The organism is Methylobacterium jeotgali (assembly GCF_022179345.1).
Classification (GTDB): domain Bacteria; phylum Pseudomonadota; class Alphaproteobacteria; order Rhizobiales; family Beijerinckiaceae; genus Methylobacterium; species Methylobacterium jeotgali.
The window spans coordinates 1-107,714 of the sequence record NZ_BPQR01000056.1; the positions used below are offsets into that span (position 1 = coordinate 1).

Genomic DNA, 107,714 nt, shown 5'->3' on the forward strand with positions numbered 1-107,714 from the left:
CGGCTTCATCAACCTGCGCTCGGCGTTGCCGATGAACCTGCGCGCCCGCCATCCGGGCTTCCGCGTCTTCAACGGCGCCCAGGGCGATATCGACCGCATCCTGACGATCGTCTCGGAGTGCCTGTCCCGCCATGGCGGGCCCTACCTGTTCGGCACGGAGCCCTGCCTTGCCGACGCGATGTATGCTCCGGTCTGCACCCGGTTCCGCACCTATCACGTCGCCCTGCCGCCGGAGTGCGCCGCCTACCGCGACATGATCCTCGCCTGGACGCTGATGCGCGAGTGGGAGGATGCCGCCGCCGCGGAGCCGGACGAGATCGAGGAGCTCGACATGGAGTTCTGAGGCCCGGAGCCGACGATCCGCGCCGCATCGGCCTCTCGCCGCCCGGCGGCGGCGGCATCGATGCGATCCGGGCGCCTCCCGATACGACTCAATCGCGGATGACGCCGGCCGAGGCCGTCATGACGGCACTCGGCGGTTGCCCCGGAATCTCCCGGACGACGGCCAGGAAGATCATGGCGCAGCCGGTGCCGGCCGCCACGATCAGGCTCCATCGGGGCGCGTTCCCCGCGATCAGAAGCCCGGCCACCGCTCCCGCAACGAGGATCGATCCGGCAACCAGATGCAGCATGAAACAACCCCCGCCTGTATCGCGGGGGCCGTGCGGGTTCGGTGCCAGTCGCCACCGTTCCATTGCGAAACAGGGCGACGGGATGACCTGCACAGCGCCCTGATGCCGCGGGCGGCCGGATCGAACTGCGCTGCACCGGATGCAGGCCCTCGCCGAGGGCGGATACGTCGACGCGGTGCCGGCGACCGCTCGCCGCGAGGACGCGGAGCGTCACAGCCCAGGCGGCGGAATCGAGGTTCACCTCCACGATGACGTGGGCGTCCGAAAGACCGAGAGGCGCTCCCGCAACGAGCGCGACCAGCCGCGCCTGGACATGCTCTTGGACATCGCGATGGCGGACGTGCTGTCTCGACCTGGGAGCCGCGTGGGCGCGGCACCCTCCTCCGGATGGGGGCTCAGTCGCAGCTTGGCACGGCGAGCATGACCGTTCGCCTGAAGGCCCCCTCATAGGGTCTTCAGAAACCCACCTGATCCGATCCTCTCAGGCCGGAAACGTGATGTCAGGCGAGGTTGCGTGCGCTGCCAACTGAACTTGCGCGCTACATCACCCGCGAGCCGAGGCGGCCCACCGACCGGGGAGGAACCGATGCGATCCTGTGCTCAGTCTCGGGAAAGATTGGTCGGAGTGGCAGGATTTGAACCTGCGACCCCCACGTCCCGAACGTGGTGCGCTACCAGACTGCGCTACACTCCGAAGGCCGCGCTCTCGCTTCGGCGAGCGGGCTTATAGCGGCGCACCCGTGAGCCCGCAAGCGCGTTCTCAGGCGCTTTCGAGGCGGCGCGGCCAGTCGCCCGGCAGGGCGCGCAGGGCCGGGCGCGCATCGGGTGCCGCGAAGGCCGCCGCGCCGACCGTGCCGGGGCCGGGCTCGAGATGCAGCAGCGTGAAGGCGAAGGGGTCGAGCCGCGGGTCCCCGCTCGCCAGGAGCCGGGCGGGAGCGGGCGGGAGCGAGACCTCGAAGCGCGACAGCGGCAAGGCGAGGCCGGTGCCGAGCGCCTTCACCACCGCCTCCTTGCGCGTCCACAGGCCCATGAAGACGGATGCGCGCCCGGCCTCCAGCACCTCGGCGAGGGCGCGGGCCTCCTCGGGCGCGAAATGGCCGCGGGCGACCCGCAGGGCGTCCGGCATCGGGCGCAGGGCCTCGACGTCGACGCCGCTCTCGACCCGCCGCGAGAGGCCGACGAGGGCGCGGGCGCCCGAATGCGAGAGGTTGAACCGGCAGGCCCCGCGCCGGGATCCGGCGAGACGCGGCTTGCCGCCCTCCTCCGCCTCGAAGGCGAGGTCGCGCGGCGGCAGGCCGAGACGCCGCCCGAGGATCAGGCGGAGGGCGGCGTGGCTCGCGACGTAGCGGTCCCGGTCCTCGGCGCGCAGGAAGCGGTCGGCGCGGGCCTGCTCCTCCTCCGAGAGAACCTCGAAAACGCCGGTCCCCGCCTGCGAAAGGTCGACGGTCCAGACCACGTCCTCCGTGTCGGCTCCCGGCTCCGCGATCCTCCAGGCGTCCACGCGTCGCTCCCCGCTGGGCGGATATCGCGCTCCATCGAGGCCGGAGCCCACGATACCGGCCGCCGATTGTGCCGTCCCCCGCCGCGATCTTCCAGAGCGGAGAGGCCATCCGGATCGCCCTCGCAGGGCATCGCCCACGGGCTCCGGCGCGGCGGCCACGCTTGTCGCTCGCGATTGTTGCGAAGGCTTCTTGACAGGCGGCCGCACCCGCCCCTAAACCCCGGCCGTCGCCGCAGCAGGCGCACACGCCGTGCGGGCGTAGCTCAGTTGGTTAGAGTGCCGGCCTGTCACGCCGGAGGTCGCGGGTTCGAGCCCCGTCGCCCGCGCCATATAAATCAGTTACTTACCCCTACATCGTCGAGCGGCCGTTATACTCCGTAGGCCGGCTCCGTTAGACTTTCCGACGCCCTTTGTTCGCGCGCGCCTGGCGCCGTGCTACGATGCGCGCCTGGTCGACCGCCTGGACCGCCGCGAGGTCGACCGGCTGGTAGGTCCGCTCCAGCTCGGCGTTCGTCGAGATGGTGTTTGCCAGCTTGGCGCCGAGGTGCTCGGTCGAGGCGCCGCCGGCGCGCGCCTCGAGGGCGACCGAACGACGGATGTCGAGCATCTGCCGCCGCTCGAGGGGGTCGACGAGCGCGCGCACGGTGCGGAAATCCTCGGCGAGGCTGTTCTTGCGGTAGGCCGCGCCCTCACGGGTCCGGAACAGTGGCATGTTCCGGATCTGCTGGACGTGCGGCCAGCCGAGATAGGCGCGCATCAGGGCGTTCGACCGGCGCGACAGCGTGCCCAGCGCGGCCATGCCCGTCTTGGCTCGAGCAACCTTGAAGGCGCCCCACCGGCCGGCGTCGATGAAGTCGCCGAGGGTGAGCTGGCGCGCGTCGACCGGCGCGAAGGCTGTGTCCCACATGATGGAGACGAGGCAGGCTAGGCCGCGGTATCCCTGGCGCCAGGCCTCTTGGATGATGGGCCGCAGCTCGTGCCCCTGCCAGGCCTGCTGGCGCCGCTGCGGAGACGTGCGGCGAATGCCGAGGGACGGGTCCGCATCCCGGCTACAGTAGAACGGCCGCCCGGTGCTCATAGCCGCGGCCACGACCCACAGGGCCCGCCAGATCTTCATCGCCCGGTGCGCCTCGCGGACGCCGGCGCTCTCGAGGAGGTCGGCGTACCACTCGTCGAGCACGTCGAAGGGGATGGTGCACGGGGCCACGTCGCCGAAGATGGGCTCGATGTACCGCCAGCCCCGGTTCCAATCCTCGCGGGTGCGGGGCTTCTTCCGGTCCCAGGTCTCCGTCCGCTTGTAGCGCTCGAAGGCCTCGCCGAGCGATCCGACCGGGTAGACGCGCTTGGCCGCCGGCGCTTGGCCCCGACGGTGCGCCTGCCAGCGGTCGTTCCAGACCTTCGCCAGCGCCCAGGCCGCAGGCCCATCTGCCCCGCAGGCGACAAGCTTGAACCCCTCGCCGCGCATCTTGGCCGTCGGCGCCCAATAGCCGAGCCGGTGCCCGTGCCGGTCACGGACGGTGTAGTACGGGATCTTCACGTTGCCCACCGCGCCGCCGCTCCGCGAGTCGCTGCCGCATCAGGCCAGCGTCGGAAACGGCCCCGCTTGCTGTCAATTCGGGGAACAGGTCGGGATGCCGCCGGCGCCGCCAGCTATCGACGGCCTCGATGCAGTAGTGCCCCGTGGTCGGATCGGGCATGGGAAACCCGCGGGCCACGAGTCCCGGAAGGGCGGCCGCGAAGTCCCGCGCGCTGGCGAAGCCCATGCGGGCGGCAACCTTAGACGCCGGCACGTCGCCCACGTCGGGGATGTAGGGCGGGCGGCTCACGGCCGGGCCCCGAAGTCGAAGGCCTCGATCCGGGCGACCTCGGCTCGGAGGGCTTCGAGATGCTGGTGCCGGATGGAGCGGGCATAGTTCACTGCGGCCCAGCGTGTCCGGTGCCAGATGGTGCCCTCGTACGGGAGGGCCGCCTTCGTGCCGTCGGGTTGCTCAAAGATGGCCCGTCCAAGAATGATCTCGGCCATAACAGCCGGGATCTCTCCGGTTCGCAGAAGGTACAGCGGGTCGGTCAGCCAGATGCGGATGCGCACGGGCTCGTCAGCCATGGGCGGCGGCCTCCGGGGTGAAGGTGCGCTCGGTGCCGTCGCCGGCGGCCGCGTTGAGCTGGCGCGCCAGCTCGCGCGCCTGGTCGCGGGTGATGCGCAGGCGGCCGGGCTCGAACTGGCCGTCCGGCCCGGTGGCGCCGAACTCGATCGCGACCTCGCCGCCGGCCTTCGCAACGCCGATCGACCAGGTCCAGCCGGGAGGAAGCGCGCGCAGCATCAGGACATGCCCAGGGCTTGCATGTAGAGTTCCAGGATGGCCTCGGCCTCCTGGCGCTCGGAGAAGTCCTGCTTGCGCAGCCGCAGGATTTCGCGGACCGCCTTCGTGTCGAAGCCGCGGCCCTTGGCCTCCGCGAAGACGTCCTTGATGTCGCCGGCGATGGCGGCCTTCTCCTCCTCAAGCCGCTCGAGGCGCTCGATGAACTGGCGCAGCTCCTCGGCCGCGACGCCGCCGGCGCCGGAGATGTCTGCGCCGCCGCTCATGCGCTCGTCCTTTCGGCAACCTCGGTGGCCGCGGGCACGTCGACGGCGCGCGGGCCGCCGAAATGGAGCGGCATAAGCTTCACGTCCTCGCCCAGTCGCAGGATTTGCCGCCTGGCGCGCAGCGCCCGGTCCGTCGCGATGTCGAGCGCCTGGAACTGGATGACCTCCATCCGCTCGGGGTGCTTGCTGGGCTCTACGCTCTTCGCGCCCGCATCGTACTCGACGGCCCAAGCCTCCGAGAAGAACACCCAACGGCGATAGCGCTCGAGCTTGAACCGCAGAGCGATATCGGCGCGCATCCGATCGAGATCGCGCCCGCTCGCCAGCACGGCGACGAGCGTTATCTGTCCCTTGCCGTTCTCCGCGTAGTAATGCGGGGCGAGGATGTCGTCCGGATCGAACATCGCCTCCGCCATTCCGGAGACGTGCTCGATCATTGCTCGCAGACTACTCACCGAACCTCCTCGCAGAACAGGTCGAGCGTGCCGACGCCGCGCTTGCGGGCGCGGGTGCGGATCGCGTTGCGGGTGCGGGGGACCTGGTCCCAATGGTTGTGGCAGCGCTGGCAGAGGGCGCGCAGGTTCTTGTCGCTGTGGTCAACGACGTCCTGATCCATGTGCGCGACGGTCAGGACGACGATCGATCCCGTGTCCGGATGGGGCTTGCCGTTCTCCGCCCGGCAGCTCGGGTGCTGCGGCGTGCCCTCGCAGCGGTTGCCGGCGCGCGCGAGGACGGGGGCGCGGACCTCGCGGCGCCACTCGACGGACCGGATCGATCCGCCCGGGTAGAACACCAGCTTCTCGGCGGCGATCGGCATCAGCCCCGCGCCTCCCGCAGGCGCCGGCGCCAGGCGCGGTAGATCCGCGTGATGGCGCGATCGTAGGCCTCGGCGTAGGCGGCCGCCGGGTCCGCTACCTTGCAGCCGCCGTCGCGCGTCGGGCAGAGCGGGTGCCCGATGGAGGCGACCAGGCAGAACTCGCCTTCGCCGCGGGGACAGGACTTCGCCATCAGCCGGCGGCCTCGAGGCGCTCCTGGTGGCGTGCGAGCGTGGCGAGCCGGGCCGTGACGGTGTTGTGCCGGCGGCCGAGCGCGCGCGCGATCTCGGTCGGCGTCAGACCCTCGGCCTCGAGGGCGAGCAGCCGGGTGTCCTCCTCCGGCGTGAAGCGCCGGACGACATGGCCGCTGCGCTGGACAAGCATCGGTCCGATCACGTGCGTGGTGCACTTCGCGGTCTTCGGTGCGTCGATGCCCAGGCGCAGGCAGTGGTAGTTCACGCTCGAGGCCGAGCAATCGAGCGCGAGGCCGATCACGGCCATGGGGACGTTGCGCCCGCGCATCTCGGCGATGCGCTCGATGTCGGCGTCGGTGAGCCTGCGCCGGGCCATCACCGCGCTCCCTTCGTGTAGTCGAGCAGAAGGGGCGGCTGCTCGCCGGCCTTGTACGTGAGGGCGAGCTGCTCACGGGCGATCTCGCCGACGGTGCGCCCGTCGGGCATGACGACGTGGGCGAGGAACTCCTCGTCGAAGGTGACGATGCCGCCCTCGATCGCCGTGAACTTGGCCTTGATGCAGAGCAGGAGCGCCCGCCAGGCCTCCCGCGTCGCCTGCATCCAGGCATTGCGGGCCGCCGTCGGCGTGCGCGCGTGCGAGTGCAAGCCGCGCTGCACCCGCTGGAAGCGCTCTTCCTCCAGGGTCGGCAGCGGCAGGTTGAACCGGAGGGCGCGTCCCTGGAGCCGGAACGCGATCTTGGCCCGGTCGCCTTCGAGCGCGAAGGCGAAGGCCTCCGCGCCGCGATCGCCGACGAGCTTCTCGATCTCGAGCCGCGTGCTCTCGGCCGGCACCTTCGTGCCCTTGGCGAAGGTCGCGCTCATTCCGAGGCCACCGGCACATCCGGCTTGTGGGAGAAGTCGAGCGAGATCTCCGCGCCGGCGTCCTGGGTCGCGCGGACGAAGTAGGCCATGGCCGCGCCGGCGGCCGCGTAGAGGTCGCTCTCCGCGACCGTCAGGCCTCGGCGCCCGAGGCCGTCCAGGAAGCGCCGCAGCGCCTCAGCGGCCGGGACGCCGGCCGGACGTTCCATGCCGAGGCAGGCTTCCGCGATCCGGACCGCCAGCTCGGCGGCGTCCAGCGTGACGGTGAAGGTCTCGAGGTCCTCGGCCTCGCCGGTGATCGGGGACGCGCTCACGCTACGCCTCCAGCTCGGCGAGCTGCCGCAGGCCGGCTTCGCTGAGGCACACCTTGGCCTTCTTGCCGTTGCCCCGAACGTCGACCAGGCCGGACCGCCTGTAGGCGCAGAACCGGGCGGGTGCGACGGGCTTGCCGTCCCGGATCCGCTGGAGCGCGGTCCGCTTCGCATCGGTCCTTCCCTGCATCGGTCACCTCCTGTGCTGACGGGGCGTGCCAGGTCTGTGAGTCGTCCGGCCCGAACAGGCCGTCCCGGCCGGGCGCGACCAGGCCGCCGGCGATCGCGCGCAGGGCGACGCTGGCGCGGACGGCGCGGCCGGACGGGAGAAGGCGGAAGGTGCGGGCGCCGCCGGCGATCTCGGCGGTGAGGGTCTGGCCCTCGCCCATGCGTGCGAGGAGGCGGGCGAGCGCGCCGTTCGGGTCGCTCCGGAGGGCGGTGGCGACGGCGATCGCCAGGGCCTCGCCGTCATAGGCGGGTGCTGTGCTCGCCGTCGGCGCCGGCGGCCGCGCCGCGCCGTCCCACTCGGCGTCGGAGGCCGACCAGGCGCGCCGGCGGCGCTCCGCCTCGAGCTGCTGCTCCACGGCCGCGATCCAGCGCTCGAGGCGCGCGCCGGCGCCGGCATCGGGGATGAGGTAGGTCCAGGCCGCGGGCGCGGCCTCGAGCCGTCGGAACTGGCCGCGCAGGGAGACCAGCAGCCACAGCCGCGGCGGCAAGGTCACCAGGATTCCGCGCGCGACGGCGGCGACGCCGATCGGGGGCGCCAGGTGCCTCACGACAGGGTCTCGCGCGGCTCGACGGCGCCGTACAGCTCGGCGAGGTCGCCGACGCGCTCCACGAGGGCCTGCGTCTGACCGACGAGCCCTTCGATCGCCGCCTGCTCGAGCAAGGTGAGCGCCGCGTTCACGGCCTCCGCGATCATGCGCTCGTCGCCGACGAACTCGCCCGGCAGGATCACGATGCCGGGGCCCCGGCGGCGGCCGTCAGGACCCGGCGGATGCCCGATCACCTTCTGGACGCCGTCGAGGTGATGCAGCGGCATCCGAAGGCGCACCTCGATCTCGCGGCGGTGCCAGTCGATGCCGAGATCGAGCAGATGGCCGACGAAGGCGGGCGGCGGGGGCACCGGCGCGCTCACGCGACCCAGGCCCACAGGTAGGAGCCGGCGACCAGGATGGTGGCGATCGCGGCGGCATCGCGAGCCCGGCCGAGGCGGAGAGCCCAGTTCGCCTCCGAAGCGGCCGCGGCGGCGACCGTGTCGGCCTTGGCCATGGCGGCCTCGATGCCGGCGGCGATGTCATCGGGCCGGTAGTGCGCGGCAAGCAGGATGAGCGCTGCAGCCTGCGGCGTAGCCCGCAGCGCTGGAAGGTGCTGGCCCAGCTCGAAAGCCATGTTGTCGAGCGGGACGAGGCGATGTCGTACCGGCTGTGCCGATGAAGATGCGGGCATGGTCGTGCGTCCGTCTGAACGGAGCACGACAATAAGGAGATTTATCGCTCAGTCAATAAGCTTGCTTATCGTCACTTATAGACGGTCGGCGCTCCGCTTATTGTGATCGCGCGGCTACGGCCCTACGCGCCTCCCCAGGGCAGTCGAGCCTTCACTGCGGTCCATGCCCCGTCGACCGCGTCGACCGTGGCGCTATAGGCATCCGCAGCTGCGGTGCCCGCCGCCCCAGCCGTCGCGACCAACGCTTCCGTCGTAGCCGTGAAGACGCCCTGCTCGTCCGGCTGCATGTCGACAGCTGCGACGACCGGCGGAGCCGGCAGCGCGATCGCCGCCGCAGCCGGGAGAGCGACAGCGGCCGACGCGGCGGCCGCCTTTGCGGGCCGATTCCAAAGCGAGGACGGTTGCCACCGGCGGGACGCCTCAGCCGCCGATGCCACGGCTTCCTGCTGGCGCATCCGGACGGCGTGAGCGGCGCTGACGGCCTTGCGGATCTCGCCGGGGACGTCGCGCTCGCATATGGCCACGAACCCGCGCCCGTCGGCCGCGATCACCTGCATCAGAAGCTTGCGCTCGATGCTGCCGCCGAAGGCGCCCAGGCCGCCGCCGATCGCAGCGGCCGTCAAACCGATGGCGCCGACAGCCGCGATCGGCGCCGCGAAAAGCCCGACGACGGCGGCCGTGGCGCCGATCCCCACGGCGCCCTTGGCCCCGCCGGACAGGAAGCCCAGAAACGAGCGCTCGAGATACTCGCCGTTCTCCTCGACGGATGCGATAGCCTCGATCGGCAGGCGTTGCTTCCGCGGAAGGTGAAACTCAAAATTGATCCAGTCCGCGCGGCCGGTCCCGAAACTTCCCGCGATCAGCTCCATCCGTGCCACAGGTCACCCCCTCGACGTCTTGCCAACGATACGGTGAGCCATAGGCCAGCCCGTGCGCTTAATCCGAGCATCCTTCTCGCCGTCGACCATCTTGCGCCAGGCCCGAACCACCCAATTACTATCATCCATCGATACGAGCCGACGGACCATCGCGCCAAGACTGTCTTCCGCCTCGCGGAAGAGGTAGCTGTATCCGGGCAATGTCGGCAGATGCGGGTTGACGTGAAGGGTGTCCCCCGGCTCAAATTCGGGGCTCATCGTCTCGTCCCCAAGCATGACCGCGTAGGCGCCCCACACCTGGTGAAGAGCGGTCGGCCGAGCGATGTGGCTGAAGGGCATCGCGGACAGCTCCGCCTGCCCCTCTCGGATCAGTAGGTTGAAGAGCGGAACCTCGGTTGGCGAGTCGACGGTAATCGGTAGCCCAGGCGCGGAACGCCCAAACTTCGGGTCGATCTCGTAAGGCTGAAGATCGAGGGCGCGCGCGATCTCGTTGACGTAACGCGTCGACTGCACGCGGCCCTTCTCGATCTCGACGATGGCTGGCTGAGAAATGCCGACGCGGCGCGCCAGCTCGGCTTGGGAAATCCCCAGCTCGACGCGACGGGCAACAATGCGCGCGTGCTCGACCATGCCCCGGCCTATCAACATTCTTATCGCCGGACGCCTTAAGAGTGATTATTGACGTTATCGATAAGCGCGCTTATCGCTCGGTTATGGCCGATTCCAGCCCGATTCCGATCGACACCAGCCCGCTCATCCGGGAAGCGGTGAAGCTGGTCGGTAGCCAAGCCAGATTGGCTCGCGCGCTCGGCATCAGTCAGCCGAGAGTAAATCAACTTGCGCGTCGAACATCGTGCTGTAGCGCCGAGGTGGCCATAGCCGTGGAACGCGCGACACAAGGGGCAATCCCACGTTGGAAGCTCCGACCTGATCTGTGGAAGTCTGCCACACAAGCAAAGCGTGAGTTGTCATGATCGCAGGCGCGTACCTGTCTGCACTTGGGATTGCCGTTGGACTAGGCTTCACGGCGCTGGCGATCCCGGCGCTTTGGAGGGCAGATACCGCCCGTGTGGCGCGGAATCGCCCCCGCGCCCTCATCGAGGGGATGCGCGCGCTGCTGGCCATCGCCGCCGCCGCGGTCCTCTTCACGCTCGCGCTCCGGGGGAGCTGGTGATGGGTCTGGCTGAGCGTGTTACCGCCGGTGAAGAGGCGGTGCTGAAGTACCGCCGAGAGCCGATTGCCTGCCTTGCGCTGGCGGTGGCCGGCGCGGCGGCATGGGCCGCATGGCGCGCGCATCGACGGATCAGCCTCGAGCCGATCTGCTCGACAATCGTCGCGAAGCGCGAATCGTCCCGACACCCATCGGGGTCGGGCGGGTTTCGGCGGGGCTAGCCCATGTCCCCGCCGAAGTATCTCATCAGCGAGCCGGAAGACTCGACTGGCCGTTATGGGTCTACCTTGACCATATCCCGCGCCGTTTTTTCGATGAATGCGCGAGCCCCTTCCTTGCCAGGCTTCGGGGTGTTCAAGGCTTTCAAGGTCTGCTCCAGCTTCTCGCTCAAATTCGCAGCTAAGCTCGGGTCCTTCTTTCCTAGTACCTGCACTAAAGATGTGAATGCTATGTCGAGCGCCTGCATTTGCAGCGCAGCGAGATCGGTTCCAGTAAATTCTTCGGGCATTCTCAGCTCCATCGTTGTGGGCAAGCACGATGGTAGCGGGCCGGGCGGGGCTGTCGATGTCGGTCGACGCCTCGCCCGTGCTTGCGCAATGGACACGCGGCCATGAGCAGGTCATGGCTCGAAACCCTCACCGGCTACGCCACGGCGGCCGCCGAGGCCGGCGAGGAAGCCGGCTCCGCCCTCTCTGACGCGCTCGGCGCCGCGCTCGCGCGGGTCCAGGCGCTGCCAGCCGAGGCGAGCGCTGCCGTCACCGACCTGTCCGCCGCCCTGGCGGCGCTGCTGCCCGAGCTGCAAGACGAGCCCTCCGGCGCGCCGGCGGCGCCGGCGATCGGCGCAGTCTCCACCATCGCTCCGGGAAACGTGGCCCCCTTGTCGGGGACGGCTCGGCTGGGCCCCGCCTCGCTGCGGATCGAGATCGACCAGGCCGCCTTCGCCGCGTTCCTGCGCGAGCGGCACCCGTCGAAGCCGGCCGAGAACGCGGCCGCGCTGACCGGCGTGCCCTTCGAGACGTGCAAGAAGCTCCTCTTGCGAAAGACCCTGCCGAGCGGCCGGGTGCTGCTGCTGTTCGTGGTCGCCTACGGGCCCGAGCTGCTGCGCGTCACCCTGCCTGGCGCGCCGCTCGTCTGGCTCGAGGGCGCCCGGATCCTCGCCGACCAGGCGCGCCTTGAGGCCGAGCGCACGCGGATCGCCGCCGAGGCGAAAGCCAACGGCGGCCGCTGGTCCATCCTCGGCATCGGATTCGGGGGCGCCGCATGAGCCGCCCGCGCTGGCGCACGCCGCCGCCCCCTCCCCCGGTCCACCGCTGCATCGTCTGCAAGGCCGAGAACGCCGGCATCGGCCATTACGGCCGCTGGTACTGCGAGGCGCACCGCCCGGCGGCGGAGCCCGCGCCCGCTGCGGAGCCCATGCGGGCGCAGCCCTCGACCCTGTTCGAGGCGGCCGACGTGCCCGCTCCAACGCGATTCCGTGCGCCGCATCGGCGGCTCACGACGTGACGGCGGGGCGCGGGATAGCCCCCCAGCGCCCGTTCCACTCGGAATCTGATTCCAGCGTCGGCCGATCTTCCAGGCGTATCATGCGTGCACGCGTTGTCCGGTTCAGCCCCGCCGAGATCGAGAAGATTCGGCGCGCCATGGAACCGGAGGAGCGGGCCGCGGCCGAGGCTCGGATGCGAGCCGGAGGGGTGCGAAACTTTCGCGGGGGCTCAAGGGCCGAGAAGGGCCGTGTCCTCGACCGGATCGGCGAGCTTTGCGGCGTCTCCGGGCGCCACGTCGAGAAGATCGCCGAGGTCTATGCCGCCTTCGAATCCGACCCGGAGCGGTTCGGCGCGATCGTCGCGGACATGAATCGGACCGGGAAGGTCGATGGCGCGCACCGCAAGGTGAAGCGGGCGCAGGATGAAGACCGCGTGCGCGGACTCGCGCCGATCGAGGGCCGATTCCGTACCCTGATCCTCGACCCGCCCTGGGAGGACGAGTCCGTCTCCGAGGCGCAGCGGCCGCCTTACGCCACCATGCCGCTCGAGGAGATCCGTGCGTTGCCGGTGCCGGCCTGGGCGGATGACCCATGCCACCTCTACCTATGGATCCCGAACAACTTCCTCGGCGTCGGCTTCGATCTAATCCGAGGATGGGACTTCGAGTACAAGACGGCTCTCACCTGGGAGAAGCCCGAGTTTACAGGCGGTCGTTACTTCCGCACCAACACGGAACACATCCTGTTTGCGGTGCGCGGCGGTCTGATGACGCGAAGCCTGTCCATCGGCACGCGCTTCCCCGGCCCGATGGGTGAGCTGCACAGCGAGAAGCCGGACTCGTTCTATCGGATCGTCGAGGCCGCGAGCTACCCGCCCTTCGGCGAGGCCTTCCAGCGCCGGGCTCGGCCGGGCTTCACCAACCTCTACGCGCCGATCGGCGCCCTCGAGGCCGCGGAATGACGATTCCGGCCACCGCCATCATGGCCGTCGCGGCCGCCCACGCGCAGCTCGCCTATCGCGCGCTGCTGGCCGGGCACGAGCCCGCGCGGTGCCGGCACGCCGGCGCCAGCTTCTTCACGGCGCTCGCCGCCTTCTACGTCCTCGTCGTGGGCTGGCTCCTGCCATGACCCGCGCCTGCCGCCTGCGCCCGCCCGTCCGCGGGCCCCCCGTCCGGACCGGAACCAGGCTCGCGCCTTCGCGCTGATCCCCGGAGCGTTCACCTCCCTCGGTTCGCCCGCTCCGGGGCGAAGTGCGCCCGCTTGGCCCGCGTCGCTGCCCCTCGCGACGCGGCCGGAGCGGAGCTTTGCCCGCAGGGCAGCGCCCGGCCGAGCCTCGAGCCCCCATCGTCCGTCCCGACCGCCGCGCGCGACCCGCGATTCCGGCGTCGGGATTTCGCGTGCCCGGAGCCTGACTGGCTTCGAGGCCGAACGCTCCCGCTTTGCCCGGAACCTGGCCATGAGCATCCAAGCTCTCAACCTCATCATGCGGACGCATATCGGCGACGGCGTCGCCAAGCTGGTGGCGATCGTGCTCGCCGACTACGCCGATCCGACGACGGGCGAGGCCTGGCCGAAGGTGGAGAGCTTGGCCGAGCGGTGCTCGCAAGCCCCGCGGACCGTGCAGCGCAAGCTCAAGGAGCTGGCGGGGCTCGGCATCATCGCGATCGAGCCGCAGTACCGCGGCAGGAAGCAGGTCGCGAACAAGTACCGTATCCTCGGGGTGGGCGACGATCCCCGGCGCACCGGGAGGGGTGACAGGATCGACGCCGGCGAGCCCGCTCCCGCGACGGGTGACACACAGTCACCCCTCCCCGAAAACGAGGCCGCAGGGGTGACGGACGGACACCCGAGGGGTGACGGCCCCGACACCCCAGGGGTGACACTGCTGTCACCCCTAGAGAATCCACCATTTGAATCCACCAGGGGAATCTCTTCCCCCCAACCCCCCGAGGGGGGGAGGCGGGCTCCGAAGGTCTTTCGGGGGAATGGGATCGAGCGGCCGGTGGCGCCGTGCCGCCTTCGGGACGTGCAGCCGCCGCTCGAGGGCGACGTGGCCGGGCGCTTCGAGGCGCTGTGGGCAGGCGCTCCGGAGGGAAGCCGCATCGCCGCCGACCGGATCAGGGCCCAGCGCGAGTTCGCCCAGCTCTCGGCCGAGGACCAGCAGCTCGCCGTCGGCGTGATGCGGTCCTACCGAGCCCATGTCGAGCGGGACCAGGCCCGAGCGATGGCGCTCCACACCTGGCTCCGCAAGCGGCGGTTCATGAACCTCAAGCCGTCGGCGCCGAAGGCGGCGTCGCCGGCGGCCGGCGCGGTGTCGCGGGTCTTCGTGCGCGTCGACACCCCGGCCTGGGAGGCCTGGGCCGATCATGACCGGGCCGCCGGCCGGGTGCCGAAGCCGGCGACCTGGAGCAATCAGCAAAGGGCCGAGGGTTGGTGGTTTCCGAGCGAGTTCCCGGGCCAGGCGGCGCGGGCGGCGTGAGGGCTTCGACGTGACGGGAGGGGGCGCATCGCCATCACATGCCGAACTGGACGGTGCCGGACGTGGAGCGGTGGATGGTCCAGGCCGAGCGCGCCGATCCGCGCCGGCGCAACCCCGGCGAGGCGCGGCCCCTCACTTGGCCGGATCGATTCCTCACCGATCCGGACCAGAAGCGGAGCCTCAAGCTCTACGTCTGGTGCGCCGCGCGGGGCTACGCCTTCAGCGGCCTCTGCAAGCGTCGCGGTATCCCCTACACCTCGGCCCGCCGGGAGCGGGACGCCGCGCTCGAGCGCATCACCCGGCTGCTGAACCTGCAGGACTCGCTCGTCGCCGAGGGGCATCTGGTCGCGCACGCCGACGTGAACGACCCTGTTGACTTTGGTTAATCTGCCCTTGACGCCTCACGCTGTCGTGACCTGAACTTCAAAGGTGCAGTCGTGGGGCGCCGTCGCAAGCAACAGCATGTCTCCGTGGCCGTGACCTCCGCGTTGCGGCAGGTTCCCACGGCAACGCTCGATCCCGAGAACGGCCCGACGCCGGAACGGCTGATGCAAGCGGGGCTCGCCGTCGCGCTCCAGCTCGGCACCGGGCGGGTGCAGATCATCGGCGCCGCTGGCGGCCGGACTGTCGGCGCCGACCTGGTCGTGCGGATCTCGCAAGCCACACTCGACCGGCTCCACGCGCGCGATCGCCTCGACGAGGGCGATCCGGAGCACAACCGCCAGCTCTATGAAGCCGGCAACAAGCTTCGCGACCACCATTACCTCGCCGGCCTGTCGGGCTTCGCGGCGAACGACCTCAACGGCTCCGGCGGCGGCGCGCCCTCGTCACGAACGCCGATCACCGAGACCATGGAGCGCAACCGCCGCGCCCTTCGCATCGCGGAAAAGGCGATGGATCGGGGCGATTGGGCCGTGGTGCGCGACGTGGTCTGCCTCGAGCAGACCCTCGTCGAGGCCGGCCGTTCCATCGGCTACGGGAAGGAGGAGGTCGCATCGGCCGTCGCGCTTGATCGTCTTCGACGCGGCCTCGCGGCGCTGGCGGAGCTGTGGGGGTTCTCGCCGCCGCCCAGGCCGTTCACGTCCGCCCCGTCGGTCGACGCCGTGGAAACGGCGCGGGCGGCTTGAGCCCATCTGGTCGAGTTCCACGTTTGTTCTATCTCGCCTCGTCGGTGAGGGAGGACGGCGATGGTTCGTAGGATGAAGCGGCACATGCCGCCCGGTGCGGTGGAGGACTTTCTCGACGAGGCCGGAAAGCTGCGGCATGCCGCCACCGAGCTGCTGGCACGGGCGCCAGTCCGCGGGCCCTTGTACCTTTCCCTGGAGGGCATCCTTGGCGCGATCGACTCCGTGGCGGAGATCGTGAAGGGAGACCGGCGACACTTCCACGAGAAGGGCATCGCCTCCGCATGGAACCGACCGCCGGATTGACAGCCCGCGGGCTGAACCTGTAACTTTAGGCGGAATGCAGACATGCGCCCCGGACCGGAGACGGTCGCGGGGCGCTGTCGTTTCCGGCCTCTGCGCCTCTCCCCCGAGACCTCCATGCCACTGCTCAGCGCCCACGCTGCCGCGCTCGACGCGGTGGCGCGCAATCTCGCGCGCGTTCCCTCCCTGGCGGGCCAACCCGAAGCCCACTGCATCGCCGTCGACGAGGCGCGGCGCGAGCTGACCCGTCTCGCCGGCCGGATGCGCCACGGGCTGATGCCCGAGAGCGCGAACGACGAGGAGCCGAAGTGCCTGCCGGCCGTCGTCGTGCATGGTCACAGCCAGGTCATCGTGTCCGTCGCCCGCGGTCCCCGCGGGGACGTCGTCACCGCATCCGCTCGACGCCGATGATCCTGCCCCGAGCGCAGGCAGAGGCTATGAAGGCCGAAGCCCAAAAGCGCTTCCATGAGGGGCGTGCTGCCGCACTTCGTGCCGATGCTCTGACGCTCCGCGTCATGGTCGAGGCGCTCGAGCTACGCGCCGGCGATGAAGAGGCGCTGGCCAGGCAGGCGGCGATCGAACTTGAGCTGGCAGCGGCTGTCAGGTCCGCTCCACTATCCTGCCTCCGCAGCGCAGGGCGCCGACGTCCCCATGAGGATGACGGGCACGACTTCGCCGGCGTGTGCTTCCGCGGCACGGCCGAAGAGCCCGTGATGGAGTTCAACTAGGGCGATTTCCTAGTTCCCAAGAGAATTAGTAATCGGGCCCAAGGCGCCCGAAATAGCATAGCAAAAGCAGAGGGTTACGGGTGGCTGCGAGTAGCAATCGCGCCCGTCGCGCTCTGCGTAGGAATGCTGTCCAGGCGGCACAGCGGAACGAGGTCCGCACGCTCGCCGTCGGCTACCTGCGGGTGTCGACGGAGGAGCAGGCGCAGAGCGGCTTCGGCCTCGAGGCGCAGGACGAGGCGGTCCGCGCCTTCGCTCGAGCCGTCGGGCTCGAGCTGGTCGACGTCATCTCCGACCCCGGCGTCTCCGGCACGGTCCGGCCCGCCGACCGGCCGGGCTTCGCCCGCATCCTCCAGCTCGCCGCCGAGCGCCGTTTCAGCGTGCTCCTGGTGAAGCGGTTCGACCGCGTCGCCCGCTCGATCGCGCTGGCGGTCTCGACCTCGACCGAGCTGGACACCGAGCACGGCGTCACGATCCGCAGCGTCACGGAGTCGATCGACACCGGGTCGCCGGCGGGCAAGATGATCTTCGGGGTGCTCTCGGCCATGGCCGAGGCCGAGCGCGACGCCATCGTCGACCGCACCAAGGGCGGACGCCAGACCAAGGCGAGCCAGGGCGGCTTCGCCGGCGGCCGCATCCCCTACGGCTACCTGTCCGACGGCAAGGGCGGCCTCGTCATCGATGAGAGCCGCCGGGCCGTCGTCGAGCGGATCTTCGCCGAGAACGGCCGGGGCGCCACGCTGCAGGCGATCGCCGACGGCTTGAACCGCGACGGCATCCCGTCGCCGCGAGGCGGCCGCTGGTGGCCGTCCAACGTGAGCTACCTGCTCAACAACCAGGTCTACGCGGGCCGCGTCGAGTACGTCTTCGTCTCGGCCGGCGTCGCGACCCACGTCAACCGGCCCGGCGACCATGCGCGCCTGATCCGGTGATCCCCTGAACCTCTGATCACCGGAGCTGCCATGCGATCGGCTGCCGACGTTGTCGCGACCTTCGTCCAGGAGGTCCGCGGGCCTGGGCTGTTCGTGCCGGAGTGTGAAGCCCGGCTCGCCGAGTTTCAGACCCTGGCGAAGGCCATGCCGAAATACTCGCTCGAGCGAGCCGTAGCCATGGCCTGCGCAGGCTGGCTGCTCCTCCACCGGACCTACGCGAAGACGCTCCGCTCCACCACGTCCGGCAACGCACCGGCTGCAGTACAGGCCTTTCGCCTGTGAACGCCGATGTTCCCGCCTTCATCGAGCGGCCCGAGATCGCCGACGTTTACGAGGATCCGGGCGAGGCGATCCTCAAGGCCCGCAGCCTGCCCTGCGTGTGCCCCCAGCAGGAATGCGGGGCCAGGGCGGTGACCACCGACTACAGCGTCGCCCGCCGCCTCGTCATCGAGCGCGTCACCTGCGATCGCTGCCCCAGGACCTGGACGCGGGTGAACTGCCGGTGAGCACGGCGGCCCCGTCGATCGAGAACTATCTCGACCGGGTGCGCGCCCACCTGGCGACGCTCGGCGCTCCGGAAGCGCGCGCCGCCTTCCTCGAGCGCTGCCGCGATACCGTCGACGAGCGCTTCGCCCGAGGCGATGTCGGCCGCGGCGTCGCCGGCGCGTTCCTGATGGGCGAGATCGTCCAGACGCTCGAGGAGCTGCTCGCCGTTGCGCGGAACGAGCTGTTCGTTGCGCGCCGGGCGCCGGATGTTGCGTGCTGATGTTCCGCGGCTGGTACCGCAGGTTCGTCCGGCAGCTCTGCCGGGCGCTCGCAAACGGAGGCCGATCGGCCTAGAGTGATCTCGCTCTGAAAAGAGGCGGGAGCCGGGGTGGTCGTAACACCCCGAACCGCGAGGTGGTGCCCTCGCATGACCGTTGCCGGCCGGACTTTCGGCCACCCCGCCACCCCTCGAGGGGCGGGACAGCTTTAGCAGCAGGTTATGCCCGAACACCATTCCGCGGCGGCCATGGTGCCGCCGATCGGCGTCGTCGCTCCCGGCGCGCCGTTGAGCCCCGTGTCGAGCGATCGGCACGGGGCTTTGCTTTCCGGCTTCCGCGAGGTGGTCCGGATCGGCTCCGCTACCCTTGTGCGGGCCGACAGCATGGAGGTCCTGGAGGCGCTCGAGCCCGGCTCGATCGGCGCCGTGCTCTGCGACCCGCCCTACTCGAGCGGCGGCCTTCACGCCGGCGAGCGCGCCAGAGCGCCGAGCCAGAAGTACCAGGGCAGCGAGCACCGGCACCTCTACGCCGAGTTCGCCGGCGATTGTCGGGACCAGCGCTCGTTCCTGGCCTGGTCGGCCATGTGGATGGCGAGGGCCCGCCACGCGGTCGTGCCGGGCGGCATCTGCGCCGCCTTCACGGACTGGCGCCAGCTCCCCATCAGCACCGACGCCATCCAGGTCGCGGGCTGGACCTGGCGGGGCATCGTCCCCTGGGACAAGACGGAGTGCGTGAGGCCGATCGTCGGGCGCTACCGCAACCAGGCCGAGTTCCTGGTGTGGGGCACGAACGGGCATCGCCCGCTGGCGGGCAAGGTCGCGCCCGGCGCGTATCGCCAGGCCGTGCCGAAGACCAAGCTCCACATGACGGCTAAGCCGGTGGAGCTGATGGAGCGGCTCCTCTCGATCGTCGACGGTCCGGTCCTCGACCCGTTCATGGGCTCGGCGCCGATCGGCGTGGCCTGCGCGAACCTGGGCCTGCCGTACATCGGGGTGGAGTTCTCGGCCCACTACTTCGACGTGGCCTGCCGCCGGCTCGAGGCGCACCACGCGCAGCGCGCAGCATGAGGGAACGGCGGCCGTGCTCTACGCCTCGGCCGCCAGCCGCCCGTGGAAGGGCTGGTACAGCCTCGCGGCCTGGCGCCGGCGCCGGGCTGCGCAGCTCGAGGCGCACCCGCTGTGCCAGCGGTGCGAGCGCATCGGGCAGGTAGTGCCTGCCACGGTGGCCGACCACGTCGAGCCGCACCGTGGCGACCATGACAAGTTCTGGCACGGGCTGTTGCAGTCGCTCTGCAAGCCCTGCCACGACCGCGACAAGCAACGCGAAGAGAACGGCGGCAGAGCCATCGCAGCCGTTGGCGCGGATGGCTGGCCCATCTGAGCGTCATCTCAGCGGCAGGGGGTAGGGGGGTCTAAAAGCCTGGAGGGCAGGCCCCCGCTGACCGGTTGTTGCCCTTTCCGTGCAACGACCCGAAATTGGATGGGGGGGGGTTCGCGGGCCCTCCGCGCTCGTTCCAGGACATCGGTGTGGCGCCTTCCGCGCTCCGCTCGCCGCGTTCGGCCCGTGCGATGGACCGCCGGCACTCCGAGGCGGTCCTGGCGCTCCACACGGCCCGGGAGGCGCTAGAGCCCTGGGGTCGGGGCGCGCACGTCTTCGGCACCAACAAGGGCCAGTTCTCGTCCATCGACCTTGCCACGGCCGTGCTCGAGCGGACCGGCCCGGCCGAGGTCTCGGTATGGACCTGGTGCATCGCCGAATACGAGGTCCAGGCCGTCACCGCGTTCCTAGTCGACGAGCGCATCACGGGCTTCCGCCTGGTGATGGATTGGGCGGGCGCGCAGCGCGACATGCCCTTGGTCGCTGAGATGCAGGAGCGCTTCGGCGTCGATTGCATCCGGGTCACGAAGACCCACGCCAAGATCGTGACGATGTCCACGCCCTGTGGCTGGCGGGTGGTGGTGCGCGGGTCGATGAACCTGAACGCCAACCGCCGCTTCGAGCAGTTCGACGTGTCGGACGATCCGGCCGTCTACGGCGTGGTTCGCGCGCTCGAGGACGAGTTGTGGCAGCGGGGCAAGCCGCTGCCGATCGCCGCCATGAAGCACGGCGAAGCGACGGCCCTGCTTGGCATCGGCGAGGAACAGGCTGCGGCCCCGAGCTGGGCGCCGGCGGCGAAACGCTGGTGGTGAGATGCGCGGACGCAAGCCCATCCCGCTCGAGATGAGGCTGGCGAGCCAGGGCATCGGCGAAGCGGCCGCGGAGGCCCTGGATCTCGCGAAGGTCCTGGGCGAACCGGAGATGCCGCCAGGGTTCGACGCCGAGCACGCCTCGGAGTGGGACGCCGTCATCACCGATCTGCGGGAGTGCAACACGCTCTCCCGCGAGATCGGCGCCACCGTCGAAGTCTACGTCCGGAACCTGGTGCGTATGCGCAAGGCAGAGGCGCACATCGCCGAGCACGGCGAGGTGGTGCCGGCGCCCCGCACGGGCGTGCCGATGTACAACCCCTACCTCGCCGTCGCGAACCGGGCGGCGAAGGAAGTCCGGAGCGCGGCCGCCGAGCTGGGGCTCACCCCATCGTCCCGCGGGCGGGTGACGAAGATCAAGCCGCCCGAGAAGGAAGACGATGGCTTCGGTCTATAGCGTCGCGGAGCTGATCCGGGAGCGCGTGGACCCCGAGCACGATCCGGTCACCGGCTGGGCCCAGGCGGTGCTCACCGGCGAGGTGATCCAGGGCCCGCACGTCCGCAACGCCTGCCGTCGCCACCTCCAGGATCTCCGCGACGGTCCAGGCCGTGGTCTCACCTGGGATCTGGCGGCCGCAAAGCGCGGGATCGGCTTCGGCCCCGGCGTCTGCCGCCTCAACGGCGGCCAATTCGAGGGCCGTCCCTTCGTCCTCCAGCCGAGCCAGGCGTTCAAGTCGGGCTCGATTATCGGATGGAAGCGGGCCGACGGCACCCGCCGGTTCCGGCGCGCCTACATCGAGGAGGGCAAGGGCAACGGGAAGTCGCCCTGGGCGGCCAAGATGGGGATGTACGGCCTCGCCGCAGACGGCGAGAAGCGGGCGGAGATCTACGCCGCCGCGTCGAAGAAGGATCAGGCCTTCGTCCTGTTCCGCGACGCGGTCGCCATGGTCGACCTGTCGCCGAAGCTCTCCGCGGCGATCACCAAGAGCGGCCTCAACCCGGTCTGGAACCTGGCGCACGGGAAGTCGGCGAGCTTCATGCGGCCGATCTCCTCGGAGGACGGGCAGTCCGGCCCGCGCCCGCACTTCGCCCTCTGTGACGAGGTCCACGAGCACCGCGACGGCCGCGTCCTGGAGATGCTCGAGCGCGGCTTCAAGTTCCGCCGCCAGCCCCTGCTGGTGATGATCACCAACAGCGGCACCGACCGCAACTCGGTCTGTTGGGAGGAGCATCAGCACGCCGTGCGGGTCGCCGCCGGCACCCGCGAGCCCGACGCGGCCTTCACCTATGTCGGCGAGGTCATCGACGACACCACGTTTTCCTTCGTCTGCGCCCTCGATCCAGGCGACGATCCGCTCACGGACCCGAGCTGCTGGCCCAAGGCGAACCCGCTCCTCGGCGTCACCATCAGCGAGGAGTATCTCGCCGGCGTCGTCGACCAGGCGCGGCAGATGCCGGGCAAGCTCAACGGCATCCTGCGCCTCCATTTCTGCGTCTGGACGGACGCCGAGAAGGCCTGGATGGGCCGCGAGGCGCTCGAGGCGGTCCTCGCGGACTTCGACCCGGCCGAGGAGCATGCCGGGCACGAGGTGTTCGGCGGCCTCGACCTCTCCGCCTCGAAGGACATGACGGCGAAGGCCTATTGCGCCCGGTCCGGCACCACGGCGGACGGTCGGCCGACCTACGATGCCTGGGTCGAGGCCTGGACGCCCGGCGATACCCTGGCGGCTCGCGCCCTGGCCGACAAGGCCCCCTACGAGGTCTGGGAGCGAGACGGCTGGCTCCAGGCGGTGCCGGGCAAGCTGATCCGGCTCGACTTCGTGGCGGCCAGCCTCGCGCAGGACGCCGCGACCTACCTGATCGAGGCGTTCGCCTACGATCGGCACACCTTCAAGCGGTTCGAGGAGGAGTGCGACGCGCTCAACCTCGAGGTCAATTTCGTCGAGCACCCGCAGGGCGGCAAGCGCCGGGCCCGGCCGACGGAGGCACAGCTCGAGGCGGCCGAACAGGACGGCCGCGACCCGCCCCAGGGGCTTTGGATGCCCGGCTCGATCCGCGAGCTGGAGTCGCTCATCCTGGAGGGCCGCATCCGCCTGCGCCGCTCGCCGGTGCTGATCTCGGCCATGATGTCGGCCGTCATCACCACCGACGCCTTCGACAACGGCTGGTTCGAGAAGCGCAAGGCGACGAACCGCATCGACGCGCTGGTCGCCCTCGCCATGGCGGTGGGCGCCGCGACGCAGAACGCGCCGGTGGACGACACCCCAGGCGGCATCCTGATCCTCTGAGGCCCCGCCCATGCAGGTAGTCCCGCGCATCCCGCTCGGCGGCGCTTCGGCGTCGCCGGCGGCCGCGCCGCCCCGCGCCATGGTCCAGGAGACCAACCTCGGCGATCTCACGTCGGAGGCGCTGGCCGAGTTCATGCGCGCCGGCGCGACGAGCGCCAGCGGAGAGACCGTCACCCCGCAGACGGCACTCAAGACCGCGACGGTGTTCCGGTGCGTCAGCCTGATCTCTGGCGCCGTCGCGACCCTGCCGCTGGACCTCAAGCGCCGGGTGGACGCGCGCACTCGTCAGGACGCCGACGATCACCCCCTGTGGGAGGTGCTGCGCCGGCGGCCGAACGCTTGGCAGACGCCGAGCCAGTTCCGCCGGTACATGCAGGCCTGCGTGCTCCTGCGGGGCAAGGCCTTCGCGCAGATCGTGCGCCTGGGCCGCCGCATAATCGCCCTGCACCCCCTGGACCCCGACCGGGTCCAGGTGATCCAGGACCGAAGCACCCTCAAGCTCTCCTTCCGCTACACGCGGGCGAACGGCTCGACGGTCGATTTCCCGCAGTCGGACGTGTTCTACCTCTGCGGGCTGACCCTCGACGGGGTGAACGGCGTCTCGGTGCTCACCTACGCCCGCGAGACCATCGGCGAGGCGCTGGCCACCGCGAAGCACGCCTCGACCATGTTCCGCAACGGCACCTCGATCGGCGGGGTGCTTCAGGCGAAGGGCAAGCTCGGCCCCGAAGGCGTCCAGGCGCTTCGGGACTCCCTGGAGGCCTATCGCGGGGCCGAGAACGCCCACAAGAACCTCATCCTGCAAGACGGGATGACCTATGACCGGCTCGGCCTGAACAACGTCGACGCTCAGTTCATCCAGAGCCGCGAGTTTTCGCAGTACGAGGTCGCCCAATTCTTCGGCGTGCCCCCACACATGCTCGGGCTCACCTCGAAGGCGACCAGCTTCGGCAACGGCCTGGAGAACATGGGCCGGGGCTTCGTGGCCTACACCCTCCAAGACTCGCTCACGATGTGGACCGAGGCCATCGAGCGGGACCTGACGCCAGGCGAGCCGGACCTCTACGCCCGGTTCAACATCAACGCGCTGGTGCGGGGCGACATCAAGACCCGCTACGCGGCCTACGCCGTCGGCCGCCAATGGGGCTGGCTTTCCGCGAACGATGTCCGCGCCCTCGAGGACGAGGACGCGATCGAGGGCGGCGACATCTACCAGGTCGCGCTGAACATGGCGCCCGCTACCGCCGACGAGCCCGACGAGCACGATCCTCCGGAGGATAACCATGACCGCGAGCGGTAGGCGCGTGGTGCTGATCGACGGCGCCGCGGCGGCAGCAGCGCGTGGCCTTCGCGTCCTGGCGCGGGAGCGCCCAGGCCGGATCAAGCTGCCGGGTAAGGTCGACGTGGCCGCCCTGTCGAAGCCGGAGGTCTACGACCGCTGGAACCCGGCGATCCGCGCGGCCGAGTCGGGCCCGAACGTGATCCGCATGTTCGACGTCATCGGCCGGGACTACTGGAGCGACCACGCGGTCACGCTCGAGAGCGTCGACCAGGCGCTCACCGGCTTCGGCTCGGCCGACGTGGAGATCCACATCAACAGCCCCGGCGGGGACATGTTCGAGGGGATCGCCATCTACAACCGCCTCCTCCAGCACCCCGGCAAGGTGACGGTGAAGGTGTTCGGGCTCGCAGCGTCGGCCGCCTCGATCATCGCCATGGCCGGCGAGGACATCCAGATCGGCGCGGCCGCCTTCATCATGATCCACAACTGCTGGGTCGTGGCCGTCGGCAACCGGCACGACTTCGCCGAGACGGCCGCCTTCCTCGAGCCCTTCGACGCCGCCATGGTCGGCGTCTACGCGGCCCGCACCGGCTCCGACGAGGCGGCGATCGCCGGGTGGATGGACGCCGAGACGTACATGGGCGCCGATCTGGCGGTAGAGCGCGGCTTCGCCGACGGCGTCATGGGCGCCGACGCCTCCGTCCTCGACGAGGAGGCCGGCGCCTCCGCCCGGGCGGGCAACGCCGTCCGCAAGATGGAGCTGGCCCTCTGCCGCTCCATGCCGCGGACGCAGGCCCGCGAGCTGATCTCGAAAGTGAAGGGCACGCACGACGCTGCCCGACCCTCCGCCACGCCTGGCGCTGGCGACCCGAACTGGCTCGGCGCCGCCGCCGAGCTGATCGCCTCACTCCGTTCCTGATCCCCAGGCCGGACCGCAGAAAGCCTCCATCACCATGAAGAACCTGTTCCTGGCCGCGGCGCTCGCGCTGGCGGCCCTCTTCGCCGTGTCCGACGCCTACGCCATGGGCGAGCTGCTCCAGGCCGCCGGCGCGCTCCCGGCCGCCGCGCCGTTCCTGGCGATCGCCGGCGTCGGCGCCGCGACCGCCATGCCGCGCGGCATCCTCGGCGCGACCTTCCGCGCCGACGCCAGCGATCCGATGGCGGTGCTGGCCCAGCTCCAGCAGGCCTTCAACGCCTTCAAGGCCGAGAACGAGACGAAGCTCGCCGCCAAGGCCGGCAAGGAAGACGTGGTGACCAACGAGAAGGTCGACCGCATCAACGCCGCCGTCGGCGAGCTGCAGGCCTCCCTGAGCGAGCTGGCCATCAAGATCGCCGCCGCGGCGATCACCGGCGGCGGTGCGCCGCGGCCGGGCGACGACGCGGCCTACAACACTGCCTTCACCGCCTACGCCCGCACGGGCGACGGCGAGAGCGCCATCAAGGCCCAGCAGTTCGCCGGCCCGCGCGCCACCCTGTCGGTCGGCTCGAACCCGGATGGCGGCCTCCTCGCCCCCGTCGAGTGGGACCGGACCATCACCGACAAGCTCAAGATCGTCTCGGCGATGCGCACCCTCGCCCGCGTGATCTCGATCTCGAGCACCGGCTTCACCAAGGTCTACAACGATCGCGCGACTGCCTCGGGCTGGGTCGGGGAGACCACGGCGCGCCCCGGCACCGGCAACGCCCAGTTCCAGCAGGCGACCTTCACCACCGGCGAGCTGTACGCGATGCCGATCGCCTCGCAGCAGCTCCTCGAGGATGCCCTCATCGACATCGGTGCCTGGCTCGGCGACGAGGTGATGACCGAGATGGCGTACCAGGAGGGCCTCGCCTTCGTGAACGGCGACGGCATTCAGAAGCCGAAAGGCCTCCTCCAGTACGCCAGCGGCACCCCGCACCCCTGGGGCGCGATCCCGACCGTGAACAGCGGCGCCGCGTCCGCCCTCGCTGCGGACGGCCTCATCGACCTGGTGCACGATCTGCCGAGCGAGCGGACCCCGAACGCGGCCTTCATCATGAACCGCAAAACCCAGGGGGCGATCCGCAAGCTGAAGGACGGTCAGGGCCGCTACCTGTGGGAGCCGTCGACGCAGGTCGGCGATCCGGCGACCATCCTCGGCTTCCCCGTCGCCGAGCTGGCGGCGATGCCGGACGTGGCGGCGAATGCCCTGCCGATCGCCTTCGGCGACTGGCAGCGCGGCTACCTCGTCGTCGATCGCATCGGCGTCCAGGTCCTGCGCGACCCCTACAGCCAGAAGCCCTTCGTGCAGTTCTACAGCCGCAAGCGCGTCGGCGGTGGCGTCACCGATCCGACCTGCCTGCGCCTGCACAAGGTGGCGGTGAACGCCTGACCCACGCCGGCCGGGCCCTCGGGCCCGGCCGCCCGCACTCCGCACAGCAGGACGGTCCGGATGACCCGCGGCATCACCGTGAAGACCTTCGACGGCGCCCCCGACGGCAACGCCTATCCGCAGCGCTTCGAGAAGGGCGACCCCGTCGAGGGCGATCTGGCGACGGTCGCCCTCGCCGAGAAGTGGGCCCGGGCCCCGAAGGACGACGCCGAGTTCGACGCGGCTGTCGCCGCCCGGGCCGAGCGCCTGGCGCCCGCCGACAGGGCGGAATGACTGTGCTCGTCGACCTTCATCGGCCCGCACGCTGCGAGGCGCCGCTCGTCTATCGGCGCCTCGAGGCGCCGACGGCGGCGGTGGTCGACGTGCCCCGCGCCCGCCGGCATCTGCGCCTCGACGAGGACGACGACGGCGAGGACCTCGACATCGAGGCGGCCATCGACGCGGCCACCGCGCATGTCGACGGCCGCACCGGGGTCCTCAACCGCGCCCTGGTGAGCCAGGTGTGGCTGGCGACGGCGCCGCGGCCGATGGCGGCCGCCGGCGGCCTGCCCGGCTTCGTGCTCGACCTGGTGCCCATCCAGGCCGTGACGACGGTCGAGGTGCTCCAGGGCGGCGTCTACGCCGTCCTGCCGACGAGCGCCTGGCGCACGGTGGCGATGACGGCCGACCGCGTCGCCGTCGTGCCCGCCCGCGGCGCGGCCTGGCCCGCCTACGACTTCGATCCGGAGGCCTGGCGCATCACCTTCCGCGCCGGGTACGGCGACGCCGGCGAGGCCGTGCCATCGCCGATCCGCTCCGCGATCCTGCTCCTGGTCGCCGACCTGTTCGACCAGCGCGACGGCAAGGTCCAGGCGAACCTCGTCGACAACCCGACGGTGGACCGCCTGCTGGCGCCGTTCCGCCGCGTGGCGGTGTAGCGCCATGCAGGCGGGACGGCTCGACAAGCGGGCGACCTTTCGGGGGCGCCCACAGCTCGACGACGACGGCTTCGAGAGCCGCGGCGGGTACCAGGACCTGTTCACGGTCCGCGCCGAGTTCCGGCCGCTGTCCGGCCGGGCTATGGCGGAGGCCGGCTCCCTCACCGACGCGATCCAGGGCACGCTCGTCGTGCGCGACACCCCGCGCACCCGGGCGCTGACGATCGCCGATCGCGTCACCGTCGACGGCCGGGACTACGCGATCGAGTCGGCGCCGCCCGGCGACCGCTCCGGGTGGCTCTACCTCAAGGTCTCCCTGAAGAAGGGCTCCGCATGATCGGCGGCCTGGTCACGACCGCCCGCTTCGGCTGGGCGGCCGTCCACGGCGTCGACGCCTTCGCGGATGCTCTCGCGCAGTACACCGTACGCATGGTGCTTCGCTCGCGGGCGGTCGACAGTAGTGCGGCCGACGAGATCGTCCGGCGCGCACAGGCCAACGTCCCGCAGGACACGGGTCGCCTCTACGGCGGCATCAAGGCCACCGGCGAGGATGGCCTCTTCACCGTCACCGCGAGCGCTACGCACGGCCGCGGCCGCTGGTACGACCTGGATTACGCCTTCCTGGTGGAGACGGGCACCCAGGGCGGCATCCGCGGCGGCCGCCGCGGCACCACGGTCAACGTCGAGACCGGCCGCAGCTCGCGCGCCGGCGCCTTCAACCCGGTCACCGGCCGCCGCTTCCGCGTCGCAGATGCGAGCCGGATGTCCGAGCGCACCCATCCCGGCACAGCAGCGCAGCCGTTCTTCTACCCCGCGGTCGACGGGGTGATGGAGGAACGCGAGCTGCACCAGGCCGAAACCCTCGAGGGGGACCTGTGACGCCCGAGCTCGCACTCCGGAACCAGATCGGCATGCTGCTGCGCGCCTCGCCGGCGGTGACGGCGCTCGTGGGCAAGAAGATCCGCGACGACGTGCCGAGCGACAAGGAGGCGGACAAGCTGCCGTGGCTCTGCATGGGCCCCATCAGCGTGCGGCGCATCGAGACCGGCGACGCGCCGGCCTGGTCCATCAGCCTGCGCGTGCTCGCCGAGTCCGCCGGCTTCAACCGGGACGAGGTCTGGCAGATCGCCCGGGCCGCCATGCGCGCCATCGACCGTGCCGAGCCTCCGGAGGAGCTGGGCTTCGTCGATCGCATCGCCGTCCAGAGCGCCAACGACGTGATCGACCCCGGCGCCATCAAGACCGTCGCGATCGACGTGTCCTGCACGCTCATCGACGTCGACTGACCCTCACCACCCCGGAGAACACAATGACCCAGGCCGTCCCCTTCGGCGGCAAGGACCTGCGTGTCATGCGCAAGACCTCGCCGAGCGACAACGCCCCGACCTTCCTCTGCACCATCACGACGAAGTCGCTCACCGAGACGGTGGAGTACGACGACGCCACGGTGCCGAACTGCGACAACCCCGACGCGATCGCCGCGCGCCGCTCGATCCCCAAGAGCACCGCCTGGTCGCTGAACGCCTCGGGCATCGCCGACGCCAAGAGCTACAAGGCGCTCCGCGCCGACGCGATCGCCGGCGTCCCGCTGAACCTGCAGATCCTGGTGGCCAAGGCGGCCGCCGGCGGCGGTGGCCACTGGGATGGCGCCGTCTACTTCGAGAACCTCCAGATCCAGAGCGACAGCATGGGCGTGGTGAAGTTCTCGGCGCAGATGCGCGGCGAGGGCGAACTCGCCTGGACGGATGCGGCGGCCTGATGAGCGGCTCCGACACCTCCGCCACCGCGGTCTACGAGGATCTCGGCGGCCAGCGCCGCAAGTTCCAGCTCTCGGTGGGCGCGATCGGCGAGCTGGAGCGCCGGTGCAACGCCGGCATCGGCCTGATCCTGGTGCGGCTCTCCGCCCACCACTTCTACGCCGTCGACGTGCTCGAGCCGATCCGCCTCGGGCTCGTCGGCGGCGGCCTGACGCCAGCCGAGGCGGAGGCGCTCATGCGCTTCAACGTCTTCGAGCGACCGCTCGCCGAGCACATCGGGCTCGCGGCGCGCATCGTCCAGGCGTCGGTCTCCGGAGTGCCGGAGCCGGGAAAATCGACGACGGAGGGGACCAGCGACCCCGCTGCCCCGGCGACCTCTCCGTCTTCTATTCCGCCGGCGGCATGATGGGGCTCTCGCCCCGTCAGGTCGATGCGCTGACGCTGCCGGAGCTGGCAGCGATGTTCGACGGCTTCCGCCGCTTCCACGGCGCGGCCGAGCAACCCGACGAGCCCGACGTGGACGCGTTCTACCAGGCCCTCGCCGAAGCCCAGGCCAACGGCCAAGCCTGACCGACCGGAGCCGCGATGTCCGCACCTATGGTGATCCGCTTCGCGACGGACCATTCCGCCGCGAAGTCGGGCATGCAGGACCTCGCGGCCTCGGTGGTCTCGAGCATGGTGAAGGTGAGCGGTGCCCTCGGCACCGGCATTGAAGCCAACGGCGGCCTGGCCGCGAGCTTCAAGACGCTCTCCGCCAATGTAGCGAACGACGTGTCGAAGGTCGCCTCCGCCGGCGTCGAGGCCGCCAAGGCGAGCAACTACTCCGCCGTCGCCACGGCGGCCGCCGTCACGCGGGCCGCCGGCGAGACGCAGACCGGCATGTTCGCGGCGCGGGCCAGCACGGCCATCGCGACCGAGGGCATCCGGACGAACCTCGGTATCCTCAAGAACGAAGCCGTCGGCACGCTCGGCGTGCTCACCAGCTCGCCCACCTTCACGGGCCTCGTCGGCGCCGCTGCGGTCGTGGGTACGCTCGCCGTCGCCTTTCAGGTCATGGCGGCCACCGCGAAGGCCGCCTCCGAGGCGCTCGAGGAGGTGGCTCGGGTCGGCGACCAGGCGGCGAAGCTGAACGTCTCGACCACGTTCTTTCAGACCTACACGGCGCAGGCTCGAGGGCTGCGGGTCGAAGTCGACGACCTCGTGAAGTCGCTCGACATGGCCAAGCAGGCCTTCACTGTGCGCCTCGGCGGGGGCGCCGACGGTGCGAACGACAGTGCCTTCGGGGCCCGCCTTCGCCAGCACGCCAAGGTCGGCAATGTCTCCGACGACCAGGTCGCGCGCTTCGCCGGCGCACAGGGCACGGAGGCGCAGTTCCGCGTCGCGCTCGACCTCATCGCCGAGCTGCAATCGAAGGGCCGGGACCTCGCCGCCCTCGACCTCGCCAGCAAGATCTTCCCGCCGGCGATCGTCGAGCGCATCCGGTCCGGCGGCATCGAGATCGACCGCCTTCGCAAGACCATTGACGACATCCGCAACCCGGACCTCGTCTTCCTGAAGCCCGAAGAGATCGTCCGCGCGCAGGAGCTGGAGCGTCGGCTGAAGGATGCCCAGGCGATACTCGACAGGGCGGCGAAGGAGTTCAACGCCGAGATGGCCCGCGCCGGCATGGGCTACAAAGAGGACGCGATCGCCTGGAAGGAGCTGATGGCCGGCGGCGCCCGGCTCGCCGTGAGCATCCTGAAGGCGGGCCGCAGCTACCTGGAGCAGCACAACGACACCCGCCCGGCGGTCTACGGTGTCGACTACTTCCGCGCCGAGGACGCGCCCGCGTCCGGCCTTGCGCGAGACCTTGGTAAGCCGAAGGGGCCGACGGCGACCACCGACCCCGAGATGGATGCCGCCCGCAACGCGCTGCGCGCCAACCTGGGCAACCGCACCCTCATCGACCAGGCGCAATCTGCCTCGAACTCGATGACGCACCGGTTCTTCCCGAAGGACCCGTCCAAGGACCCCGACAAGGCGACCCCCAAGAGCCGGAGCGAGAGCTTCGACGCCGTCGAGAGCTTCATCAACGGGCTCGAGCGCACGGCCGCGGCGACGAAAGCTGAGGCGGAAGCCTTCGGGAAGTCGAACGCGGAGAAGGCCGAGGCGATCGCGCTCGCCAAGCTGAAGGAGACGGCCGACCAGCAGGGCATCACGGTCACCGAGGAGCAGATCGCCAAGGTGAAGGCCGCGGCCACCGCGACGGCCGAGTACAAGGATAAGCTCGCCGACCTCGAGCAGGCCCAGCAGCAGGCGGCCGAGGCGTCCCGCGCCTTCGGCAACACCATCGCTTCGAGCCTCGCCGACTCGATCGAGAACGGGAAGTCGCTGGCGGAGGTCTTCAAGAACATCCAGAGCATGTTGCTGCGGGGAAGCCTGCAGGCCCTACTGACCGGCCAGGGGCCACTGGCAGGCATCCTCGGGATGGCGCCGGCTGCCTCGTCCGGCTCGAACAGCGTCGGCGGGCTCGCCGGCCTGGTGAGCGGCATGTTCCGCGCGAACGGCGGCCCCGTCCAGGCGGGCCGGGCCTACACCGTCGGCGAGATGGGCCAGGAAATCTTCGTGCCCAACGCCGACGGCCGCATGGTGCCGATCGCCCGCGGCGGCGCCGGCATGATGGGCGCCGGCGGCGCGCCGATCAACGTCTACAACTACGCCGGCGGCGACGTGCAGGCCCGGCCGGAGCGCCGCAGCGACGGCGGGACCGACTTCATCATCGAGCGCCTGGACAGCGCGCTCGCCGACCGCTGGGGCCGCGGCCAGGGCGACCTGAGCAGCATCTCCCCCGGCGCCCGCCGCCTGCGAGGCTGACATGGCCGTTCCGACCTGGCCCGCCAGCCTGCCGCAGATCCCTCTCGTCCCCGGCGGCTCGAGCACGCCCTGGCAGGCTCCGACCGAGACGGAGATGGAGGAAGGTCCCGCTCGGGCCCGGCGCTCGAGCACGTCGACGTGGACGACGATCGCCTACGCCTACGTGATGACGGCCGCGCAGTTCGCTACCTTCGAGGCCTTCGTCCGCGACACCCTCGGCCACGGCGCCGGCCGGTTCATGATCCCGCGCTGGCGCCCCGGCGCGACGACTCCCCTTCCCCTGAAGCTCGCGCGGATCCCCGGCGGCCTGCCGAGCTGGCGGCCCTCGGGCCCGAACGTGATCGTCACCGTCCCCCTCGCGATCCTGGATTTCTGAATGCCCTCGCTCCAGGAGCAGGCGCGCGACGAGGCCTACGCCTCGGCGCCGATCGGTGCTGAGCCGCGCTCGATGGTCGAGCTGTACGCGACCGGCTTCGACGTCCCGCTGTTCTTCCTCGCCGGCGTCGAGGACGACACGCCGGTCGTGCTCGAGGACGGCACCACTGTCACGGCTCTCGCCTGCGCGTTCCGCTTCACGCCCCCCGGCGCCGACAAGACGGGGCCGACGCCGGCGAAGCTCGGCGTGGACAACGTCTCGGGCAAGATCCTCCCGTACCTGAAGGCCGCCACGGGCGCGATCTCGGTCACGTACCGTGCCTACCTGGGCGACGACTACGGGACCGTCGTCGACTTGATCGAGGGTCTTAAGCTGAAGCGCGCCACGGTGGCGGCCGCCACCGTCGACGGCGAGCTGAGCTTCGAGGAGATCGCGACCCAGGCGTTCCCGCGCCGGACCTACGACCTCGACACCTACGGCGCGCTCTGGAACGCCTGATGGACGCCGCCGCCTACGTCTCGGCGCTCCAGGGCCGCCCCTGGACGACCACGAACCACTGCTGGGCCCTCGTGCTCGAAGTGCAGCGGGACCTGTTCGGCCGCGTGCTGCCGCCATTCCTCATCGACGGCCGGCTGACGGCACGCGAGCTGGTGGCGGCCTTCCACGGCCACGAAGAGCGCCGGAACTGGCGCCAGGTGGCCGTTCCGAGCGACGGGGCCGTCGTCCTCATGCACCGGCCCGGGTCGCCCTCCCGCGCCATTCACGCCGGCGTCTACCTCGCCCTCGAGGGCGGCGGGGTGCTCCACGCCGACGAGCAAGCCGGCGTCACGTTCGACGGCTCGGCCGACCTCCTGGTGCGCGGCTGGCGCGCCGAGTTCTTCCTCCCGCTTTAGGCGCTCCATGCACCTCGTGACGCTCAACGCGGCGGGCAAGCAGCTCGCGGCGCCGGTGGCGCTCGACCCGCGCCGGCGCCGGCTGTCGCAGGTCATCGGCCGCCACGTCGACCGCACGCGCCCGCACATGATCGCAGTGCAGCGGGCCCGCGACCCGCTCCAGCCGATCGACGAGGCCTGGATCACCCGCGGCCGCGATCGCGCCGGCAACGTGAAGACCTGGCCGCGCAAGTACCTGCCGGCCGATGCCGTCGTCGTCGTGGTCTACCTGCCGCTCGGCGGCAGCGGCGGCGGGCGCTCGAGCACGAAAGGGACCGTTGTCTCGATCGCCGCCGTGGTGGCGGCCGTGGCGCTCGCGACGTTCGGCGGCCCGACGGCGATCGCGCTTCTCGGTCCGATCTTCGGACCCGTAGCGCTCGCCGGCGCCGTCGTCGGCCTCACGGCGATCGCGTCCATCGCCTCGCGCACCAAGGCCGAGAAGCAAGCGACCGACCGGACCCAGGTCTACGGCGTCACCGGCGGCGGCAACCTGCCGAAGCCCGGCGAACGCATCCCGCGCGGCTACGGCCGGAGCTGGATGAAGCCGGACCTCTCGCAGCCGGATTTCAGCCAGTACGACGGCGACGACCAGATCCTGTTCAAGCGGCACACGGTCGGCCTGGGGCGGTACCGCCCCTACGCCGTCCGCGCCGGCAAGCAGATCATCTGGACCGAGGCCGGAGGCTTCCAGGCCCCCTTCGACGATCCACGCAACCAGATAGAGTTCGTCTACGGCACCGCCTCGAGCCTGGTGCCGAGCAACGTCATCTCGGCGACCGGCGTCGGCGGCCTGCTGCCCCGGCCGGGCGACAACCCCGCGATCGCCGGGCCCTTCCTCCTCAACCGCGTCGGCCCGCTGGTCACGCGCCTGCAGGTGGATTTCCAGTTCCCGCAGGGCATCTCGCGGAACCACACCTTCGCGAGCGGCACCGTGCTCGCCAACCAGCCGGCCGAGTGGTCGGTGGTGTTCCAGTACGCGGCGATCGACGAGTCGGGCGCGATCGTCGGCCCCTGGCAGGAGCTGTACGACTCCAACTCGGGCAAAGAGGGCGCGCGGTTCGCGACGCACCCGCTCCGCTACACCAAGTTCAAGGACGTCCCGCCCGGCCGCTACGCGGTCCGCGGCTGGAACGTCATGCCGGACACCTCCGAGGTCCAGGGCAGCGGCACCACCGCCTCCATCAACGCATGCCAGTGGGACGGCGCCTCGGGCTGGGTCGGCGACGCGGCCATCCGGCCGGGCGTCACCGAAATGTGCCTCCGGATCTACGCCACCAAGGCGAGCCAGGCCGTCGGCTGGAGCGAGATCGAGGTGGACGCCGGGGCGATCATCCCCGTGTGGACCGCCGACGGCGGCTGGGAGGAGCAGGAGACGTCGAAGGCCGTGTGGGCCTGGCTCGACGTCATGCGCAACCAGGATTACGGCGGCGCGCTCCCCGACAGCCAGGTCGACCTCGAGCGCTGCCGCTACTACGCCGACGCGCTCACCGAGTTCGACACGTTCGACGGCACCATCCGCGGGCCCGTGTCGGTATGGGAGGCCGCCTCGACGGTGCTGCTGCCGATGCGGGCGGAGCCCGTGCATCTCGGCCGCTACTGGAGCCTGGTCCGCGACGAGCCGAAGGCGGTGCGCCGCCACGTCATCACCCCGCGGCAGATGCTCAAGGGGTCGACGCAGATCGTCTTCGACCTCGACACGGCCGCCGGCGCCAGCCACGTCATCGGCGAATACGACCGGGACGGCGACTACCGTAACCCGGGCCAGACCACCGCCATCTACGGCGAGGCCTCCCTCAAGCCGACCCGGCGGCGCTGGAGCGGCGTCCGGACCTTCGCTCACGCGCAGCACCTCACCCGCTGGCTCGCCGCCTGCGGGTTCTACCGCCGCCAGACGACGCCCTTCGGCGTCGAGATGGAAGGGCGCATCTACAAGCGCGGGGACTCGATCCTCGTCGACCAGTGGTTCGTCGAGGCGCGCCGGCGCGCCGGCATCGTCGACGTCGCCGGCAGCAAGCTCGTGCTCGACGCCGACGTCGCCGTCGCCGCCGGCGACGCCGCGATGCTGCGGGACCGCACCGGCCGCGCCTGGGGCCCGGTCACGCTCCACGGCCAGGGCAGCAGCCTGCGCGAGATCATCCTCGACCCGCCGTCGCGCGCCGCGGCCGAGGCGGCCAGCGGCGTAAGCCTGGCGCAGGTGCTCTCCGACGGCCGCGGCGAGATGACCACGGTGCTCGTCGGCCCGCTCGAGGTCCTGAGCGAGAACTACCTCATCAAGTCGGTGAAGCCCGACGGGCCGGACCGCGCCCAGGTCGAGGCGGTCATCGATGACCAGCGGGTGTGGGACGCGATCGGCGCGCCGATCGTCGCGCCGCCGCCCACCGGCAACGGGCTCGCCGATCCGGAGGTGCCGCATATCGACGGCCTGGACGCGAACGCCGTCCAGGCCGCGGCGGGGCTGAGCTGCGACTACTCCGTCCGCCCGGGCCGCGGCTCCGTCCGGTTTGAGCTCCAACTCTCCTACGACGACGGGGCGCGGTTCTCGCCGATCTACGACGGCACGGCCACCACCGGCTCCTGGCTCCTCAACCCGGTCGATCCCGGCCACGTCGTGCTGCGCGCCCGGGCCTTCGGCGCGACGGGCCTGCCCGGGCCGTGGTTCTACAAGAACCTGACCATCGGCGCCTCGAAGGTGCCGGGCGAGAACATCACGGATTTCTCGCTCCGCCTGGAGCAGATGACCCGGCAGCTCCAGGCCGAGATCATCGCGGCGAACGACCTCGGCCGGGGCACCCGGGCGCTCGGCGAGGAGCTAACGCAGCTCGCCCTCTCCACTGCCGACGACACCCTGCGCGGGGCGATCCAGCAGCTCGCCGCGGCTTTCGACGAACTCGCCGGCGCCCAGGCGACGCTGGCGGCCGACAGCTTCGAGCAGCGCGAGCTGCTCAAGGTCGGCGACGGCGCCAACTTCGCCGCCCTCGAGCGCGAGACCCTGCTCCGCTACTCGGCCGACGAGGCCCTGGCCAGCGTCTCGACGCAGCTCGCCGCGCGCCTGGCGCTCACCGAGGGCGACATCGCCGGCCAGGCGACGGTGATCCAGGGCCTCTCGGCCACCGTCACCAACCAGGGCGGCGTGCTGACCGCGCAGGGCGAGCAGCTCGTCACCGTCGGCGCGCAGATCACCGCCGCGAACCTGGCCATCGCCGGGCAGGCGACGGCGACGCAGGGGCTGACCTCGCGCGTGGCGCTCACCGAGTCGGGCATCTCGACGCTCTCGCAGGACCTGACGGCCCTGCGCGGCACCGTCACCGGCCAAGGCGGGACGATCCTTGCCCAGGGCACCGCCCTCGACAGCCTCACGGTCCGAACCTCGAGCACGGAAGGACGCCTCGACACCGAGGCGGCGCGCATCACCGCCCTTCAAGGCAGTGTGACCAGCCATGGCCTCCAGCTCGCCGGCGCCGCTACGGCGCTCGACCAAGTCACCACGCGCGTTTCCGCCGCGGAGGGGAACATCTCCGTCAACGGCCAGGCGATCCAGTCGCTCGCCGGCAGCATTTCCTACGTCGATGGCCGCGTGAGCCAGACGGCGTCGGCGATCAACAGCGTCGAGGTCCGCGCCACCAACCTCGAGGGCGTGCAGTCGACCCAGGCGCAGGCGATCCAGGCGCTCTCGACGACGCAGGGCGACCACACCGCCAGCATCTCGACGATCGCCACCTCGGTCGACGGCATCAAGGTCCAGTACTCGATCACGGGCTATGTCGATGGCGAGAGCGGCGGCCTCGTCATCACCGGGGCGCGGCGCCTGGACGGCGCCGTCCAGTTCGAGGCCCGCTTTCACGGCAACCTCTTCGTCAGCCGCACGATCACCGCCCGCACGCTCGCCGTCGAGCAGCTCATCGTCAACGGCCAGATCTTCGACAACGCCGTCAGCACGGTGCGCGGCGCCGAGGGCGGCGGCTTCATCACCGGCTACTCGTTCACGAACACGCGCGGGCAGAACACCCGCCTCGCCATCTTCGCAATGTTCCGCCCTCGCACGGCGGGCGGCTTCGGCAACGCCTCCCAAGTCGGGAACATCGAGATCCGCGCCAACGGCAACGTCATCCGCACGGAGGCCGGCGCGAGCTTCACGAACAACGGCGTCGCCTACATGCTTCCGGATCTGCTCATCAAGCAGATCGACGTCGGTCCCGGCACTTACGAGTTCCAGGCCGTGCAAACCAACGTCGCCAGCGCCGGGGTTTGCGACATCCTGGTGATGGAGATCTCGAAGTGAGCGGGCTCGACTGGACGAGCCTGTCGGTGCTGCCGGGCAACGACGACTGGATGGCCCACCCGACCGAGGAAGGTCAGGGGCATCCGGATTTTGTCGTCCCCCGTCCGTTCGTCCGGTTCGATCCGGAGACCGGCCGGATCACCGGGCGGGGCGGGATGGCGCTCGCTCATATCCAGCGCGAGCGCCTCCGCCAGGGCGGCATCCTCCTCGGCGACGGCCGCATCGACCGGGACTACGTGGACCTGTCGAGCGGAGTGCCGACAGTCGCGCGTCGGACGCCGTGCCCGGCGGTGCTCGACGGTCTCACCCTGTCGAGCCTGCCGGTGCCCTGCCGCATCGAGATCAGCAACCCCGGCGGCCTCGAGCCGAGCGTCTATCCCTGGTCGGCGCCCGCCCTGGCGCTCGACTTCGAGCACACCGGCACATGGACGGTGCGCGTGCTCTGCGAGCCGCATCTTCCCGGCGTCTTCACGTTCACCACGTAGGAGCGACGCATGGCCGAGGGGACCGCACCCAACCACGGCGGCGCGCCGGTCCTGCGCCACCGGACCGACGCCCGCCTGCATCGCGCGGAGAGCTACCCGGCGCTCGGCGACCAGCTCGACGCCTGCATGAAGGTGTTCCGCGTCCTCCAGGAGCACGGCCTGCAGCTGCCGGCCGATGCCGTGGCGGTCGTGGAGGCCTGCGAGGCCGTGAAGGCCCGGTTCCCCAAGCCGCCCGCCGAGCCCGCCTCGGCCGACTGAGAGTCCCGACATGGCCGTGCCGCTCAACTCCGTCGCCGTGGCGGCGGGGTCGCTCATCGTGACCGGCTATGCCACGACCTTCGTGGCGGCCGAGGGGGACCTGTTCGTCCTCGATGGCTTCGTCGCCCTCATCGCCTCGCGGGACTCGGCCTCGCAGCTGACCCTGCGACACGCCTGGTCGGGACCGAGCCGCACCGAGGCGACGGCCTGGGAGATCGCCCCTTTCGGCCCCTACTGGCGGTCGACCAGCACCACGAACCGGCAGCTCTCGGCTCTTCTGGCTCGGTTCAGCGCCGGCCCGGTGAAGTTCGACGCCGTCGGCACCCTCGCCGAGCGGTCCGCCCAGAACGGGCAGGGCAAGGGCTTCACCTATCTCGCGATCGATCCCGAGCCCTGGCAGATCTTCGTCAAGCTCGCGAACACCAATTCGGCCTCGGATTGGTCGTCCGGCCAGTCGCTCCAGGTCCGCGTCGAGCTGACGGCCGAGGCGCAGGCGGCCCGCGACGCGGCCGCGTCCTCGGCCGCCACCGCCGGCAGCGGCGCCGCCATCGCCACGGACAAGGCCGCGATCGCGGTCCAGGCGGCCGCCGACGCGCAGGCGGCCGCCGCGCAGGCTGTCGCCGGCGCCGTGCCCGCCCTGGTGCTCGCGAAGCCGACCGCGCCGATCGCGGCCGAGATCCCGGCCGGGACCGTGCGCTTCGTGCGCGTCGCCGGCGGGCGTCCGTCCCTCTGGTTCAACGACGGCGGCACGCTCGTCGACCTCTTCAACCCTGGCACCTTCTGAGGCCACGCATGATCCGCGCACTCGCCGGAGCCCTGGCGCTCGTCCTCGCCCTCGCCGCGCCGGCGGCCGCCTTCGACATCCAGTCCTCGACCACGCCGGGCAACGCGCCGGCGGCGCTGTCGCAGGGCGAGATCGCCATCAACCGGGCCGACCGGACCCTCTTCTTCAAGAACGTGGACGGCACCCTGGGCCGCGGCGCGCTCCTCAACGCCACGGCCGCCGGCCGATCCGCGGTGGAGCAGTCGGACGCCTCGGCGCTGAAGGTGGCGCTGCCCGGCGTGACCGACACGCTGGCGCGCGTCCTCGGCGGCCTCGACGTGCCCTCGACCCTGTGGGGCATCTCGGTCGCGAGCGCCGACAACACGGCGCAGATCAACGCGTGGCTCGCCTACTGCAACACCTATCGCGTGCCCTGCCGGCTCGTCGGCGCGACCAGCGGCGCCTACCGCGCCTGCGGCATCGTCATCCCCGGCCCCGACACCATCCTGATCGGCCCCGGCTCGGCGAGCGCGACGCTCCTCACCGCGACCGTGGGCTGTGCGCAGGACTTCATCACGGTCCCGGCCGTCGCCTCCACGAACACCCGCGGCCTGCGGATGCCGACGATCCGCGACATCGTGATCGACTGCCGCGGCTACCAGAACACCGCCGGGCACTGCATCTCGCTCCCCGAGGACACGATCAACAGCTACGGCACCGGCATTCAGATCTTCAACGCGTATATCGACTACGCGCCGAAGACGGGCATCTACGTGGGCAAGAACCGAGGCTCGGGCGTCCTCAACAACGTGATGGTCTACCACTACGGAGAGACCGGGCTGACCCTCGACGGTGCGTCCGACTGGAACTGCCTCGCCTCCAACTTCTCCGGCAACCTCCCGAACAACAACTTCGCCTTTGCGGGCGTCTGGATCAAAGCCGGGGCGAACTCGACCTTCATCCAGTGCCGCAGCTACCAGAACCTCTACGGCCTGCGCAGCGAGTACGCCTCCACCTCTACGCCCTTCACGTGGATCAGCGGCGACCTCTCGGCCAACACCCGCAACGGCGCCTTCATCGACAGCGGGAATTTCACTCAGGCCCCGGTGATCTCGGGCACGCGGTTCACGAACAACAGCCTGGAGGCGACCAACACCTATTCCGACATCGTGGTCTCGCGGAACACCGGCGCAATCATCACCGGCAATATCTTCATGAAGTCGGGCTCCACGATCTCCAAATACCTGATCGAGACCGTCACGCCGACGGGTCCGATCGTCGCCAGCGGCAACAGCTTCAACGCCACGCAGCCGAGCTACATGCCCTACGGCACGGCGGTCTCGAACGACTTCCCCAACGTGCCGATCCCGGCGACCGACTCCGGCTTCACCAGCTCCGTCGGGACGGGTAGCTACGTCAACCGCTGGAGCACGGCCGGCGGCTTCGGGGCGAACGCGGCGGGGCAGTACACGACCGCGCTCGGCCGGCAGGTCACGGCGCAGGTCAATCACTCCGTCGCCCTCGGCGCCTACAGCTACGCCCGGCGCGCCGGACTCGCCTACTCGAACGCCGTGTTCTCGACGGCCGGCGACACGCAGGTGATGGCGGTCGACCTCCTCAACGGCATCACGACCGACGGCAGCACCGCCGTGCGCCTGACCTCGGACATGCAGACAGCGGGGGCGAGCAACACCTTCAACGTGGTTGAGAACAACAAGAAGCTCGTCCTCTCGGGCATCAGGATCGTCGCATCCGACCCGGCGAGCACAGACTTCGCGGTGTGGGACGTGGATCTCGTCGCGATCACCCGCGGCACCACGGCCGCCTCCGTCTCGATCGCCGCCTACACGCCCGTCGTGACCGCGAAGGCGCGCACGGGCGCCCTGTCCGGCCTCAACCCGCCGTCGATCGCCGCCGACACCACGCTCGGCGGCCTCGCGGTCGCCGCCACCGGCATCGCCGGCACGACGCTGCACTGGTCGTTCTCGGCCCGCACCGTCGAGCTGAAGTGAGAGCGGGGTTCCCATGCGTCCGACCCGCTACGATGGTCTCGCCCTCGAGGCCGGCGACACCGTCGACCTCGCCTTTCGGTTGTGGAGCCGGGCCGACGGCCAGCGTTTCCCCTACGTCGTCGGCGCCGGCGAGCGCTTCGTCCTGACCCTGCGCTGGCAGGGCGGAGCGATCGTCGCCGCGACCTCCGACAGCGGCGCCGGCCGCCTCGTCCTCGACCAGGCCGCCGGCAGGACGGTGCTGCGCCGCCGGCTCGCCGCCTCCGAGACGGCGGCCATGCCGATCGGGCGGCTCGCCACGCTGACCCTGGTGCGCGTGCCCGCCGCCGGCGAGCGCCGGACCTGGCTCACGGGGACCGTGAAGGGCCGGACCACGCCCGAGGCCGGGCCCGGCGATACCGCACTCGACCTCGTCATCGATGACACGAGCCTCACCGTCGACCTCGCCGTCGACGACGCGGCGCAGGCGACGACGCTCGCCCTCGCCTCCGAGGCCGCCTTCGTCAGCGCACTCCTCTTCGGCTGAGGCCCTCATGAAGCAGTTCCTGACTGGAAGCTGGGCGTTCGTGCCCGGCGCGCGGACGCTCGACCTCTCGGCGATCGACGGCTTCGACGTGCGCCACCTCCTCGGCGTCATCAACCTCGACGCCGCGGCCGTGATCTATGCGCCTGGGACGGCCGGAAAGGGCTACACCACGCTCGCCGGCGGCGTGCTGACCCTGGCCTTCGACACTTCGGCGATGGCCGCCGGTGCGCGGCTGATGGTGATCTACGACCGCGATGCCGACCTCGATCCGGCTTGGGACGGGGCCGCGCAGCGCGCCAGCGTCAACGGCCTCCTCAAGGCGCTGTGGAGCAAGCTCGCCGGCACGCTGAAGGTCTCGGCCGACAGCCTGCCGCTGCCCGCCGGCGCGGCCTCCGCCGCGCGGCAGGACGCGGCGGCCGTGCAGCTCCAGGCGATCGCCGACCGGCTGGCGGCGACGCTGGCCGTCTCGGCGTCAGCGCTTCCGCTGCCGACCGGCGCCGCGACGAACGCGAAGCTTGAGGAGCTGCGCGCCCTGCTCGCGGCGACGCTCACCGTCGCGCTCCCGAGCGGCGCCGCGACCGCGGCCCGCCAGGATGCCGCCGCGGCGGTGCTCGGGAACATCCTCACGGCGCTGGCCGCGGTGCTCACCGTCAAGGCGCAGATCGGCGGGGCCGACGTCTCGGCCGCCAACCCGATGCCGGTGCAGGAGCGCGTCGTACAGGGCGCGGTCGCCATCCCGGCGAAGGACGTCGACGTGACGCCGGGGCTCGTCTTCTTCGTGAACTGCACCGCGCCGGGCACGGTGATGCTCACGCTCGCCAACGGCTCGCAACTTCCGCTGCCGCTGCGGGAGGGCCCGGCCTTCCTCCAGATGGCCGTGCGCCAGGTCAACGCCGTCGGCACCTCGGCCGAGGCGACCTATTTCAACCTGATCTGAGGCCGGCGATGCTGCACTTCTCGCTGCCGGGCCTCTCAGCCAGGGCCATCCGCAACCTCGCCCGCCCGGCTACGCGCTGGGGCCAGCGCGTGCTCATCCGTGGCGGCGCGGCGATCACGGCCCGCACCGGCCTCGCCTGGTTCGCGGCCGAGACCGACTTCCTCTGGGTCCGCCCGTGGTACGCCAACGCGACCACGTCCACGCTCACGATCGACAAGACCACGATCCAGGCCAGCGCCGGCATGGCGAGCCTTCAGCCCGTCGACGCCGGTGGCGCCGTCCTGCCGATGCTGCCGGTCTATGCCAACGCCGCCGGCCTTGAGCACAAGCCCGGTGAGGTCTCGGGTAGCGCCCTCGCGCTGGCCATCCCCGCGCCCTCGACGAACGCGACCCTCGCGGCCGCCAACCCCGCCTTCGCCTGCGGCGACTGGACGAAATGCCCCTCCATCCCGCGCGCCGACGGCTCCTTCCGGCCGCTTCTCCAGGTGCGCAGCTACATCTCCGGCGCCGCGACGCTCATCAACGAGGTCGACAAGGACGCGTGGGACGATCCGGCCGTCCACCTTGGCCGGATCATCGACCTCTACGACGGCGGCGGCGACCAGAGCGCGGCGGCCTCGCCGGCGATGGCGGAGGTGATCCGCTGCTACGTCGCCGGCCTCGAGTTCCTCGGGCCCAGGATGGTGCAGAGCGTGCTCTGCATCGGCGACAGCGAGACCGAGGGCAACATGTCGACCTCGGGCCGCCGGTCCTGGGGCCACATCGTCACCGCGGCGCTGAGCACGGCAAACCGCCCCGTCTCGCACATCAACGCGGGCTGGACGGCGCAGACCACCCAGCAGTTCGTGGATCGCGGCATCCAGGACATCCGCCGGTTCCTGCCCTCCGTCGTCTGCTTCCCCGGCATGTCGCCGAACGATTTTCCGACCGCCATGGCCGTGGTGCAGAACGGCTTCGAGAACTGCCTCCGGCTCGCCAACGCCGCCCGTGAGGCCGGCGCGATCCCGATCTTCTGGACGAGCTTCCCGACCAACGGCCGCACCGCCGCGCAGGATGCGCCGCGCCAGTGGCTCAACGCGACCCTGCGCGGCCTGCGCTCGAACGGATGGCTGGTCGCGGACTTCGATGCGGCGATCTCGAACGGCGGCAACCCCGCGAGCATCCTGCCCGCCTTCGACAGCGGCGACGGCCTGCACCTCAACGATGCCGGCTGGAATGCGTGCGCCGCAGTCATGCAGCCGGTGCTCGGGCAGGCGCTGAGCCTCTGACCCCGGCGCTCCGGCGCCCCCAACAACTGGAGATCGTCATGGAACTCAGCCTCATCGGCCGGGCGGTGCTCATCGCGCGCGAGGGCGCCCGCCTCGAGGCCTACCGCGACTCGGTCGGCGTCTGGACGATCGGCGTCGGGCACACCTCCGCCGCCGGCGCCCCGAAGGTCACGCCCGGCCTGACGATCACCGCGCAGGAATGCGACGCGATCTTCGAGCGCGACGTGGCGCGCTTCGCCCGCACCGTCGCCGACAACGTGCCCCGCGAGCTGCCCCAGCACGCTTTCGACGCCCTGGTCTCGCTCTGCTTCAACATCGGCCAGGGGGCCTTCCTGCGCTCGACCCTGCTCCGGCGCCTCCGGGCCGGCGACATGGCGGGCGCCGCCGAGGCGATCCTCATGTGGAACCGCCCGTCCGCGATCCTGGACCGCCGACACGGCGAGTACGACCAGTTTCGCACGCCCTACGCCACCGCACTCCCGCGCGCCCGGCGCGGCGACCCCAAGGCGGTGCCGGCGCCCGCCAGGCCGCCGGCGCCGAAGCCGGCCACTCCCTCCGCTCCGACGAGCGCGAAGCCCGCCCCTGACGGCGGGCTTCTTCGTTCCGGGGCCCAGGCGACCGGCGCCGCCGTCCGCACCGGCCTCGCGGGCCTCTACGACGCCATCCACAACGCCCTCGCGCGAAAGGTCTGAGCCATGTTCCGCCGCTCCACCTCCTGGGCGCGGGTGCGCCTGGCGCGCTGCTGGCGGGCCACCGCCGGCAGCCGCATCTACCTCCTCGCCCTCGTCATGGCCCTGCCGGACATCCTCGACGCCCTGGTCGGCGTCGACCTCAACAGCCTCCTGCCGGCCTGGATGCCGGGTGCGAAGGTGGCGACCGCGCTCGCGATCCTGCGCCTGTTCGTGCGGGCCTACGCCACCAAGCTCGGCGAGGTCCTGCCGCCGCGGCCGCCGGGAGGGCTCCGCTGATGGGCCTCCTCGGCTGGCTCTCCAACCCCATCGGCGCCGCCCTCGGCACGGTCGGCTCCGGTCTCATCAAGCTCTTCGGGAACTCGGTCCTCGGCCCGATCCTGAAGACCCTCGAGAACGGCCAGAACGCCCAGCGCGACGTCGCCGTGCAGGCCGTCCAGGCGGAGATGGCGGCCAACCAGGCGAAGGCGGCGATCGCGCCCGCCTTCAAGGGCCTGATCTACGGCATCGGCATCCCGCCGGCGGTCCACTTCGGGGCGATCTGCCTGTCGAAGACCTTCGATCTCGGCTGGCCGATCGAGCCGCTGCCGACGGACTACGTGGCGATCGAGGCGACGATCCTCACCGCCTTCTTCGTCTCCTCACCGCTCACCACGCTCGCGCGTGCCGGAGCGGCCCGCCTGCTCAAGGCGTGACCTGGCCATGGGGGCCCCGATGTTCGGCAGCATCCTCGAGTACGGCAAGACCGCCGCCGCCACTCTCGGCGTCGGCAGCGCCCTGCTGGCCGCCTATACCTCGATGGGCCTGCCGCTGCCGGCGAGCCAGGCCTTCGTCGAGGGGAAGGTGCGGACCGTCGTCGACAAGATCGACGCGTCCGACACCGTCACGGCGCGCAAGATCGACAACCTCGCCGCCACCACCCTCGAGCTGCAACGCAAGGCGATCGTCCAGCAGAAGGCCCGCCTGCGCTTCGAGACCTCGGCGAACGGCTCCCTGCTCACGAAGGCTGATCCCGCCCGCCGCGTGACGCTCGAGCGCCGCTCGGCCGAGATCCAGGACGAGCTGCAGGACCTCGAGCGCGACGACGACGAGCTGCGGCAGCGTATAGGGCGCCTTCGTCAGCCTTAGAGCCCGCCTTGTAAGGCCGATCGGGCGGTTCGTAAGCCCCTGCCCCCTGTAGCGTCGACACGCGCCCCCGGCTTCGGCCGGGGGCGCTTTCGTCGTTTCAGGCCGTTAAACTCGGGCTCATGCCCGTAGTGCAGTTCGGGCGGACGGCGGTCTAACGAAGCCTTGATTTCGCTCAGCAACTCGCCCGCCTGTCACGCCGGAGGTCGCGGGTTCGAGCCCCGTCGCCCGCGCCACCTTCATTCCATAGCCGGAAATCGCAAGCGCCCTTCGCGTTTCGCGCCTCCTCGTCCGAAGCCCGAGCCGCGTCGGCTGACGCGGCCCGAGCGAGCCCATGGCTACAGGGCGACGGCTTGGCGCAGAGCCCGCGCCAGTTCCGTGCCGCAGGCCGCGTAGCCGGCATCGTTGAGATGGGTGCCGTCGCCGCTGTCGAAACCCGCCCGCAGCCGGCCGAGCCCGGCACCGTCCGTCAGCACCCGGTCGAGATCGGCCACCAGCCAGCCCTCCCCCGCCAGCGCCCGCATCCGCGCGGCGACGCTCGTCCGGTAGCTCTCGGCGGCGGCGTCCGCGATGCGGGCGGTCGGCATCGGCGTGACGAAGACCGGCACGCCGCCATAGGCGCGGACGGCCTGCGCCAGGGCGATGCCCCGGCCGACGCCGGCCGCCACCGCCGGGGCCGAGGTGTAGGCGTCGTTCGGGCTCCAGGGCGCGATCACCGCCACGGGGGGCTGGAAGCGGGCGATCTCGGCCCGGCCGCGCTCGAAGAACTGAAGGGTCGTCTGGCCGGACCAGCCGCTGTTGACGAAGCTTACCGGGCGGGCGGGCGTCGAGACCGCGGCGCAGGCCAGCATCCCGTAGGCGGTGAAGCCGGACGTGCTACCCTGCCCGCCCATCAGGCTGTCGCCGATGCCCATCACCGTGAGGACCGGCTTCGCGGTGAGGAACTCGACGCCGTAGAGGATGCCGCGGGGCGTCGTGCCGAAGCTCGGCGTCGCGCTCGTGGTCTGGTCGCCGCCGCCGTCGAGGATCGTCCAGGTCAGCCCCTGCGACTGCGCCTCGAAGGCGTTGAGGTCGATGTTGGTGCCGGAGACGAGGCAGCGATAGGCCCCCGCGTAGTGGGCGCGGTGCATCAGCAGCGGCAGGGTGCCGCCGTCCCGCCGCGGGAGCGAGGCGCCCTGCATCCAGTCCGAGCAGACGGGATTCGGATTTGCCGACGTTCCGACCGGGATCGTGATCGTGGCGGTGCTGCCCGAGGTCGAGCCCGGCAGGCTGTCGGCTCCTCCGGCGTTGAAGGTCACGGCCTGGAAGCCCAGCGCGGCGCCGGCCGAATCGCGCGGCACGGCGCTCGCCTTGTCGGCGGAGGGCGACCACGCGGCCTTGGTCAGGGTGATCGGGGTGGCGGTGTCGTTGGCGTACCAGAAGCGCACCCACTCGAACTCGGCCGGCAGGGCGAGGGTCTCGTGGGTGGTGCGGGGTCCGGTCACGTCGGCGAAGCCGCGCACGAACTGGCGCCGGGCGCCCTTGTTGCGCACGGGGGCGAGGTTGCGGATGCGGGTGGCGGTCAGCGGCGCGAGCGCGTTGAAACCCATGGCTCAGCCCTCCACCACGCAGAGGCCGGTCGCGGCGGCGGCCGTCGCGTAGACGGCGCCGGTCTCGACACGCACGTCCCGCAGAAGCCCGCCGCCGTTGGCCTGGAGCACCTTGCCCTGCCGCAGGCCCTGGCCCACGGCCGAAGCGAGAGGCCGGGCGCCGAACCACAGCTCGACATCAGCGGCGCCGTTGTTGTCGATGGCGAGGAAGCTGCGCATCGCGCTTGAAGGCAGCACCTGCACGATGGTGGCATTGGCCCCGCCCGCGCCGCTGGCATCGGCGGCGTTGAAGGCCGGCACCGGCACGAAGCTCTGCGCCACCGGCAGGCGCGGCAGGGCGACGGGCACGTCCGCCGCCACGATTGCCGAGAGCCGCTCGCCGGACATCACCCGCAGCAGGCGGGAATCGCCGGGGCGCAGCAGGATGCGCGGCTCCACGGTCGGGTCCGGCACGGCGGCGAAGTCGGCGTAGACGGCGACGTCGATGCCGGAGAGGCGCACGAACACGTCGGCGCGGCCGAGCGCCGGGACGACGGGCTGCGCGCCCGCCGCCGTCGGCGTCGCGGAGACCTCCAGCGTGCCGCTTGCCAGCGGCTCGTCGGCATCGGCGGCCACCATGCCGCCGAGCTGCCCGCGCCCGCCTCCGATGATCACGAACTCGTAGCGAAGCTTCCCCATCCGTCCCTCCACTCCGGGCCGGGGCCGCGCGGCGGACCTTCGGTCACGCTCGCCCGGCATGAGGAAACGGGAGGGTCGCAGCGGCCCTGCCGGCTCCGCCCGACCGCTGTCGAGGGCGCAGTATCCCGCAGGACCGCAGCAATGTAAAGGATTTTAATCCTATTGCTCGACGCCGGGGAGACGGTCGGCGGAAAGCCCGTGTCGTCAAGACGCGTACTTCACCGTGCAACCGTAGGGCCGTGTCGTGTTCTGCGACACCGGCTTGCCGGCGGCGATCTCGGTCAGCGCCGCCTCGACATGGTTGCGGGCACCCGCGATGTCGGCGACCTCAGCGGAAGGCTTGTCGTCGATGCCGCCCTGGTACAGCAGCGCCCCGTCCGTCCCGACGACGTACATGTGGGGCGTGACCCGCGCGTCGTAGGCGCGGCCGACGACGCCCTTCGGATCGAGCAGCACGGCGCTCGGCGCGGCCTTGCGGGAGCGGGTGAGTTCGTCGGCCTGGGGCCCGTCGACCGCGCCCTGTTCGCCGGGGGCGGAGGAGATCACCGTCAGCCAGACGACGCCCCGCTCCGTCCACCGTTTCTGGAGCGCCTGCATGGCCCCGGAATAGTGCTTCTGCACGAAGGGGCAGTCGTGGTTCGTCCATTCCAGCACGACGAGCTTGCCGGCGTAGTCGGAGAGCCGCACCGTCCGCCCGGCGGTGTCCACGGCCTCGAAGGCCGGGGCCGGGCGCCCGATCGAAAGCCCGGCGGCGGAAGCCGGCGCAGGGGCGAGGCCTGCGAGGGCCAGGGCGGCGAGGAGGAGGCGTCGGCTCGGGCTCATCGTCACGGCTCCTGTCGGCCACTGAGGGCGGCGCTGCGGTTGCTCGGCGAGGCGGGGACGGATTCGAGCGCGGCTAGCACCGTGCCCTCGGTGAGGATCTGCGGCAGCACCGCCGGCTCGGCCCCGCCCGCGTAGAGCAGGTAGAGCGGCACGCCGCTGCGGCCGTGGCGCTCGAGAAGGCGGGTGATCTCCGGGTTGCGGCTCGTCCAGTCGCCCTTGAGATAGGTGATGCCGCGCTCCCGCATGGCGGCGCGCACGGCATCGGTATCGAGGGCGACGCGCTCGTTGACCTTGCAGGTGATGCACCAGGCCGCCGTCAGGTTGACGAAGACCGGCTTGCCCGCCGCCAGCGCCTGCTCGAGCTCGGCCTGCGTGTAGGCTCCTGCGGCTGCGGCACGGGCGGGGGCCGGAGCGCCCTCGACGGTGATCGCCAGGGCGCCGACCGCGGCGAGCACGACCCCGGCCGCGCTCCGCAGGAGCTTGCCCAGCGCCGGGCCGGCGCGGCTGCCGCGATCCCAGAGCCAGGCGGCGAGGCCGACGAGGACGAGGCCGAGGAGGGCCGCGAACAGACCGTCCGGCCCGACCTGCTGGGCGAGCACCCAGATCAGCCACGCCACCGTCGCGTAGATCGGGAACGCCAGGGCCTGCTTCAGGACCAGCATCCAGGGGCCGGGGCGGGGTAGAAGCCGCAGCGCCGCGGGGAAGGCCGCGAGCAGCAGGAACGGCGCCGCGAGGCCGAGGCCGAGGCAGGCGAAGACGAGGAGCGCCGCCGCCGAGGACTGCGTCAGCGCGAAGCCGACCGCCGCGCCCATGAAGGGCGCCGTGCAGGGCGTCGCGACGACCGTCGCGAGGGCGCCGGTGAAGAACGAGCCGGGCAGCCCGGAGCGGCGGGCGAGCCCGTCGCCGAGGCCGCTGATCCCCGCGCCGATCTCGTAGACGCCGGACAGGCTGAGGCCCATCGCCAGCAGCAGGTAGGCGAGCCCGGCCACCACGACGGGCGACTGCAGCTGGAAGCCCCAGCCGATGCCCGCGCCGCCGCTCTTCAATGCGATGAGGAGGCCCGCCAGCGCCAGGAAGGTCGCGACGACGCCCGCCGTGTACGCGATCCCGTGCAGTCGGATGCGCTGGGCGCTCTCGCCCGAGTGCCGCACGAGGCTCATGACCTTGATCGAGAGCACCGGGAAGACGCAGGGCATCAGGTTGAGGACGAGCCCCCCGGCGAAGGCGAGCCCGGCGGCGAGCCAGAGGGTCAGCCTCTCCTCGCCCCCTCCCCCCGCCGGCATCGTGGGCGCAGCCGCAACGGCCGCGGCGGGCGGCGGCGCCGGCTCTGAACCGATCGCGAAGGAGCGCGGGCCCTCGCCGCTCTCGGCGAGGGTGAGAACGCCGGGCAGCTCCCGAGGCATCGGATCGGAGGGGGTCGCCCGTGTGAGGCGCAGGTGCAGACCGCTGCCGTCGACGGTGAGGTCCTGCGGCGCCGCGTTCTCGATCGCCGTCTCGGAATAGGGGAAGAAGGCGGCGCTGCGCACCTTGGCGGGGTCGAGGCCCTTGGCGGGGTCGAAGTCCTTGGCATCGAGGGTGAGGAGCAGCCGGTCGCCCTCCCGCGACAGGCGCGCGGGCCAGGGCGCGGCCTCCGGCAGGCGCGCGCGGGCGGCGTCGAACAGGGCGCGGCTCTCTTGCGTCGCGGCGGCGGCCGGCGCGACCGGCAGGGTCAGCGAGAGCTCTGCCGAGCCCGGCACGCATTCCCGCTCGCAGACGAGATAGTCGAGCTTGGCGGCGAGCCGCACCGGCTCGGCAGGGTCGAGGCTCGGCGGCGGCGTCACGGTGGCGAGCAGCACCGTCTCGCCCTCGTAGCCGAAGTTCATGAGGTGGGCGACGGGGATGCGCTCGGGCACCGGCCATTGCAGCGGGCCGGCGGAGAAGCCGGCAGGCAGCTTCCAGGTTACCTCCGGCGGCAGGCCGGAATCGCCGGGGTTGCGCCAGTAGACGTGCCAGCCCGGCTTCATCGCCATGCGCACGCCGACGGTGAAGGGCTTGCCCGCGGCGACGCCGGAGGGCTCGGCGAGAAGCGAGGCGCGCACGAGGTCGCCGGGCGCCTTGCCGGGCTGGGCCGAGGCGGAGACCACGCCGAGCAGCGTGAGGAGCGCGAGCGCGATGGACCGGATCATGGTGTTCCTGGACCGGCGCCGGGGCGCGGGACCACCATTCTACCGGCCCGGAGACAGAGCGCCAAACCGCCTCGGGCTGCCGCGTCGTCGCGCCTCAGGCGTCCGCGCCGAGCGGCCGCGTCGCCGCGTCGAGCCAGGCGCGGGCCGTCCCGTCGAGGGCCTTCCCGAGGCTATCACGGACGCGGGTGTGATAGGCGTCGACCTGCGCGGTCTCGGCCTCGGAGAGAAGCGCGCGGTCGATCAGGCGGCGGTCGTAGGGGACGAGGGTCAGGGTCTCGAAGCCGTGCATCGCCCGCTCGCCGCCGGGCACCTCCCGGTTCTCGGTCAGCACGAGGTTCTCGATCCGGATGCCGTAGGCGCCGGCCCTGTAGTAGCCGGGCTCGTTCGAGAGGATCATGCCCGGCTGCAACGCCACGGTGCCGGTCTTGGCGATGCGCTGCGGTCCCTCGTGAACGGACAGGAAGGCGCCGACGCCGTGCCCGGTGCCGTGGTCGAAGTCGAGGCCGGCTTCCCACAGGGGCTGCCGGGCGAGCGTATCGAGCTGCGCGCCGCTGGTGCCCTCGGGAAACACCGCCCGACCGATGGCGAGATGCCCCTTCAGCACGCGGGTGTAGCGGTCGCGCATCTCGGGGGTCGGGGTGCCGATCGCGACGGTGCGGGTGATGTCGGTGGTGCCGTCGCGATACTGCGCGCCGGAGTCGATCAGGAACAGCTCGCCCGGCCCGAGCCGGCGGTCGCTGGCATGGGTGACGCGATAATGGACGATCGCCCCGTTCGGGCCGGAGCCGGAGATCGTCGGGAAGGACACGTCCCGCAGGAGACCGCCCTCGGCCCGGAAATCCTCCAGCGCCTCGACGGCGGCGACCTCGGTGACCGCCTCGCCGCGGGCGACAGCCCGGTCGAGCCAGGCGAGGAACCGGGTCACCGCGACCCCGTCGCGCCAATGCGCGGCCCGTGCGCCGGCGATCTCGGCGGCATTCTTGACCGCCTTCATCGCCGTCACGGGATCGGGCCCGACATCGGCGAGACCGCCGGCGGACTCGATCGCGGATTTCAGGGCCGAGGCGCCGGTGACCGCATCGAGCCGCACCCGCTTGCCGGCGAATGAAGCGAGCCCGTCCGAGAGGGCGCCGCGCGGAAAAATCTCGGCCAGCGGCGCCAGCGCCGCGCGAAGCTCCGGCGCGATGTCGGACGAGACGAGGTAAAGCGCCGGCCGGCCCTCGCGGGGGAGGATGGCGTAGCCGAGCGCCAGCGGCGTGTGCGCCACATCGGCCCCGCGCAGGTTGAAGGTCCAGGCGAGGCTGTGCGGATCGGAGATCACCAGCGCGTCGCAGGCGGCCTCGGCGAGCGCGGCGCGGATGCGGGCGAGCTTCGCGTCCGCCGCCTCCCCGGCATGCTCGGTGGGATAGGGGACGACGGCGCCCGCGGGCGGCTTCGGACGCCCCGCCCAGGCGGCGTCGACGGGGTTCTCGGGGAGCGGGCGCAGGGTGGCGCCGGCCTTCTCGGCGGCGCGAGCGAGCCGGGCGACGCCGTCCGGCGTATGCAGCCAGGGATCGTAGCCGAGCACGTCCCCCGGCCGCAGGGCCTCGGCCGCCCAGGCCTCCGCGGTCTGGCGGGCCAGCGGCACGACGGCGATCGCTCCGGTGTCGACCTGCTCGGGGGCCTGGAGGGTGTAGCGGCCGTCGACCACGAGGGCGGCCGTATCGGCCAGCACCACCGCCGTGCCGGCGGAGCCGGTGAAGCCGGTGAGCCAGGCCAGGCGCTCGGCGCTGGCGGGTACGTACTCGGACTGGTGCTCGTCGGCGCGGGGCACCACGAACCCGGTGACGCCGGCCTCCCGCAGCGCCGCCCGCAGGGCCGCGAGGCGCTCCGGCCCCTTGCGGTGGCCGGGATCGTCGAAGCTCTGGAAGCGGGCGGGGCGCGTCATGCCCCGAGGGTTACGCGCCGGGGCTTCCTCAGACAACCGCGCGGCGGATCGGGCGCGGCGCCGCCCCGCCCCGGCGCAGCACCAGGGTCGCCCAGCCCTCGAGATGGCCGCGCTCGGCCAGCCGGAAGCCGTTGAGGGCGTAGGCCGAGAGCACGCCCGGCACGTCGCGCTCGATCAGGCCGGAGAGGACGATGCTGCCGCCCTCCGCCACCACCGAGGTCAGGCTCGGGGCAAGCCGCCGCAGGGGCCGGGCGAGGATGTTGGCGAAGACGAGATCGAACCGCCGCGGACGCCCGGCCAGCGCGTGGCGCACGCCGGGCCCCTCGTAGAAGCGCACGAGGCCGGCGAGGCCGTTGAGGCGGGCGTTGCCGCGTGCCGTCGCCACCGCTTCCGGGTCGAGGTCGCCGGCCACCACCGTGCGGTGGAGCGCGCGGGCGGCGGCGAAGGCGAGGATGCCGGTGCCGGTGCCGACATCGAGCACCGCCCCCGGCCGCCCCCGGCGCAGCACGCCGACGAGCGCCCTGAGGCAGCCCAGCGTGGTGCCGTGGTGTCCGGTGCCGAACGCGAGCGCCGCCTCGATCTCGATGGGCAGGTCGTTGGGGCGGACGCTCTCGCGGTCATGGGCGCCGTGGACGAGGAAGCGCCCGGCGCGGACGGGCTTGAGCCCCTCCAGCGAGGCGCGTACCCAGTCCTGCCGCTCGATCGTGTCGAAGACGGCGGTGTCCGCCTGCGCACCGACGATGGGCCGGATCAGCTCGCGGATCGCGTCCTCGTCAGGCTCCTCGGAGAAGTAGGCTTCGAGCAGCCAGGGGCGGCCGTCCTCGGCCTCGAAGGCGGCCACCGCCGTCTCCGCCGGATCGAAGATCTCGCCGAGGAGATCGGTGGTCGCCCGGGCCGCGCGCTCGTCGGTGACGAGGCGCATGACGTGGGTCGGGCGGTGGGGCGGCAGGCCTTCGAGCATGGGCGCGCTCTAGCATTGGTGATGCCGTTTCGCCACAGCCGGCCACGTCGTCACGAAAGCGCATCATCCGGCGGCATATTGTCCACGGAAAGGGCGCTGCTTCGCGGGAACACGAAGCCGGCATCAGGGTTGCCGTGCGCACTGCCCAACTTTCGATCAATCAGCCATCGTTCGAGTCATGAACACACCTCGCACGCGTCGACAGGCTCCCATCGTGCTCGCCAGTACCGCCCGCAAGCGCGACCGCCGCCGGGCCACCCGCGACGACTCTCCGGTCGTCGATGTCTTGGACACGCCCGTTCCGGGCCATCTCTTGGTGCTGATGAGCCGGCTCGAGCGCCCGCGCCGCAATGCACCGGAGGAGGGCGAGGCATCGGCCTGACGCGCTTCACGCGGGTGTGAGCGCCGCCTAAGCTCGGCCGACGTCTCCTTCGGGGCGCCCCTCCCGAGGAGCCATGAGCGATCTCTTCTCCGCGCTGACGCAAGACGAGTGGCGCGCGCTGACCCTCAGCCTGAAGGTCTCGGTCGTCGCCACCCTCGCCAGCCTGCCGCTCGGGCTTTGGGTGGCATGGCTGCTCGCCCGCAGGGAGTTCCCCGGCCGCTCGCTCCTCGACGGGCTCGTGCATCTGCCGCTGGTGCTGCCGCCTGTGGTGACGGGCTACCTGCTGCTCCTCGCCTTCGGACGCCGCGGCACCTTCGGCGCGGCGCTCGCCGAGATCGGCATCGTCTTCTCCTTCCGCTGGACGGGTGCGGCGCTCGCCTGCGCGGTGATGGGCTTCCCACTCATGGTCCGCGCCATGCGCCTCTCCATCGAGGCCGTCGACCAGGGGCTGGAGCAGGCCGCCGCCACGCTCGGCGCCTCGCCGCTTGCGGTATTCGCCACCGTGACCCTTCCGCTCAGCCTCCCCGGCATCCTGGCCGGCGCCGTGCTCGCCTTCGCGAAGGCGATGGGCGAGTTCGGGGCGACGATCACTTTCGTCTCGAACATCCCCGGCGAGACGCAGACCCTGCCCTCGGCGATCTACACGCTCACGCAGGTCCCAGGCGGCGAGGCCGGCGCCATGCGGCTGACCGTCATCGCCGTCGTCGTCGCGATGGGCGCGCTCCTCGTCTCCGAGTGGCTGGCCCGCCGGGCGCGGCGGCGGGTGGAGGGCCTGGCGTGAGCCTCTCCGTCGACGTGGCGCTGACGCGGGGCGCCTTCTCGCTGGACGTGGCCTTCGAGGCCGGCGCCGGGCTGACCGCGCTGTTCGGCCGCTCGGGATCCGGCAAGAGCACGCTCATCAACCTGATCGCCGGGCTGGCACGGCCCGACCGCGGGCGCATCGCCATCGACGGGCGCACCCTGGTCGACACCGCCGCGCGAGTGCGGGTGCCGGTGCATCGCCGCCGCATCGCCTGCGTCTTCCAGGACGCGCGGCTGCTGCCGCATCTGAGCGTGAAGGGCAATCTCGGCTACGGGCGCCTGTTCTCGCGGCTCGCCGGAGGCGACGGGCGGGACGGGATCGAGCCCGAGGCGATCGTCGCGATGCTCGGCATCGGCCACCTTCTCGACCGGATGCCCGCAGGGCTCTCCGGCGGCGAGAAGCAGCGTGTGGCGATCGGCCGGGCCCTGCTGTCGCGGCCCCGCCTGCTCCTCATGGACGAGCCGCTCGCCGCGCTCGACGAGGCCCGCAAGGCGGAAATCCTGCCCCATATCGAGCGGCTGCGGGACGAGGCCGGGGTGCCAATCGTCTATGTCAGCCACGCGGTGGCCGAGGTGGCGCGTCTGGCGAGCACCGTCGTCGTGCTGGAGGCCGGGCGCGTCGCCGCCACCGGCCCCGCCGAGGCGATCCTGCGCCGCCCCGACCTGTTCCCAGAGCGGGAGGCCGAGGCCGGCTCGATCCTCGACATGCGGGTCGAGGGGCACGACGAGGCGGCGGGCCTGACCCGCCTCAGCGGTCCCGCCGGCCGCCTCAGCGTGCCGCGCCTGCCCTACGAGCCCGGCCGCACCCTGCGGGTACGGGTGCCCGCCCGCGACGTGCTCGTCGCGACGCGGGTGCCGGAGGGGCTGAGCGCCCGCAACGTGCTCCCCGGCCGCCTCGCCGCCCTGACGGGCGCGGGTCCTGCGCTCACCGCCGAGATCGACTGCGGCGGGGCGATCCTCACCGCGCGTCTCACGACGGCCTCCGCGAGCGATCTCGGGCTGGCGATCGGCGCGCCGGTCTACGCCGTGGTGAAGAGCGTCGCCTTCGATCCGGCGGCCATCGGCGCCGGGCGGCGCAGCGTCGAGATCTGAGGCGCGCTCAGGCGCGGCCGTCCACGAAGGCGCGCATGAGGTGGTGGGCGATGGCCATGGCGGGCGGTGCGCTCAAAGCCGCCGGATGGCGCCGCTCCAGCATCGCGGCGACCTCGGCCCGGTCGAACCAGCGCGCCTCGGCGAGCTCGGCCGGATCGGCGGTGATCGTCTCGTCGAGCGCCTGCCCGACGCAGCCGATCATCAGCGAGGACGGAAACGGCCAGGGCTGCGAGGCGTGGTAGGCGACCGCGCCGACCCGCACCCGCGTCTCCTCGAAGGTCTCCCTGCGCACCGCGTCCTCGATGGTCTCGCCGGGCTCGAGGAAGCCGGCGAGGCAGGAGAACATGCCCTCGGGAAAGCGCGGCGCCCGGCCGAGCAAGCAGGTCTCGCCCCGCCGCAGCAGCATGATCACGACCGGGTCGGTGCGCGGAAAGTGATGCGCCCCACAGGATGGGCATTCCCGCCGGAAACCGGCGGCCGCCATGACGGTCCGCGTGCCGCAATTCGCGCAGAAGCCGTGGCGGGCGTGCCAGAGCAGCATCGAGCGCGCGGTGGCGAGGAGGCCGAGCTGGTGTGCCGGTACGGCCCCTTCCACGGCGAGAGTGCGCAGGTCGAGAGATTGGAGATCGGCGGGAACGGCCTCGGGAGCGACGCTGCCCGCAAAGACCGGCGCCCCATCGACGCGCCCGAGGAAGATGCGGGTCGCGGGGTCCTCGATCGCCGCCCCGGCATCGTGGAGGGCGCTGCCGTCGCGCACCAGCACCGCGCCGTCGCTGAGGAGGACCCGCCGCGCGTCCTCGGCATCGGCCGGGGGCACGTCCGCCTCGCCGAGCTCCGCCGAGTGGCGCTGGAGCCGCGAGACCGCGAAGCCGAGGCTGTCGTCAGGCATGCGCGAAGCGCTCGCCGGCACGCTCGGCGAGCATCTCCAGGGTGTGGGCGGGGAAGGGCTCGCGGCTGCCGTGGCCCCAGACCGGGCCCGGCCAGGCCGCGTCCGACGCGAAGCGGGCGACGACGTGCATGTGGAGCTGGCCGACGACGTTGCCGAGGCTCGCGACGTTCACCTTGTCCGGCCGCCACAGCGCCTGCGCGACGCGGGCGGCGAGCCGCGTCTCCTCCCAGAGCAGGCGGGCGTCGTCCTCGGAAAGATCGGTGACCTCCCGCAGGCCCAGCCGGCGCGGCACCAGCACGAGCCAGGGGAAGCGCCGATCGTCCATCATCAGAACGGAGCAGAGCGGCAGGTCGCCGACGGGCACCGTGTCGGCGGCGAGCCGCGGGTCGAGGGAGAAGTCGGACATGGACCGTCGCGGCAGGCGGAGCGCGGGCGCGCCCGGAACGGGCAATCTGTGGCGCCCGCCGCCGTTGACAATCGCGACCTTTCGGGCCGCGGCTCAGTGCGCCATCAGCACCGGCAGGTCGGCGTTGGCGAGGAGATGGCTCGTCGGGCCGCCGAAGATCATCTGGCGCAGGCGGCTCTGGGTGTAGGCGCCCTTGATGATGAGGTCGCACCCGAAATCCACCGCCTCGTCGAGGAAGGTCTCGCCGGGGGTGCGCCGGTCGGCGGGCAGCGCCCTGTGGTCGGCGGCGACGCCCTCGCAGGCGAGCGAGCGGGCGAGATCCTCGGCGCTCGGGCCCGGCACCGTGCCGCCCTCGACGCTGAGCACGAGCACGCGGGTCGCCATCCGCAGGAACGGCATCGCGAAGGCCACCGCGCGGGCGGTCTCCGTCGAGCCGTTCCAGGCGATCAGGATCGCCTCGCCGAGGCTCTTGGGCGGCCGCGGCGGGGCAAGCAGCACCGGCCTTCCGCCCTCGAACAGGGCGGTCTCGAAGGTGCTCATCCGGGGCGAGGTGTCCTGCGTGCCGGGGCGGCCGACCACGGTCATCGAGAACAGGCGGGCGTACTGGCCGAGGAAGGCGTCGCCCGCCGGCACGTCCTCGCGCCAGCGGAAGCGCGGGCCGGCATCGGCGACCTTCTCCGGCACGCAGAGCCCGTCGCGGGCATGACGCGGGATGCCCTGCTCGGTGAGCATGCCGACGAAGCGGCCGCCGGCCTCCTCCGCCTCGGCCTTGTCGGCCTCCTCGTCGCGCAGCCATGTCATGCCGCCGACCATGTCGACGGGCACGTACTCGGCGAGCGCCGGACGCAGGGAGACGCCCTCGATCAGGCTGCCGAAACGGCGGGCCGCGAGCACCGTGGTGGTGAGCACCGAGGGCAGCGTGTCGTGGAGGGCCACGGGGACGAGCAGGGTCTTCATCGGGCACCTCGCGGCCTGTTTCCGGGGTCGGTCGCATTCCGTTTGCCCCATGGCGAAGCGTCGTGCGCCTCGGGGAGAACGCGCCGGGCCGGCTCCCGGGAGGCTAGCGCCCTTCGGGCGAGCCGGAAACTCCGGGGGCCGGGCCGCGCACACGCAAATCGGCCCCGGAGATCCGCTCGGCGAGCGCACGGGCGCGGCGGCCGAGGGGCCGCTCCACGAGAGCATGAACGGCGAGCGCCGCGAGGACCACGCCGACGAGCATCAGGGCCAGGCACGCCGCGGGGCCGAGCGCGGCGGCGAGGCCGGAGCGCAGCAGGCCCTCCCCGAGGCCGCGGAGCACGAAGGGATGCACGAGGTAGAGGGCGTAGGAGGCGTCGCCCAGGAGCGAGGCCAACCGCACGCCGCCCGATTGCGCCTCTTTCCGGACGGGCCCCAGCGCCGCGGCCGCCACGAGGCAGGCCGCCGGAACGCCCTGGACGAGAGGGCGCAGGAACCCGCCCGCCTCGCCGAACAGGCTCGCGGAGAGTGCGAGACCGCCGGCGCCGCAGAGCGCGAGCGCAATGCGGGCGGGCCCCGACAGGCGCAGGCCCTCCACCCGCACCAGCCCGAGACCGGCCCCGAGCAGGAACTCGAGGACGACCGGCTCGGACCAGAAGGCGAGCGGCACCGGCAGGCCGGGCACGGCGAGGTGCAGGGCGACGAGCCCGCCGAGGACCGCCGCGACGACGGCGACCGTCCCGCGACGGCCGGCGCCGAGGGCGAGCGCCGCCGCGAACAGGACGTAGAACAGCATCTCGAAGTTCAGCGTCCAGCCGAGGCCGTAGAGCGGCTGCACCGAACCGTCCGGCCGCGCCGCCGGCCAGAACAGGAACGAGGCGAGCACGTAGCCCGGCTCCAGGGCGCCGCCGCCGATCCGGCCCGGCGCGGCGAGCGCCAGCGCGAGGTAGAGGAGGCTCGCCAGCCAGTAGAGCGGCACGATCCGCGCGAGGCGATGGGCCATGAACAGCCGCGCTCCCCCCGGCCGCCCGTGGAGCGGTGCGGCGGCGTGGACGATGATGAAGCCGGAGATCGCGAAGAACACGTCGACGCCCGCCGCCCAGGGCAGTAGGTGGCTCGGGGCGAAGGCCGCGCCCGTGCGCCCGGCGATCGACGCCGCCTCGTGCTGCCCGTGGTGGAAGGCCACCATCAGGGCGGCCGCCGCCCGGAGCGCCTGGACCAGGACCAGCTTCACGCGGCTGCCCCGGAAGATTTCGAAGGCGTCACGGCCCGGATCGGAAACAGTTCCACCCTGAAGTGCGGAAATCGAGGAACAAAGCTTCGGCCGACCCGTTGGAGGCCCGAAGTGCCAGCGTCGAGCCACGACATGATGTCGGATGGCTTCGCTGCTTTGCACCGACAATTCAGATGGAAGAGGTCGTAATGCTCAAGAAGTACGCTGTGGCGTCCGCCCTGCTCTGCGCCATCTCGGCGCCCGCGCTCGCCCAGGGCATGGGCGACTTCCGGGTCCAGGCGATGCAGGCCAACGCCTTCGAGATCCAGTCGAGCCAGATCGCCCTCCAGAAGTCCCGCAACCCGGCGATCCGCAACTTCGCCAACCACGCCATCCGCGATCACCGGGCGGCCAATGCCGCGCTTGCCGGCGGCGACATGGGCCCGATGGCGGGCGGCCCCGGCCTGATCGGCGCGCCGCTCGCGGTGGCTGGCGGTGCGGTCGGCGCCGCGACGGGCGCGGCGGCCGGCGTCGTCGGCGGCACGCTGAGCGGTGGCCCGGTCGGCGCGGTCGAGGGCCTCGGCTCGGGTGCGGCGCGGGGTGCCGCGGCCGGCAGCCGCCTTGGCGGCATGGACGTCGACCAGACGGCCGGCACCACGATGGTGCCTCCGAGCCCCGAGCAGCAGCAGATGCTGGCCGAGCTGTCGGCGGCCCCGGCCGGCGCCCGCTTCGACCGCCTGTACGTGCAGCAACAGCTCCAGGCCCATCAGATGACCATCAGCATGACGCAGGCCTACGCGTCGACGGGCCCGAACCCGGCGCTGCGGACCTACGCCCAGCAGGCCCTGCCGGTGCTGCAGGATCACTACGCGATGGCCCAGCGTCTGCCCGGCGCCCGCTAAGCCGGCTAGGCACCAGATACGAAAGGCGGCGGGTGGCGACACCTGCCGCCTTTCGCGCGTCACGAGCAGTTGATCAGGGCCGCGGGGTTGAGCCCCTTCCCGTCCTCGGTCATCAGCCGCGCGAAATCGCCCGTCGCGGGGTCGCGGACCCAGAGATCGCCCGTCGCGACGCCGAAATGGGCGCCGTGCAGCGCGAGCCTGCCGTCCGCGACGCGCTCAGCCACGAACGGAAAGGTCAGCAGGTTCTCGATGCTCTGGCTCACCATCGCGTGCTCGAGGCGCGTGATGTAGTCGGGCGCCGAGGAGTCGCCTGCGCGCGCCACCGCCGGCTCCACCAGCGAGACCCACTTGCCGATGAAGTTGCCGCCGGAGAGGGGCTTGGCCTTGTCCGCATAGGCCTTGATGCCGCCGCAGCTCGCGTGCCCGAGCACGACGATGTGCCCGACGTTCAGCCCCTGCACCGCGAACTCGATGGCCGCCGAGGTGCCGTGATACTCACCGCCCGTCTCGCAGGGCGGGACGATGTTGGCGACGTTGCGCACCACGAACAGCTCGCCGGGGCCGACATCGAAGATCACCTCCGGCGACACCCGGCTGTCGCAGCAGCCGATCACCAGGATGTCGGGCTCCTGCGAGGAGCCGAGCTCCGCGTAGCGGCGGCGCTCACCGGGAAAGCGGCCGGCGAGAAAGGACTGGTATCCGTCGGTCAGGCGCTTGGGCAGCATGGGTTCATCCTCCGGCGGCCCGGTCCTTTGCCCGGTTTCCGCCACTCCCGAGACAGGTCGATCGTTCGAGCCCTTTATCAGGCTCCGTGCCAGGACAGCGCTACAGGCGCCTCGGGGCGCTCGCCAGAGAGAATCGCGCGCACCAGCTCCGCGAGCCCCGCCGGCTCGATGCGGTCCCCGGTCGCGGCGAGTTCGTCGAGCGTCCACCAGCGGGTGCCGAGCACCGGGTTGTCCTCGGTCTCGGCCAGCCGTCCCGTGTCGATGCGGTCGTCGGGCAGCCGGACCAGGAAGTAGCGCTCGCGGGCGTGGCGCGACTGCCGGAACAGGTGGAACGGCCCGTCGCAGCGTGCGACCTCCGCGCCGATCGGCGCGTCCGGGACGCCGATCTCCTCCTCGAGCTCCCGGCGGCAAGCCTCGACGTGGCTCTCCCCAGGCTCCAGGCCGCCGCCGGGCATGAACCAGAAGCGGCGATCCGCGGGATCGCGGCCGGGAATCGGGCGGACCGCCTCGTAGGCGATGAGGAGAAGACGGTCCTCGGGATCGAAGACCAGGGCGCGGGCGATGTCGCGGAAAGGCAGGTCGCTCATGCCCCTCCCCTATCAGGAAGGACGCCGCCGATCACGTCCCGGCCACGCCCTTGTCGCCCGCCGCGCGGACCGTTATCGCCGACCCATGCAGCGACGGATTTTCGCGACAGGGCGCCGCCGGAGCGGGCGGCGATGACGCCGCCGGACGCGCCCGCCGTCGGGATCCGGCTCCTCGATCCGCGCCTCGCGGACTGGGGGTTTCCCCGCTGGGGCTCGGAGATGGCGGCCGGCCTCGACCTGCACGCCTGCATCCCGGAGCCCCTCCGCCTCGCGCCGCAGGCGGCCGCGATCCTGGTACCGAGCGGCTTTTCCCTCCGGATCGGCGATCCCGGCTGGTGCGCGCTCGTCCTGCCGCGCTCCGGCTTCGGGCACCGGGACGGGCTGGTGATGGGCAACGGCACCGGCGTCATCGACGCGGACTACGAGGGCGAGATCCTCATCTCCGCCTGGAACCGCAACCCGGCCCCCTCCCCGGCGATCGTCATCGAGCCCGGCGACCGCATCGCCCAGCTCGTGTTCACGCGGATCGGCCGCCCTCGCCTGGCGTTCGTCGCGGCCGATGACGGGACGCCGGGATCGGCGCGGGGCGCGCGCGGCTTCGGTTCGAGCGGGCGCCGCTGATGGCCGTCATCCGCCACGGCGCGTCCGGTTGAGCGCCCCGCGATGCCCGAGGCGGACATCCCGGCGAGAGCCCCGCGCGACACCCTCCCCGTCACGGCGGGGCGTCTGCGGCTCGCCATCGCCGCGCTTCTCGACGTGGCGCTCCATGCGCGCCCGCAGCCGGTCAACGCCCGGCTCCTCGCCGAGCGGCACGGGCTGCCGCCGCGCCACCTGGAGACCGTGCTCCAGGCCCTCGTCCGGCACGGCCTGCTCAAGGGCGTGCGCGGGCCGAGAGGCGGCTACGAGCTCGCGCGGGAGCGCCGCCGGATCAGCCTGGGAGACACCGCCCGCGCCGTGGCGGGCGATGCCGCGCCGGAGACGCCCGAGGCGGCCGGCCTCTCGGCGCTCGCCGAGCCGACGCTCGCCGCCGCCCAGGCCGCCTTCCTGGCCGCTCTCGACGCAGTCAGCGTGGAGGACCTCTGCCGGCAGGCCGGAGGGCAATCGCCCCCGCCGCTTCCGGCCGCGTTCGACATCTGACCGCGCGAATCCGAAGCGGGCTGATAGATTCGGAGGCGTCGCTCGGCAGGATCGATGCTGCATCGCGAGATATCGGCGCCTCCTGCCGTGAGTTCAGTGTCGCTTAACTTGTGAAACGTCAGGATCGGCTCATCCGGCAATTGTGCCTGGATACGAGATGCGAAGCTCATGCCCGCTGCGGACAGATCGTCCCAGATCGCCATCCTTTCGAGCGCGACGGCGGACTCGCTGGTCTACGGCCTGCGCTCCCTGAACTGCGACGTCCAGGTGGTGGATCTGGCCGGGCTGCACCGCCTCGAAGCCTCGCTCTGCGCGCTCGTCGTGATCGACGGAACGAGCCTCGAGCCGGTCCCGACGATCCGCTCCGTGCGCGGGGTGCCCGGCCTCGGCGAGACGCCGATCCTCCTGTGCGGCGCGTCCGGACCCCGCCTGTATCGGAACGCCGTCACCGCCGGGGCGAGCGATGTGGTGGCCGAGGGCGGCGATTCACTGGAGCTTCTGACGCGGGCCCGCAATCTGGTCGAGCTGTGGCTCGCGCGCTGCGACGCCGAGATCTCCTCCTCGATGCTCCGGGTGCGGCTGGCGGCCATCGGCGCCGCCGCGCGGGAGCGTGAGCGGGAGATCATCCATCGGCTGATGCTCGCCGCCGAGTCGCGGGACGATCAGGCGGGCGACCACCTCACGCGGGTGGCCGGCTTCTCCATCGCCAACGCCGAAGGGCTCGGCCTCTCCGAGAAGGAGGCGAACGAGCTGGCGCTGGCCTCGACCATGCACGACCTCGGCAAGATCGGCGTCCCCGACAGCGTGCTCCTCAAGGCTGGTCCGCTGACGCCGGAGGAGCGCCTCGAGATCCAAGAGCACACGACCCGCGGCCACCGGATGCTGCACGGAAGCTCGTCGCACCTGCTCCAACTCGCCGCGCAGATCGCCCTGAGCCATCACGAGCGCTGGGACGGCGGCGGCTATCCTGGCGGATTGGCCGGCGAGGCGATACCGCTGCCCGGCCGCATCGTCGCCGTGGCAGACGTGTTCGACGCCCTCGTCTCCGAGCGGCCCTACAAGCGGGCCTGGCCCCTGGAGAAGGCCCGCGAGCACCTCATCGCCCAGAAGGGCAGCCATTTCGACCCGGCCTGCGTCGATGCCTTCCTGTCGCGCTGGGACGATGTGGTGGTGCTGCTCGAGGACCGGCCGACGACGTCCTGCGCCGCCTGACCTGCTCAGTCGTCGCCGACGACGCCGGCTGCATCCTGGGCCTGGAGCACGTCGGGCCGGGGCATCGAGATGATGTTGTAGCCGGAATCGACGAAGTGGATCTCGCCGGTGACGCCGCCGGAGAGGTCGGAAAGCAGGTAGAGGGCCGAGCCGCCGACATCGTCGAGACTCACCGTGCGCCGGAGCGGCGCGTGGGCCTTCTGGTGGTTGAACATCAGCCGCGCGTCGGCGATGCCCGCGCCCGCCAGCGTGCGCACGGGGCCCGCCGAGAGGGCGTTCACGCGGATGCCGTCCGGGCCGAGGTCGGCGGCAAGGTAGCGCACGGAGGCCTCCAGCGCCGCCTTGGCCACGCCCATGACGTTGTAGTTCGGCATGACGCGGGTGGCGCCGCCATAGGTGAGCGTCAGGAGCGCGCCGCCCGGCCCCATGCGCCTGGCCGCCCGCTGCGCGATCTCCGTGAAGGAGAAGCAGGAGACCGTCATCGTGCGCGAAAAGTTCTCGCGGGTGGTGACGTCGACGTAGCGGCCCTTGAGCTGCGCCTTGTCCGAGAAGCCGATGGCGTGGACGACGAAGTCGAGCCGCCCGTCGAAGCGCTCGTCGAGCTTCGCGAAGGCGGCGTCGACCGAGGCGAGATCCTCGACGTCGCAGGGCAGCACGACGTCCGACCCGAGCTTGGCGGCCAGCGGCCCGACCCGGCGGCCCAGCGCCTCGCCCTGGTAGGTGAAGGCGAGCTCCGCTCCATGGGCGTGGAGTGTGCGGGCGATGCCCCAGGCGATGGAATGGTCGTTGGCGACCCCCATGATGAGGCCGCGCCGTCCCGCCATCAAACCCGTCATGCCGCCATCTGCCCTGTCGCGTAGAGGCTCCCGCGGGAGCCCGCCCCTCGGACCCGAGGCTTAAAGGCGGCCCGCGGCGCTGTCCAACGCCGGCGAAATCGGCTCTGCATGGCTGATCGAGAGAAGAGAGTCGCCCGATGGCCTTCGTCAGCGTCACGCGCCTGCGGCTGCGCTCGCTCCGCTTCCTGCCCGGCTTCGTCATCCACGCCCTGCGCTCCTCGGCGCAGGTCCGCCGGGCGCCGGGCTACCGCTCGGGCTCGGCTCTGTCGGACCGCAGGCTGACCTTCTGGACCCTGACGGTCTGGGACGACGAGGCGGCGATGCGTGCCTACATGCTCTCGGGCGCCCACCGCCTCGCGATGCCGAAACTCGTCCACTGGTGCGACGAGGCCTCCGTCGTGCACTGGCCGACGGAGGCCGACGCCGCGCCGGCCTGGAATGAGGCCACGCGGCGGATGCGGGCGGAGGGGCGCGTCTCGAAGGTCCGCAACCCGAGCCCGCGGCACGGGGACATGAGCTACGCCGAGCCGCGGCTCAGCGGAGCCGCGCCGCTGCCGCCGGTCCGCTGACGCGCCACGTCGAGCACCAGACGGGCGGCCGAGCGGCTGGGCTCGCCGCCGCAGGGCAGGCGCATGAGGTCGTCGAGCCGACGCAGGGACGCGACCTGCTGCTCGCGCTCGAGGCCGCCTGCGAGCAGCGGCAGGAGGCTCGCCGAGAGGGTCTCCGGCGAACAGTCCCGCTGCACGAACTCGGGCATGGCGTTCTCGGCGAGGATCAGGTTCGGCAATACGATGCTCGGCACCTGGATCAGGCGCCGGGCGATCGCCTCCTCGATCCGCGAGACCTTGTAGGCGACGACCATGGGCACGCCGGCGAGCGCCAGCTCCAGCGTCACCGTGCCGGAGGCGGCGAGCGCCGCCCGCGCGCTGCGGAAGGCCGCGAACTTCGCGTCCTCTCCGTGGACGAGCCGGACCGGCGTCTCCCAGGCCAGCGCCAGACGCTCGATCATCGCCCGGTGCCGGCTCACCGCCGGCAGCTCGACCTCGATCGGTCCGAGGGTCGCGGCGACCCGCGCCAGGGTCTCACCGAAGACCGGCATCAGCCGCTCGATCTCGGAGCGACGCGAGCCCGGCAGCACCACGAGCCGCGGCGGCTCGCCCTCGCGGATCGCGGCCTCGGCGGCGCTGGGGCGCAGGTCCGCGATCCGCTCGATCAGCGGATGCCCGACATAGGTGCATTCGGGCCCGCCGAGGCGGCGGTGGGCGTCCGGCTCGAAGGGCAGCAGCGCCATGACGTGATCGATGAAGGGCCGCATGCCCTTCGCCCGCCAGGGTCGCCAGGCCCAGACGCTCGGCGAGACGTAGTCGATGATCGGGATGCCCGGGGTCGCCTTGCGCACGCGCTTGGCCACCGCGTGGGTGAAGCCGGGGCTGTCGATGATGACGAGCACGTCGGGCCGGGCCGCAACCACCGCCTCGACGGTCTCGCGGATGCGGCGCAGCAGGGTGCGGGCGCGGGCGAGCACCGGCAGGTAGCCCATTACCGCCACGTCATCGAGGGGGAACAGGGAGGCGAGCCCCTGGGCCGCCATCGCCTCGCCGCCGACGCCGCCGAACTCCGGCGCAGCCTCGGAGAGCTCGCGGAGCGCCCGCATCAGCCGGCCGCCGAGCTGGTCGCCCGAATCCTCGCCCGCGACGAGCCAGATCCTCATGCGCCCTCGCCGCCGGAGGACAGGCCGACGAGGAACAGCCCGGCCCGGTCCGCCGCCTCCGCCGTGGCGGCGCGGTCGATGATGAGCGTCCGCCCGGCCTCGACGGCGATGCCGATGCAGCCGGCGGCGGCCGCCGCTTTCACCGTGCGGGCGCCGATGGCGGGCAGGTCGACGCGCATGTCCTGGCCCTCCTTGGACATCTTCACGAGCACGGTGGCCGGATGCGGCCGGCCGTAGCCGAAGGGCTTGCGCCCGAGGGCGCGGGCGCGGGCGAGCATCCGGTCGGTGCCCTCCGGGCCCTCGACGGCGAGCACCCGGTCCGAGGCGACGACCGCCGCCTGCCCGACATCGTAGGGGGAGAGCGCGGCGAGCAGCGCCCGGCCGGTGGCGATGGTGGCGCGGGCCGCCTCGTCGGGGGCGAGCGTGCCCATCTGGCCGGGCGAGGCGAGAAGGTCCGGCGCCACCTCGTGGACGCCGGCCACCCGGTGGCCGTTCTCCTCCAGGAGTTCGAGGGCCGCCCGCAGCAGCCGGTCGTCGCCGCCGCCGGTGATCCGGCGCAGGGCCTCGCGGTTGCGCAGCGCCGCCGCGGCGTTGAGGATCGCGGCGGGGCTCGGCCGTCCGACGGCGCCGGCCGGCACCACGCAGGCCGGCCCCCACTCCCGCAGAATCGCGAGCGCGCCTGCGATGTCGAGAAGATCGACCGTGGCGCCGGCCCGACCCCGCAGGCCTCGCTCGGTGAAGCCGCGCAGGGCCAGCACCTTGAAGGGCCGGCCCGCCCGGTCGAGGGAGCGCGCCACCAGCTCCGGCAGCAGCCCGGCGCCCGCCACGAGCACGAGCGTCTCCTGCGCCTCGGCGATCGCGGGCGTGCGCGCGGCCTCGGCCATGAGGGTCAGGGCGCGCCCGCCTGCGGGGTCCCGCGCGGCGTGCAGATCGAGCGCTTCCCGCCCTCACGGATGAAGGCCAGGATCTCCTCGACCGCCGGATGCGCCTCGAACTCGGCGGCCACGTCCTCGACGCGCTCCAGGAGCGTGCCCTCCGGCGCGAAGAGCGCCCGGTAGGCCCGGCGCAGGGCGTGGATGTCCTCCCGCGCGAAGCCCCGCCTCTGCAGGCCGACGATGTTGAGGCCCGACAGGTAGGCCCGGTTGCCCAGCGCCATGCCGTAGGGGATGCAGTCGTTCTCGAGGCCCGAGAGGCCGCCGACGAAGGCGTGCGCCCCGACGCGGGCGAACTGGATCACCGCCGCCCCGCCGCCGAGGATGGCGTAGTTGCCCACCGTGCAATGGCCGGCGAGCATGACGTTGTTGGAGAAGATCACCCCGTCGCCGACCCGGCAGTCGTGCCCGACATGGGAGTTGGCGAGGAAGGCGCAGCGGTCGCCGACCACGGTCTCCAGGCCGCCGCCCTCGGTGCCGGGGTTCATGGTCACGCCCTCGCGGATCAGACAGTCCGCGCCGATCCGAAGGGTCGAGGGCTCGCCCTTGAACTTGAGGTCCTGCGGCTGGTGGCCGAGGGAGGCGAAAGGAAAGATGCGGGTGCGCGGGCCGACGGTCGTCTTGCCGGCCAGGACGACGTGGCTGACAAGCTCGCAGCCCTCGCCGAGCGCGACCTCCGGCCCGACATGGCAGAAGGGTCCGATCCGGACGCCCGCGCCGATCCGGGCCCCGTCCTCGACGACGGCGCTCGGGTGGATCGCGGCGCTCACTCCGTCACCAGCATGGCGCCGATCTCGGCCTCGGCCACGAGGGTGCCATCCACGCGGGCCTCGCCCCGGAACCACCACATGGTGCGCCGCTGGTTGAGCTTGCGCATGTGGTAGCGGACCTGGTCGCCGGGCACGACGGGCTTGCGGAACTTGCACTTGTCGATGGTCATGAAGAACACCTGCTTGGTGCGCAGGTCGTCCGTCATGATATGGCGGCAGCAGATGGCGCCGGCGGTCTGGGCCATGCCCTCGATCAGCAGCACCCCGGGAAACACCGGCATGGTGGGAAAGTGGCCCGTGAACTGCGGCTCGTTGACGGTGACGTTCTTGACGCCGACGCAGCTCTCGTCCCGGTCGATCTCGACGATGCGGTCGATCATCAGGAACGGGTAGCGGTGCGGCAGAAGCTCCAGAACCTTCTGGATATCCGCCGCACCGAGTTCGCTGGTGGTGTCGCTCATCGGTCCCCGCTCATCCGCCCGTTGCGGCCGTCATTTCCGGAATTTGCCACCGATGCAAGCCCTTGGCGGACGCTCGGCAGCCCCTCGGCGCCTTCGGCCGCCGCTCAGGCGCCCGCCAGGACCAGCGCCCAGTAGCGCTTGTAGCGGGTGCCCGGCGCGTCGACGCGGGCGATGCCGGCGCGGCGCAGCTGCGGCATCAGCATGTTGCGGTTGTGCTCGGGCGAGGCCTTCCAACGGACGAGCACCTGATCGAAGGTCTCGGAGCCGGCGCTGAGGTTCTCGGCGGCGTAGGAGCGGGCGAGCCCGACCTCCGACATGCGCGAGGTGAAGGTGCCGCCGATCTCGTGGCTGAGGCGGCCGGCCTTCGCGTTGGTGCCGGCCTGATAGGCGGCGGCCCTGGTCAGCCCCGGATCGAGCACCAGCGGCGGCAGGCCGTGCTGGGCGCGGTAGCGGGAGATCGCCGCCACCGCCGCCTGCTCGTCGAGGATCACCGGGCTCGTCACCGCGTCGTCCCCGCCGAGGATCGTCGGCGCACCGCATCCGGCGAGCGAGAGGGCGGCGAGGGTCGCGGCGAGGGCGAGCGGAGCGGCGCGGAGCATCGGGGTCATCGGACGGCTTCTCGGAAGACGCGGCCGCCATTCCCGGCCGATGCGGCGAAACCGGGGCGCATCGGCCGGGCCGGCGACGCGCGCCGGCCGGCGTTGCGCGGACGCGACACCGCCTATAGCGACAGGATCAGGTCCAGCCACTTCCGGCGGCCGTGCTCGCGGGTGAGCTCGTGCGCGAAGAGAAGCTCGCGGGCCCGGCGCCCCAGGCGCTCGCGCTGGGCCGGCTGACCGGCGAGATGGACGAGGCGCTCCGCGAGGCCCTGCGCGTCGAAGAAGTCGACCAGCAGACCCCCCGCCTCGCCGTCGAAGAAATCGCGGACCGGGCCGGTGTCGGAGAGGACGAGGGGGCGCTCCAGCGCCATCGCCCCCAGAAGAGACCAGGAGAGCACGAAGGGATAGGTCAGGTAGGTGTGGGCGCTCGCGCGCCCGATCGTCTCGTGGAAGCGGCGCGGCTCCAGGGTGCCGAGGAAATGCACGCGGCTCGGATCGAGCCCGCCGACCTCCTCGGACAGGCGGGCCCGCCAGCTCCGCCCGTCCGGCGCACCGGCCCCGTAGCCGCCGGCCTCCGCGCCGACGATGTCGACCTGCGCCCGAGGACTCAGGGCGAGCAGGCGCGGCAGCGCCCGCATGAAGGTGTGGAAGCCCCGGTGCGGCTCGAGATGGCGCGCGGCGAAGGTGAAGCGCGGCGGCTCCTCCGGATCGCCCTCCCGCGGCGGTGGCGGCGGGACGTGGATGCCCTCGTGGATGATCCGCATGTCGGCGGCGAAGGCGGCGGGGAAGGTCGCGCGCTGCCAGGGTGTGGGAGCGACGCAGACCTCGGCATCCTCAAGCGACGCCAGGGTGATGGCGTTGCGCCCCCGCATCCGATGCAGGATCTCCGGAGAGGCGACGGGAAACTCGGGGTCGAAGTCGATCTCGCCGCCGCTGCGGCCGTGGTAGAACTCGCAGTAGCAAACAAGCTTGGCCCGCGGGAACAGGTCCTTGAGGTAGAGGGCCTCGCCCCAGCCCGGATGGGCGACGATGACGTCCGGCACGAAGCCGTCGTAGCGCAGCGCGCGCGCCGCCGCCGCGGCGCCGGAGGCGGCGGCTGTCTTCACGGCGAGGTCGTCGAGCACGATGTCGCCGGTCGGCTGCGCCGGGGCCGGGCTGTAGCGGCGGTAGCGCAGGCCCGGCCGCGAGACCGGGTTCGTGCCGATGCCGGCGAGGCGGACGTCACCGCGCGCCTCCAGCGCCTCGAGCACGGCGGCGAGCTGCGAGGGAAAGGTCTGGTGGACGAGCAGGACGCTCAGCGGCATCGCCGGCTACGCGTCCCGGCCGTCGGCGGGCGCCTCCGGCACCGCCGCCTCGGGCATCAGCGCGCAGGCCCAGAGGTCGAAATTGGTGCCCTTGCGCAGGATGACCTTCGCGAAACCGGCCTCCAGCATCAGGCGGCCGATCCGCTCGCTCGTGAAGGCGGTCTTGTGCGCCATGAAGCCGTTGCCGCCCTGGATCGAGGCGCGGTGGCCGAAGATCATGTCGAGCGCCGTGATCGGGCCGGCGGGCGAGACGTAGGCGACCTGATCGAGCTTGCCGTCGACGACGAGCTTGGCGACCTCCTCGATGTCCGGCGTGGTGACGAGCGCGACGCCGGTCGGCTTGAGCACGCGGCGGAACTCGGCCAGCGCCAGGGGCACCTCGTGGTCGTGCAGGTGCTCGATGTTGTGGGAGGACCAGACGCCGTCGACGGACCCGTCGGGGAAGACGGAAAGGTCGGTCACGGTACCGACGATGTCGGGCCGCACCCGTGGGTCGAGATCGATGCGGATCTCCCGCCAGCCGGCGCCGCGGAAGATCGGGTGCAGGCGCTCGGGCGCGTAGACGCCGCAGCCGACGTGAAGGACGGTGCGGGGCGGGACGGGCGCGGCCTTCGCGGATGCCTGGTTCAAACCCATCGTTCCCAAGGTCGTATCGTCAGCCCTGCCCGCCGCGGCCGGCGACGGGCGAGACGGGCGGGCGCCGGGGCGTTCTGCGCCGGCTCCGGTTTTGATCACGTTTCGGCGTCCGGCGCATCCCGCGGCGAAGCACACGATTCATGCGAAAGGGGCCGGGCAAGCCGCCCGGCCCCTTTCCGATCCGATCGAGACCTCAGAGGTCTCAGGTGTGATCGATGACGTGGATCGACTCGGCGTTGTGGGCAGTCGCCTCGACGCTGCGGGCGAACTGGACCGCCACGTCGGCGCGGCTGGTGCCGGAGGCGAGCGCCGACTCCCAGACGGTGCGGCCCGCGGCCTCGGCGTCGCGGCCGAGCATGTTGTTGTAGAGCAGATCCACGAACTGGCTGTTGGTCAGGCCACCCGAATGGGCGCCCTGGAACTCGGCCGCGTTGAGGAAGCTGTTGGCGATCGTCGACAGGCTCTGGCCGTCGTCGTGACGGTCCCACCAGGTCTGGAGGCCGGCGGAGTCGGCGTCGCGGCCGAGCAGGCCGTCGTAGAGGCGGGCGATGACCGCCTCGTCCTCGGTGGAGGCGAGGATGAGGGCGCCGTCGCCGAACTGCACGAACTCGGCACCGGTGATGCTCGTGGTCGAGCCGGTCGTCGGGCTGAAGATCATCACGTGGTCGCCGTCGATGCTCGACAGGAAGTCCGACCGGTTGCCGGCGAAGTTGACCACGTCGAAGCCGCCGCCGGCCGACACCGTCTGCACGCCGCTCGGGGTGATGTCGAAGGTCTGGGGCGTCGGGTCGGCCGCGCCGGCGCGGATGGTCGCCGGCGACAGGAAGACGGGGGCGTTGACGTCGACCGCCGCCTCGCGGGAGCCTGCGACGGCCGCGAGCACGTCGGCGCGCGACAGGGTGCCGTTGGCGAGACCGCCGCCCCAGGTGGCGAGGCCGGCCGCGTCCGGCGCCCGCTCGAGGAGGTTCTGGTAGAGGTTGTTCAGGAAGACCGTGTTGCTGACATTCGCGCCGAGACCGTTGGCGATGGCCTCGGCGGAGGCCAGGAAGCCCGCGGCGACCTGCGAGACGGTCTGACCGGCGTTGAGCTGGTCGATCCAGACGTGGAAGCCGTCAGCATCGGCGGAGCGGTTGGCGATGCCCTCGTACATGCGGGCGACGGTGGCCTCGGCCTGGGTGCCGGCGATGACCACCGAGTGATCGGTGAAGTTGAGGATGTTGGTGTGGGCGATCGAGGCGTTGAGGCCGCTCGCGTTCGTCAGCGTGGCGATGCCGCTCGTCGCGTCGAGGTTGAAGGTGTAGCCGGTCGAGGCGCCGTTGACGTTCACGGCGTTGAAGCCACCGTGCAGGTCGATCTGGTAGCGGCCGTTGCCGAGGGTCACGCTGTCGTCGCCGCCGGCGCCGAGCACGGTCGCGCGGGGCGACACCGTGAGGTCGACGAAGAGATTGGTGTTGCCGGGATCGACCACGGTGTCGCCGGTGCCCGCCTTCACCGAGGCGTTGCCGCCGTTGTAGAAGCCGAGGTTCGCGTTGCCGGCACCGCCCGAGTAGTAGACGTTGCCGCTATTGGTGAAGCCGAGCGTGTTCTGGCCGTCACTGCCGGCGATCACGTAGTTGCCGGTGGCGTTGTTGCCGTCTAGGAGGCCGTTGACGTTGCCGTTTCCGGCGAGGTTCAGGACGACCGACCCGCCGGCGCCGGAGACGTTGCCGTTGCCTTGCGTGGTGTCGATGTTGGCGAAGAAGGTCGTCGTGCGCTCACCGGTGTCGGCGTTCGAGACCGTGGTCGTCTGCTGACCGCCGCTGCTTTGACCGGACGTATCCTTCGCGAACTCGTCGGCAAGGGCCTTCGCAAAAGCTGAATCATTCGGCTTCGTCGCCGCGACGTTTGTTTGCGTCTGCGTTGAGTTCTGACTGTAGATATCGGCCATCGGTGTGACTCCTCGAAGATGTTATTTTTATTTGTGTTATGCGGACGCGACTGAGCGGGGAGCCCGGAAGATCCGGGCCGGCTTGCGGCGCGCCGTCTCCTGCGGGGGAGCGGCGGCGATATGGGGGGAGGCCGGCGGCCGCTGGGGCTTCGCACCGACCTCGGAAAGCTGCAGGCGCAGGGCGACGAGGAACTCCCGTCCGGTGGGGCCGCGCAGATCGACGGGCGCAAGCGCCGGCCCGAAGCGGGTCCCGTCGCTGAACACCGCCTCGACGATCAGGGCGAAGCCGTCGGCCTGCTCGCCGATGAGGCGGAAGGCGACGCCGTTGATCGCCCGCGCCTGCATACGCGTGCCGACGAACTCGCCGACCACGCCGTCGGGCATACGACCGAGGCCGAGCAGGGCGCAGCCGTAGGAGATGTCGACCTCGGCGGGCCGGCGCGGCCACTGCACCGAGAAGCCCTCGATCCGGAAGCTGCCGTTGGGATCCCCGAGCCATTCGCCAGGACCCGCGAACAAGTCGCCGCGGCGCTCGACATGGCCGGCGATGCGCAGGGGGATCAGGCGGCTGTCGGCCTCCGCCCTGGCGATCGGCGCGATCGAGGCGGCCGAGATCGACGGAGGCGAGATCGGCTGGGGCGCCGCGAGCGCCGGCGCCGACTTGGTCGGGGCAGCGCCTTCGCCGTCGAGCCGGTCGATCTGAAGGGTGACGGCCTCCGGGCGGTCCGCACCCTCGCCGAGGGTGGTGAGCAGCAGCGTCGCGTCGCGCTCGGCTGAGATCACGCAGAGGTCGCCGGGCCGCCGCAGCAGTCCCTCGGTCGCGCCGGGGCCGAAGACGAGGCGGACATGCGCCGCGCAATCGGGGTCGGCGGAGACCACGACCCGCGGGGACTCACCCGTGACTGATGTCGCGACGTAGCGCAGCGCGAAAAGACCGCGCGCGACAGGCATCGCTCGCGCGGTTACCTGACCGCGCGCCATCCCGACGCTGCTCACCTCTGAAAACCCCCTGCTGCCAGACCGGTTAACCGGTTCTTAACAGGGGACATCTAATTCAGGATGCGCCGCACTGCGTCAAGAGCAATTTCGCGCCACGTTAGCGCTTTGTTAGGCCTGTCCCTGGGGGAACACTGAAAATCGTAAATTTGCGCGCAGGGGCGCCAGCGTGCTCCCGCCGCAACACTTCAATGTGTTAATTTCGTGCCTGCACCTCGACTCCGCTGCGGTGCGCGTTACACGGTGGGCATTTGGAATGTATCAGTCCATCGCGCCTTTGAAGCAGGGCGAGGACTACGCGTTATTCGAGACGCTCGAGTATGCGAGTCTAGGCAATGCGCTAGTCGTTCCCGTCGCATCCATCGAAGCAAACGCCCTCGCACATCATTATCCGATCGTCTGGAGACGTGTCGGAGACGACTACGAGCTCGTCGCTTTCATCTCTCTTAGCGTTCCTCATCTTGAGTCGTTTCGACGCGAGCTCGAATCTGGCATGCCAAGGCCGCTGCTCGTGGAGGCCTATCCTCTCGCACTTGCGTTCCCGGATTCGGAGGACGGCCGCAGCGTCGTGATGATCGACGAGGTCCCGAGGCCGGCGGACGCGCTCGCCAGCCCCGTCTTCCTGAGAGGCGGCGCATTGTCGGCGCCGGCCTCGCGCCGCATGGGCGCGCTGCGGGTTTTCGGCAGCGACATCGGCCGCACCCGGGCCTTCACCCGCACCCTCGCCGCGGCGGGCCTGCTCGCCGATTGGCCCCTGCGGCTGCGAATCGGCGGCGACGGCGTGGAGATCGACGGGCTCTGCGTGCTGGTCCAGGAGGAGGCGCAGCGGGCGGCGCTGCCGGCCGCCATCGCCGAGTACGGCTTCGCGCTCGCCGAGTTCGTGACGCTGCACGACCTCTCGCTCTTCAACATGCAGCGCCTCGTGGACCGGTTCCGGGCCGAGCGTGTCGCGGCGGGAGGAGCCGCGTCATGACGCTCCCCCGCGTCGCCCTCAGCCCCGCGCGGCTGCGCAACCTGCACTGGACCTTCGCCACGAGCTTCGGCTTCGCACGCAGCCGGCTGACCGTCCCCCTGATCCACACCGAGGTGCTGCGCGTCGCCCGCGACTTTCCCGTCGCCCTGGAGCGGGACGAGGACGGGGCCTGGCAGCCGGTCGCCTATCTCGGCGACGCCGCGGGGACGGCGAACCGCTTCGTCGCCGAGGACGGGAGCTGGACCGCCGCCTACGTGCCGTTCTGGCTGCGGGTCTATCCCTTCGTGCGCGAGGGCAACTCGTTCAGCGTCGCCCTCGACCCGGCCTTCGTCGGCATCGGCGGCGAGTATCCCTTCGAGGCGGAGGCGAGCGACGGCAGCCGCCTCAGCGGGCCGGCCGAGAACGTCGCCGCCCAGCTCGGCCGCGCCGAGGCGGCCCGCGCCCGGCTGGAGGCGGCCGGCGCCGCGCTGGTCGAGGGCGGGATCGCCCGGCCGCGCGCCGAGGACGGCGCGTCGTCCGCCATCCGCACCCCGGCGGGGCTCGCCTTCGTGGCGGCCGGCGCCCCGGCGGAGGTGATGGGCCCGCGGATCGGCGCGTGGCTGGCGCGGGACGTCAAGATCGTGGAGCTCGCCGTGGCGGCCGCCTTCTCCAGCGCGCACATGCCGCGCGCCGCGCCGGCCGCGGTGACGCTCGATCCGGCACCGAGGCCGGCGGGCAAGCCGAAACCTGTCGCCCCTCTCTACGTCCCCAATCCCGTGGCCACCGATCTCGACTGGCTCGACACGGACGAGAAGGTGGTCTTCTAGATCAGCGCGCTGGATTGAGAGCCGCCGCATGACGCCGCGCATCGTCTACATCACCCCGAACGCGGTGCTGCCGGCCAATCGCGGCGGGCGGCTGCGCTCGCACCATCTCTGGCGGGCGCTCTCGGCGCTGGGCGAGGTCCACACCCTCGTCGTCGGCGACACGCCGCCCGCCGTGCAGCGGGCGCAGCTGCGCCGTTCGCGCACGCGCATCCTGCCCCGCCGGCGCTACCAAGCGGCCCGCCTCGCCGAGGCGCTCGCCGCGGGCAAGCCCTTCGCGGAGCCGGGGCTGTGGGAGGTCACGGGCGCCGGCAGCCTGCCCGCCGAGGTCGAGGCGGAGCTCGCCGGGGCCGACGCCCTGGTGCGCCACTGCCTGAACGCCGGCCGCATCGAGCGCATCCTCGACCGGGTGCGGGCGCTGGCGCCGAACCTCGTCGTGCTCTGCGACACGGCGATGGGCGTGCTCGCCCCGGAGATCCGCGCCCTCGGCATCCCCGTGGTCTGCGGGCCGCACAACCATGACAGCTCCCTCTACGCCTCGATGGCTCTCGCGACGCCGGACCCGGCCGTCGCCCGCTGGAACACGGCGGCGGGCGCCGCCTTCGACGAGGCGGAGCGCTTCATGGCACCCCATGTCGACCAGCTCTGGGTCTGCTCGGAAGGCGACCGGCGGCGCTTCTCGGATCTCGTGCCGGCCGCGCTCATCCGTGTCGTGCCGAACGTCTGGGACGTCGGACCGCCGAGCCCGCTGCCCGAGAGCCGCGACCTCGTGTTCGTCGGCCAGGGCGGCTACTACCCGAACGAGGACGCAGGCTTACGCCTCGTCGCCATCTCCCGCCGCCTCGACGCGCTCGGCGTCTCCCACCGCCTTCGCCTCGTCGGCCGGGCGGCGGCGAGCGTGCGCCTCGCGGCAGCCGGCGCGCCCTCCGTCGAGGTGCTCGGCGAGGTTCCCGCCGTCGAGCCGATCATGGACGAGGCCGCCCTCGTGCCGATCGCCCTGACGCTCGGGGGCGGCACCCGCCTGAAGATCCTCGAGGCCATGGCCGCCGGCCGGCCGGTGCTGACGACGCCGATCGGCATCGAGGGGATCGAGGCCGAGGACGGGGTCCACGCCCTGATCGAGCCCGATCTCGACGCCTTTCCCGAGCGGATCGCTGGGCTTCTCGCCGACCGCGGGGCGGCGCAGGCCCTGGCGCTGCGCGGCCACGCCCTCGTCGCCGAGCGCTACTCGCGCGAGGCGCTGCTCGGGATCGTGCGCGGCTGCCTCGCCGATCTCGGCCTGTCGGGCAGGCCGGAGCCGGCGATCCTCGGGCACAATCTCGGGGCCGAGGTGCGGGACGAGGAGATCACCTTCAACCCGGACACGCGCCTGCTGCTCTGGCGCTTCGAGACGCGGCTCGCCGCCGGAATCGCGGCGCTCTCCGCCGTGCTCGACTTCGGCACCGAATCCGAGGTCCCGAACGCCTTCGCGACCCTGCGGGAGCGGCCGAAGGGCTTCGTCCTCGTGGAGTGCGCCTGCGTCCTGCCGGCGGAGGTACCGCCCTTCGCCGCGGCGCTCGTCCTCTCCGCCTGGGGGGCCGAGGTGCTGCGCCACCGGCCGCCGCCGGACATCCCGCAGGAGAACGCGGGCCTCCTCACGCTGGAGCGGACCGGCGAGGGTCTGCGGGCGACCGGCTGGGCGCGCGGCCCGGCGCGGGTGCAGGCGGCCGGAGACGAGCCCGCTCCGGTCCGTCCCGACGCGCGGGGCGGCTTCGAGATCGTGCTGTCCGGGCCCGGCGGCGGCCCGATCGCGGTGATGCCCGAGAGCGGGACCGGGCAGAGCTTCACGCAGGCATCGGGCTGGCTGGAGCCGCGCCGGCCCTCGTCGCTGCGCATGATGCGCCTCGCCGACCGCCACCGGGGCGAGACCGCCTGGCTCATCGGCAACGGCCCGAGCGTGCGCATCGAGGACCTCGAGGCGTTGCAGGGCCGGCTGACCTTCGGCTTCAATCGCCTCTACCTCGCCTACGGGCAGACCGCGTTCCGGCCGACCTACACGGTCACGGGCGACGCCCAGATGATCGAGGATTTCGGCCAGGAGATCGTCGACCGGGCCGGCGGCACGGTCTTCGTCGTTCACGATCATCCGCCCGACATCCTCGGCGACTACGTGTTCGTGCGGATGCTGCCGATCTTCCCGCCCCTGTTCTCCCTGGCGCCGGAGGAGGTCGTCTCGCCGGGCGGCTCCTCGCTCTACATGGCCATGCAGATCGCCTACCGGATGGGCGTGCGGCGGTTCTTCGTCTACGGCGCCGACTTCCGTTTCACCTTCGACCGGGCCCGCTCCCGCGACCGCTTCCGCATCGCCACCGGCGACGGCAACCACTTCATCCCCGGCTACCGGTCGGGCCGGGCCTGGTGCCCGCCGAGCCTCAAGGACATCGGCGCCGGCTTCCTCGCGGCGCGGCGGATGATGGAGCGGGAGGGGGGCTTCGTGCGCAACGCCAGCCGGGGCGGCGCACTGGAGATGTTCGAGCGCACGCCCTTCGAGGCGGCGCTCGCCGAGAGCGCGGCCCCGGCCGCATCCGGCCCGGTCTGGAAGGCGGGGGCGTGGCGGTGAGGCGGGGAGAGACGGGCGTGCGGGGCCTGCGCGTCGCGGTCGTCGGCACCAACGATCCGCGCAACTACTCGGGCGGCCGCTACCATGGCCTGATGATCGCCTACGCCGTTGCCGCAGCGGGAGGCGAGGCGCATGTCGTCACCGACCACGTGCCGGGCTTCGCCGCCGACTGCGAGCCGCTGGCGCCCGGCGCCGTCACGTTCCACCGCACCGCGGATTTCGTCGCGGACCTGCCGGAGGGCCCCTTCGACTGGGCCGTCGTGGTGCCGACCGGCGTGTTCCTGCCGGGCTTCTACGAGGCCTGCCTCGACTTCGCCGGCCATGCGGGCGCCCGCGTCGCGCTGATCAATTTCGAGTCGGCGAACTGGTTCAACGCGCTGGCCCCCGAGCCCCGCGATCCGCGCCTCTGGGACGGCTGGCGCCGCCTCGTGGCGGAGGGCGGGCTCGTCCTGTCGAGCGCGCGTGAGTCCCACGCCTTCGCCCGCGACTTCTACGCGGCGCGTCCCGGCGCGCGGCTGCGCTTCGAGGTCTGGTCGCCGCCAGTGAATGCGGCGGCCGCCCTTGCCGCCGACGGCACGGCGAAGGACGGCAGCCTGCTCGCCTTCGTACGCCCGCAGGACGGGCACAAGGGCTCGGGCAGCCTCACCGAGATCGCGCCCGCGTGCCTCGCCGGGCGCACCCTGCGCATCGTCTCCGGCCGCGACCTGCCGGAGCCCTTCGAGACGGCGCTCCGCACCCATTGCGAAGGAGCCGGCGGCCGGCTCGAGGTGCTGCTGCGCATCTCGGACGCGGACAAGTTCCGCCTGATGACCGCCGCGCAGGCCGTGCTGTTCCCCTCCCGCTTCGAGGGCTTCGGCTACCCGCCGGTGGAGGCCGCCTTCGCGGGCACCGAGTCGGTCGCCTTCGACCTGCCCGTCGTCCGCGAGACCGTGGGCGGCATCGCGCATCTCGCGCCGGTCGGCGACATGGCGGCGTTCTCGCGGGCGCTCGCCGAGGCTCTGGACCGGCCCGAGCGGCGCGCCGCGCTGCGGGCGGCGGTCGCCCCCTTCGCCGACTTCGGACCCGCCGCCGAGCGCCTCGCCGACATCCTGCTGCGCAGCGCCGACGCCGTCGCCCCCCGCGGCGCCCGCCCCTTCAGCGCTGCGCTCGGCCCCTTCGACCGCGCGACGCCCCATCCGCCGGAGAGCGTCGACCGCACCGCCGCCCTGCCGCCGCTCCCGAGCCTCGTCACCGCGGCGCGCCGAACGACGGGCGGCGACATCGCGGTGAGCGTCGCCCTGCCCCTCGACACCCCCGTGACGCATGCCGAGGCGGTCGACGCCCACGGCGTGACCCTGCCGGTCGCCTGGACGAGCGAGGGCAGCGGCCCGTTCGCGACGGTCGCCTTCCACGTCGCGGCGCCCGCGAGCGCTCTCGGGGAGCGGCTGCGCATCACCCATGGCGGGCCCGGCGGCGCCGCGCGCGACCCGATCGAGATCGAGCTGCGGCGCGTCGAGGAGCGCGCCGAGCGCCGGGTGCTCTGCGGCATCAGCGAGGACCGCATCGTCGAGGGACGCCACCGCATCCGCGGCTGGATCCTCGCGGCGAGGCGCCTGCGCACGCTGCTTCTCTCGAACGACGGGCGGCGCTGGCACGCCGCGCCGGTCGAGGGCACCCGCCGCGACATCTTCGAGAAGTATCCCGGCTATCCGACGCCCCGCTGCCAGTTCGTGTTCGACCTGCCCGGCGACTTCGCCCCCGATCCTGGCAGCGCCCGCCTCGTCGCCGTCGGCGAGGACGGGGCCGTCGAGTTCCTCGCCGGATGGCTGCCCGCGCCCCGCTCCCTGTTCGGCGACGCGCCCTCTCCGGCGCCCGCCGAGGAGAAGGCGGCCCCCGCCCCGCCGCTCTCGGCGCGGGGCCGCTTCGGCCTGCTCGACGTCTCCGACGGGAGCTGGCACCGGGGCGTCGCCCGGACCGGCTCGGTGGAGCGCCCCGGCGCCATCCTCGTCGCCCGGCCCACCGACGGTCCGGGCTTCCTGCCCGGCATGGCGGTGCTCGGCGCCTCCGGCACCGCGCGGCGGATCACCGGCGTGGAGCGCGCGCCCGGCGGCGTTGCCCTCGTCCTCGACGGCGCGCTCGACGCCCATCTCGACGGGGCGCCCGCCGAGGTCGAGATCCTGCCCCAGGCCGAGGCGGGCGGCGGGCCCGGCCGCTTCAGCCTGATCGGCTGGACCGACGAGAACTGGTGGCGCGGGGTCTGGAACCGCCCCGATCCGCGCCGCCGCCGGGGCTTCTTCCTGAAGACGCGGACCGTCGAGAGCCTGCGCCTCGCGCCGGGCACGCTGCTGCGCTTCCCCGCCAGCGGCCTGCGCCGGATCGCCGAGACCGCCACCTCCGGCGCCGACACCCGCATCTGGCTCGACGGCGAGATCCGGCCGTTGGAGGACGGCGCGCCCGGCGAGGTCGCGGTGCTCGCCGCGGCCCCCCATGGCGGTGGCGGCCTCGCCCTGAGCCGCGCCCGCCACGAGGCCGGATGGCCGGACGGCATCCTGGAGCGCGACACGGACGCGGCGCGGCGCGGCACCATGGTGCTGGTCTCGGCCGACGAAGAGGCGGCCAAGCGCCTCGGGCGGGGCACGGCCCTCTCCTTCGCGAGCGGCGCGACCGCCCGCATCCTCGGCCTCTCGCGGGCGGAGGACGGCATCGAGATCACCCTCGACACCGCCCTCGATCCGGCCGTGGGCGCGGAGACGGGCGAGGTGCGCATCCTCGACGGGGTCGACCTGCTGCGCCACCGCCCGGCCCGCCTCCACGCCCCCGACCCCGGCACCAGCCCCCGCGACCCGCTCCACGACCGGCTGGTGCGCGACGCCCGGCGCCGTGGGCGCGTGCTTCCCCCGGCCGAGCGCCCCGCGTCCGGAGGCCGGCCGCGCATCCTGTTCCTGACCCTCGTCCCCCCGGCGCCGGCCAACCAGGGCAACCGGGTGGTGACGCGCAACCTCGTGGCGCACCTTCTCGACCTCGGCTTCGACGTCGACATCCTGCTCCAGGGCTGGATCGAGGCGGAGGCGGCGCTGCGCACCTTCGGCGAGCGCGTGCGGATCCTGTCCCTGCCCTTCCCCGGCTGGGAGGGGACGGAGACCGTCAAGCGGCGGCGCGGCCTCCTCGACACCGCCGGCCCGCTCGCCGAGGCGGCGGGCGATCCCGTCCTCGCCGAGGCGGTGTCGCGGGCGGCGCGCACCCACCATCCGTTCTTCATCGTGCGCGACGAGATCGTGGCGACCGCGCGGATGCTCCTGGCGACGCAGGCCTACGAGGGCATCGTCGCCAACTACACTCACATGGCGCGGGTGCTGGCGGAGCTCGCCGCCGTCGAGCGCCTGCCGCCCTCCTGCATCGTCACCCACGACGCGCTCTCACGCCTGCCGACCGCCTTCCGCGGCCGGCCGATCGACACGATGTACCGCCTCGCCTCGCCCGAGGCCGAGCGCGCGGCCCTCGACGCCGTGAAGAGCGTGGTCGTCGCCATCTCCTCCGACGAGGCCGACTACTTCCGCGAGATCGGCGTCGGCAACGAGATCGTCCTGTGCGAGTACGACGCCGCCGAGGAGCTGCGCGCCCACCGGGTGCCCGAGACCGGGTTCGGTGCGCGCACCCTGATCTTCAACGGCAGCGGCAACGCCATGAACGTCGCCGCCCTCGACTGGTTCGTGGACGAGTGCTGGGCCGAGGTCCTCGCCGAGGTCGGGACGGCGCGCCTCGTCGTCTGCGGCCGCATCGGCGAGACCTGGCGCCCGGGCGGTCTGCCGAACGTCGAGATCTTGGGCGAGCTCGACCGCGCGGCGATGATCGCGCTCTGCGGCCGGGCGAGCATCGCCATCAATCCCTGCGTGGCGGGCACCGGGCTGAAGATCAAGACGGTCGAGGCCGCCTGCCTCGGGCTGCCGAGCGTCTGCCTGCCGAAGGCGGTCGACGGGCTCGCGGCCGATGCCGACCGCTTCTCGATCACCGTCGAGGACGGGCCGGGCTTCGCCGCCGCCTGCGTCGCGCTTCTCACCGACGAGGCGAGCTGGCGGGCGCTGCGAGAGAGCGCGATCGCCTTCTCGGAGGAGCGCTTCTCGGCCGGGTCCGTCTATCGGGCGCTCGACCGGGCGATGGGCTGGGACACGGCCGCGCCGGAGCGCCGCTGGGAGGCGGTGACGAGCCCCCTCGACCGCGACCGGAGCGGCATCGACGCCGTGGCCGAGGCCACCCGCCTGCCGGACATGGCCCGCGCCATCACCCTGATCGCCGATGGCGGGCACGCGGAGGGCCGGGCGCTTGCCGAGCGCGTCGCCGCCGACCGGCCCGGCGAGGCCGGCGCCGCCTTCCTCGCCGCGCGCCTCGCCCTCGATCTCGGCGACCCCTGGGCCGCCGCCCGACACGCCGCGGTCGTGATCGGGCAGAGGCCCCTCGAGCCCGAGGGCTACCTCGTCTGCGGGCAGGGCCTGGAGCGCTGCGGCCAGGAGCCCGCCGCCCGCGACTGCTTCGAGCAGGGGCTTCTGGCCGCCCCCTGGCACGACGGCCTGCGGGAGGCACTCGCCGGAGCCCTGGAGCGGACCGGACGGCCGGACCGGGCCGGTCTCGTGCGCGCGAGCCGCCCTTCGCAGGTTCCGCTCGGCAGGGTGGAGGGCGCCGGCCCGCTCGCCGCCTCGCCCTATCTCCTCTCGGGACTGTCGCCGGACGGGGCGGGAAGCCTCGTGCTCACCGCGAGCCCCGCCGCGCTGCGTCTCGACCTGCCCGCCGAGATCGGCGCGGACCACGTCCTCGCCCTCGACCTGGTGATCGAGGATGCGGCGGGGGCGAGCGCCCCCCGGCAGGTGCCGGTGCTCCTCGAGGTCGACGGCGTCGCCACCGGCTTCGCGCTGGCGCTGCCGGAATCCGGCATCCAGCGCCTCGACGCGCCGCTGCCGGCGCGGAGGACGGGCGCCGGCACGGTGATCGTCCTGGAGTTCGAGGATGACGGGCATCCCGTGCCGGACGCCCGCATCGTCGGCGTCTCGGTGATGCGCCGCGCGCCCGTGGCCGAGACCCGGACCGGGCGCGGACGCCGCTCCAGGGCAGCGGCGGAGTGAGGGTCTACCGGGCGACGGTGACGTTCAGCGCGTGGCCGCCGAGGCTCTCGACCTCGATGCGCCGGGCGCCGACCGCCTCGGCGAGCGCGAGGCCCGCCGCCACGTCCCACCACATGATGTTGTGCTCGGAATAGGCGTCGAGGCGGCCCGCCGCGACCCAGGCCAGCGAGATCGCCGCGGAACCCAGCATGCGCAGCTTCTTCCAGTCGCGCGCCAGCTCGGCGACGTGGACGGAGGTCTTGGCCACGTCCGCCTGCGAGGGGAAGCCGGTGGCGACGATCTGGCCGCGTGCGGCCGGCGGCTCGATGCGCTCCCCGTCGATGCGCAGGCCGAGGCCGGGACCGCCGGCGAACATCTCGTCCCGGTCCGGGTGGTAGATCGCCCCGAGAAGCGGCCGGCGGCCGGCGCAGAGCGCGATCGCGACGCCGTAGATCGGGATGCCGGCGAAGTAGTTGAACGAGCCGTCGAGCGGGTCGACCACCCAGGCCGGCGCGTCTCCGGCGCCCGCCTCGCCCCCGCCCCAGCCGCCCTCCTCGCCGAGGACCGGGAACGGGCTCCCGGCGGCGAGCCGGGCGCGGATCACCGCCTCGGACTCGGCATCCTCCTGGAGCTTGATGTCCCGCCCGATCTGCGAGGCCGGCGCCCGGCGGTGGCGCTGCCCCGCCTCCAGGATCGCGCGTGTGGACCGCGCCGCCTCGCAGGCAAGCGCGAGGTAGCGTTCGAGGTCGGCGTCGGATATGGCCATGGTCGTCCCGCTCGAGAATGGCTGCGCGGCAGCCCGGTGCCGTAGCGCAATCCGGGCCGATCGCAAGGGCCGCCTCGCGGGGTGGGACGTCTCGGGGTCCCGCCGTTGCCCAACCACGCCCTCGCCACGCGCCTCGCGGATGCCTACCGCGCAGGCACGACCGTCGTGCTCGCCGCAGGCGACGTCCCCGAAAGTCTCGACGCGGCCGAGGCGATCCAGGACGCCTGGATGGCCTCGCTCGGCACGAGCCATGCGTACAAGCTCGGTGCGACGATCCCCGCCGTGCGCGAGGCCCTGAACCTGCCCCGGTCCTTCTACGCCCCCGTGCCGGACGACCGCCTCTTCCGGGACGGCGCCGCGGTGCCAATGGCCATCGCCCGGCAGACCGGCGTCGAGTGCGAGTACGCCTTCCGTCTCGCCCGCGACCTTCTCCCCGGCCCGGACGCGCTCGGCGAGGACGAGATCGCCGCGGCCTTCGACGCGATCCTGCCAGCGATCGAGATTCCCGGCACCCGCTACGGGCGCCTTGCCGAGTACGGTGGCGCCGCCCTCGTGGCCGACGCGGGCGCGCTCGGGGCGCTGGTCGTCGGCGAGCCCGTGACCGGGCTCGACCCGCGCGCCCTCGGCGCCGCGCCCGTGCGGCTGTCGGTCGACGGGACGACCGTCGCGGAGGGTTCCGGCGCGGTGATGGACGGCGGTGCCTTCGGGCCGATCCACGCCTTCGTCAACCGGGCGCGCGCCCGCGGACGCACCCTGCGCGCGGGCGAGGTCGTCGTCACCGGCTCCTGCACCGGCTACGAGGTCGTGGCGCGGGGGCCGACGATCGCCGCGCATTTCGAGGCGCTCGGCCGCTCCGTGTCCCTGCGCTTCGCCCCCTGAAAGCCCCCGCTCAAGATCCCTCACCCACTCGCACTCTCGAGAGGTCGTCCCGCGTGTCCGCTCCGAACCGTGTCGCCGTGCTGTCCCGGTCCTTCTCGCGCCATCCGGTGCTGCGCGCCGAGCTGCAGGCCCGCTACCCGGACGCGACCTTCAACGATACCGGCCGCACGCTCGCCGGCGAGGAGCTGCTCGGCTTCCTCGCGGGTCATGACGGGGCCGTGGTGGCGCTGGAGAAGATGACCGCCGACATCTTCGCCCAGGCCAAGGACCTGCGCATCATCGGCAAGTACGGCGTCGGCCTCGACAATGTCGACCTCGCAGCGGCCGCCCGGCACGGGGTCAAGGTCGGCTGGACGGGGGGCGTCAACCGCCGCTCGGTGGCCGAGCTCGCCATCGCCTTCATGATCACGGGCCTGCGCGGCATCACCGTCTCGCAGGCGGAGATCGAGGCCGGCATCTGGCGCCAGTTCCAGGGCCGCCAGCTCTCCGACGTGACGGTCGGGCTCCTCGGCTGCGGCCATGTCGGCAAGGAGCTGGCGACGCTCCTGCGCGCCTTCGGGACGAAGGTCGTCGCCCACGACATCCGCGACTTCCCGGAGTTCTACGCCGCCAGCGGCGTCGAGCCGGTCTCGCTCGAGGAGATGATCGCCCGCGCCGACGTGATCTCCCTGCACGTGCCGCTGACGCCCCGCACGCGCCACGTCCTCGACGCCACGCGCCTCAAGGCGATGAAGCGCGGCGCCATCCTCGTGAACACCGCCCGCGGCGGTCTCGTGGACGAGGAGGCGCTGGAGGCGTTGCTGGTCGAGGGCCACATCGCCGCGGCCTGCTTCGACGTGTTCGAGGTCGAGCCGCCGACGCGCCCGAGCCTCATCGCGCTCCCGAACTTCCTCGCCACCGCGCATATCGGCGGCAGCGCCGACGAGGCGGTCGTCGCCATGGGAAGGGCGGCCATCGACGGCCTCTCGAACGCGGTCGATCCCCTGAGCCACATCCCCGACTGGGCCCGCGACTAAGGATCGGACACCATGAACATCGCGATGATCCCGGCGCGGATGGGCAGCCAGCGCCTCAAGCAGAAGAACCTGATGCCGCTCGCCGGCGAGCCGCTGATCGTGCACGCCATCCGCAAGTGCAAGGCGGCGGGCCTGTTCGACGAGGTCTGGGTGAACTCCGAGCACCCGGCCTTCGGCGAGATCGCCGAGCGGGAGGGCGTGCGCTTCCACCAGCGGCCGGAGCATCTCGGCAACAACCAGGCGACGAGCGAGCAGTTCGTGGCCGAGTTCTTCGAGACCCACCCCTGCGAGCGGGTGTTCCAGGTCCACTCGATCGCGCCGCTGCTGACCGTCGGCGAGACCCGCGACTTCGCGCAGGCCATGATCGACGGCGACTACGACGTGATGCTGAGCGTCGTCGACGAGACCCTGGAGGCCGTCTACGAGGGCGAGCCGGTCAACTTCACCTTCGCCGAGAAGACCAACTCCCAGGACCTGAAGCCGGTGCGGCGCATCAGTTGGTCGATCACCGGCTGGCGGCGGGAGCCGTACCTCGCGGCCGCGCGCTCGGGCGGCTGCGCCACCTATGCCGGGCGCATCGGCTACGCGCCGGTCAACCGGCTCGCCGGCCACGTCATCAAGACGGCGGAAGACCTCGCCATCGCCGAGGCCCTGTTCCCCGTTGTCCACGGCGCCTGAACGCGGAAGGGCGCGGCGTCCCGCGACGCCGCGCCCCTTTTGATCCGACGAACGGTCCGCTCAGTAGCCGGGGCCGCCCGCGGTGCCGCCATAGTTGGCGGCCGGCTTGTTGATCTGGCCGGCGTTGCTGCCCTTCGCGGAATCAACCGCGCCGATTCCCGGCCCCACCAGCATCGGCTCGCCGGCCGGGACGACGACGGTGCCCGTGGTCAGAACCGGGCCGCCGGCGCCGCCGTCGCCGGGGATCTGGTCGATCGGTCCGCCGGACATCTGCCCGGTCTGGGGCACGGTGCGCGAGGGCTGGTCGACGTTCGTGGCGGGATCGGCGAGGGCCGGACCGGCGGCGAGAGCGGCGCAGGTGGCGAGGACGGCGAGCACACGCATGAGATCGGTTCCTGTGGTCATGAAGATGATCTCAAACGGAGCGCGACCGCTCGGGTTCCATTGCGCGCGACCGACCTCCATCACGGCTCCTTGAAGCCGTATTCCGGCACGCCCTCCTCGGCGCCGTAGTACTTGTAGGGCAGGAACTTGCCCGACATGGAGAGCTTCACCCGGTCGCCCTTGTTGTTGGCCTCGCGGGCCATCTCCATGTTGAAATCGATCGCCGACATGATGCCGTCGCCGAACTCCTCCTGGATCAGCTCCTTCCAAGTGGTGCCGTAGACCATCACCAGCTCGTAGAAGCGGTAGATGAGCGGGTCGGTGGGGGGCATCTGCTGGATCGAGCCGCGATAGGGCGCTTCGTTCAGCATCCGCTCCTCCGCCTCCGACAGGCCGAACAGCGCCGCCGCCTTCGCGGCCTGCGCCTTGGGCAGCTTCATCTGGCCCATGCAGGCGGCGGTGATCAGGATCGGCGAGATGCCGCCGATCTCCTCCTGGATGAACTTCCAGGTCCAGCCCTTCTCGCGCTTGATGTCGAGAAGCTTCTCGGTGAGGTCTTCGCGCTTCATGGTGTCTCCGCCGGATCGGACTGGAGGCGCCGGACGGCGCCCCTCGCCCGAGACGCTCTTCAAGCAGCGTGCCAGGAGGGTCGAACACCGATTCCTTCGTGATCTCCGCTGGATAGCCCGGTCGATGCCTGATACGAGATTTCGTGACCGACGATTTCTCGTGGCATGACGACGATATCTCGTAACCCGTCCGATCTCGGTCCGGCCTTCGAGGCCAACCCGGAAGCGATGCTCGCCATCGATCCGATGGCCGACCGGATCGTCGCCGCCAATCCCTCTGTGGCCGCCCTGCTGGGCACGGACCCGGCGACGCTCGCCGGCAGCCCCGTCAGCGCCCTTCATCCAGGGCAGCGCGCCGCCCTCCTCGCTTTCACCGAAGGCGTGCTCGAACGGGGGCGATGGCGGACGCGCGATCTCGCGCCCCGCGCCCGGGTTGAGGTACCCCCGCTGGAATATGCCGGCTTCCGCCTCGACGGCACGCCGCCGCTGATCGTCGTGACCCTGAGCGATCTCGACGCGCGGCACCGGCGGGAGGTCGACGGCGCCGCCGAGGCCCACATGCGCGCCGGCCTCGGCGAGTGGCAGCGGATGGAGCGCGTCTTCCGGGACCTCGAGCGCGAGAACCGCCTGATCCTGAGCGCGGCCGGCGAGGGCATCTACGGCGTCGATGCGGACGGGCTGACGACCTTTGTCAACCCGGCCGCGGAGCGGATGCTCGGCTGGGCGGCGAGCGACCTCATCGGCCGCGACATGCATGCCGCCGTCCACCACAAGCACCCGGACGGCAGCCACTACCCGCACCGGGACTGCCCGATCTACGCCGCCTTCCGCGACGGCGCCGTGCATCAGGTCGACGACGAGGTGTTCTGGCGGAAGGACGGCACCGGCTTTCCCGTCGAGTACACCTCGACGCCGATCCGCGACCGGGGCGTGCTGCTCGGCGCGGTCATCGTGTTCCGCGACGTCAGCGGACGGCGGGAGGCCGACGAGCGGCTGCGCCGGGCGCTGGCCGAGGTCGATTCGCTCCGCGAGCGGCTGGAGCTCGAGAACGCCTACCTGAAGGAGGAGATCAGGGCCGGGACGCGCCATGCCGGCATCATCGGGCGCTCCCCCGCGACCGAAGCCGTGCTGCGCCAGATCGACGTGGTGGCCGGCACCGACGCCACCGTCCTCGTGACCGGCGAGTCGGGCACGGGCAAGGAGCTGATCGCCCACGCCATCCACGAGGCGAGCCGGCGCCGCGAACGGCCGCTGATCCGCGTGAACTGTGCGGCCGTGCCCCGCGAGCTGTTCGAGAGCGAGTTCTTCGGCCACGCCAAGGGTGCCTTCACGGGAGCGCTTCGCGACCGGGTCGGCCGCTTCGAGCTCGCCGACGGGGGCACCCTGTTCCTCGACGAGGTCGGCGAGATCCCCCTCGACCTCCAGGGCAAGCTCCTCCGGGTGTTACAGGAGCGGCAGTTCGAGCGAGTCGGCGAGGAGCGCACGCGCTCCGTCGACGTGCGGGTGGTGGCCGCCACCAACCGCGACCTGCGCGAGGAGGTGCGTCGGGGCCGTTTCCGGGAGGACCTCTACTTCCGCCTGAACGTCTTTCCGATCGCCGCCGTGCCCCTGCGGGAGCGGCCGGAGGACATCCCCTCGCTCGCCCGCCACTTCGTCGCGAGCGCGGCGCGGCGCCTGCGCGTCCCCGAGCCTCGCCTGAGCGAGGGCGATGTCCGCCGTCTCACCCGCTATCCCTGGCCCGGCAACGTCCGCGAGCTGGAGAACGTCATCGAGCGCGGCACGATTCTGGCGGTGCGCGGGCGCCTGCATCTCGACCTGCCGGAGGCGTCCGAGGTGCCTCAGGAACGGCGCAGCCTCTTGCCGGCGCCAGAGGGCCGCCCGCCGAACGAGGTGGAGCGGCGGGCCCGCGATCGGGCCGATATCGAGGCCGCCCTGCGCCTGAGCCGCAACCGTGTCTCCGGGCCGGGGGGCGCCGCCGACATCCTCGGCGTGAGGCCGACGACGCTCGCCTCCCGGATCAGGGCGCTCGGCATCCGCCGGGATGCCGAGCGCTGATCGGTCACCGCGCCGCGGGCGCCGTCGAGCCGGTGGCGTCGGGCTGGCCGGTCCTGATGCTCCAGAGCTGCGTCGGCAGGGCGGCCGGGGCGTCGGGCTTGTAGAAGGCCGAGTCCTGGATGCGGGAGGTCGTCACGTAGATCGTCCCGTCCGGCCCCTCCGCGAAGGTGTCGGGCCAGCGCAGGCGCTCGTCCTGCACCAGCGTGGTGAGCGCCCCGCCGGAGAGGTCGCGGACCTTCACGGCGTTGTCCTGGGGCGAGGTCACGTACATCCGCCCGTCCTTCCGGGAGATGATGAGCCCGTCCGCCGGGCCGTTCTCGCCCACCGTCTCGACCTTGCCGGCGAGGCTGCGCTCGGAGAGGGCGTCCGGCACCAGCGAAGAGGTCGCCCAGCCGGTGAGCGCGTCGGTCGGGATGCGGTAGAGCGTCTTGCCCTTGATCGCCTGCCAGTAGAGCGTCTTGCCGTCCGGCGTGAGGGCGATGCCGTCCGAGGCGAACTCGACGCCGCGTCCGTCCGGCCGGCGCAGCGGCTTGCCGTCATAGGCGACGGTGACCGACTTGTCGGGCTGCGTGGACGGATCGCCGTCGAGGACGCGCCGCGACTTGCCGCTGTCGAGATCGACCACGATCAGCGCGCCCTGGGCGCCGGAATCGGTGATGAAGGCGGTCTTGCCGTCGGGAGAGAAGCGCACATCGTTGAGGTAGGAGGCCTGGAGCGCCACCGTCTCGTCGAAGCGGATGGTGCGCGCCGGCTTGTTCGTCGTCAGGTCGATCTCGACGAGCTTCGGGGCGTCCTTGACGACGGCGCCCATGGCCGGCGCGCCGGGATCGAGCACCCACAGATTGCCCTTCTGGTCGGCGACGACGCTCTGCACGCAGACCCAGTGGTCCTTCGGCGAGACATCGTCCTTGCGGGCGTTGCGCCAGGCGTTCCACTCGGAATCCGGGAAGGGCGTGAGCTTGCCGTCCTTCAGCTCGGCGACGGAGACGGCGGTGTCCTCCGTCCAGCGGGGGAAGTTCACGAAGATGCGCCCGTCCTTCGAGACGGTGACGCCCGTCACCTGATGCTCGAAATCGGCGACCTTGGTGAGTTGCGCGTTCTCGGCCGCGGCGGCGGGCGCCGTCGCCAGGGCGAGCAGGCATGTGGAAAGCAGCGCGGCCTTGCGGCCGCGGCTGAGAGCGGTGCCGATCATGGTGTCTCGCCTCGTTCGTGCAGGAGGTTCCTTCCCGACGAACACATTCGGCAGCGGCCAAGCTCCCTCGAAATCGAGCGCGCCCGCGAGACGCCGCCTAGCTCCGGAAGTCGACGAGCAGCGCCGCCGAGACTCGGCTGCCGCCGCTTCCGCTGCCCGTGTAGCCGGCGGCGCTCGGCTGGCTCTGCTGAAGCTGCTGGATGAAACTCGTCAGCAGGTCGTTCGCCGAACGCGACGCGGTGCTGGAGGACGAGCCGATAAGATCGTCCGGCGAGCTTGTCTGGCCGGAGGCGTCCAACGACGCCGAGTCGCCCGGCGGCGGGGGCGGCGGAGGCCGGTTCCTTGCGATCCCGCCGGCCTCTCCTGCGCCGGCTCCCGAGACCGCCCCGTCCCGGCCACCGCCGGGCCCTTGCGCGAAGAGCTGCTTCAGGGTCGCGGCCTGGTCGCTCGTGAGCGTGCCGGCGGAGACCTGATCGGCGATGAGGCCGTCGATCCGGTCCTTCATCTGCGACGGATCGAGGCGCGCACCTGAGGAGCCGGCGCCGCTCGACGAGGCACGGTCGGCCGAGAGGCTCGAATCGATCGAGTCGAGCGCGCTCGTGAGGGCGGTGGCGTCGGTGGCGCTGATCTGCCCGGAGGACTCGCCGGCGTCGATCGCATCCGAGATGCGCGCCTTGCCGCCCCCGTGATGCTGGGGGCGCTGCGTGGAGACGAGCTGCGAGAGGGAGTTGCTGGCGGAGACTGAGGTCATGGCGACGCTCGCATGCGGGTGAGCCGGCCGCGCCCGGCAACGGGTCCGCCATGATCGAAGCGCCCCACGCAGTTAACCGGGCCTTGCCAGGAAGGAGCGTGCTGGTTTCGCGCGGTTGCTGGTCCCGTCCCCGGAAACACGCGGAGACGAAACCGCCCTACTCCGCGGCCTGCGAGAGCGGTCCGCCAGGTTCGGACCGCGCCGATGGCGGCCGTCCCTGGCCGGCCGCGGCAGGCAGCTCCAGCCGGGCGCACAGCCCGCCGCCGGGCCGATTCGCGAGGACGAGGCGGCCGCCATGGGTCTCGGCGATGGCGAGCACGATCGACAGGCCGAGGCCGAAGCCCCCCGGCGCGTTCTGGTTGCGGGAACGGTCCCCGCGCACGAAGGGCTGCAGCATCGCCTCCCGCTCGGCCTCCGGGATGCCGGGGCCGCGGTCGAGCACCTCGACGGCGACGCGCTCGGGCGTGCCGGTGACGGCGATCTCCGCCCGGCCGCCATACTTCACCGCGTTGTCCACGAGGTTGGTGACGGCCCGCTCCAGCTCCTCCGGCCGGCCGCGGACGAGAACGTGGCGGCTCTCGGCGACGCTCACCTCGGCGCCCATGTCCGAGAAGCCGTCGCAGACGGTCTGCACCAGCGAGGCGAGATCGAGCAGGCTCGTCTCGCCCGAGCCCCCGGACTGGCCGTCGCGCACGAAGGAGAGGGCCGCCTCGACGAGCGCGTTCATCTGGGCGAGGTCCCGCAGGGTGACGGCGCGGGCGTGCTCGTCCTCGATGAACTCCGCCCGCAGCCGCATCCGGGTGATGGGGGTGCGCAGGTCGTGGCTCACGGCCGCGAGCATCTGGGTGCGGTCGTCGATGAGCCGGCGCACCCGCTCGCCCATCCGCTCCAGGGCACCGGAGACGGCGAGCACCTCCCGCGGCCCCTGCTGGGGCGGCGGCACCGTGGGGCCGGAGACACCGAAGGATTCCGCCGAGCGGGCGAGGCGCGCGAGCGGCTCGGTGAGAGCCCGCGCGGCCCAGACGAAGAGCAGCGCCAGCGTCAGGGCGAGGACGAGCGCGGTGAAGATCACCGCCCCCTGGCGCGGCGAGCGCAGCGCCTCGTCCGGAAGGACCGCCTGGAGCCGGGTGCCGGAGGGCGTCGCCACGCCGATCCGCAGCCAGTCGCGGCCGCCCTCGCTCCCCGAACCGAGATCGGAGAGGATCAAGGCCGATCCGAACCCGTCGCGCAGGCGCTGGAGGACGGGATGCTCCTCGAGCTCGCCGCCGGCCTCGCCGGCGGGCCAGGGCCGGATGCGCAGGCTTGGCAGGGCCGCGCCCGCATGCGCGATCAGCGCCGGCCGCTCCGCCGGGGGCGCTGCCTCGGCGAGGCGCAGCACCGTCGCGAGGCGGTTGGCCGCCACGCCCGGATGATCGTCCGGCCGCCAGGGCTCGCGAAGGAGGACGAACGCGACCGTCGCCACCGCATGCGCCACCACGATCGCCGCGACGACGAGCAGCGCGATCTGCCCGGCGATGCTTCGCGGGCGCAGGCGCGCCAGCAGCCTCGACGGTCCGGCCATGGCGCGGGGGCGGCTCACGAGCGCGTCACCTCCGGCGTGAACAGGTAGCCGCCGGAGCGGATGGTGCGGATGATCTCGGGGTTTCGCGAGTCCCGCTCGATCTTCTGCCGGATGCGGCTGATCAGGACGTCGATGCTGCGCTCGAACGGCCCCGCCGCCCGCCCTTGAGTGAGGTCGAGGAGCTGGTCGCGGGAGAGCACCCGTCCGGGACGCAGGCAGAGCGCGTGCAGGAGATCGAACTCCGCGCCGGTGATGGCGATGCGGGCGCCTTCCGGGCTCAGGACCTGGCGCAGGGACACGTCGAGGGTCCAGCCGACGAAGTGCAGGCGCCGGGCGCCGTCGTCGGCCTGCGGCTCGGCGCTCGCCCGGCGCAGGATCGCCCGGATGCGGGCCAGGAGCTCGCGCGGGTTGAAGGGCTTGGCCAGATAGTCGTCGGCGCCGATCTCCAGCCCGACGATGCGGTCGATCTCCTCTCCCTTCGCGGTCAGCATCAGGATCGGGATGGCCGAGCCCGCCCGGACGCGCCGGCACAGGCTCAGGCCGTCCTCGCCCGGCAGCATCAGGTCGAGCACGATGAGGTCGACCGCCGCATCGGAGAGCACGCGCTCCATCTCGCGGCCGTCGCCGGCCAGCGTCACCCGGCAGTCGTTGGCCCGCAGGTAGCGGGCGACCAGGGCGCTGATCTCGCGATCGTCCTCGACCACGAGGACGTGCGGCGTGGAGGGGGTGCTCATCGTGCCACCGGATGCGGTTCCTCTGGGCATCCTGCCTTTCCCGAAGGGTTACGCCGGAGCGCGCGTCGAGGTCGATGCACGCGCTCCGGGTAAATCGTAACGCAGCGTATCCCGGTCCGCTCCGGAAACATCGCGAAACACCTCCAGGCAGGTGTGGGAAAGCGCGGGGTTCCGGGCTCTGCCCGATTGCCGGCGACTCGGCCGATTCCTATCTCGGTCCGATCCCGCCGATCGGCCTCACGGAGAGTTCCCATGTCGACCTCGAACCGCCTTCTCGACGAGTTCGCCCGCATCGTCACGGACGCGGCCGGCGCCGCCCAGGGCGTGCGCCGCGAGGCCGGCAGCGTGGTCAAGGGCCAGTTCGAGCGCCTGATCCGCGACATGGACGTCGCCACCCGCGAGGAGGTCGACGTGCTGCGCGATCTCGTCACGGCGCTGCGCACCCAGAACGACGCGCTCGCCGCCCGCGTCACCGCGCTGGAGGCCCGGCTCGGCGCCGAGAGCGGGACCGCCGGCAGCACGGAGATGGCCTGAGGAGACCGCGGCGAGCGCCTGGCAAGCCCCTCGGGCCGCCGTAGCCCTTGTGCACAGGAAGCAGCGGTGGATGGGCGCTTTCCTGTTCACCGGTTGCAAGGAACGCTTTGAACCGCGAGTCCACGCCGGTCTATAGTCAGTCAGGCACTGATTCGTCTCAACCCCAACGGAGCACGCAACGCCTAAGCTTTCCGCACCGGATACCGAACCTTTCGGGATCGCCGGGGTCCATTTCGCGGACTGACTCGACGCTGCGTTTACTGTGTTTCCAACCTGCCTCGGGCGTTCGCGCCCGGCGGCCCGGATAGCCATGCCCCAACTTCAGGTCGACATCGCCCCGTACGACAGGCTCGAGCACCCCCTCGACGTGGTGGAGCGCCTCGCCTCCCTGCGCGACTGGATGTTCGACCGTGCCGAGACCGACGAGATGTCGGTGGCGATGGAGGGCCGCTTCGCGGACTATCAGGTCGCCTTCACCTGGATCGAGGACGTCGAGGCGCTGCACGTCGCCTGCGCCTTCGACATCAAGGTGCCGGATCGCCTGCGGGGCGAGGTGCTCAAGCTCGTCTCAATGATCAACGAGCAGCTCTGGATCGGGCATTTCGACCTGTGGTCGACCGAGAGCGTCGTGATGTTCCGCCACTCCTTGGTGCTGGCCGGCGGCGCCGCGCCGACCGACCCGCAATGCGCGATGCTGCTGAAGTCCGCGGTCGAGGCCTGCGAGCGCTACTACCAGGCGTTCCAGTTCGTGCTCTGGGCCGGCAAGCCCGCCCGCGAGGCCCTCGACGCGGTGCTGTTCGAGACGGAAGGCGAAGCCTGAGCCGATGTCCGGCTCGACGGATGCGGGCCTTCCCGCCTCGCTGATCCTCGTCGGCGCCGGCAAGATGGGCGGCGCCATGCTCTCGGGCTGGCTCGCCGGCGGGCTCGATCCGTCCCGGACCGGGGTGATTGATCCTGCCCCCTCCGCCGAGATCGAGCGGCTCTGCGCGGAGCGCGGCGTCGCCCTGAACCCGGCCTCGCCGTCGGCTCCCGAAGCGCTCGTCCTGGCGATCAAGCCGCAGGGCCTGGAGGCGGCCGCGCCCGCCCTCGCGCCCCTCGCGGGGAGCGGGACCCTCGTCGTCTCGGTGCTGGCCGGCAAGACCGTCGCGAACCTCCAGCAGCGCTTGCCCGAGGCCGGCGCCGTCGTGCGCGCCATGCCGAACCTGCCGGCGAGCATCGGCCGGGGCGCCACCGGCGCCTTCGCCGGCGAGACCGTGACCGGGCGCCAGCGCGCGGCTGCCGAGGCGCTGCTCTCCGCCACAGGCCTCGTCGAATGGGTCGCCGACGAGGCGCTCATCGATGCCGTCACGGCCCTGTCGGGTTCGGGACCGGCCTACGTGTTCCTGCTCGCCGAGGCGATGGCGCAGGCGGGCATCCGCTCCGGCCTCCCGCCCGAGACCGCCGAGCGGCTCGCCCGCGCCACCGTCGCGGGCGCCGGCGCGCTCCTCGATGCCGGTTCCGAGCCCGCCGAGACGCTTCGCCGGAACGTCACCTCGCCGGGGGGCACCACGGCGGCGGCGCTCGCGGTGCTGATGCGCGAGAATGGCCTCCCCGCACTGCTGGACGAGGCCATGAATGCGGCCCGCAAGCGGGCGGCCGAGCTCGCGGGCTGACGCGCCGCACCTGCCGGAACGGCGCACCCGCCTTACATACGAGGACCGCGACCACGGATTTCGTATCGGAGCGTCCCATGGACAAACCCGCCGCCCCGCAGGATGCCGCCGGGAAGCCGAACCCCCGCGAGGCCGCCGTCGAGGCGCTGATGCGGCTCGCCGCCGAGCAGCCCTGGAACGACATCGAGATCGGCGACATCGCCCGCGAGAGCGGCCTCAGCCTCGCGGAGCTGCGCGACCTCTACCCGTCGAAGGGCGCGATCCTCGGCGGCCTCGCCCGGATCATCGACCGCAAGGTGCTGGAGGGCGACAGCTCGGACCTTGCCGAGGAGCCGGCCCGCGAGCGCCTGTTCGACGTGCTGATGCGCCGGCTCGACGCGATGACGCCCTACAAGCCGGCGCTCCGGCGCATTTCCTACGCGCTGCGCGGCGACCCACTCGCGATGCTGGCGCTGAACGGCGTCGCCCTGAACTCCCATCGCTACATGCTGGCCGCCGCTGGCATCGATACCGAGGGGCCGCTCGGCCGCCTCAAGCTCCAGGGCAGCGTCGTCGCCTTCGCCCGCGTGGTCGACGTCTGGCTCGGGGACGACGACCCCTCGCTCGCCCGCACCATGGCGCGGCTCGACAAAGAGATCCGCAACGGCGAGCGCGTGATGGAGCGGGCCGAGGATGTCCGGCGCCTCACCGCGCCCCTGCGAGCGCTGGCCCGCGCCGCCACGGAGCGCCGGCCGCGACGGAACACCCGCAACGAGGACGACGGCAACCCGCTCGGAGGCGATCCAGCCGCGGCGATCTGAGCGCCTACTCGACCCGGCGCAGCACGAACATCGCGCCGGTTTCGGGCTCCCGCCGCCAGGTGCCCTCCCCCGACGGCACCAGGCCGACGGCGTGGCCGCGGCGGGCGACGAGATCGAGATGGCCCGGCCGCGAGGTCCAGGTGACGGGATCGAACACCGAGAGCCCGCTGTCGCGGCAGCCGTCGAGAACCCTCACCGGCGCCGCCGCGGCCGGACCGGGCAGAAGCGCGACCCGGCAGACATCCTTCGCGTGGAAGCGGTCGAGGGCGTAGGTACCCGGAAGCGCCGCCCCGGCGAGCGTCGGGGCCGGAGCCTCCGGCGCGTTGGCGGGGACCGGCGCGGCGGGAGCGGGCTCCGGCGGAGCGAGACCGGCCGCCTCGGGCTTGCCCGGCTCCATGGCGGCGATCTGCAAAGGCACGAGGCTGTAGACCTCGCCGCTCTCGACGCTGGCCGCAAGGCTGCGCCGGTCGGCCCGTGCGGTGAACAGCAGGATGGGGCGGACGTTGCGATCCACGAGGCGCAGGCCGGCATCGGTGAACAGCCAGCCCGCGACCCCGGCGAGGATCGGCAGGGCCCGGCGGCAGCCGGCGGGGAAGCGCACGCGCCGGCCGGCGTCGCCGTTCTCCGGCGCCAGGGTCATCACGCAGCGCCGCCGCGTGCCGTCGAGGGAGAGGTCCCAGGTCCCCGGCACGCCCGCGAGCTTCTCCGGCAGGCTCGGCAGGAAGGGCGCGGCGGGGGGCGCGGCCAGCGTCTCGACAGGGGGCGCCTGCGGCGCGGACGTCTCGGGCGCGGGCGCCGGAGCCACGGGCTCCTGCGCGGAGGCGCCCGGGCCGGCGAGCAGCGCGAGCGTCAGGCCGATCCCGAGCGCGCGGAAGAACGGGGAGCGGGGGGCGGTCTCGGACACGGTTCTTTGAAGGCTCCGGCGGGCCGTTCGACCCCCGTCGCGCCTCGCGTGCGAAAGGGCACGCATCGGACGCGAGGTCGATTGCGTACCAGCTACGTGCCGCCGGCCACTTTCGCAATCGAGCCGGCGACATTACACAAGATGCCCCTCCAGAGGAGACGGCGCATCCGGCGCCCACAGGCGAAGCAGACCCATGACGGCCCCCCGCACGCTCTACGACAAGATCTGGGACGACCACGTCGTCGATGTCGGACCGGACGGCACGGCCCTTCTCTACATCGACCGCCACCTCGTCCACGAGGTCACGAGCCCCCAGGCCTTCGAAGGCCTGCGCGTGGCCGGCCGCCGGGTCCGCCACCCGGAGAAGACCCTCGCGGTCGTCGACCACAACGTCCAGACCTCGGACCGCTCCAAGGGCATCGAGGACCCGGAGAGCCGCACGCAGCTCGAGGCGCTCGCCCAGAACGTGCGCGACTTCGGCATCGAGTTCTACGACGCCCTCGACCGCCGCCAGGGCATCGTCCACATCATCGGGCCGGAGCAGGGCTTCACCCTGCCGGGGCAGACCATCGTCTGCGGCGACAGCCACACCTCGACCCACGGCGCCTTCGGGGCGCTCGCCCACGGCATCGGCACCTCCGAGGTCGAGCACGTGCTGGCCACGCAGACGCTCCTGCAGCGCAAGGCGCGCAACATGCGCGTGACCGTCGACGGCACCCTGCCGGCCGGCGTCAGCGCCAAGGACATCGTGCTCGCCATCATCGGCGAGATCGGCACCGCCGGGGGCACCGGCCACGTCATCGAGTATGCCGGCGAGGCGATCCGCTCCCTTTCGATGGAAGGGCGGATGACGATCTGCAACATGACGATCGAGGGCGGGGCGCGGGCCGGCATGGTCGCCCCCGACGAGACCACCTACGCCTACGTCAAGGACCGGCCGAAGGCGCCGAAGGGCGCCGCCTACGACGCGGCCCGCCGCTACTGGGAGAGCCTCGCCACCGACGAGGGCGCGCATTTCGACCGGGAGGTCCGCCTCGACGCCTCGAACCTGCCGCCCATCGTGAGCTGGGGCACCAGCCCCGAGGACGTGGTCTCGATCCTCGGCGCCGTGCCGGACCCGTCCGCGATCACGGACGAGAACAAGCGGGAGTCGAAGGAGAAGGCGCTGGCCTACATGGGCCTGACGCCGGGCACGCGCATGACGGACATCCCGATCGACCGGGTGTTCATCGGCTCCTGCACCAACGGGCGCATCGAGGATCTGCGGATCGTCGCCCGCATGGTCGAGGGCCGCCGCATCCACGAGGGCGTCTCGGCGATGGTGGTGCCGGGTTCGGGCCTCGTGAAGGCGCAGGCGGAGGCGGAAGGGCTCGACCGCATCCTCAAGGAGGCGGGCTTCGACTGGCGCGAACCCGGCTGCTCGATGTGCCTCGGCATGAACCCGGACAAGCTGCGCCCCGACGAGCGCTGCGCCTCGACCTCGAACCGCAACTTCGAGGGCCGGCAGGGTCCGCGCGGGCGCACCCACCTCGTCTCCCCCGCCATGGCAGCGGCGGCGGCGGTGGCCGGGCACTTCGTGGACATCCGCTCCTGGCCGCAGGGCTGAAGACGGCGCCTGTCGCAGTGCGGGAACCGCTTGTCCGGACTCGCGAAACTCCGGCTTAACCGGTTCCAACGAAGAGTGGCGGCCATGATCGCCGCCACCCTCGCCGCCCTCTGCTCCGCCGGCCTGCTTCTCGGCGGCCTCTGCCTGTCCGTGTCGTGGGAAACGGAGGAGGAGGCGGAGCCGTCGCGCGGCGGCCTCGTCTGAGCGTTCGGTCCGCGATCGAACAGGCTTTCTCACGATCGCGTGACCGGCCGCGCTGGCCATCCGGAACCCGGCGCCGGGCGGCGCTTTCTCCCCGCAGACACGAGTCACCTGCACGGGAGAAGCGATGCCTACCGACCTGCCCCAAGAGCGTCCGATCCGACCCGCCGGCTCCCTGCAGCTCGATCCGAGCGCCGAGGGCGTGGCCACCGACGAGACCCTCCGCCTCATCGCGTCCGACAAGGTCGAGGGCACCGCGGTCTACGACGCCTCCGGCCAGCATCTCGGCTCGGTGCACAACTTCATGGTCGACAAGGTCAGCGGCCAGGTCGCCTACGCGGTGCTCGCGGTCGGCGGCTTCCTCGGTCTCGGGGAGGCGTATCATCCCCTACCCTGGCGGGCGCTGCGCTACGACGTGAGCCTCGGTGGCTACGTCATCGACATCGACCGGGACACCCTGGAGCGGGCCCCGCGCCACGGGGCCGGGGACGACCCCTTCGCCGACCCGGCCTATCCGGGCCGCATCGACGACCATTACGGAGACCGCAGGCCGCAGCCGGCCTGATCCGGCCGCGCGCCGGAGCGAGAGTTTTAAAACTTCCCGCCGAGGCCGACGCCGCCGCCCGGCGTAAGGGCCGGCGCCATGCCGCCGCCGCTCGACCGGGACGTGGTGTCGCCCTCGATCTCGTCGCGACTGATCTTGCGGGGGCCGGCATCCGCCGAGCGGACCTCGCCGCGTACGTTCTTCGGCAGGGCGAGCTGGCGGGTCGGCGTGGTCTGGAGCGGCTGACCGTCCGGGTCGACGGCGGCGGAGCGGGTCTCGCGGTTCGGAAGGCTGCCGCGGAGCGAGGGCGGCGGACCGATATCGCTTGCCGGCATCACGCCACCGCCGCCTCCGAGGGCGCCGCCGAGCAACTGGCAGCCGGCTGCAGAGAGGGCGATCAGGACGAGCGCGCCGGCTCGCGAGACTGGCGACATGAGACGGTTCCTTCGATGCGGCGCAGCCCTTTCGCTTCGGGGCGCCGTCATCCCGCGAGTTACCTACGACGATGGCTGTTCGAAGGCCAGCCGGCTCCGGGCCTGCCGGCGCGGGATGCCCAAGCCATCGCGGCGGCCCGCCTCATCCACAACTTCGCCCAGGTCGGCGCTCATGATGCACCGCGTCGGAACCGGCTCGGCCGCTTCCTGTTGTGCCCGCAGCCGGCTCTGCCAGACGATCTCGAAGGACAACGCGTGACCTCTCCCGTTCGGCCGCTCCTCACCGCGGCCCTCGCCCTCTGGTCCGCGGCGGCCTTCGCCCAGAGCCCGCCCGCCGGCCCCGACAAGGAGAAGCCCGCGAGCACCGGCTCGCCGGCCACGCCCTCACCGGCGCCTGCCCCGGCTGCGCCCGCCGCGCCGCCCCCGCAGGGCACGCCGGCCACGGTCCTCGACACACAGGACTACGAGAGCCTGCTCGGCAAGGGCGTGCGCGGCATGAACGGCGACGAGCTCGGCCGGGTGATCGACGTCGTCATCGACAAGGACGGCCGCCCGCGCGCCGCGATCATCGATTTCGGCGGCTTCCTCGGCGTTGGCTCCCGCAAGATCGCCGTCGACTGGCGCTCCCTGCGCTTCGCGACCGAGGGCAAGGTCGGCCGCGTCACCCTGATGCTCAGCCGCAACCAGGTTCGCGTCTCGCCCGAGTACAAGGCCGGCGATCCGATCGTCGTGCTCGGCCCGGCGAGCCCCGGCGGGGCGCCCGAGGGCGACCCGGCGGCGGCCGCGCCCCAGACCGCTCCGGCGGCCGCCGCGCCCGCGCAGCCGGCCCCGGCGGCGCCCGCCGCTCAGCCCGTGCCCGAGAAGCCCGCCGACAAGCCGGTCGAGCAGGCGCCCGACAAGTGAGTGTCGCCCGGCCGAGAGAGCGGCGCGCCATTGCCGCCCGCGAGCGCGACGTGCCGCGCCAGGAGCTTCGGGCCCGCCCCGTGCGCCTCGTGCCGGCGGGCGCGGCGGAGGCCGGCCCCGCGGCGATGCCCGAGGCGACGCCGGTGACCGACGGCGTCTCCCGCGCCAGCCGCCGCGGCCTCGACGCCTTCGCTTTCTTCGTCGCCAACCTCCAGACCGGGTTCGGGCCGTTCCTGGCCGTCTACTTCACCCAGGCCAAGTGGACGCAGTCCGACATCGGCTTTGCGCTGACGGTCGGCAGCCTCGTCAGCCTGCTTGGGCAGGTCCCCGGCGGCGCCTTCGTCGACGCCGCCCGCTCCAAGCGCTTCGCGGCCGGCCTCTCCGTCGTCGGCATCGCGGCGAGCGCGCTGGCGCTGGCGCTCTGGCCGCAGTTCCTGATCGTGCTCCTCGCCATGGCCGTGCACTCGGCGGCAAGCTGCATCCTGACGCCGGCCATCGCCGCGATCAGCATCGGCCTCGTCGGCCATGCCCGGGCGGGCGAGCGCCTCGGCCGCAATGCCAGCTTCCAGGCCGCCGGCAACGGCGTCGCCGCCGCAGGCATGGGCGCCTGCGGATACTACTTCACCAACGATGCCGTCTTCTACCTCACCGCCGCCCTGGTCGTGCCGACGCTGATCGCGATCTCCTTCATCCGCGCCGACGAGATCGCCCCGCCCGCCCGGCCGGCGCCCGGCGCGCAGGAGACGGGCGTCCTCAAGGTGCTGCTCGGCAATCGCGGGCTGATGTGCTTCGCCGCCTGCATGGCGCTGTTCTTCCTCGCCAACGCCGCGCTGCTGCCGCTCGCCGGCAGCGTCCTGACCCTGCGGGCGGGCGACACCGCGACGGCGCTCGTCGCCGCCTGCATCATGGTCCCGCAGGTGGTGCTCGCGGTGCTCGCGCCCGCCGTCGGCCGGGCGGCGGAGCGGTTCGGCCGGCGTCCGCTCCTGCTCGTGGGCTTCGCGGCGCTGCCGGTGCGCGGGCTGCTCTTCGCCACCGTCACCGATCCGCACTGGCTCGTGGCCATCCAGGTCTTCGACGGCATCTCGGCGGCGGTGTTCGGCGTGCTCGTGCCGCTGATCGTCTCCGACCTCACCCGCGGCACCGGACGCTTCAACCTGGCGCTCGGTGCGGTCGGCACAGCGATGGGCATCGGGGCGGCGATGTCGACTTCGTTTGCCGGCGTGATGGCCGACAGGCTCGGCACCCACGTCGCCTTCCTCGGCCTCGCGGTCGTCGGCGTCGCGGGGCTGATGCTCGTGGCCGCGATCATGCCCGAGACGCGCCGGCGCGCCGGCTGATCCCGGGGCATCGGGCCGGCCCGTCCGAGGGCCGGGGTGTTGCCGGGATGCCCGCCGCTCAACAAACGTTCAGGTCGGCGCGATAAAAGCGGACTGTGAGGGCGGGCTCCTGCAACGTATGACGAAGCGGTAGCGTTGCCGTCTCGGTGCCCGAAATTTGCGTCCGCGCCGTGTCGGCCTCGGCCTGCGCGTGTGTTCGTTTGCCAGAGCTGGATGTCCATGCCGATGGAAGCCCTATCCGCCTACGCAGACCGGCCCTTCGCCTTCGTGATGCGCTATCTCCGGCGCCGCGCGATCCCGCACGTCGTCATCCTGCTCGCCGTCCTCGGCGCGGTCGGCTTCTCGGTGAGCACGGACTATGCCCTGAAGGGCGTGGTCGACGCGCTGAGCAAGGGCCCGAGCTCCGGTCTGGTCTGGAGCGCGCTCGCCGTGCTCATCGCCTTCATCGCCATCGACAACATGCTCTGGCGGGTGGCGAGCCTCGTCGGCGCCTTCACCTTCGTCGGCGTGACCGGCGACATCCGCCGCGACCTCTTCCGCCACCTCACCGGCCACTCGCCGACCTACTTCGCCGACCGCCAGCCCGGCACGCTGGCCTCGCGCATCACCGCGACCTCGAACGCGATCTTCACGGTCGAGAACATGTTCGTGTTCAACGTGATGCCGCCCTGCGTCGCCGCCTTCGGGTCGATCGCCTACATCGCGACCGTCAACCTCGCGATGGCCGGCATCCTGGCGGGCGTGTTCCTCGCGGTCGTGGTGCTGATGTTCAAGATGGCGGCGGCCGGCAAGCCGCTCCACCACGACTTTGCCTCCAAGGCCGCGGGCGTCGACGGCGAGATGGTCGATCTCGTCGGCAACATGTCCCTGGTGCGTGCCTTCTCCGGCTTCTCGCGGGAGTACAAGCGCTTCGAGAACACCGTCGGCACCGAGATGCGGGCCCGGCGCTCCTCGCTCCTCTACCTCGAGAAGCTGCGCATCGTGCATGCGGTGCTCACCGTGCTCGCGATATTCGGACTGCTCTACTGGGCGATCATCATGTGGGAGGCGGGGCAGGCCACGAACGGCCAGGTCGTGCTCGTCTGCACCCTTGGCATCCGCATCCTCGCCGCGACCCGCGACCTCGCGGTGGCGCTCGTCGACGCCACGCAGCACACGGCCCGTCTCTCGGAGGCGCTGCACACGCTGCTCCAGCCCCACGACCTCGTCGACCACCCGGAGGCCAAGGACCTTGCCGGCCACGGCGCGCGCATCGAGTTCGAGCACGTCGCCTTCAGCTATCCCGACGGCCGCACCGTGTTCGCCGACTTCGACCTCGCCATCGAGCCGGGCCAGCGGGTCGGCCTCGTCGGCCGCTCCGGCGGGGGCAAGTCGACCCTGTTCTCGCTGATTCAGCGCTTCTACGACCTCGAGGCCGGCAAGATCCTCATCAACGGCCAGGACGTGGCCCTCGTCACGCAGCAGTCCCTGCGCGAGGCGATCACCGTGGTCCCGCAGGACGTCTCGATGTTCCACCGCTCCCTACGCGAGAACATCCGCTACGGACGGCCCGACGCCACCGACGACGAGGTCTGGAAGGCCGCCGAGGCCGCCCGCTGCACGGACTTCATCAAGGAGCTGCCCGACGGCTTCGACACGATGATCGGCGACCGCGGCCTCAAGCTGTCGGGCGGCCAGCGGCAGCGCATCGCCATCGCCCGCGCGATCCTCAAGGACTCGCCGATCCTGCTCCTCGATGAGGCGACCTCGGCGCTCGACGCCGAGTCGGAGGAGGCGATCCGCGTGGCGCTCGCCAACCTCATGAAGGGCCGCACCGTCATCGCCATCGCCCACCGCCTGTCGACCCTGAAGGACTTCGACCGGATCGTCGTGCTCGACGGCGGCCGCATCGTGCAGGACGGTTCGCCGGAGCGGCTCACCCATGTCGAGGGCTTCTACCGTGAGCTGATCCGCAAGGAGTCGATGTCCCACGCCCTCGCCGCGGCCTGACCGGAGCCGCAAGCATCCCGGATTGACAGAATCGTCGCCGGGATGCTGCTCTGACGTCCAAGGCTAATGCGGCCGGCCGCTCGCGCCCTCCGAGGTGTGGTGAACGCATCGCGCACCGTACCCTGCACCCTTCTCGAGGGTCGGCCGGTTAGCAACGCGAGCGCTGCCATCGCTGCCGACCCGCGACGGGCATCAGCATGCGCACCATCCGCGACGCGAAGACCATGGCCAGGGCCCTCAAGGCCGCCCTGGAGGCCAAGCACATCACCCTCAGCCACGGCGAGAGCCTCGACATCGTGGCGAGACAGGCCGGCCTTTCCGACTGGAACACCCTCTCCGCGCGGCTCAAGGCGGCTGAGGCCGCCGAAGGCCGCCGCGCCCGGCCGCCCTCGTCCTGGGGCTTCCTGGCGACCTATCCCGGCGAGTTCGACCACGGCATCGACCGCGACGCACCGGGACACGGCGGCGATGCTGCGCTGATCCGCTACGTCCACCCGGCGCGGGGCGGCCTTTACGGCGAGCCGGGCCAGGCCTTCGGCACCTACCTCCAGGAGTCGTCGGCGGAGCCCTATCTCGGGCGCCGCGTCGCGATCGCCGCGCGCCTGGCGACGCGGGCCGTCAGCCACGGGGCGACGATCTGGGCGCGGGTCGACGGCGCACCGGGCATGGTGCTCGCCTTCGACAACCTCAAGAGCCATCCGGAGGCGGGCTGGCTTCTCGGCGACTCCGACTGGGTGACCCGCCGGGTCGTCCTGCCGGTGCCGGAGGACGCGGTCTCGCTCCACTACGGCTTCTTCCTGAAGGGCACGGGCTCGGTCTGGGCCGCCGGCTTCACGGTGACCGCACTCGAAGGGGACGAGGAGCCGGCGCCGGTCGCGCTTCCCGCCCGGACGGGACGTCAGTCGCGGCCGCACAACCTCGACTTCTCGCAGACCATCGAGGAGGCCTGCCGATAGGGCGGGCGATCGTTCGGAAACGGTGCAGAAACGGATCGGGCGTGCGCGCCCGATTCTTGCCACAATCGGGAAACCGTGGCAGTCTGCGTCCTGAAATGGGACAGCCGCCACGGTCGTCCCGGAGTAACGGCCATGGCCGCCCCCACACTCGATGACGTGACGACGGACGGGCATCCCGTCGCCGTGCTGCGCGCCCGTGCCCTCGCCGACGCCAACCGCCTGCGCGCCCTCGCCTGCGTCGCGCTCCGCGACGGCGCCCCCCACGCCGGGATGCGGGCCTGCAACGCCCGCACGGCCGCCCGCCGGGTGCTCGCCCACGCGCGGACGCTGTCGGCGCTCGGTCCGATCGTCTACGAGGCCGGCCAGCCCGCCTGAGACGAACCGTCCTCGAACCGGGATCGCCTCAGCCCGTCGGCACCGCGCCCGGAAGCCGGGCCTGCGTCCGGCGCGGCGCATCGAAGCCGAGAACCTGGTCGGCATGGGCGATGGTGGCCGGGCGATGCGCCACGATGATCCGCGTCATGGCGAGACTCCGCAGAGCCTCGGCGATGGCGGCCTCGGTCGGCTCATCGAGATGGCTCGTGGCCTCGTCGAGGAACAGGATGTCCGGGCGGCGGTAGAGGGCGCGGGCGAGGATGACGCGCTGCTTCTGCCCGCCCGACAGGGTCGAGCCCATGTCGCCGACGAGCGTCTCGAAGCCCATCGGCGTGCGGCGGATGTCTTCGAGGATCGCCGCGCGTGCCGCGCATTCCTCGATCCAGGCCGGGTCCGGCCGCTCATCGAAACAGGAGATGTTCTCGGCGATGGAGCCGGCGAACAAGCCGTCGTTTTGCATGACGCCGGCGATGCGCGAGCGGTAGGCCGCGGCCCCGAGGCTGCGGATGTCGCGCCCGTCGACGAGCACCGCGCCCTCGCTCGGCGGGATCAGCCCCATCATGATCTTCATCATGGTAGTCTTGCCGCAGCCGGAGGGGCCGGTGATGGCAAAGCTGCTTCCGGCGGGCACGTCGAAGGACAGGCCGCGGAACACCCAGGGCTCGTCGTCGCCATAGCGGAGCGCGAGATCGCGCGCGCTCACCGCCCCGGCGCGGGACGCGGCCTGCCCACCATCGGTCGCCTCGGGAGCGGCCGGGGGCGGCGCCGGGGAGGGTCCGGCGGGCTGCTCCTCGGGCTCGGTGAGCACGATGTCCGAGAGCCGGTCGGTCTGCACGTTGAGCATGCGCAGCTTGAAGCCCGACTCGATCAGGCTGCCGATGCGGCCCGAGAACTGGTCGCGGTAGGCGAGGAAGGCCACCAGCATGCCGAGGCTCATCGACTGGTCGATGACGGCGCGCGCGCCGAGCACGAGCAGGATCAGCCGGTCGGCGCCGAACAGGAGCTCGTTGGCGCGGCCGAACACGAGGTCGAGCCGCTGGAGGCGAAGGCGGGCGTTCAGCGCCACCACGAACTGGTTCAGCCAGGTGCCGCGCCGCCGCTCGCGCAGGCCCAGCAGCTTGACGCTCGCCATGCCGCGCACGGTCTCGATGAAGTGCGTCTGCTGGCGGGCCTCGGCGACGATCGATTCCTCGGTGCCCTCGCGGTAGGCGTTGTAGGCGAAGACCCGGAAGGCGGTGGTGATCAGCGTCGAGAGCACGACGACGAAGCCGAGCCAGCCGCCGTAGACGAACAGCATCACCAGCATGCCGATCGACATCAGGCCGTCGAGCACCGCCTGGACGAGATCG

Annotated in this window: 127 protein-coding genes and 2 tRNA genes (1 of these 129 running past the window's edge); 77 read left to right on the plus strand and 52 right to left on the minus strand. The window is 72.0% G+C overall.

Going from position 1 to position 107,714, the window contains the following annotated elements; translation table 11 throughout:
- On the plus strand, positions 1-343 hold a 343-nt coding region (locus MFF04_RS15855; RefSeq protein WP_238277184.1), incomplete at its 5' end, for a glutathione S-transferase C-terminal domain-containing protein.
- Positions 344-431: 88 nt separating this feature from the next.
- Here the strand turns inward: MFF04_RS15855 and MFF04_RS15860 are convergent.
- The 3 genes from MFF04_RS15860 to MFF04_RS15870 form a co-directional block, all read right to left on the minus strand.
- On the minus strand, positions 432-632 hold the full coding sequence (locus MFF04_RS15860) for a hypothetical protein (RefSeq protein ID WP_238277185.1): 201 nt from the start codon (positions 630-632) through the stop codon (positions 432-434).
- Positions 633-1,249: 617 nt separating this feature from the next.
- A tRNA-Pro gene (locus MFF04_RS15865) sits at positions 1,250-1,326 on the minus strand.
- A gap of 66 nt (positions 1,327-1,392) precedes the next feature.
- Positions 1,393-2,133: a 4'-phosphopantetheinyl transferase family protein gene (locus MFF04_RS15870; RefSeq protein ID WP_238277186.1), complete on the minus strand. Its 741-nt coding sequence runs from the start codon at positions 2,131-2,133 to the stop codon at positions 1,393-1,395.
- Positions 2,134-2,385: 252 nt separating this feature from the next.
- Here MFF04_RS15870 and MFF04_RS15875 point away from each other — a divergent pair.
- Positions 2,386-2,462, plus strand: a tRNA-Asp gene (locus tag MFF04_RS15875).
- Between the two features lie 62 nt (positions 2,463-2,524).
- On the opposite strand, the gene MFF04_RS15880 is transcribed toward MFF04_RS15875, so the two are convergent.
- From MFF04_RS15880 to MFF04_RS15950, 15 genes are all read right to left on the minus strand, one after another.
- Positions 2,525-3,679, minus strand: a complete 1,155-nt coding sequence (locus MFF04_RS15880; protein ID WP_238277187.1) for a hypothetical protein — start codon at positions 3,677-3,679, stop codon at positions 2,525-2,527.
- 276 nt (positions 3,680-3,955) lie between these two features.
- Positions 3,956-4,237, minus strand: coding sequence for a hypothetical protein (locus MFF04_RS15885; RefSeq protein WP_238277188.1), 282 nt, complete (start codon positions 4,235-4,237; stop codon positions 3,956-3,958).
- Positions 4,230-4,454 (minus strand): hypothetical protein, encoded by a 225-nt coding sequence (locus MFF04_RS15890; protein ID WP_238277189.1) that lies wholly within the window; start codon positions 4,452-4,454, stop codon positions 4,230-4,232. The genes MFF04_RS15885 and MFF04_RS15890 overlap by 8 nt, the downstream gene beginning before the upstream one ends.
- Entirely contained in the window at positions 4,454-4,717 is a 264-nt protein-coding gene (locus tag MFF04_RS15895; RefSeq protein WP_238277190.1) for a DUF2312 domain-containing protein, read from the minus strand. The genes MFF04_RS15890 and MFF04_RS15895 overlap by 1 nt, the downstream gene beginning before the upstream one ends.
- Positions 4,714-5,154, minus strand: a complete 441-nt coding sequence (locus MFF04_RS15900; protein ID WP_238277191.1) for a hypothetical protein — start codon at positions 5,152-5,154, stop codon at positions 4,714-4,716. Before MFF04_RS15900 ends, MFF04_RS15895 begins: the two co-directional genes overlap by 4 nt.
- 14 nt (positions 5,155-5,168) lie before the next feature.
- Positions 5,169-5,534, minus strand: a complete 366-nt coding sequence (locus MFF04_RS15905; RefSeq protein WP_238277193.1) for a hypothetical protein — start codon at positions 5,532-5,534, stop codon at positions 5,169-5,171.
- Positions 5,534-5,725, minus strand: a complete 192-nt coding sequence (locus MFF04_RS15910) for a hypothetical protein (RefSeq protein WP_238277195.1) — start codon at positions 5,723-5,725, stop codon at positions 5,534-5,536. Before MFF04_RS15910 ends, MFF04_RS15905 begins: the two co-directional genes overlap by 1 nt.
- The gene (locus tag MFF04_RS15915; RefSeq protein WP_238277197.1) at positions 5,725-6,102 is read right to left on the minus strand and encodes a helix-turn-helix domain-containing protein; all 378 of its coding nucleotides are present in this window, start codon (positions 6,100-6,102) and stop codon (positions 5,725-5,727) included. Before MFF04_RS15915 ends, MFF04_RS15910 begins: the two co-directional genes overlap by 1 nt.
- Positions 6,102-6,587, minus strand: a complete 486-nt coding sequence (locus MFF04_RS15920) for a hypothetical protein (protein ID WP_238277199.1) — start codon at positions 6,585-6,587, stop codon at positions 6,102-6,104. The genes MFF04_RS15915 and MFF04_RS15920 overlap by 1 nt, the downstream gene beginning before the upstream one ends.
- A complete protein-coding gene (locus MFF04_RS15925) occupies positions 6,584-6,898 on the minus strand; it encodes a hypothetical protein (RefSeq protein ID WP_238277201.1) in 315 nt (104 codons plus the stop codon). The genes MFF04_RS15920 and MFF04_RS15925 overlap by 4 nt, the downstream gene beginning before the upstream one ends.
- On the minus strand, positions 6,895-7,671 hold the full coding sequence (locus MFF04_RS15930; protein ID WP_238277203.1) for a hypothetical protein: 777 nt from the start codon (positions 7,669-7,671) through the stop codon (positions 6,895-6,897). The genes MFF04_RS15925 and MFF04_RS15930 overlap by 4 nt, the downstream gene beginning before the upstream one ends.
- Positions 7,668-8,021: a hypothetical protein gene (locus tag MFF04_RS15935; RefSeq protein ID WP_238277205.1), complete on the minus strand. Its 354-nt coding sequence runs from the start codon at positions 8,019-8,021 to the stop codon at positions 7,668-7,670. Before MFF04_RS15935 ends, MFF04_RS15930 begins: the two co-directional genes overlap by 4 nt.
- Positions 8,022-8,029: 8 nt before the next feature.
- Entirely contained in the window at positions 8,030-8,287 is a 258-nt protein-coding gene (locus tag MFF04_RS15940; protein WP_238277207.1) for a hypothetical protein, read from the minus strand.
- Positions 8,288-8,466: 179 nt separating this feature from the next.
- On the minus strand, positions 8,467-9,213 hold the full coding sequence (locus MFF04_RS15945) for a hypothetical protein (protein ID WP_238277209.1): 747 nt from the start codon (positions 9,211-9,213) through the stop codon (positions 8,467-8,469).
- A gap of 12 nt (positions 9,214-9,225) precedes the next feature.
- A complete protein-coding gene (locus MFF04_RS15950; RefSeq protein WP_238277211.1) occupies positions 9,226-9,852 on the minus strand; it encodes an XRE family transcriptional regulator in 627 nt (208 codons plus the stop codon).
- An 83-nt stretch (positions 9,853-9,935) separates the two neighbouring features.
- Here MFF04_RS15950 and MFF04_RS22040 point away from each other — a divergent pair, with 83 nt between their 5' ends.
- Both MFF04_RS22040 and MFF04_RS15955 read left to right on the plus strand, forming a co-directional pair.
- Positions 9,936-10,196, plus strand: a complete 261-nt coding sequence (locus tag MFF04_RS22040) for a transcriptional regulator (RefSeq protein WP_353744505.1) — start codon at positions 9,936-9,938, stop codon at positions 10,194-10,196.
- Positions 10,197-10,395: 199 nt separating this feature from the next.
- Positions 10,396-10,614 (plus strand): hypothetical protein, encoded by a 219-nt coding sequence (locus MFF04_RS15955; RefSeq protein WP_238277213.1) that lies wholly within the window; start codon positions 10,396-10,398, stop codon positions 10,612-10,614.
- A 53-nt stretch (positions 10,615-10,667) separates the two neighbouring features.
- Here MFF04_RS15955 and MFF04_RS15960 read toward each other — a convergent pair whose 3' ends face one another.
- Positions 10,668-10,901, minus strand: a complete 234-nt coding sequence (locus tag MFF04_RS15960) for a hypothetical protein (protein WP_238277214.1) — start codon at positions 10,899-10,901, stop codon at positions 10,668-10,670.
- A gap of 102 nt (positions 10,902-11,003) precedes the next feature.
- On the opposite strand from MFF04_RS15960, the gene MFF04_RS15965 reads away from it, so the two are divergent.
- The 46 genes from MFF04_RS15965 (at position 11,004) to MFF04_RS16190 (ending at position 45,487) form a co-directional block, all read left to right on the plus strand.
- Entirely contained in the window at positions 11,004-11,657 is a 654-nt protein-coding gene (locus MFF04_RS15965) for a hypothetical protein (RefSeq protein WP_238277215.1), read from the plus strand.
- The gene (locus MFF04_RS15970; RefSeq protein WP_238277216.1) at positions 11,654-11,896 is read left to right on the plus strand and encodes a hypothetical protein; all 243 of its coding nucleotides are present in this window, start codon (positions 11,654-11,656) and stop codon (positions 11,894-11,896) included. Before MFF04_RS15965 ends, MFF04_RS15970 begins: the two co-directional genes overlap by 4 nt.
- Positions 11,897-11,976: 80 nt before the next feature.
- Entirely contained in the window at positions 11,977-12,837 is an 861-nt protein-coding gene (locus MFF04_RS15975) for an MT-A70 family methyltransferase (RefSeq protein WP_238277217.1), read from the plus strand.
- A complete protein-coding gene (locus tag MFF04_RS15980) occupies positions 12,834-13,004 on the plus strand; it encodes a hypothetical protein (protein WP_238277218.1) in 171 nt (56 codons plus the stop codon). The genes MFF04_RS15975 and MFF04_RS15980 overlap by 4 nt, the downstream gene beginning before the upstream one ends.
- Positions 13,005-13,332: 328 nt before the next feature.
- Positions 13,333-14,355 carry a helix-turn-helix domain-containing protein gene (locus tag MFF04_RS15985; RefSeq protein WP_238277219.1) on the plus strand — a complete coding sequence of 341 codons (1,023 nt, stop codon included), beginning with the start codon at positions 13,333-13,335 and terminating at the stop codon, positions 14,353-14,355.
- Positions 14,356-14,393: 38 nt separating this feature from the next.
- Positions 14,394-14,741 carry a hypothetical protein gene (locus MFF04_RS15990; RefSeq protein WP_238277220.1) on the plus strand — a complete coding sequence of 116 codons (348 nt, stop codon included), beginning with the start codon at positions 14,394-14,396 and terminating at the stop codon, positions 14,739-14,741.
- Positions 14,742-14,903: 162 nt separating this feature from the next.
- Entirely contained in the window at positions 14,904-15,482 is a 579-nt protein-coding gene (locus tag MFF04_RS15995; protein ID WP_238277221.1) for a hypothetical protein, read from the plus strand.
- Positions 15,483-15,554: 72 nt separating this feature from the next.
- Positions 15,555-15,785 (plus strand): hypothetical protein, encoded by a 231-nt coding sequence (locus MFF04_RS16000; protein ID WP_238277222.1) that lies wholly within the window; start codon positions 15,555-15,557, stop codon positions 15,783-15,785.
- A 114-nt stretch (positions 15,786-15,899) separates the two neighbouring features.
- Entirely contained in the window at positions 15,900-16,193 is a 294-nt protein-coding gene (locus MFF04_RS16005) for a hypothetical protein (protein ID WP_238277223.1), read from the plus strand.
- Positions 16,194-16,219: 26 nt separating this feature from the next.
- Positions 16,220-16,510 (plus strand): hypothetical protein, encoded by a 291-nt coding sequence (locus tag MFF04_RS16010; RefSeq protein WP_238277224.1) that lies wholly within the window; start codon positions 16,220-16,222, stop codon positions 16,508-16,510.
- An 80-nt stretch (positions 16,511-16,590) separates the two neighbouring features.
- Complete coding sequence (locus tag MFF04_RS16015; protein WP_238277225.1) at positions 16,591-17,439, plus strand: recombinase family protein; 849 nt, start codon at positions 16,591-16,593, stop codon at positions 17,437-17,439.
- 30 nt (positions 17,440-17,469) lie between these two features.
- Positions 17,470-17,721: a hypothetical protein gene (locus tag MFF04_RS16020; protein WP_238277226.1), complete on the plus strand. Its 252-nt coding sequence runs from the start codon at positions 17,470-17,472 to the stop codon at positions 17,719-17,721.
- Positions 17,718-17,945, plus strand: coding sequence for a hypothetical protein (locus MFF04_RS16025; protein WP_163071537.1), 228 nt, complete (start codon positions 17,718-17,720; stop codon positions 17,943-17,945). Before MFF04_RS16020 ends, MFF04_RS16025 begins: the two co-directional genes overlap by 4 nt.
- A complete protein-coding gene (locus MFF04_RS16030; RefSeq protein ID WP_238277227.1) occupies positions 17,942-18,205 on the plus strand; it encodes a hypothetical protein in 264 nt (87 codons plus the stop codon). The genes MFF04_RS16025 and MFF04_RS16030 overlap by 4 nt, the downstream gene beginning before the upstream one ends.
- A 219-nt stretch (positions 18,206-18,424) precedes the next feature.
- Positions 18,425-19,270: a DNA-methyltransferase gene (locus MFF04_RS16035; RefSeq protein ID WP_238277228.1), complete on the plus strand. Its 846-nt coding sequence runs from the start codon at positions 18,425-18,427 to the stop codon at positions 19,268-19,270.
- 13 nt (positions 19,271-19,283) lie between these two features.
- Entirely contained in the window at positions 19,284-19,583 is a 300-nt protein-coding gene (locus MFF04_RS16040; RefSeq protein ID WP_238277229.1) for an HNH endonuclease, read from the plus strand.
- Positions 19,584-19,771: 188 nt separating this feature from the next.
- Positions 19,772-20,392, plus strand: a complete 621-nt coding sequence (locus MFF04_RS16045; protein WP_238277230.1) for a hypothetical protein — start codon at positions 19,772-19,774, stop codon at positions 20,390-20,392.
- A gap of 1 nt (position 20,393) precedes the next feature.
- Positions 20,394-20,846, plus strand: a complete 453-nt coding sequence (locus tag MFF04_RS16050) for a phage terminase small subunit P27 family (protein ID WP_238277231.1) — start codon at positions 20,394-20,396, stop codon at positions 20,844-20,846.
- The gene (locus tag MFF04_RS16055) at positions 20,830-22,677 is read left to right on the plus strand and encodes a terminase large subunit (protein ID WP_238277232.1); all 1,848 of its coding nucleotides are present in this window, start codon (positions 20,830-20,832) and stop codon (positions 22,675-22,677) included. The genes MFF04_RS16050 and MFF04_RS16055 overlap by 17 nt, the downstream gene beginning before the upstream one ends.
- 10 nt (positions 22,678-22,687) lie before the next feature.
- Positions 22,688-23,977, plus strand: a complete 1,290-nt coding sequence (locus MFF04_RS16060; RefSeq protein ID WP_238277233.1) for a phage portal protein — start codon at positions 22,688-22,690, stop codon at positions 23,975-23,977.
- Positions 23,961-24,878 (plus strand): head maturation protease, ClpP-related, encoded by a 918-nt coding sequence (locus MFF04_RS16065; protein WP_238277235.1) that lies wholly within the window; start codon positions 23,961-23,963, stop codon positions 24,876-24,878. Before MFF04_RS16060 ends, MFF04_RS16065 begins: the two co-directional genes overlap by 17 nt.
- 34 nt (positions 24,879-24,912) lie before the next feature.
- Positions 24,913-26,310 (plus strand): phage major capsid protein, encoded by a 1,398-nt coding sequence (locus MFF04_RS16070; RefSeq protein WP_238277238.1) that lies wholly within the window; start codon positions 24,913-24,915, stop codon positions 26,308-26,310.
- 60 nt (positions 26,311-26,370) lie between these two features.
- A complete protein-coding gene (locus MFF04_RS16075) occupies positions 26,371-26,583 on the plus strand; it encodes a hypothetical protein (RefSeq protein WP_238277240.1) in 213 nt (70 codons plus the stop codon).
- Entirely contained in the window at positions 26,580-27,227 is a 648-nt protein-coding gene (locus tag MFF04_RS16080) for a head-tail connector protein (RefSeq protein WP_238277242.1), read from the plus strand. The genes MFF04_RS16075 and MFF04_RS16080 overlap by 4 nt, the downstream gene beginning before the upstream one ends.
- A 4-nt stretch (positions 27,228-27,231) precedes the next feature.
- On the plus strand, positions 27,232-27,564 hold the full coding sequence (locus MFF04_RS16085) for a head-tail adaptor protein (RefSeq protein ID WP_238277244.1): 333 nt from the start codon (positions 27,232-27,234) through the stop codon (positions 27,562-27,564).
- Complete coding sequence (locus MFF04_RS16090) at positions 27,561-28,106, plus strand: hypothetical protein (protein WP_238277245.1); 546 nt, start codon at positions 27,561-27,563, stop codon at positions 28,104-28,106. Before MFF04_RS16085 ends, MFF04_RS16090 begins: the two co-directional genes overlap by 4 nt.
- Entirely contained in the window at positions 28,103-28,513 is a 411-nt protein-coding gene (locus MFF04_RS16095) for a DUF3168 domain-containing protein (RefSeq protein ID WP_238277247.1), read from the plus strand. Before MFF04_RS16090 ends, MFF04_RS16095 begins: the two co-directional genes overlap by 4 nt.
- 23 nt (positions 28,514-28,536) lie before the next feature.
- A complete protein-coding gene (locus tag MFF04_RS16100; RefSeq protein ID WP_238277249.1) occupies positions 28,537-28,986 on the plus strand; it encodes a phage tail tube protein in 450 nt (149 codons plus the stop codon).
- Positions 28,986-29,390 carry a gene transfer agent family protein gene (locus tag MFF04_RS16105; RefSeq protein ID WP_238277251.1) on the plus strand — a complete coding sequence of 135 codons (405 nt, stop codon included), beginning with the start codon at positions 28,986-28,988 and terminating at the stop codon, positions 29,388-29,390. The genes MFF04_RS16100 and MFF04_RS16105 overlap by 1 nt, the downstream gene beginning before the upstream one ends.
- Entirely contained in the window at positions 29,387-29,554 is a 168-nt protein-coding gene (locus tag MFF04_RS16110; RefSeq protein WP_238277253.1) for a hypothetical protein, read from the plus strand. The genes MFF04_RS16105 and MFF04_RS16110 overlap by 4 nt, the downstream gene beginning before the upstream one ends.
- Before the next feature lie 15 nt (positions 29,555-29,569).
- Positions 29,570-31,837: a hypothetical protein gene (locus tag MFF04_RS16115; protein ID WP_238277255.1), complete on the plus strand. Its 2,268-nt coding sequence runs from the start codon at positions 29,570-29,572 to the stop codon at positions 31,835-31,837.
- 1 nt (position 31,838) lies between these two features.
- Positions 31,839-32,213 carry a hypothetical protein gene (locus MFF04_RS16120; RefSeq protein WP_238277257.1) on the plus strand — a complete coding sequence of 125 codons (375 nt, stop codon included), beginning with the start codon at positions 31,839-31,841 and terminating at the stop codon, positions 32,211-32,213.
- A complete protein-coding gene (locus tag MFF04_RS16125; protein WP_238277258.1) occupies positions 32,214-32,711 on the plus strand; it encodes a DUF1833 family protein in 498 nt (165 codons plus the stop codon).
- A complete protein-coding gene (locus tag MFF04_RS16130) occupies positions 32,711-33,106 on the plus strand; it encodes a hypothetical protein (protein ID WP_238277259.1) in 396 nt (131 codons plus the stop codon). Before MFF04_RS16125 ends, MFF04_RS16130 begins: the two co-directional genes overlap by 1 nt.
- A 7-nt stretch (positions 33,107-33,113) precedes the next feature.
- Positions 33,114-37,424 (plus strand): host specificity factor TipJ family phage tail protein, encoded by a 4,311-nt coding sequence (locus MFF04_RS16135; protein WP_238277260.1) that lies wholly within the window; start codon positions 33,114-33,116, stop codon positions 37,422-37,424.
- A complete protein-coding gene (locus MFF04_RS16140) occupies positions 37,421-37,909 on the plus strand; it encodes a hypothetical protein (RefSeq protein WP_238277261.1) in 489 nt (162 codons plus the stop codon). The genes MFF04_RS16135 and MFF04_RS16140 overlap by 4 nt, the downstream gene beginning before the upstream one ends.
- A gap of 9 nt (positions 37,910-37,918) precedes the next feature.
- Complete coding sequence (locus MFF04_RS16145; protein ID WP_238277262.1) at positions 37,919-38,167, plus strand: hypothetical protein; 249 nt, start codon at positions 37,919-37,921, stop codon at positions 38,165-38,167.
- Positions 38,168-38,177: 10 nt separating this feature from the next.
- A complete protein-coding gene (locus MFF04_RS16150) occupies positions 38,178-38,951 on the plus strand; it encodes a hypothetical protein (protein ID WP_238277263.1) in 774 nt (257 codons plus the stop codon).
- A gap of 8 nt (positions 38,952-38,959) precedes the next feature.
- Positions 38,960-40,942, plus strand: a complete 1,983-nt coding sequence (locus MFF04_RS16155; protein ID WP_238277264.1) for a right-handed parallel beta-helix repeat-containing protein — start codon at positions 38,960-38,962, stop codon at positions 40,940-40,942.
- A gap of 13 nt (positions 40,943-40,955) precedes the next feature.
- Positions 40,956-41,465, plus strand: a complete 510-nt coding sequence (locus MFF04_RS16160) for a hypothetical protein (protein ID WP_238277265.1) — start codon at positions 40,956-40,958, stop codon at positions 41,463-41,465.
- Between the two features lie 7 nt (positions 41,466-41,472).
- The gene (locus tag MFF04_RS16165; RefSeq protein ID WP_238277267.1) at positions 41,473-42,402 is read left to right on the plus strand and encodes a hypothetical protein; all 930 of its coding nucleotides are present in this window, start codon (positions 41,473-41,475) and stop codon (positions 42,400-42,402) included.
- Between the two features lie 8 nt (positions 42,403-42,410).
- Positions 42,411-43,670, plus strand: coding sequence for an SGNH/GDSL hydrolase family protein (locus MFF04_RS16170; protein ID WP_238277268.1), 1,260 nt, complete (start codon positions 42,411-42,413; stop codon positions 43,668-43,670).
- A 38-nt stretch (positions 43,671-43,708) separates the two neighbouring features.
- Positions 43,709-44,362: a lysozyme gene (locus tag MFF04_RS16175; RefSeq protein WP_238277269.1), complete on the plus strand. Its 654-nt coding sequence runs from the start codon at positions 43,709-43,711 to the stop codon at positions 44,360-44,362.
- A 3-nt stretch (positions 44,363-44,365) separates the two neighbouring features.
- Complete coding sequence (locus MFF04_RS16180) at positions 44,366-44,638, plus strand: hypothetical protein (protein WP_238277270.1); 273 nt, start codon at positions 44,366-44,368, stop codon at positions 44,636-44,638.
- Complete coding sequence (locus tag MFF04_RS16185) at positions 44,638-45,054, plus strand: hypothetical protein (protein ID WP_238277271.1); 417 nt, start codon at positions 44,638-44,640, stop codon at positions 45,052-45,054. The genes MFF04_RS16180 and MFF04_RS16185 overlap by 1 nt, the downstream gene beginning before the upstream one ends.
- A 19-nt stretch (positions 45,055-45,073) precedes the next feature.
- Entirely contained in the window at positions 45,074-45,487 is a 414-nt protein-coding gene (locus MFF04_RS16190) for a hypothetical protein (RefSeq protein WP_238277272.1), read from the plus strand.
- 335 nt (positions 45,488-45,822) lie between these two features.
- On the opposite strand, the gene MFF04_RS16195 is transcribed toward MFF04_RS16190, so the two are convergent.
- The 6 genes from MFF04_RS16195 to MFF04_RS16220 all read right to left on the minus strand — a co-directional run bounded on the left by MFF04_RS16195 (position 45,823) and on the right by MFF04_RS16220 (position 53,626).
- A complete protein-coding gene (locus MFF04_RS16195; protein WP_238277273.1) occupies positions 45,823-47,073 on the minus strand; it encodes an SGNH/GDSL hydrolase family protein in 1,251 nt (416 codons plus the stop codon).
- A gap of 3 nt (positions 47,074-47,076) precedes the next feature.
- Entirely contained in the window at positions 47,077-47,751 is a 675-nt protein-coding gene (locus MFF04_RS16200; protein ID WP_238277274.1) for a hypothetical protein, read from the minus strand.
- A 204-nt stretch (positions 47,752-47,955) separates the two neighbouring features.
- Positions 47,956-48,573, minus strand: coding sequence for a redoxin domain-containing protein (locus MFF04_RS16205; RefSeq protein ID WP_238277275.1), 618 nt, complete (start codon positions 48,571-48,573; stop codon positions 47,956-47,958).
- A gap of 2 nt (positions 48,574-48,575) precedes the next feature.
- Complete coding sequence (locus MFF04_RS16210; RefSeq protein ID WP_238277277.1) at positions 48,576-50,738, minus strand: protein-disulfide reductase DsbD family protein; 2,163 nt, start codon at positions 50,736-50,738, stop codon at positions 48,576-48,578.
- 94 nt (positions 50,739-50,832) lie between these two features.
- On the minus strand, positions 50,833-52,665 hold the full coding sequence (locus tag MFF04_RS16215; RefSeq protein ID WP_238277278.1) for an aminopeptidase P family protein: 1,833 nt from the start codon (positions 52,663-52,665) through the stop codon (positions 50,833-50,835).
- 28 nt (positions 52,666-52,693) lie between these two features.
- Positions 52,694-53,626, minus strand: a complete 933-nt coding sequence (locus tag MFF04_RS16220) for a 50S ribosomal protein L11 methyltransferase (RefSeq protein WP_238277279.1) — start codon at positions 53,624-53,626, stop codon at positions 52,694-52,696.
- Between the two features lie 214 nt (positions 53,627-53,840).
- Between MFF04_RS16220 and MFF04_RS16225 the strand changes: the two genes are divergently transcribed.
- The 3 genes from MFF04_RS16225 to modC all read left to right on the plus strand — a co-directional run bounded on the left by MFF04_RS16225 (position 53,841) and on the right by modC (position 55,901).
- Entirely contained in the window at positions 53,841-54,008 is a 168-nt protein-coding gene (locus MFF04_RS16225; protein WP_238277280.1) for a hypothetical protein, read from the plus strand.
- Positions 54,009-54,081: 73 nt separating this feature from the next.
- Positions 54,082-54,789 carry a molybdate ABC transporter permease subunit gene (gene modB / locus MFF04_RS16230; protein WP_238277281.1) on the plus strand — a complete coding sequence of 236 codons (708 nt, stop codon included), beginning with the start codon at positions 54,082-54,084 and terminating at the stop codon, positions 54,787-54,789.
- Positions 54,786-55,901 (plus strand): molybdenum ABC transporter ATP-binding protein, encoded by a 1,116-nt coding sequence (modC, locus tag MFF04_RS16235; RefSeq protein WP_238277282.1) that lies wholly within the window; start codon positions 54,786-54,788, stop codon positions 55,899-55,901. Before modB ends, modC begins: the two co-directional genes overlap by 4 nt.
- 7 nt (positions 55,902-55,908) lie before the next feature.
- Here modC and nudC read toward each other — a convergent pair whose 3' ends face one another.
- The 4 genes from nudC to MFF04_RS16255 all read right to left on the minus strand — a co-directional run bounded on the left by nudC (position 55,909) and on the right by MFF04_RS16255 (position 59,384).
- Positions 55,909-56,790 carry an NAD(+) diphosphatase gene (gene nudC / locus MFF04_RS16240; RefSeq protein WP_238277283.1) on the minus strand — a complete coding sequence of 294 codons (882 nt, stop codon included), beginning with the start codon at positions 56,788-56,790 and terminating at the stop codon, positions 55,909-55,911.
- The gene (locus MFF04_RS16245; RefSeq protein ID WP_238277284.1) at positions 56,783-57,196 is read right to left on the minus strand and encodes an HIT domain-containing protein; all 414 of its coding nucleotides are present in this window, start codon (positions 57,194-57,196) and stop codon (positions 56,783-56,785) included. The genes nudC and MFF04_RS16245 overlap by 8 nt, the downstream gene beginning before the upstream one ends.
- 93 nt (positions 57,197-57,289) lie before the next feature.
- The gene (locus MFF04_RS16250) at positions 57,290-58,153 is read right to left on the minus strand and encodes a universal stress protein (RefSeq protein WP_238277286.1); all 864 of its coding nucleotides are present in this window, start codon (positions 58,151-58,153) and stop codon (positions 57,290-57,292) included.
- A 103-nt stretch (positions 58,154-58,256) separates the two neighbouring features.
- Complete coding sequence (locus MFF04_RS16255) at positions 58,257-59,384, minus strand: acyltransferase family protein (protein ID WP_238277288.1); 1,128 nt, start codon at positions 59,382-59,384, stop codon at positions 58,257-58,259.
- Positions 59,385-59,572: 188 nt separating this feature from the next.
- On the opposite strand from MFF04_RS16255, the gene MFF04_RS16260 reads away from it, so the two are divergent.
- Positions 59,573-60,265 (plus strand): DUF4142 domain-containing protein, encoded by a 693-nt coding sequence (locus MFF04_RS16260; protein WP_238277369.1) that lies wholly within the window; start codon positions 59,573-59,575, stop codon positions 60,263-60,265.
- 59 nt (positions 60,266-60,324) lie between these two features.
- Here the strand turns inward: MFF04_RS16260 and MFF04_RS16265 are convergent, their stop codons facing one another.
- Positions 60,325-60,990, minus strand: a complete 666-nt coding sequence (locus tag MFF04_RS16265) for a carbonic anhydrase (RefSeq protein ID WP_238277290.1) — start codon at positions 60,988-60,990, stop codon at positions 60,325-60,327.
- 77 nt (positions 60,991-61,067) lie between these two features.
- Positions 61,068-61,577 (minus strand): NUDIX hydrolase, encoded by a 510-nt coding sequence (locus MFF04_RS16270; RefSeq protein WP_238277292.1) that lies wholly within the window; start codon positions 61,575-61,577, stop codon positions 61,068-61,070.
- Positions 61,578-61,709: 132 nt separating this feature from the next.
- On the opposite strand from MFF04_RS16270, the gene dut reads away from it, so the two are divergent.
- From dut to MFF04_RS16285, 3 genes are all read left to right on the plus strand, one after another.
- A complete protein-coding gene (gene dut, locus MFF04_RS16275; RefSeq protein ID WP_238277294.1) occupies positions 61,710-62,198 on the plus strand; it encodes a dUTP diphosphatase in 489 nt (162 codons plus the stop codon).
- Positions 62,199-62,240: 42 nt separating this feature from the next.
- Positions 62,241-62,714, plus strand: a complete 474-nt coding sequence (locus tag MFF04_RS16280) for an RrF2 family transcriptional regulator (protein ID WP_238277296.1) — start codon at positions 62,241-62,243, stop codon at positions 62,712-62,714.
- A 168-nt stretch (positions 62,715-62,882) separates the two neighbouring features.
- The gene (locus MFF04_RS16285; protein WP_238277298.1) at positions 62,883-63,926 is read left to right on the plus strand and encodes an HD-GYP domain-containing protein; all 1,044 of its coding nucleotides are present in this window, start codon (positions 62,883-62,885) and stop codon (positions 63,924-63,926) included.
- A gap of 5 nt (positions 63,927-63,931) precedes the next feature.
- On the opposite strand, the gene fabI is transcribed toward MFF04_RS16285, so the two are convergent.
- A complete protein-coding gene (fabI, locus tag MFF04_RS16290) occupies positions 63,932-64,762 on the minus strand; it encodes an enoyl-ACP reductase FabI (protein ID WP_238277300.1) in 831 nt (276 codons plus the stop codon).
- Between the two features lie 137 nt (positions 64,763-64,899).
- Between fabI and MFF04_RS16295 the strand changes: the two genes are divergently transcribed.
- On the plus strand, positions 64,900-65,331 hold the full coding sequence (locus MFF04_RS16295) for a DUF3291 domain-containing protein (RefSeq protein ID WP_238277302.1): 432 nt from the start codon (positions 64,900-64,902) through the stop codon (positions 65,329-65,331).
- Here MFF04_RS16295 and lpxB read toward each other — a convergent pair.
- The 9 genes from lpxB to MFF04_RS16340 all read right to left on the minus strand — a co-directional run bounded on the left by lpxB (position 65,280) and on the right by MFF04_RS16340 (position 74,053).
- Entirely contained in the window at positions 65,280-66,473 is a 1,194-nt protein-coding gene (gene lpxB, locus MFF04_RS16300; RefSeq protein WP_238277304.1) for a lipid-A-disaccharide synthase, read from the minus strand. The two genes, MFF04_RS16295 and lpxB, sit on opposite strands and share 52 nt — an antisense overlap.
- Positions 66,470-67,357: an LpxI family protein gene (locus MFF04_RS16305; RefSeq protein ID WP_238277307.1), complete on the minus strand. Its 888-nt coding sequence runs from the start codon at positions 67,355-67,357 to the stop codon at positions 66,470-66,472. Before MFF04_RS16305 ends, lpxB begins: the two co-directional genes overlap by 4 nt.
- 5 nt (positions 67,358-67,362) lie before the next feature.
- Complete coding sequence (gene lpxA, locus MFF04_RS16310) at positions 67,363-68,175, minus strand: acyl-ACP--UDP-N-acetylglucosamine O-acyltransferase (RefSeq protein WP_238277308.1); 813 nt, start codon at positions 68,173-68,175, stop codon at positions 67,363-67,365.
- Complete coding sequence (gene fabZ / locus MFF04_RS16315) at positions 68,172-68,636, minus strand: 3-hydroxyacyl-ACP dehydratase FabZ (RefSeq protein WP_238277309.1); 465 nt, start codon at positions 68,634-68,636, stop codon at positions 68,172-68,174. The genes lpxA and fabZ overlap by 4 nt, the downstream gene beginning before the upstream one ends.
- A gap of 104 nt (positions 68,637-68,740) precedes the next feature.
- The gene (locus MFF04_RS16320; protein WP_373320084.1) at positions 68,741-69,244 is read right to left on the minus strand and encodes a CAP domain-containing protein; all 504 of its coding nucleotides are present in this window, start codon (positions 69,242-69,244) and stop codon (positions 68,741-68,743) included.
- 113 nt (positions 69,245-69,357) lie between these two features.
- Positions 69,358-70,539, minus strand: a complete 1,182-nt coding sequence (locus MFF04_RS16325; RefSeq protein ID WP_238277310.1) for a glycosyltransferase — start codon at positions 70,537-70,539, stop codon at positions 69,358-69,360.
- Positions 70,540-70,545: 6 nt separating this feature from the next.
- A complete protein-coding gene (locus tag MFF04_RS16330) occupies positions 70,546-71,169 on the minus strand; it encodes a class I SAM-dependent methyltransferase (RefSeq protein ID WP_238277311.1) in 624 nt (207 codons plus the stop codon).
- 208 nt (positions 71,170-71,377) lie between these two features.
- Positions 71,378-73,102: a DUF4214 domain-containing protein gene (locus MFF04_RS16335; RefSeq protein ID WP_238277312.1), complete on the minus strand. Its 1,725-nt coding sequence runs from the start codon at positions 73,100-73,102 to the stop codon at positions 71,378-71,380.
- A 36-nt stretch (positions 73,103-73,138) separates the two neighbouring features.
- Complete coding sequence (locus MFF04_RS16340; RefSeq protein WP_238277313.1) at positions 73,139-74,053, minus strand: hypothetical protein; 915 nt, start codon at positions 74,051-74,053, stop codon at positions 73,139-73,141.
- A gap of 301 nt (positions 74,054-74,354) precedes the next feature.
- Here MFF04_RS16340 and MFF04_RS16345 point away from each other — a divergent pair, with 301 nt between their 5' ends.
- The 4 genes from MFF04_RS16345 to MFF04_RS16360 are packed head-to-tail and all read left to right on the plus strand — an operon-like array spanning position 74,355 to position 83,566.
- Positions 74,355-75,071, plus strand: a complete 717-nt coding sequence (locus MFF04_RS16345) for a SapC family protein (RefSeq protein ID WP_238277314.1) — start codon at positions 74,355-74,357, stop codon at positions 75,069-75,071.
- A complete protein-coding gene (locus MFF04_RS16350) occupies positions 75,068-75,877 on the plus strand; it encodes a SapC family protein (protein WP_238277316.1) in 810 nt (269 codons plus the stop codon). The genes MFF04_RS16345 and MFF04_RS16350 overlap by 4 nt, the downstream gene beginning before the upstream one ends.
- Before the next feature lie 28 nt (positions 75,878-75,905).
- Complete coding sequence (locus MFF04_RS16355; RefSeq protein WP_238277318.1) at positions 75,906-78,473, plus strand: glycosyltransferase; 2,568 nt, start codon at positions 75,906-75,908, stop codon at positions 78,471-78,473.
- Between the two features lie 17 nt (positions 78,474-78,490).
- Positions 78,491-83,566, plus strand: coding sequence for a glycosyltransferase (locus MFF04_RS16360; RefSeq protein WP_238277319.1), 5,076 nt, complete (start codon positions 78,491-78,493; stop codon positions 83,564-83,566).
- Positions 83,567-83,570: 4 nt separating this feature from the next.
- Here the strand turns inward: MFF04_RS16360 and MFF04_RS16365 are convergent, their stop codons facing one another.
- Positions 83,571-84,311 carry an inositol monophosphatase family protein gene (locus tag MFF04_RS16365; RefSeq protein ID WP_238277320.1) on the minus strand — a complete coding sequence of 247 codons (741 nt, stop codon included), beginning with the start codon at positions 84,309-84,311 and terminating at the stop codon, positions 83,571-83,573.
- 105 nt (positions 84,312-84,416) lie between these two features.
- Between MFF04_RS16365 and MFF04_RS16370 the strand changes: the two genes are divergently transcribed.
- The 3 genes from MFF04_RS16370 to MFF04_RS16380 are packed head-to-tail and all read left to right on the plus strand — an operon-like array spanning position 84,417 to position 86,884.
- Complete coding sequence (locus tag MFF04_RS16370) at positions 84,417-85,190, plus strand: 2-keto-4-pentenoate hydratase (protein ID WP_238277321.1); 774 nt, start codon at positions 84,417-84,419, stop codon at positions 85,188-85,190.
- Positions 85,191-85,243: 53 nt separating this feature from the next.
- On the plus strand, positions 85,244-86,206 hold the full coding sequence (locus tag MFF04_RS16375) for a phosphoglycerate dehydrogenase (protein ID WP_238277322.1): 963 nt from the start codon (positions 85,244-85,246) through the stop codon (positions 86,204-86,206).
- Positions 86,207-86,218: 12 nt separating this feature from the next.
- The gene (locus MFF04_RS16380; RefSeq protein ID WP_283206378.1) at positions 86,219-86,884 is read left to right on the plus strand and encodes an acylneuraminate cytidylyltransferase family protein; all 666 of its coding nucleotides are present in this window, start codon (positions 86,219-86,221) and stop codon (positions 86,882-86,884) included.
- 60 nt (positions 86,885-86,944) lie between these two features.
- Here MFF04_RS16380 and MFF04_RS16385 read toward each other — a convergent pair whose 3' ends face one another.
- Both MFF04_RS16385 and cynS read right to left on the minus strand, forming a co-directional pair.
- On the minus strand, positions 86,945-87,268 hold the full coding sequence (locus MFF04_RS16385) for a hypothetical protein (protein ID WP_238277323.1): 324 nt from the start codon (positions 87,266-87,268) through the stop codon (positions 86,945-86,947).
- A gap of 80 nt (positions 87,269-87,348) precedes the next feature.
- Complete coding sequence (cynS, locus tag MFF04_RS16390) at positions 87,349-87,837, minus strand: cyanase (protein WP_238277324.1); 489 nt, start codon at positions 87,835-87,837, stop codon at positions 87,349-87,351.
- Between the two features lie 165 nt (positions 87,838-88,002).
- Between cynS and MFF04_RS16395 the strand changes: the two genes are divergently transcribed.
- Complete coding sequence (locus MFF04_RS16395) at positions 88,003-89,892, plus strand: sigma 54-interacting transcriptional regulator (RefSeq protein WP_283206379.1); 1,890 nt, start codon at positions 88,003-88,005, stop codon at positions 89,890-89,892.
- Positions 89,893-89,896: 4 nt separating this feature from the next.
- Here MFF04_RS16395 and MFF04_RS16400 read toward each other — a convergent pair whose 3' ends face one another.
- From MFF04_RS16400 to MFF04_RS16415, 4 genes are all read right to left on the minus strand, one after another.
- Entirely contained in the window at positions 89,897-91,084 is a 1,188-nt protein-coding gene (locus MFF04_RS16400) for an L-dopachrome tautomerase-related protein (RefSeq protein WP_238277325.1), read from the minus strand.
- A gap of 97 nt (positions 91,085-91,181) precedes the next feature.
- Positions 91,182-91,835, minus strand: coding sequence for a hypothetical protein (locus tag MFF04_RS16405; protein WP_238277326.1), 654 nt, complete (start codon positions 91,833-91,835; stop codon positions 91,182-91,184).
- Positions 91,836-91,992: 157 nt separating this feature from the next.
- Positions 91,993-93,396, minus strand: coding sequence for an ATP-binding protein (locus MFF04_RS16410; RefSeq protein WP_238277374.1), 1,404 nt, complete (start codon positions 93,394-93,396; stop codon positions 91,993-91,995).
- Positions 93,397-93,410: 14 nt separating this feature from the next.
- Positions 93,411-94,130, minus strand: a complete 720-nt coding sequence (locus MFF04_RS16415) for a response regulator (protein ID WP_238277328.1) — start codon at positions 94,128-94,130, stop codon at positions 93,411-93,413.
- A 252-nt stretch (positions 94,131-94,382) separates the two neighbouring features.
- Between MFF04_RS16415 and MFF04_RS16420 the strand changes: the two genes are divergently transcribed.
- The 4 genes from MFF04_RS16420 to MFF04_RS16435 all read left to right on the plus strand — a co-directional run bounded on the left by MFF04_RS16420 (position 94,383) and on the right by MFF04_RS16435 (position 97,116).
- Positions 94,383-94,664 carry an accessory factor UbiK family protein gene (locus MFF04_RS16420; protein WP_238277330.1) on the plus strand — a complete coding sequence of 94 codons (282 nt, stop codon included), beginning with the start codon at positions 94,383-94,385 and terminating at the stop codon, positions 94,662-94,664.
- A gap of 310 nt (positions 94,665-94,974) precedes the next feature.
- A complete protein-coding gene (locus MFF04_RS16425; protein ID WP_238277332.1) occupies positions 94,975-95,484 on the plus strand; it encodes a type III secretion system chaperone family protein in 510 nt (169 codons plus the stop codon).
- A gap of 4 nt (positions 95,485-95,488) precedes the next feature.
- On the plus strand, positions 95,489-96,316 hold the full coding sequence (proC, locus tag MFF04_RS16430) for a pyrroline-5-carboxylate reductase (RefSeq protein WP_238277334.1): 828 nt from the start codon (positions 95,489-95,491) through the stop codon (positions 96,314-96,316).
- 77 nt (positions 96,317-96,393) lie between these two features.
- Positions 96,394-97,116 carry a TetR/AcrR family transcriptional regulator gene (locus tag MFF04_RS16435; protein WP_238277336.1) on the plus strand — a complete coding sequence of 241 codons (723 nt, stop codon included), beginning with the start codon at positions 96,394-96,396 and terminating at the stop codon, positions 97,114-97,116.
- A 4-nt stretch (positions 97,117-97,120) separates the two neighbouring features.
- Here the strand turns inward: MFF04_RS16435 and MFF04_RS16440 are convergent, their stop codons facing one another.
- Positions 97,121-98,020, minus strand: coding sequence for an AprI/Inh family metalloprotease inhibitor (locus MFF04_RS16440; RefSeq protein WP_238277338.1), 900 nt, complete (start codon positions 98,018-98,020; stop codon positions 97,121-97,123).
- Between the two features lie 193 nt (positions 98,021-98,213).
- On the opposite strand from MFF04_RS16440, the gene leuC reads away from it, so the two are divergent.
- Positions 98,214-99,626: a 3-isopropylmalate dehydratase large subunit gene (gene leuC / locus MFF04_RS16445; RefSeq protein WP_238277340.1), complete on the plus strand. Its 1,413-nt coding sequence runs from the start codon at positions 98,214-98,216 to the stop codon at positions 99,624-99,626.
- A 328-nt stretch (positions 99,627-99,954) separates the two neighbouring features.
- Positions 99,955-100,392 (plus strand): PRC-barrel domain-containing protein, encoded by a 438-nt coding sequence (locus MFF04_RS16450; RefSeq protein ID WP_238277342.1) that lies wholly within the window; start codon positions 99,955-99,957, stop codon positions 100,390-100,392.
- A 26-nt stretch (positions 100,393-100,418) separates the two neighbouring features.
- Here the strand turns inward: MFF04_RS16450 and MFF04_RS16455 are convergent, their stop codons facing one another.
- Together MFF04_RS16455 and MFF04_RS16460 are read right to left on the minus strand one after the other, a co-directional pair.
- On the minus strand, positions 100,419-100,805 hold the full coding sequence (locus tag MFF04_RS16455; RefSeq protein ID WP_238277344.1) for a hypothetical protein: 387 nt from the start codon (positions 100,803-100,805) through the stop codon (positions 100,419-100,421).
- Positions 100,806-100,868: 63 nt separating this feature from the next.
- On the minus strand, positions 100,869-101,057 hold the full coding sequence (locus MFF04_RS16460; protein ID WP_163276866.1) for a hypothetical protein: 189 nt from the start codon (positions 101,055-101,057) through the stop codon (positions 100,869-100,871).
- Positions 101,058-101,060: 3 nt separating this feature from the next.
- Here MFF04_RS16460 and MFF04_RS16465 point away from each other — a divergent pair, with 3 nt between their 5' ends.
- From MFF04_RS16465 to MFF04_RS16485, 5 genes are all read left to right on the plus strand, one after another.
- Positions 101,061-101,708 carry a PRC-barrel domain-containing protein gene (locus MFF04_RS16465; protein WP_238277345.1) on the plus strand — a complete coding sequence of 216 codons (648 nt, stop codon included), beginning with the start codon at positions 101,061-101,063 and terminating at the stop codon, positions 101,706-101,708.
- Entirely contained in the window at positions 101,705-103,045 is a 1,341-nt protein-coding gene (locus MFF04_RS16470) for an MFS transporter (RefSeq protein WP_238277347.1), read from the plus strand. The genes MFF04_RS16465 and MFF04_RS16470 overlap by 4 nt, the downstream gene beginning before the upstream one ends.
- Positions 103,046-103,270: 225 nt before the next feature.
- Complete coding sequence (locus MFF04_RS16475; RefSeq protein WP_238277349.1) at positions 103,271-105,034, plus strand: ABC transporter ATP-binding protein; 1,764 nt, start codon at positions 103,271-103,273, stop codon at positions 105,032-105,034.
- A gap of 197 nt (positions 105,035-105,231) precedes the next feature.
- A complete protein-coding gene (locus MFF04_RS16480) occupies positions 105,232-105,990 on the plus strand; it encodes a glyoxalase superfamily protein (protein ID WP_238277351.1) in 759 nt (252 codons plus the stop codon).
- 132 nt (positions 105,991-106,122) lie between these two features.
- Positions 106,123-106,365: a hypothetical protein gene (locus MFF04_RS16485; RefSeq protein WP_238277353.1), complete on the plus strand. Its 243-nt coding sequence runs from the start codon at positions 106,123-106,125 to the stop codon at positions 106,363-106,365.
- 28 nt (positions 106,366-106,393) lie between these two features.
- Here the strand turns inward: MFF04_RS16485 and MFF04_RS16490 are convergent, their stop codons facing one another.
- Positions 106,394-107,714 carry the 3' portion of a peptidase domain-containing ABC transporter gene (locus tag MFF04_RS16490; RefSeq protein ID WP_238277355.1) on the minus strand. Its footprint extends 872 nt past the window's final position, so 1,321 of the gene's 2,193 nt are visible here — the last part of the coding sequence; the start codon falls outside the window, past its right edge — the gene reads right to left on this strand; its stop codon occupies positions 106,394-106,396.

Coding starts and splice junctions, on each gene's coding strand:
- MFF04_RS15860 (WP_238277185.1), bottom strand. CDS start 632: ATGCTGCATCTGGTTGCCGGATCGATCCTCGTTGCGGGAGCGGTGGCC.
- MFF04_RS15885 (WP_238277188.1), bottom strand. CDS start 4,237: ATGGCTGACGAGCCCGTGCGCATCCGCATCTGGCTGACCGACCCGCTG.
- MFF04_RS15890 (WP_238277189.1), bottom strand. CDS start 4,454: ATGCTGCGCGCGCTTCCTCCCGGCTGGACCTGGTCGATCGGCGTTGCG.
- MFF04_RS15895 (WP_238277190.1), bottom strand. CDS start 4,717: ATGAGCGGCGGCGCAGACATCTCCGGCGCCGGCGGCGTCGCGGCCGAG.
- MFF04_RS15900 (WP_238277191.1), bottom strand. CDS start 5,154: ATGATCGAGCACGTCTCCGGAATGGCGGAGGCGATGTTCGATCCGGAC.
- MFF04_RS15905 (WP_238277193.1), bottom strand. CDS start 5,534: ATGCCGATCGCCGCCGAGAAGCTGGTGTTCTACCCGGGCGGATCGATC.
- MFF04_RS15910 (WP_238277195.1), bottom strand. CDS start 5,725: ATGGCGAAGTCCTGTCCCCGCGGCGAAGGCGAGTTCTGCCTGGTCGCC.
- MFF04_RS15915 (WP_238277197.1), bottom strand. CDS start 6,102: ATGGCCCGGCGCAGGCTCACCGACGCCGACATCGAGCGCATCGCCGAG.
- MFF04_RS15920 (WP_238277199.1), bottom strand. CDS start 6,587: ATGAGCGCGACCTTCGCCAAGGGCACGAAGGTGCCGGCCGAGAGCACG.
- MFF04_RS15940 (WP_238277207.1), bottom strand. CDS start 8,287: ATGGCTTTCGAGCTGGGCCAGCACCTTCCAGCGCTGCGGGCTACGCCG.
- MFF04_RS15945 (WP_238277209.1), bottom strand. CDS start 9,213: ATGGAGCTGATCGCGGGAAGTTTCGGGACCGGCCGCGCGGACTGGATC.
- MFF04_RS15950 (WP_238277211.1), bottom strand. CDS start 9,852: ATGGTCGAGCACGCGCGCATTGTTGCCCGTCGCGTCGAGCTGGGGATT.
- MFF04_RS22040 (WP_353744505.1), top strand. CDS start 9,936: ATGGCCGATTCCAGCCCGATTCCGATCGACACCAGCCCGCTCATCCGG.
- MFF04_RS15955 (WP_238277213.1), top strand. CDS start 10,396: ATGGGTCTGGCTGAGCGTGTTACCGCCGGTGAAGAGGCGGTGCTGAAG.
- MFF04_RS15960 (WP_238277214.1), bottom strand. CDS start 10,901: ATGCCCGAAGAATTTACTGGAACCGATCTCGCTGCGCTGCAAATGCAG.
- MFF04_RS15965 (WP_238277215.1), top strand. CDS start 11,004: ATGAGCAGGTCATGGCTCGAAACCCTCACCGGCTACGCCACGGCGGCC.
- MFF04_RS15970 (WP_238277216.1), top strand. CDS start 11,654: ATGAGCCGCCCGCGCTGGCGCACGCCGCCGCCCCCTCCCCCGGTCCAC.
- MFF04_RS15975 (WP_238277217.1), top strand. CDS start 11,977: ATGCGTGCACGCGTTGTCCGGTTCAGCCCCGCCGAGATCGAGAAGATT.
- MFF04_RS15980 (WP_238277218.1), top strand. CDS start 12,834: ATGACGATTCCGGCCACCGCCATCATGGCCGTCGCGGCCGCCCACGCG.
- MFF04_RS15985 (WP_238277219.1), top strand. CDS start 13,333: ATGAGCATCCAAGCTCTCAACCTCATCATGCGGACGCATATCGGCGAC.
- MFF04_RS15990 (WP_238277220.1), top strand. CDS start 14,394: ATGCCGAACTGGACGGTGCCGGACGTGGAGCGGTGGATGGTCCAGGCC.
- MFF04_RS15995 (WP_238277221.1), top strand. CDS start 14,904: ATGCAAGCGGGGCTCGCCGTCGCGCTCCAGCTCGGCACCGGGCGGGTG.
- MFF04_RS16000 (WP_238277222.1), top strand. CDS start 15,555: ATGAAGCGGCACATGCCGCCCGGTGCGGTGGAGGACTTTCTCGACGAG.
- MFF04_RS16005 (WP_238277223.1), top strand. CDS start 15,900: ATGCCACTGCTCAGCGCCCACGCTGCCGCGCTCGACGCGGTGGCGCGC.
- MFF04_RS16010 (WP_238277224.1), top strand. CDS start 16,220: ATGAAGGCCGAAGCCCAAAAGCGCTTCCATGAGGGGCGTGCTGCCGCA.
- MFF04_RS16020 (WP_238277226.1), top strand. CDS start 17,470: ATGCGATCGGCTGCCGACGTTGTCGCGACCTTCGTCCAGGAGGTCCGC.
- MFF04_RS16035 (WP_238277228.1), top strand. CDS start 18,425: ATGCCCGAACACCATTCCGCGGCGGCCATGGTGCCGCCGATCGGCGTC.
- MFF04_RS16045 (WP_238277230.1), top strand. CDS start 19,772: ATGGACCGCCGGCACTCCGAGGCGGTCCTGGCGCTCCACACGGCCCGG.
- MFF04_RS16050 (WP_238277231.1), top strand. CDS start 20,394: ATGCGCGGACGCAAGCCCATCCCGCTCGAGATGAGGCTGGCGAGCCAG.
- MFF04_RS16055 (WP_238277232.1), top strand. CDS start 20,830: ATGGCTTCGGTCTATAGCGTCGCGGAGCTGATCCGGGAGCGCGTGGAC.
- MFF04_RS16060 (WP_238277233.1), top strand. CDS start 22,688: ATGCAGGTAGTCCCGCGCATCCCGCTCGGCGGCGCTTCGGCGTCGCCG.
- MFF04_RS16065 (WP_238277235.1), top strand. CDS start 23,961: ATGACCGCGAGCGGTAGGCGCGTGGTGCTGATCGACGGCGCCGCGGCG.
- MFF04_RS16070 (WP_238277238.1), top strand. CDS start 24,913: ATGAAGAACCTGTTCCTGGCCGCGGCGCTCGCGCTGGCGGCCCTCTTC.
- MFF04_RS16075 (WP_238277240.1), top strand. CDS start 26,371: ATGACCCGCGGCATCACCGTGAAGACCTTCGACGGCGCCCCCGACGGC.
- MFF04_RS16080 (WP_238277242.1), top strand. CDS start 26,580: ATGACTGTGCTCGTCGACCTTCATCGGCCCGCACGCTGCGAGGCGCCG.
- MFF04_RS16085 (WP_238277244.1), top strand. CDS start 27,232: ATGCAGGCGGGACGGCTCGACAAGCGGGCGACCTTTCGGGGGCGCCCA.
- MFF04_RS16090 (WP_238277245.1), top strand. CDS start 27,561: ATGATCGGCGGCCTGGTCACGACCGCCCGCTTCGGCTGGGCGGCCGTC.
- MFF04_RS16100 (WP_238277249.1), top strand. CDS start 28,537: ATGACCCAGGCCGTCCCCTTCGGCGGCAAGGACCTGCGTGTCATGCGC.
- MFF04_RS16105 (WP_238277251.1), top strand. CDS start 28,986: ATGAGCGGCTCCGACACCTCCGCCACCGCGGTCTACGAGGATCTCGGC.
- MFF04_RS16110 (WP_238277253.1), top strand. CDS start 29,387: ATGATGGGGCTCTCGCCCCGTCAGGTCGATGCGCTGACGCTGCCGGAG.
- MFF04_RS16115 (WP_238277255.1), top strand. CDS start 29,570: ATGTCCGCACCTATGGTGATCCGCTTCGCGACGGACCATTCCGCCGCG.
- MFF04_RS16120 (WP_238277257.1), top strand. CDS start 31,839: ATGGCCGTTCCGACCTGGCCCGCCAGCCTGCCGCAGATCCCTCTCGTC.
- MFF04_RS16125 (WP_238277258.1), top strand. CDS start 32,214: ATGCCCTCGCTCCAGGAGCAGGCGCGCGACGAGGCCTACGCCTCGGCG.
- MFF04_RS16130 (WP_238277259.1), top strand. CDS start 32,711: ATGGACGCCGCCGCCTACGTCTCGGCGCTCCAGGGCCGCCCCTGGACG.
- MFF04_RS16135 (WP_238277260.1), top strand. CDS start 33,114: ATGCACCTCGTGACGCTCAACGCGGCGGGCAAGCAGCTCGCGGCGCCG.
- MFF04_RS16145 (WP_238277262.1), top strand. CDS start 37,919: ATGGCCGAGGGGACCGCACCCAACCACGGCGGCGCGCCGGTCCTGCGC.
- MFF04_RS16150 (WP_238277263.1), top strand. CDS start 38,178: ATGGCCGTGCCGCTCAACTCCGTCGCCGTGGCGGCGGGGTCGCTCATC.
- MFF04_RS16155 (WP_238277264.1), top strand. CDS start 38,960: ATGATCCGCGCACTCGCCGGAGCCCTGGCGCTCGTCCTCGCCCTCGCC.
- MFF04_RS16160 (WP_238277265.1), top strand. CDS start 40,956: ATGCGTCCGACCCGCTACGATGGTCTCGCCCTCGAGGCCGGCGACACC.
- MFF04_RS16165 (WP_238277267.1), top strand. CDS start 41,473: ATGAAGCAGTTCCTGACTGGAAGCTGGGCGTTCGTGCCCGGCGCGCGG.
- MFF04_RS16170 (WP_238277268.1), top strand. CDS start 42,411: ATGCTGCACTTCTCGCTGCCGGGCCTCTCAGCCAGGGCCATCCGCAAC.
- MFF04_RS16175 (WP_238277269.1), top strand. CDS start 43,709: ATGGAACTCAGCCTCATCGGCCGGGCGGTGCTCATCGCGCGCGAGGGC.
- MFF04_RS16180 (WP_238277270.1), top strand. CDS start 44,366: ATGTTCCGCCGCTCCACCTCCTGGGCGCGGGTGCGCCTGGCGCGCTGC.
- MFF04_RS16185 (WP_238277271.1), top strand. CDS start 44,638: ATGGGCCTCCTCGGCTGGCTCTCCAACCCCATCGGCGCCGCCCTCGGC.
- MFF04_RS16190 (WP_238277272.1), top strand. CDS start 45,074: ATGTTCGGCAGCATCCTCGAGTACGGCAAGACCGCCGCCGCCACTCTC.
- MFF04_RS16195 (WP_238277273.1), bottom strand. CDS start 47,073: ATGGGTTTCAACGCGCTCGCGCCGCTGACCGCCACCCGCATCCGCAAC.
- MFF04_RS16200 (WP_238277274.1), bottom strand. CDS start 47,751: ATGGGGAAGCTTCGCTACGAGTTCGTGATCATCGGAGGCGGGCGCGGG.
- MFF04_RS16205 (WP_238277275.1), bottom strand. CDS start 48,573: ATGAGCCCGAGCCGACGCCTCCTCCTCGCCGCCCTGGCCCTCGCAGGC.
- MFF04_RS16210 (WP_238277277.1), bottom strand. CDS start 50,738: ATGATCCGGTCCATCGCGCTCGCGCTCCTCACGCTGCTCGGCGTGGTC.
- MFF04_RS16215 (WP_238277278.1), bottom strand. CDS start 52,665: ATGACGCGCCCCGCCCGCTTCCAGAGCTTCGACGATCCCGGCCACCGC.
- MFF04_RS16220 (WP_238277279.1), bottom strand. CDS start 53,626: ATGCTCGAAGGCCTGCCGCCCCACCGCCCGACCCACGTCATGCGCCTC.
- modB (WP_238277281.1), top strand. CDS start 54,082: ATGAGCGATCTCTTCTCCGCGCTGACGCAAGACGAGTGGCGCGCGCTG.
- nudC (WP_238277283.1), bottom strand. CDS start 56,790: ATGCCTGACGACAGCCTCGGCTTCGCGGTCTCGCGGCTCCAGCGCCAC.
- MFF04_RS16245 (WP_238277284.1), bottom strand. CDS start 57,196: ATGTCCGACTTCTCCCTCGACCCGCGGCTCGCCGCCGACACGGTGCCC.
- MFF04_RS16250 (WP_238277286.1), bottom strand. CDS start 58,153: ATGAAGACCCTGCTCGTCCCCGTGGCCCTCCACGACACGCTGCCCTCG.
- MFF04_RS16260 (WP_238277369.1), top strand. CDS start 59,573: ATGCTCAAGAAGTACGCTGTGGCGTCCGCCCTGCTCTGCGCCATCTCG.
- MFF04_RS16265 (WP_238277290.1), bottom strand. CDS start 60,990: ATGCTGCCCAAGCGCCTGACCGACGGATACCAGTCCTTTCTCGCCGGC.
- MFF04_RS16270 (WP_238277292.1), bottom strand. CDS start 61,577: ATGAGCGACCTGCCTTTCCGCGACATCGCCCGCGCCCTGGTCTTCGAT.
- dut (WP_238277294.1), top strand. CDS start 61,710: ATGACGCCGCCGGACGCGCCCGCCGTCGGGATCCGGCTCCTCGATCCG.
- MFF04_RS16280 (WP_238277296.1), top strand. CDS start 62,241: ATGCCCGAGGCGGACATCCCGGCGAGAGCCCCGCGCGACACCCTCCCC.
- MFF04_RS16285 (WP_238277298.1), top strand. CDS start 62,883: ATGCCCGCTGCGGACAGATCGTCCCAGATCGCCATCCTTTCGAGCGCG.
- fabI (WP_238277300.1), bottom strand. CDS start 64,762: ATGACGGGTTTGATGGCGGGACGGCGCGGCCTCATCATGGGGGTCGCC.
- MFF04_RS16295 (WP_238277302.1), top strand. CDS start 64,900: ATGGCCTTCGTCAGCGTCACGCGCCTGCGGCTGCGCTCGCTCCGCTTC.
- lpxB (WP_238277304.1), bottom strand. CDS start 66,473: ATGAGGATCTGGCTCGTCGCGGGCGAGGATTCGGGCGACCAGCTCGGC.
- MFF04_RS16305 (WP_238277307.1), bottom strand. CDS start 67,357: ATGGCCGAGGCCGCGCGCACGCCCGCGATCGCCGAGGCGCAGGAGACG.
- fabZ (WP_238277309.1), bottom strand. CDS start 68,636: ATGAGCGACACCACCAGCGAACTCGGTGCGGCGGATATCCAGAAGGTT.
- MFF04_RS16320 (WP_373320084.1), bottom strand. CDS start 69,244: ATGACCCCGATGCTCCGCGCCGCTCCGCTCGCCCTCGCCGCGACCCTC.
- MFF04_RS16325 (WP_238277310.1), bottom strand. CDS start 70,539: ATGCCGCTGAGCGTCCTGCTCGTCCACCAGACCTTTCCCTCGCAGCTC.
- MFF04_RS16335 (WP_238277312.1), bottom strand. CDS start 73,102: ATGGCCGATATCTACAGTCAGAACTCAACGCAGACGCAAACAAACGTC.
- MFF04_RS16340 (WP_238277313.1), bottom strand. CDS start 74,053: ATGCCTGTCGCGCGCGGTCTTTTCGCGCTGCGCTACGTCGCGACATCA.
- MFF04_RS16345 (WP_238277314.1), top strand. CDS start 74,355: ATGTATCAGTCCATCGCGCCTTTGAAGCAGGGCGAGGACTACGCGTTA.
- MFF04_RS16350 (WP_238277316.1), top strand. CDS start 75,068: ATGACGCTCCCCCGCGTCGCCCTCAGCCCCGCGCGGCTGCGCAACCTG.
- MFF04_RS16355 (WP_238277318.1), top strand. CDS start 75,906: ATGACGCCGCGCATCGTCTACATCACCCCGAACGCGGTGCTGCCGGCC.
- MFF04_RS16365 (WP_238277320.1), bottom strand. CDS start 84,311: ATGGCCATATCCGACGCCGACCTCGAACGCTACCTCGCGCTTGCCTGC.
- MFF04_RS16380 (WP_283206378.1), top strand. CDS start 86,219: ATGAACATCGCGATGATCCCGGCGCGGATGGGCAGCCAGCGCCTCAAG.
- MFF04_RS16385 (WP_238277323.1), bottom strand. CDS start 87,268: ATGCGTGTGCTCGCCGTCCTCGCCACCTGCGCCGCTCTCGCCGCCGGT.
- cynS (WP_238277324.1), bottom strand. CDS start 87,837: ATGAAGCGCGAAGACCTCACCGAGAAGCTTCTCGACATCAAGCGCGAG.
- MFF04_RS16395 (WP_283206379.1), top strand. CDS start 88,003: ATGACGACGATATCTCGTAACCCGTCCGATCTCGGTCCGGCCTTCGAG.
- MFF04_RS16400 (WP_238277325.1), bottom strand. CDS start 91,084: ATGATCGGCACCGCTCTCAGCCGCGGCCGCAAGGCCGCGCTGCTTTCC.
- MFF04_RS16405 (WP_238277326.1), bottom strand. CDS start 91,835: ATGACCTCAGTCTCCGCCAGCAACTCCCTCTCGCAGCTCGTCTCCACG.
- MFF04_RS16410 (WP_238277374.1), bottom strand. CDS start 93,396: ATGGCCGGACCGTCGAGGCTGCTGGCGCGCCTGCGCCCGCGAAGCATC.
- MFF04_RS16415 (WP_238277328.1), bottom strand. CDS start 94,130: ATGAGCACCCCCTCCACGCCGCACGTCCTCGTGGTCGAGGACGATCGC.
- MFF04_RS16420 (WP_238277330.1), top strand. CDS start 94,383: ATGTCGACCTCGAACCGCCTTCTCGACGAGTTCGCCCGCATCGTCACG.
- MFF04_RS16425 (WP_238277332.1), top strand. CDS start 94,975: ATGCCCCAACTTCAGGTCGACATCGCCCCGTACGACAGGCTCGAGCAC.
- proC (WP_238277334.1), top strand. CDS start 95,489: ATGTCCGGCTCGACGGATGCGGGCCTTCCCGCCTCGCTGATCCTCGTC.
- MFF04_RS16435 (WP_238277336.1), top strand. CDS start 96,394: ATGGACAAACCCGCCGCCCCGCAGGATGCCGCCGGGAAGCCGAACCCC.
- leuC (WP_238277340.1), top strand. CDS start 98,214: ATGACGGCCCCCCGCACGCTCTACGACAAGATCTGGGACGACCACGTC.
- MFF04_RS16450 (WP_238277342.1), top strand. CDS start 99,955: ATGCCTACCGACCTGCCCCAAGAGCGTCCGATCCGACCCGCCGGCTCC.
- MFF04_RS16455 (WP_238277344.1), bottom strand. CDS start 100,805: ATGTCGCCAGTCTCGCGAGCCGGCGCGCTCGTCCTGATCGCCCTCTCT.
- MFF04_RS16475 (WP_238277349.1), top strand. CDS start 103,271: ATGGAAGCCCTATCCGCCTACGCAGACCGGCCCTTCGCCTTCGTGATG.
- MFF04_RS16480 (WP_238277351.1), top strand. CDS start 105,232: ATGCGCACCATCCGCGACGCGAAGACCATGGCCAGGGCCCTCAAGGCC.
- MFF04_RS16485 (WP_238277353.1), top strand. CDS start 106,123: ATGGCCGCCCCCACACTCGATGACGTGACGACGGACGGGCATCCCGTC.